Genomic DNA, 114,417 nt, shown 5'->3' with positions numbered 1-114,417 from the left:
GCTGAACTGGATCCGTCGTCTACCTTTTGGCGCGATCATCTATTTGGCCGTCGCTCTCGGCTTGGCATCCTTCGGCCTCTACAACTTCGTAGAGGCGCGCTACCGCATTATTCGCTCCCCTGATGTGGGTGCTATACGATCAAAGCTGCCAGCAGGACTATGAAAAGCATAACTGAGGCGGCTCGACAATCCGGGGCTTCTTTTAAAAAGGGAACATTCGTGAGTGATGCATGTTGGTAAGCATCATATGCGGATGAGGCAGAATGTTCCGAGACGACAGCTCTTTCCCCGGTCCTGGAGCGGGCCTGCCAAAGACATCAAGACCCGGTCGATGCAAGCGAGAAGGTTTGGTTTCTTTGCTCGTCGCCATGTTCGCAACATCACTGCTCGGCTATATTCTCATCGTGGTACTCGCAATCGCGCGTATGTGATTAACCCGGGGTGGCCGCGTGAACGCCTGATCTTGCAAAAATATGCCGCGATAGAAAAAGACGTACCGGCCTGTCGAAAAGCCGCAAGGCCACATCGCTGGCAATGATCACCGTCACCACGACGAGCGGCACCTCAACAATCGGCTCCTTAACGCCTGTGGCGGCTTGCAGAGTGCCGTTGACCCAACAAAAGAGCGGATAGTGCAAGGCGTAGATGGGATAGGATAAATCGCCAAGGTACCTTGCGACCCCTTCCTGCGTTTTATTCAACGTTACATACGCCCCGGCCCACACCAACGCAGGTGCGAGAACGAATTTCCAGAACAGCTTCAATGTAAACGTGGCTTCCACGGGCACGTAGAACACCAGCAGCATGAGTGCGGTCAGGCACCAGAACAGACTTCCGACCAGCCGCGTCCGCCTGCGTGTGATCATCCGGTCGAGATGAAAGATCAGCACCCCAAGCGCGAATGACGAACCAACATGCGCAAACCCGAGCCAAAACGTCTCTGTGGTATCGCCTCCGATACCGAAGACGATCACGCAGATGGCCGATACGACGAAGGTAAGGACTGCGATGGCGATCTGTGGACCGAAGCGGACAGCCCACCACGCGACATTGGCCACGACCTCCAGGAATAGAGAAAATTGTGGGCCGTTGAGCGGAAACAACTGGGGGCCGCCGATGTTGAAAGGGGCATGGAAGTAGGGAATGTTGAGGGCACCGGTGAAGAGGGCGATGGCCACCGTCGAAAGGACAATATCGTTGGTTTGCCAGACGCCCCTTAGCAGAACGTACGAACAGCTTATGATGGTTGCGAGCATGATCAAAGGCATGAGCCTGACCGCACGCATGACGAAGAAGTCCCAGAGGTTCATCTTATGAACCCTCTCGGAATAGGCAACTGCAAGAACAAACCCGCTCAGGGTGAAAAACATGTCGACCGCGAGATTTCCGTTCGCGGCAAGCCCCGGGACATTGAGCCACCGTTCGAGGTGAAAGAGCAGCACTGATATTGCCGCGATACCTCGCACGCCATCGAGTGCTACGTAGTGGGAAGTCGACCTCTGACTACTCGCCATGCGCAAAGCCCCTCCTCTACCGCCATTACTACTGGCCGGATACGTCAGCAACGTTCGTTCCACATCCCAAAGCAAAACGCCAGATCGCGCGCGAGCGAACGCCACCTCAATCTGCCGTCCTGTGCACCTCGATAACAGCCCGACGAGACGAGGCGCATGAATTCGGCAAAAGCCAGGTGGCCGGCCAGCTCGTAGATATTTCCGCGGGCCTCGACCTGCCTTAATGCGGACGCGTAAACCTTCAGCGCAGCCTGCCGCCGGAAGCCGGGAAAGCGAGTTTCTGCAGTAGCGGGCATTCCCTCGACGCAGGCCAACATCCCTCGTGTCGCATCGATGTAACCCTTGTTCTTCAATCGAATATCGCCGTCGACCTGCTTGCGACCGCTCTTGCCAAACAGATTGGAGGAATGCTGCCTGTAATAAACCAGTGGCTCGGCAATCTCCGCTGTTTTTCCAAGAGTCTGTGCGAGAAAGAATCCCCATCGATCATGGGCAATGAGATGGTTTGGCTCGATATAGTCAACAAATCGTCTGCTTGACGGAAGGATATCCAGCACGTCGCGCCGGACGATCATCGAGAAACCCAGAAAGGTGTCCCACACGTCGTAAAAGAGCGGTGGCCTGATGCGGGTTGTCTCTATGCCCTGACTGAAGAGGCCAATCTTCGTCCCAGCATTGTCGATGAGTTCAGCCTGGTGGACAACCTGGGTGACACCATCTTCGAAAAGTCTCTGACACACCTCAAGTTTGTCCCGGCGCCAAATGTCGTCCTGGTCGCAAAAGGCAATCCAGTCACCCGACGCCTTCGATGCTGCACGAAGGAAGTTCTCCCGAAACCCCAGGCCGGGTGTGTTCTTCCAGCGTAGGATGGGAAATGGCGCCGATTTTTCGAATGCTGCAAGCAGTTCGGGTGTCGTATCAGTGGAATCGTCGTCACTTATGATGATTTCGAACGGCCTCACCGTCTGTGCCGTCAGGCTCTCCAGTTGCTGCGAAAGATAGCGTTCCCCGTTGTACGTTGCCAAAACGACGGATATTCTGTGGTTCACAACAGGCTTCCTTTGCACGCACCTGAATTGAATTCCAACCTTTCAGCCTCGTTCGCGCGGGAGATCGGCTGAATGCAATGACTTCTATCCTATGCCACGGCGTTTAGATTTGAGCTGTGCCTTCCTGCATGGGAGATCCCATCGGCACTCCCCCTGCACATCAATCGGCCAAAGTATCGATGTGTCATCGTCAAGTTCCTACGGAGACTGCGTTCTTGAGCCGCGACCTTAATCGCCATAACCGCGACGGATCCAATCGAAACGAGGCGAGCTGCCGTCTTCCGACGTCTGGAAGTACAAACAGGCCGAGTGCGAAAACAAGAGATATGCATGTTCTCAAGATTGAACCATGCTCTCGACGGACGGCCGATACATAGGACGTCAGAAGAGGAAAAGACGGCCTCTTGCCGGAAGCAACGGTGCTGAGGATCATCATCTCCCTGACATAGGCATAGTCTTGGCGGAGGCGTATCTTCCCCTTGAGGCCGCGCTCGTCGATGAGTTGCGATAGATGGCGGAGCCGAGCCAGAAATCGGTCCATATAGCCATTCAGTCGTTCGCTGGTCAGCGTCGAAAAAGATGACAGATTGGCGTTGTGAATTCGGTATTTTCCGAGCGGTAGATCCAGAGATACGACCTTTCCGACGAAAGGCGCCAACAAGTAGGGTACGCCGTCGATCGCTCTTTCGTAGCTCAGATCGCCCAGATTTTCATAGATATCACGGCGATAAATATTCCCGGAGGTTGGCGGAGTATTGTAATAGCCTCGCTGGTTTATCGAATGAATGAGCGGTCCAGATTCCTTGGAATGTGCGAGTTTTGGGAATGGATCTCCAATAACCTTCCCCTCCTTGTCGATTGGGCTTAGCATGAATTGCACCTTCGATACGTCAGGCTGAAGGTAAGGTGCGACCTGCTGGAGGGCTCCGAATTCGAGGAGATCGTCGGCATCGAGAAAATGGACAAAATCGCCGTTGGAAAGGCTAAATCCGGTTAGCGAACTGCGTAGCGCACCACGGTTTTTCTGACGCACGCACGTTACATGGTCGCGGTACTCCTGGATGATGTCCCAGGAGCGGTCGCTCGAGCCGTCATCAACGACAATGATCTCAAGATTTGGATAATCCTGCTGCATTGCACTCTTGATGCATTCCCTTATGTACAATTCATAATTAAAACAAGTAATTATTATGCTGATGAGAGGAATGTTCGGTGGCATCAGATCGCTCCGTATGCAACGCATCTTGTTGCGTCGCAATATACGCTCTCAATTGAAATGTTCCACCGTTAAATTGTACAATTCGATACGCGCAATGCGAGAGCTGAGGATCGGCCGCGGAACATTTTGCTTCTATGCCAGATTGGAATGCTTCACTTTTCCTGCGTCAGCCGTCGATCGCGATGCCAGGGCGCTGACATATACTTGCATCGTTTCTCGTGCGACCCGATCAATGGTGAGGTGGTCAATGCGCAATTGACTGCGAGCTTTCCATTCTTCAATCTTGCCTGGGGTCTCAACGATTTGAATGAGGGCTTCTGCCAGCGCCGACGGATCGTGCGGCGGTACCAGGATCCCTGCATCGCCATGTTCGAGCAATTGAGGTATTCCATCGACCTGCGTTCCGATGACCGCGCAGTGTGCCTCTCGCGCTTCGGACAGGACAAGCGGTGCGGGGTCTGCGTGCGATGGCAAGACGAAGATATCGGCGCCCAGCATGTATGGGTAGGGATCGGTGGTCGGGCCGACAAACGTAATGGCTTTGGCGCATGCAAGCTGCGAGGCCATGTTCTTATAGGCATCGCGATGCGGGCCGTCTCCCACAATGTACAGATGAACGTTTGGATTGGAGCGATGGACAATCTCAAGGGCTTCCATAAGATCTGGCAACCCTTTCCGGGGATGGAGGCCACCAACGAATAGGATACTTGGTGAGACGAGCGGAGCCGGTTCTTCGGAGCGACCGTCGGAGCGGGCGGAGCCGATCGTGCCATTCAGTACGACGCAAAGCCGCGACGACGGAACACCCCGTCTCTGCATTGACGCGCCGACGACGTCGCTGACGGCAATGACCCGCGTTCCAAGACCCATCAAAGTTGCGCTTTTTTCAAATTCGTTGTGAACGGTGGTAATGAGAGGGATACCGCTCATCCTGCAGACCGGAAATGCAAGGACTGCGCTCGTCATCATGTGGGCATGAACGACGTCGGCACGGAAGCTGCGCACATGACTGCGAAGGTGGACAAGTGCCTTGGCGAGGTTTGGAAAACTGCGCTTGTGATCGACAAGAACTGTATGGACGCCTTTACGTTTCAGCAATCCGTCGAAGTCACCTCCCCCGCTCGCAACGCAAACGTCGTGGCCCTGCCCTACCTGTGCGCATGCGAGGTCGACGGCAGCATGGACGTGTCCGTTCAGGCGCTGGGTGTGGTTGAGAACATGCAGGATACGCATAATAAACCTTTCGTCTTCTCACTTGCCCCGCGTGACGAGCGGTGTTCTGTTCCAAGCGTGCAGTTAACCGCTGCCGAGCGCAGCCTCCACTTCGATTGTCGATACCCGCGCCGTCGGTTGATAGTTGAAGGCACCCTGACGACCGATCGATTCGATGCCAAATTGTCGCAGCTTGGCGATTGCCTGCGTTGCATGCTGTGCGGCGCCTTGGCTGTAGATAGGATAGGCGTTTTCGAGGATCTGACTTCCCTCGAGTTTGAGCTCTCCAGTAAACAGAGCGTTGGCACGCGTGTGATTGCGAAAATCGGCCTCGGCCTGGTCAACGGTCAGGACTTGGCTGGCGATTACTTCGACCGCAAAATATTCCCGGTCATTTTGAGACCCGTAGAAATCGGAATAAACTGTGAGCCGCTTCCAGAAACCCTCATGCGAGAAATTGTAAATAATCGACTGTGGAAACCCACGTGTACCGCGAAAGCTGAAGTAGAGGGTTACGAGTGTAATCGTCTTCAAGGCTGAATGTGACGGAAGGTCGCAAAGTTGTTCGGCAGCGGGAATTGGAATCGTTGAAATCACCCGCTTGGTAAATACTGGGCCATCCGCGAGTGACACTTCGAAACCATCATTGAGTTTTGACAATTTCCTGAGCCCAGCGGACAGTCGGAACGACACGCCGGCGACCTTCAGACGTTGAACGGCTACGTCATAAAGGCTTGCGAACCCTTCCCGAGGACGTGCCATTTGACGATTTACCGGTCCCGCCGCTGCTTGCCGCCGGATGAGCGTAAATTTCCTCAGCAAGCCCTTGATTGATGCGTGTTCACTGATCCATCCCATTCTTTTGCGGGCGAGATCGAGATCAATCTTTTCAGGCTCAATCCCGTAGAAGCGCTTCATATAGGTTTCAAGGCCGGACCGCTGAAGCAGATAGGCCCCGATCCAGTAGCGCGCAAAGTCTCGTGCATTGCGCATGTTTCTGCGGAAAAGCCTCGCATAGATCAGAGAAAAGGCGATACGCGACAGCCCTAAAGGTCCAGCAGCGAGAATGTCGTCCCGGACAGAAATAGGATAGACCGTGATCCGACCTTGCGGGTTCAATCGCCCCCAGGTCGGATTGATCGGAACATAACGGGGCAGAAGCTCCGGAAAGTGCCGCAGCAATGGCGAATCGTCCTGAAAGATCAGGCTGCCAACGTCGAACGTGTAGCCTTCCGGCGACGTCCAATCCATATGGTTGCCGCCCACATGGCTGTAATCGTCGACGACAAGGGTGCGCTGACCTTGTTCCGACAAGATGGAAGCAGCAACAAGGCCCGATATGCCGGCGCCCAGCACCACTGCGTCGAAATGCGGGAATTTGGAAAGAGGCACGACCTGCAGGCTTGTGTCATCCATTCTCCACCCCGTCGCCGCATGAGTGCTGCAATGCAACAATTCTTGTTCTTTAGAACACAGTCAACAGAAACAATCAAATACATTAAAACATTTCATAGTGAAACCTGTCTTCTTCAACGACACTTATCATTGCAAGAACTGGCGATTTTTTTTGACTTGATAATAGGCGAACGATGTTATTACATGCTAGCAAGCATCTTCTCGCAGGTGCAGCAATACCACCCGCAACCTCGTCTTTGAGATGTGGGATCTCTTTCATATATCGGCAGGGGTAATCAGTGTTGCGGCGTAACCTCGACGTTCTACAGAGCCCGCTCGATGCTGTCGGGGTGATCTCGACCGACGTGTTCGATACGTTGCTGCTACGCCAGCCCAGATCCCAAAAATCCCGGATGATGGAAGGGGAGCAGCGTTTTGCGCGCCTTCTGCGGGAACAGGGGCTGCGCGGAAATGTCGAGGAGTTGTTGCAGGCCCGCTTGATGGCGGAAAAGCTTGCTTATCGGGCACTCAATGTCGGCGGTGGCGTTGGGGAAGTCAGGCTGACCGATATCGTGGAGCGGCAACTGGCAATGCTTGGTCTGCCAGCAAGGCTCCGCGACAAGCGTATCGATATCGAAATCGCGATTGAAAAGAATTCGCTATATGCCAATGGGCCGCTTGCCATGGCTCTTCGCCAGCATCGGCAGGCTGGCATTCGCATCGTGGCTGTTTCCGATACGGCACTTGGAGCCGACCGGTTGTCGGAGTTGATCAATTATTTTCATGGGCCGGGCCTGGTCGACGCGATCTATTCAAGTGCCGAACTACTCGCAAGCAAACGCTCCGGCTCACTGTTTTCCGCTGTCCTTGCATCGGAAAAGGTTTCGTCGTCGCGCCTGCTTCACATTGGTGACGATGAACTGGCCGACCATACAGTGCCCCACAGAATGGGCATACAGACGGTTCATGTTCCGAAGGGCCGGCTGAGGCGCTTGGCGACAAGGGCCGATGGGGCGCGTTCGGAAGTGATGAGGAGCGTTCAACGCCGGTTGCGACGAAGCGGTCGATCCCGCATTTCCATTCTGGAGGATCAAACGGCCTTTGGCCGGGAAGTTTTTGGCCCAATTGTTGCTCAGTTCTGTTTAAACATCTGGATGTATGCACGACAGGCAGAAGCACAAAGCGGAACACTTGCATTTTGCGCGCGTGGCGGCGTCGGGATACGCCAGGCCTTCGAGCACCTGGTCACGCGCCTTGGCCTGCCGCTTTCACTCCGACGCGACAATATTCTGGTTTCGAGATTGGTCGCGGCACGAATAGCGCTGGAATCTCGCAGTCCAGCGGTCCTGGATGAGCTTGCCAGGGAGTTCGCGGGCAACAGTTTTGCTGAAGTCGCAACCTTTCTGGGGGGCGGGAAATATACGTTTCCTCCTGCCTGGGATGCGCCTTTTTGTTCATCTAGGTTCTTCGATACGCTTGACAGTCCCGCAGGGCACCCGGTTCTCGCTGACGTCATCGAACAGAATTCCTTCTTCAGGCGTCACCTCGACACGATGTCAGATGTGAGGGACAGGGTTATCCTGTGTGATACCGGACTCTACGGTAGTACGCAGAGATTGTTGGCTGCCGGAATGCCGGAAAGACGGTTCGAGACGATCCAGTTTGCCCGCTGCAATTACAAGGGACTAAGCGAAGAACATTTTTCAAAGCTTTCAGGTCTCATCGTTGAGGACAACCTCTACAACCCATTCAAGGTGGAAACGGTCATCCTTCGATACTGGCATATCATCGAGCGATTGTTCGAGCCATCTGTGCCGTCGGTCCGGATGCTCAGCCTTGGAAGTGACGGCATTGTAGAGGGAAACTGCGGGAATATTGCCTACGGCAAAATCGATGCGTCGGCCGGCAATCCCCTTCTTGGAGGCGTCCTGGATTACATCGATGACCTGGACGACGGAGCGCAGGTGATGCGGGACATACCGGCTGCGTGGGTGCGATTGAAACAAGCGATAACCAACCCTTCAGAACTCGATGTTCTCGCACTCGGAGTGGGGCTGCGGTCGGTAGATTTTGGCCGCCCGGATACGATCAACATTCTCAACCGGACCGACAAGGCAAGTATCGCCCAGCAATTGAGATCGGTGAAGTCTCATCTTTGGCGCGAAGCTGCGATTGCGCGAGATTTTCCTCGCCTCAAGTCTGCACTTCTTCCGGTGATCGAGTTGGCTCACATCCTGCGCGGCGTATCGGCGCGCTTCCAGCGATGAGAGGATTGCCTGTGGCGTCGATCGTCTCTGACGAAATAGAACGCACAGCATTGGCGAGCCTTGGTCACCAAGCAATTGCTGTAGTTGCAGCTTCGACAGGTTGGAGTTTCTGATGCTTGCGTTCAAAGCTGTTCAAGGGGCAAGCTGGCTGGTCTTTTCCCGCTTCGTTGGACGCATCATCGACTTCTTCACACTTCTGATTCTCGCGAGAATTCTGTCGCCATCGGATTTCGGTTTGGCGGCGCTCGCGACGTCGCTTGTCATGATCGTGGATACGGTGCTCGAGGTCCCCGTAACTCAAGCGCTCGTCCGGCTGCCGTCAATTGACAAGAGCCATCTCGACACCGGCTTTACGCTTGGGATCATCAGAAGCAGCGTTATTGCCCTGATCATTTTCGCGGCCGCCTATCCATTTGCACTGTTCAATCATGAGACCCAGCTTTTGCCTGTTGTGGCGGTCATGGCGCTTGGACCGGTCGCAAGAGGCTTTGCTAGCCCGGCCATGGTAAAGTTTGCGCGCCAGCTCGGTTTCAGACAGACCTTCATTCTGGAACTGTCCGGTAAACTGACTGCCAGCATCGCGGCAACAGTTGTTGTTCTCTCGGGTGGAGGATACTGGGCGATCGCGGTCAATTCCGTGATAGCCTCTATAGTGTCGTCCATCGCTTCCTATGTCCTTGCCCCCTATCGCCCAGCGCTATCGCTGTCGCGACTGCGTGATTTTGCAAGCTTTATCGGTTGGTTCAGTTCGGCGCAGCTTGTGTCTGCGCTGAACTGGCAATTCGATCGCTTCCTGGTCGGCGGACTTGCAGACCGTGCAACACTCGGTCGCTACGCGGTTGCCAACGATGTCGCGGTCATTCCGACGCAAAGCATCATTGGCCCAGCTCTTCAGCCGGTCATGGCCGCCTTCTCGCAGATCAGCTCGGATCGTAACCGTGTAAAGATCGCGTTTCTGAAGGCGGCACGCTTTGCGATGCTGATCTCGATACCTGCCTGCATCGGGATTTCGCTCACGTCCGATCTCGCGACCGATCTGCTACTTGGGCAGAAGTGGAAGGAAGCTGCGCCACTTCTGAGCATTCTTGCGCTTTCCGTCGCACCAATTCCATATTTCCAGACCCTCTATTCCGTGAGCCTGGCCCTTGATCGCCCCAATATCATTTTTCGCTTGAACACGACCGATCTCCTGTTGCGCCTGGTGCTGCTTTCGCTCGGTTTCTATCTGGGCTCGGTCACGGGCGTCAGTTTTGCCCGTGTCGCGCTTTCTTTCCTGATGTTTGGCTTCTACCTTAACGAGGTCCGCAAGCTGCTTGGCCTCGGCATTGGAGAGCAACTGTACAATCTTTGGAAAGTGGGCTTCGCTGCCGCCGTCATGGCGACAGCGGTCTGGCTGTTGCGAGACGAAGTGGCTGGGCAGCAGTTGAATCACGTTGTCGAGCTGGCTCTCGTCATCGCAACTGGAGCTGCAGCCTATGGTGTCACATTGCTTTTGCTTGGTATGCGTCTGATTGCCGGACGTGGGCGTCTGGAGCTTATCGATCGCGCCTGACGGGACAGATGTTCAAAACAGCGCCCGCAACAACCCGGTCATCGACCGGTCACCGGCATCGAGCCGATAGGACAGCCCACGACGTGCGTTGCGGTTCGGAAGAATGGCCGTGAAAAGAAGAAACGCGACCATCGCGGATCTGGTTTTGAACGAATTGCCGGTCGCCCAAATTTTGCCGATCAGGTGCCACAACAGCGTCACTGGAACGCGGTGACCCTCAGCGATCGCGAGATAGATCGAGCGTTCGAGAAAGTACTGGGTCTCGCCAACTTGAACGAGTTCTTCTGCTCTGCCAATCCGGTCAAGGATGCGTCGCAGATGCCCCATTCTATCGGCAAAGCGGGCGATCTCCCGCCGCAGGATTTGCGCATCAAGCGGACGCCCGAGACCGGAATCGTTTCGGTCGTGAACCCGGTAGCGACCAAGCGGCGTGGACAGACTGACGATGTCCCCGAAGAAGGGCGCGGCAAACAGCAGGATGCCATCAACCGCACGATCATAGGTCGCCTCTTTGAGGATCTCACAGAGATCACGGCGAAAGACATTCCCTGATGTCGGGGGGCTGGCGTAGGTCCCGTTCTTGAGCACGAGCCTCGCGAGTTCCTCGTTATCGCGGAACGAGGCCAGGTTCGGAACAGGATCACCAATTACAAGCCCGTTTCGGTCGGTGCGAACGAGCGGAAATTGAAGCTTTGCAACATTGTCATCCAGCTCTCTCAGGATGGTTTCAAGCGAGCCAGGGGCCAAGGCGTCATCAGCATCGAGGAAGAGCACAAACTGTGCCCTCGTCTTGCTGACCCCGAAGGAGCAGGCGGCGCGCTGACCACAATTGTCGATCTTGTAAGCCCTTACCGGGTGGCGCTGAATGACATCCCACGATCCATCCGTCGAACCGTCGTCGACGACAATCAGTTCGCAATCACAATGCGTCTGATCAAGGACGCTCCTGATCGCCTCATCCACATACTCTGCATAGTTCCAGCACGCGATGATCACGGCGAGACGAAGCTTGGCCGGCCCAGGCGATATGCCGGTTTCTTCGGTCATCGCCGTCCCTTGTTCAGGACGGTCCCGACGACATTGGCGCCGGACCGACGCAGGAGTTGAATTGCCTCGACGACCTCTTCGATCGTTGTCTCTCCACACTTTGCGACGATAATGACAGCATCGGCATAGGCGGCGAGCGCCATCGCATCCATCGAGCCCTGAAGCGGCGGGAGGTCGAGGATGACGTCCCCTTTTTGTCGTGTCGCCTCAAGGATCCGCTGAACCCGTGGATTGCGGAAGTCGGTAAACAGGTTCGCGTTGGTATCGCGCGAGTGGATCGGCAGAACGGCCACACCGTCGACCTGGTGAAACGAAATGTGTTCGAGGGGAAGCCCTGCGAACGCAGCATCCGCAAGGGAAGCGGTCGCGGAGGTATACACCTCTGTCTGGGCCGTTATATTGGTATCGGATGGATTCTGAAACAGCGTTACATAGCGGCCGCTTCTGCTCATCAGCTGTGCGAGACTTGACGAAATCATTGTAACGCCGGCCCCCGGCGCCCAGGAAACGACCGCGATCGCGATACTGTTGTCATTGCGCAGACTGGTACAGGCAATCTCCACCGAAGTCCGCAAGTCATGAATGGCGCTGACGAAGCCCACGTCGCGCGTGCCAACGTTCCAGGGAACCCCGTTGGAATCCGGGGCAACCGGGATGGAGCCAAGACAGGCAAGTCCACTATCGCGGGCAAGATCGCGCGCATCGCGAACACGTCTGTCGAGTGCCATCCGGACAGCGACAAGGCCAAATCCTCCAAGCAGGCCAAGGACGCCGCCGAGCGCAGTGATCAGGGTTTTACGAGGCGCAGATGGCGCCAGAGGCGGAAGCGCGGCGCCGATGACGCGGGCATCGGCGTCAGGTGTGGGGATCGAAGGGAGAGATCCCTCGTGCATCGCGGAACGGGCGGCCTCCATTTGCGCGGAAAGACTATCCAGGCGGCTCTGAAGCGCCTCGGTGCCGGCGCGCGCCATCTGCTCCTTGAACGCGATCGCCTGGAAGATATAACCGGAGACCACCCCGTTTGCGACCCGTGACGGCAGAGCGGGGTCGGAGGACGCATACTCCACTTCGATAACGAATGATTGCCCCACACGACGGGCATTGAGGCGTTTTGCAAAATTCAGGAAGGCTGCTCTTTCGGCCTCGTCTACGAGAGTGGGGTCGCCGCTGACCGCTTCTCGCGCCCCCTTCCCCAGGCCCGTTTGCGATGAGGCGTCGCTTGGACCCAAGATCGTAATTAGGCGTTCGACAAGACCAGGCTGATTTGCCCCGAGTTCCGGGCTGTCTTTCAGACCCAGACTTTCAAACACGGAGGAAAGCAACCGTTCGGAGCGGATCGTCTGCAACTCGCTGTCGGCGCGGTTGAGGTCGAAGCCCTGCTGGATCGATTCCTGTCCGGAAACCGTGGATTGGCGCGGTTCCAGGAGCAGGGTTGCCGTCGAGGTGTATGTTGGCGGGAGCGAGCGCGCGTATATGGCCGCCAAGGCAAGACCCAGGAGGGTGCAGGCGATCAGGCTGACCTTATGGCGGTAGGCGAGTGCGATAACCGACCTGATGAGAACAAGGGGGCCATCAGCCGAGCTGTCAGACTGGGGCTCATCCAGGCGCCACAATCGGGAGCTGGCATCAAGGGGCCTTGGTCTGTTGAACATCATCGTGTCTCCTGCCTCCAACCGGGCTTGGGGGTTATATTTGGCCTTCCGATTTCCGCTGCTCTTTCGGGTTCCAACCGCCCGCGCAGAGCGTCCGCAAGTGCAAGCAGGTTTCCCTTCGCGCGGCCCTTGCGGTCGATGAACGGCTCGGGAAAGAGCGCGCGACCAAAGTTGCTTGCCGTATTGCGGAAGACATGATCAGCGACCTTGATCAGGCTCATCGTCCCCTTCGCTCGCATGTAAAGAGGGTTGATAACCTGCGAGTATCCGAGGCGCTCGCCACTGACCCGCCCGCTCTTGACACCCATATGGACACCATATGCGCCGGACCATTTGATCAGCCGTCCACCGCGTCGCGCAAGCTCGGCTGCAAAATCGCGGTCTTCCAGCCAACCATAAAGGACCAGACGTTCATCAAACCGCACATTTCCGATTGCTGCCACACGGAATGCCATGTTGCAGCCATAGGGGCTATAAGGCTCGGTCCATTCGCCGGTTGGAACGGTTGCAGTTTCAACGAGACGAACAGCGTCGTCGAACGGGATTCCAGGTCCCTTGATGCCGTCGGCGACGACATGACCGGTAAAACTCACGACCTGGCTCTCATCTCGAAAGACACGGGCCGCAGCGGCAAGCCAATCTCGATCTGCAACGAAATCGTCATCGAAGAACGCGACGATTTCCGTGTCTTGATCAAGGTGTGCGAGGGCTGTGTTTCGCTGGGCCGAAAGACCAGGTGGACCTGTTACGATCGTGACATCAGGCAGGAAGGCAAGGCTACCTGCATCTGCCGTATCGACGCATGAAATGATGAGGGAGCTTGGCTGCAGGGTTTGCGTAGCAAGGAGGTGTCTGACTGTTGCGGACACAACGTCGGGCCTGCCGCGGGTTGCAAAAACAGCAGCGATACGCGGTGTCGGGCTCGGCTGCGGCTGATGGGTTGCAAGGCTTGCGGAGGGTTTTTCAAGGAGATCCAGATATCCCTCGGCGCTCCGCTTCCAGGAAAAGCGCCGGACATTGTCCAAGCCACGCCCTTTGAGTTCGTCGCGAAGATCCTTCGACTGCAGAAGCGATCGGACATGCTCAATCCATTGGATTGGATCGAAAGGCGATGCAAGAAGTGCTGCGTCACCGCAGACCTCCGGCATGCTGGCGCAATTTGACGAGATCACCGGGCAGCCCCGGGCCATCGCCTCGACAATCGGCAGACCAAACCCCTCGGTCAAAGACGGGAAGGCAAGGCAAAGCGCGCGATCAAGGAGATAGGCGAGGTCGTCGTCCGATACCCGGCCGCACAGCTGAACGTTATCCCTTCCCTGCAGCGCTTCCTGCGTGAAGATACCATCGCCGCCACCGGCAATGATGATATCGACGCCCATTTGATCGAGGGCTGAGGCAATGTTAATCAGCAGGGAGACATTCTTGTGACGGGCTCTCGATCCAAGCACCAGGACATAAGGCCGGTGGTTGCGCGACGTGAGTAAATCCGGTGCTAAGGTCGCGCGCCCGGGATCCCAACTTAGCGCATGCTCGTGGCCGTTTGGCAGGACAGCTATTGAATTGAGAGAAACAGGCAGATGCCTGGCGATCTGCCTGGCGGCTGCATGGGATACTGTTGCAATCCGCGCAGAACGGCGCGCAAGGATGGGCTGAAGGTTGTGATAGACCGCACGAAATCCCCGACTATAGCTTGCAGGCGCGGCGAAGATATTGGCGTCGTGAATGCAGACGATCTGATCACTCTTGATTGCTGGCGCCGTGTTGCAGAGATTGAGAAGCCGACGGCCTCCAAGCTGAATGGGCAGGTCGACCTGCTCCCATCCATGCCCCATCAGTGCCCCTTTTGCGATGAATCCGAGGTTAGAATACCCTGGGTTTTTGGTCGCCGCCGGCGCCAGGACGATGGATTGACGAGCGCGGTCGAAACCATCCATCGCACTCACAACATTGCGCGCATAGCGTTGTACACCGGTCACGTTGTGGGTGAGGAAGCGGCCATTTACGACGAAGGAGGCGCTCATGTCAGGTTCCTCGCACGCCCAAGGCCGTGAGACGAGGCATCGTATTGATCACATGTACCAAGAATATGTCTTCCCTCCGTAATACATGGATCGAGCGCAGCCCCGTTGAAGCACTGTCACGGAGCAATCACATCGATAGCATCTCCCCTTGTCTGCCGGCCAACCTGACGACGACTGAAAAGGGGAAATGGCGCGGGGTATCAGCCGCGCCGCTGTCGTTCAGTAGCTGCCGCGAGAACGAAGGACTGCCGGTACGGTTTTCAGCAGAATGGCAATGTCGCCGAGGATGCTTTGCTCTCGTACGTAGCGCACGTCGAGCTGCACTCGTTCGCCATAGCTCGTGTCGCTACGACCGCTCACCTGCCACAGTCCGGTCAGTCCAGGGCGGACCTGGATGTAGTCGCTGTAGTGCACGCCGTAAAGTTCGGCCTCGCTTGCCACGATCGGCCGCGGACCGACGAGACTCATCTTCCCCTGGATCACGTTCAGGAGTTGAGGAATTTCATCGATGCTGGTCTTGCGTAGAAGTGCGCCGAATGGCGTTACGCGGGGATCATCCCGGAGCTTGCGGGTGGCGTTCCATTCCGCCCGGTGGTGCGGATTGGCAGCCAGGTGTCGTTTCAGCACCTCGTCGGCGTTAGCCACCATGGTGCGGAATTTCAGGCAGGGAAACATCACGCCATGTTTGCCAATGCGGCGATGCGCGATGAAGATTGGCCTTCCCTGCAGCACGAGAAGTGTACCCATCAAGATTGCGATCATCGGCATAAGGACAATCAGTCCTATTGCCGCAAGGACCGCATCGAGGGCATATTTTGCAATTCCGGCAACGGCTGACGATGTGCCTCGTCTTTTCCTTTCGAAAGGCCGCATTCGCTCGCTTCGAGAGTGCCGCCCCTTGTCGAAGCCGTCGAACTCTCGTCCGAGATCAAATTCCCTCATCCGCGTACTCCCACGTAATAAAAACTGTCCAGGGCACGTGCAGAAATTGCCCAAGCGGGCAAGCACAAGAACGTTAACAAGTATTAAACGATTTGACAATACATTTATTGCGCTGCACTATTCAAGGGTGCAATGCGGAAAATAAGACGTATTTCTTGGAACTTGTTGTCTTATTTCCACAATAGAACTAATCTGGCGTCTCGCAATACACATATCGAAAGCTAGATAGATTCCCTTCCCGTTTTGCGCGCCGTAATACGTGTTACCCATTCGAGTTAGTGGAGCTTTGCGTGCGAGTAGCAATCATACATTACTGGCTGGTAGGCATGCGTGGCGGCGAGAAGGTACTCGAGGCGCTTTGCGACATATTCCCCAATGCGGATATTTATACGCATGTGTTTGATCCGCGGGTGATTTCCGACAAGCTCAAGTCGCATCGCATACAGACGACGTTCATCGGCTCGTTGCCTTATGCGCGGAAGATGTACAAGCGCTATCTACCGCTTATGCCGATGGCGCTCGAACAGATTGACCTTGGTGCCTACGACCTTGTGATTAGCAGCGAGTCGGGGCCAGCCAAAGGTATTATTCCGACCTCGCCGGCGATGCACGTATGCTATTGCCATTCGCCGATGCGCTACATCTGGAACATGTACAACAAGTACTACGAGAGTTCTGGACTGATGACCCGCCTGATGATGCCGCCCATGGCGCATTACTTGCGGACGTGGGACGTTGCGACCGCCAATCGGGTCGATGATTTCGTCGCCAATTCGACGACGGTCGCTCACCGCATCAGGAGCTATTACCGGCGCGAAGCGTCGGTCATTCATCCCCCGGTCGATACCGGTGCATTCCGGCCAGTGCCAGCATCGGAACTGGGCGATTACCACCTCATGGTCGGGGAGCTCGTCAGCTACAAGAGACCTGATCTTGCTGTCGAAGCGTTTAACCGCCTCAAGGCCAAGCTCGTCGTCATCGGCGGCGGAGAGATGCTCGATCATCTCAGGAAGATCGCCGGCCCAACTGTCACGATACTCGGTTCGCAACCCTTCGATGCTCTCAGACACCACTATGCTCGCTGCAAGGCGCTGATATTTCCGGGCGAGGAAGACTTTGGAATCGTACCGGTCGAGGCGATGGCCAGCGGAAGACCCGTCATCGCTTATGGACGAGGTGGAGCCACCGAGACTGTTATTAGCAACAAGACCGGTGTCTTCTTCCAGAACCAGGCTGTCGAGGAACTGATCGATGCCGTCGAGCGGATGGAGAGACTTGACTTCAATCCGGGCGATGCCGTTTCACGCGCTGCTGATTTCCGCCGCGAAGTTTTCATAAACCGATTTCGCACCTTTATCGAACGCGCAACAGGAACCGAGCTTGCCGTTTCGGCCTGAAGGTAACCTGGCACACGGTTGTCATGGAGCAACGCATGTCATTCAACATCGAACACCACGTCCGCGCCATAAGAAGTCTTCTCGGCCGCCGTTCAAAAGCCTGTCTCCTCGCGGCCGTATCCGTCGTGGCTTCTCTGTGCGGCCACATGGCGGCAGCGCAGGACTATCTGCTCGGACCGCAGGACGTGCTCAGGATCCGTGTTTTCGAGTGGCGCCCAAGTACCGGCGCTCCATTCGAATGGGTGCCGTTGACCGGCGAATTCGTTATTTCAGCTGCAGGCAATCTTTCCTTGCCGATCATCGGCACGGTTCCGGCGGCCGGCAAAACGCTCGAACAGGTTTCTGAATCGATCGGTGAGCGCCTGCAAAATCAGGTTGGATTGCAAAAGAGGCCGAACGCCTCGGTCGAAATCGCTTCATATCGGCCGTTCTTCGTCACCGGGCTGGTCGCGACGCCCGGCAAGTACAGCTTCAGCCCCGGTCTCACGGTCGTACAGGCCGTCAGCATGGCCGGCGGGATCGGGCCCGTTGACTCCAACCTAATTACCCTTCAGCGGGACGCGTTGTCGGGTCGCGGCGAAATACGCGCGCTTGAGGCCGAAAGGCTCGAACTGGTGGCGCGCCAGGCGCGCATCGACGCTATCCTCAACAATGATCCCGAGATCAAGTTTCCGGCCGAGTTGACCTCGCGAAAAGCGGAGCCCGGGGTTGCGCGGATGCTGACCGAGGAACAAGCGCTCTTCGAGACCCGCCTGCGCTCCATGGAGACTGAGATCGGCTCCCTCAACCAGGCAAAAGTTCTGGCAGCCAATCAGATTTCCGCACTGAAAGAAAAGGCCGTATCGCTCGCAAAGCAGATCGATATGGCCAACAAGGATCTCGGCTCCGTCAACAAACTCGTTCAGCAGGGATTGACGGTATCGGCGCGCCAGCTCGGCGCCAATCAAAATCTCGCCGACCTCGAAAGCCGCAACCTTGACGTCTCGCTCGCCATTCTGAAGACGCAACAGGACCTTGCCAAGGTCGACCAGGATATTGGTGATGTTCGCAACCGGTATCGCATAAATGCGCTGACTGAAGCCGCTGAGCTTCGTGACCGTTTCGCCTCCAACGCCAAGAAAACCGAGACCGCCAGCGATCTTCTCAGAAATCTGGAAGTGCGCGCTCCTGCCGCCGTAGCGGCACTGGAGGAAGACAAGGATACCTATTCCTTCACGACAAGCATCAACCGCGTTGTCGACGGCAGCAATGAAAGCTTGATCGTCAGCGATAATGACCCTGTTCTGCCAGGTGACGTCATTCGCGTCGAGCGGCGGCAGCGGGGCGCCCAAGCCTCCGTTGCCGACAGCAACTAAAGCTCTCAGCGCAAGGCTTTGCTCGGCGAAAGTGTGAATAGTTCTCGTGTAAGAGAATATTAGCTTGCCTATATTAGCTATTTGCCCGATGATTGTGTACGGTTACGTACGGGCGGTCGGGGTAGCGTTTATGGGTTTGACATTGGCAATTTGTTTCGTTCTAGGCGCAGTTTCTGCGCTTCGTATGCCTATTTTGGTCTTCACCCTGGTCGTTATGGTTGTTATGGCGGCCTATGCGATCTTTAGCGTTGTGGCAGGCATGCCATTCCTCCTGGCACTCGGATTGAGCATGGCGCTCGCATCCGTGCTGGAAGCGGGCTATATTTTCACGCATGGCGTGCTGTATCTCCTCTACGTCCGGCGCGCCAACGAGATCCGCGCGCACCGGAAGATTGAATCGAAGTATACGACGGATTGAACACTATCGCGTTCCGCATCAAAAATCGCCTGCTAAATTAGCGAGTCGGCTAATCTAAAAGGCGTAGCGATATTGTTGCGGTCTTCGGCTTCCTCCCCAAAATTACTATTGCTTTTTACACTGCACCGCACAATTATACTGTGACACGGGCGGCGCTTATTGTGCAACGCGCAAGAGTCCCATTATTCATGCCGCCCACAGCGAACACTTGTGATCAAAGCGGCGCCAAAAAGGACCCACTTATGGAGATGAGTGCCGCCAAGCTCGGACAAAGGCATCCCTTCCCTCGCGGGTCCGCTCTTAAAATTCTTTACATCCAGCCGGGAACCCAATCGTTTGCGGGCATTGAGCGGGTCGTCGACACGATTTGCAGCAATCTGACTGAACGCTACACCGATGACTTCGATATCGACGTTCTCTACACGTCAGAACATCATAATCGGCCCTCCGAGCGCAGCTATCACACGATTGATCGACGACCGCGGGGCAGGCTCCAGCTGATGACAACCTTCAGGGATGTCATCAAGAGCAAGAAGTACGATCTCATCGTTGTTCCCCAGATCGAACCTACTGTGATCGCGATGGCGTCCTGCCTCGGCATAAAGAGAAACTTTGTCGTGCACTTGCATGGCAATCCCAAGCGCGAGCGCAGTCATCTCAAGGCCCGTATCCTGTTTTTCTTGATGAAGACGTTTTTCCTCCGCCGCACCGCTTACGTGTTTGGAACCTCGCCCCGCCAACTTTCATCCTTTCGCGAGATGTTTGGCAGCAAGGTACCGCAGTGCTGGGTACCCAATCCGGTTCGCAAATTTGACAGACCAGAGGCTTTAGGTGGCGAGCCGGGATGCGTGACTTTTGTCAATGTTGGCCGATTTTCTCATCAGAAAGGCCAGGACATCCTGGTTCGCGCATTTGCCGAAGTCTACAAGCAGCGCAAGAACACACGGCTGAAGATCGTTGGGCACGGGGCGGGTGAAGAGGATCTGCGCCGCGACATTGAGCGACTCCAATTGCAAGACGTCGTCTCAATAGAACACCACCCCAATGATCCGTATCCAGCGCTGTCGACAAGCGACATTTATGTGTCGACGTCGCGCTGGGAGGGTTGGTCGCTGGCAATATGCGAAGCGCTGCGTTTCGGTCTCCCGGTCATCGCCACCGATTGCGAGTTCGGCCCAAGCGACATCCTTGTGGACGGCAAGCTCGGCCGCCTGGTTGATCCGGACGGCGGGCCTTCGCTTGTCGCCGCGATGATCGATTACTGCGACGACATCATCTTGGCCAAAGGTGATTCAGACTTCAGGAAATCGTTCATCGACCAATACAGCGAAGAGAAGGTGGTGGAGGTGCATGCCACGGCTCTGCGCGCTGCTGCAGGCTAATCGCGTTGGGCATTTCAGGAGGCCTTGATGACGAGACATGAGATGTCCCGAAGGGGGCTGCTCGCGGCCACTGGCTCGCTTGCCATTGCGGGTGTCACGCAGCGACATGCTTTTGCCGGCACGGATGATCCGACCGACAATCGGCGCCTCGACTTCGAGGACAGTTTTTTGCAACTGGATTGGTCTGTCTGGCACGCCGGGCCAAAGGCCGGCACCTGGGACACCGGTTTCTACGGTCGCTCGGCCTTTTCCAGGCGGGCAGGTGAAGAAGGCTTTATCCCCTACGAGATAGTGGATGATTCCCGTGCAGAAGACGGCAAGGCACTTCAGATATCGGCCAAGTATATCGGTGCTCCGATGTCTGTCCCGGCCTATTATGGAAACACCAACCCGGAATATCAGTGGATTTCGGGAAATATTCAGACTGCCAGGAAAGACGGGATCGTCACCAAGGGGTGGCGGCGGGGTTATTTCGAAGCGCGGATGCTGTTTCCAAGCCATCCTCTGACCTGGCCGGCTTTCTGGCTGATGAATGGTCGCAGTATTCTTGCTCCAAAGACCAGCATCGAGCTCGATGTCGTGGAACATAAAGGATGGGAACCGACATTGTACGGCACCTATCTGCACGAATGGGGCCAGCCCGGGGAGCATCACGAGGGTACGGGCGTGCCGACAATTGTCGACGTTACGCGAGACTACAGACGGTACGGTATTCTCGTCGATGACACCAAGTGTGTGCCTTATTTCGAACGAAAGCCAATCGTCGATACACGCACCGGCAAAACAGCAAATTGGCCGATCCACCGTTCTCCTGACCTCGACGTCGATGGGGATGTTTTCTGGCCGCTGCTCACCCTTGCGCTCAGCGCCGACATTCCCTACCCCCAGGGTCTCGGGCCCGAGCAGCTTCTAACCCATATGCGCGTTGATTATTTTCGCGTCTACGTTTGATGCTTGCGGCTATGCAAGCTCAATTGCGGATGTGAATGGCGTGCCTCGGCCGCACTGTCGAGGACACCACTACCCCGCAGTGGCAACAGTGGGATCTCTTTCAGTCTGGCAAGAGGACGGCTGGCCGTCAGGCCAGCGAGCACAAAGAAGAGCAGACCGAGATCGACGGTCGGCCCAGCCACCAATGATCCGGCAAGCAATCCGAGACAGCCGTTGCAGGCTGCAAGACGAACGTCGGATTCGAAGGTGCGAGCCGACATGCCAGGCCGTAGCGCAGACAGCAGGAACAACAGGAAAAATACCGTGCCGGGGACGCCGACGTTGGAAAGCAGCGCCATCGGGAAGCTAGAGGTGCGCGCGGTGCCCAGACCCACTCCGAGACCCAAGGAGTCTGTAAAGTTCTGCCAGGCGGCAAGATTCCAGGATCCGCGCTCGACCGCCGAGCCGGATGTCGATTTGCTCAAGACCAGCAAATCGACGTAGTCATAGATGGTACGGAAGAGATTGTCCTGGAGCACGATGATCAATGTCAACGCAAGGGCAATCGGCGGGGCGAGCAGAACGACGCCCGTGCTGCGTCGACTCTCGGGCGAGATCCCGCATCGCAAAACCGCGGTCAGATAGAGCAGGAACAGGCATATCGGTGCGGCAATCAGACCGGTCGAGGATGTTGACAATATGATCAGCACGAACGAGCAGAGGGCGAGCAAACCGGTTGTGCCGGGGTAGCGACCACAAATCCACAGCGTGCCGGTAAATCCGAGGGCACCGAGCGTCATCCCGGCGAAGGCCGAGGCTTCCGGCCATGATCCAACGATCCGCTTCATGCCATTGACCGTATCACTGTCATGGAACGTGTACTGGGCATTGCGCATGAACTGAAGAAGCTCTTCCGTGCCGGTTGCGCTGGTAGCCAGATCAAGCAGTGCAAACATCACATTGACCGCGGCCCAGGCGAGAAGCCCGTTGAACGTCGCGCGAAAACCGGTCTTTGTCGAACAGACGGACGCGATGATGACAAAGCACAGAAGATCCGCGGTGAGGTAGATCGTCTGCGTGAGATTGCTGGAGACGGGGCCAAGGGGAACGGTACCGCCCGTCGAGGGATACTCGGATGCTCCCAGCGGAATGATATGGCTCATCCCCGCAAACAATCTGGGAGAGAAATAGGCGGAGATCGCACCGTAGAGCAGAAGTCCGGCCAACCAGAAGGCAGGCTTGCCGAGACGAAAGGCATTGATTGCCATACCCGGCAGGGAAGGAGTTCGAAGCGCAGCAATCAGAACAAACAGCAGGAAGAGATGCGCCGGGGGCACACTGGAACCGCCGAGCGTCAACGCCGCGGCGGATCCAAGGAGCGTCAGGACGATGAAGGTTGTGACTGTCGCCCCATATCCACGCGTCAGGCAATAGAGGCCGAGAGCGACGGTGAATATTCCGATGGGCTCTATCATCCCACACGTCCCTTGAACTCAACCATAGTCGATAACCTCATATTTCCTGGCGCTGAGGAAGGCCCGATCGTTTGCCTGGTATGCGGTGGCATTTCCTTGACGTCTAGACGCCTCTGATAGAGGTATACATTAATAAGCTGGCGCTGCAATGCAGCATATATGTGGGGACAGTGCTTGAAAAGAATATACCGAGAAAGGAATAGACCAAGTCGAAATGTCGCCGCTGATCCCGTCATATTCAGTAGTCCAACATGTCTTTCCTTGCCGGCATCAACTCCAGCTGTCTGCAGCTTATCACATCTGCTTTGTGCATTGCAGTAACACATGTTCGCACTTGCAAAAATTCTCTCCTTATGTGACCCTGCATATGAAGGGGCTACTAATGATGAAGCGTTTTACCCAATTGATGCGTGCCCCGGGCATTTATTTACGCATGCTCTGCGCTGCATGCGTATTTTTTCTCCTGTCCTGGTACCATTACGGGAGTATTGCTCTTGCGCTTTACTATAGCGTACTTTGCATAATCCTGATGCAGGTCGGTTATGTCGGAGGTGTGCTCTTCCTGATCTGGCGCGAGGCGGGTGCTCGCAAGTGGCCGTGACCTAACGGTTGCCGAAGGTTGCATGAAGACGTATTGGTGCCGGCAGCGGCCTTGAAATTGTCAGTTGAGTCCAGCGTCGAATGCGTGAAGGAAGATCGGAATGAAATTCGGAACGAGCGGGCTTCGCGGCCTGTCTGTCGACCTCAAGGGCCGGGCTTCGGCGCTTCATGCTTCTGCCTTCGGTCGATACCTGCTCGACAGCGGAATGGCCGGCTGCGGTGACGTCATTCTGATCGGCCAGGACTTCAGGGACTCCAGCCCCGAGATTGCCGGGAACTGTGCTGAGGCACTTGCCAGCCTTGGCTTTGATGTCCGCGACTGCGGTACGGTGCCAACGCCGGCGCTCGCTCTTTACGGATTGAAGAAAAAGGCGGCCTGCCTGATGGTCACGGGCTCGCACATCCCGGCCGATCGCAATGGCATCAAGTTCTACCGGCCGGACGGTGAGATCGACAAGACGGACGAGGCAGCGATCACGGCTCTTGCGGCAGAATTCGATCGCGCCGGTTTCACCTTTTCCCCCAGAGGTGCGAGGATGAAAGACAGATCCGAGGAATGCCTCTCTGTTTTTCGCCAACGCAATGCCACTGTTCTTCCCGCGGGCGCTCTTGCCGGCCTCAAGGTCGGCGTCTACCAGCATAGCACGGTCGCCCGTGACCTGATGGTGGAACTCCTGGAGCATTTCGGTGCGACGGTCGTACCGTTTGGCCGCTCGGATGAATTCATTCCCGTCGACACGGAAGCGGTTTCTGAAGAGACGATAGCCAAGTTGAAGGAAGCGGCGAGACATCATCGACTTGACGCCATAATTTCTGCGGACGGTGATGGTGATCGCCCATTGGTGGCCGACGAAACCGGCATGCCGTTGCGTGGCGACCTGCTTGGGCTGATCGCCTCGAACTTTCTCTGCGCAGCGACTGTCGTGACACCCGTGACGTCGAATTCCGGCCTGGAGACCGCCGGTGCCTTCAGCGTCATTCGCACGCGCGTCGGTTCTCCATTCGTCATATCAGGGATGCAGGACGCACTTGCGGCCGGCCAGGACCATGTGGCGGGTTTCGAAGCCAATGGCGGCGTACTAACCGCAAGCGAATTTGACGTCAACGGCCACGTGCTGGACGCCCTGCCAACGCGCGATTGTTTCGTGCCGATCCTTTCGACCCTCTTTCTTGCCGCCACGAAGCGCCAACCGCTTTCGCTGATTGCGGCGTCCTTCCACCTTCCTTTTGCCGCAGCCGACCGGCTTGAGAATTTTCCGGTCGACACCAGCGGCCGCTTGATGGCCCATCTTCGCGCCAGCCCCGCCAGTCTTGCGGCCTTTCTGCAGCCGATCGGCGTGCTTGACAGCGTCAGCGATATCGACGGGCTTCGAGCCACGCTGACGGATCGACGTATCATTCATTTCCGCCCCTCCGGCAATGCTCCGGAAATGCGCTGCTACGCGGAGGCGCAAAGCGAAGCAGCCGCTCAGGACTTGCTACATGCAGGCCTGGAACGAATCCTGTGGTGGGCGCAGGCGAATTGATTGGCAAAGCAAAGGTAGTTTTCGAGGACACACCAAATGACACAGAAGATCGTTCCCGTAATCATGGCTGGTGGCAGGGGCACACGTCTGTGGCCGCTATCGCGTGCCGCAGCTCCTAAGCAGTTCATCCAGTTCATCGGCGATAAGACATTGTTCCAGGAGACGCTTCAGCGCGTGTCCGATCCCGCGCTTTACGATGCACCTGTCGTGCTCACGAACGAAGAATTCCGGTTTCTCGTCGCCGAGCAGGCGCGTGAACTGGATATCGACCTCGCCGCCATCCTGCTTGAGCCGGTTGCCCGCAATACGGCTGCAGCTGTGGCTGCAGCCGCGGCCATTGTCGGCAAACGCTTCGATGGAGACACGATCATGCATGTGCTCGGCTCCGACTACGAGATCGTCGCCGACGACACCTATTTCGACTGTGTACGCATCGCTGCCGCCACGGCAGCCCAAGGCAAGCTGGTGACGTTCGGTATCCAGCCGACCGAACCGGCTACAGGTTACGGCTACATCGAGGGTGGGGAGCAGCTTCCTTCGGGTGCTCGGGTGGTGGCACGATTCATCGAAAAGCCACCTCTCAACAAGGCAGAGGATATGGTGGCGACAGGCGGGTTTTATTGGAATTCCGGGATGTTCATGTTCTCGGTCTCATGCCTGCTCGATGAGTTGCGCACCCACGCTCCGGAGACGATCAGGGCCGCTGATGAAGCCGTTGAAAAAGCAAAGACCGATCTCGACTTCATCCGTCTCGACAAGGCAGCGTTCTCCGCTGCCCCGAACATCTCGATCGACTACGCGATCATGGAGAAGACGAGCAACGCCGCCGTCGTCCCCTCGCCGTTCAAGTGGTCCGACCTCGGCAGCTGGGATTCCGTCTGGAAGAGCGGTAGCCGCGATGAATATGGCAATGTGGCAGCCGGCAATACGACGGTCGTCAACACCAAGAACTCGCTCATCATGACACATGGTGTACACCTAGCCGTCCAGGGCATGGACGATATCGCTGTCATCGCCAGCGAGGACGCCGTGTATGTCGGCCGACTGCAGGACAGCCAGGACGTCGGCAACCTCGTGAAGATGCTCGCCTCCGCGCCTAAGACATCGCAGCTGACAGAGACCCATCCCACCTCCTACCGGCCTTGGGGCGGCTATACCTCGGTGCTGAACGGCGACCGCTTCCAGGTGAAACGCATCTTCGTCACGCCGGGCAAGAAACTGTCACTACAGAAGCACCACCACCGCTCCGAGCATTGGATCGTCGTCAAGGGCACGGCCGAGGTGACCATCGGCGAGAACGTGCAGATGCTGAGAGAGAACGAATCCGTCTACATCCCACTCGGCGAAATCCATCGCCTGGCCAACCCGGGCAAGATCATGCTCGAGCTGATCGAAGTCCAGACAGGATCCTATCTCGGCGAAGACGATATCATCCGTATCGTCGACGAGTTCGGCCGGAGCTGATTGACCGCCGATCGATCCTATTCTGCCAGGACAAGCAGAGAGTAGCCTCCGAGGACCCTGACCGTAAGGTCAGGGTTAAGGGGGAACAGAAGTTTTCTGGGCAGGCTCATTAGCCTGCTGCTGAAGGCCTGTTTCGGCAGCTCGATGCGGCTTGCGGTATAGGCATGATCGACAATCCTATATCCGCAATCCGTCAGGCTGGCGAGCGCCGTATCCTTGAAGAAATAGTGGAGATGGCCGACGTTCTTGCGAAGGTTTGTAATTGGCCAGCCTCTGAGGACAGACTGAACCGACAGATCCAGGGGGATGTGGAAGATCTTGTAGCGAGCAAGGCCACGCAGACCCTTGATGAAGGAAAGATAGTCCTCCACGTGCTCGATCACGTCGGCGATGACGAGAACATCGTAGTGTAGGTCCGATTCCTGGAGAATATCTTTCAGATGGAAGGAAACATTGCTCGTCGTTTTCAGGCTGGCCCTTTGAAAGGCGTGGGGGGCGACCTCATAGCCGTCAAATTTTGCCTGGGGGTAGGTTCGGGCCAGGTTGAGCAGGATCTCGCCGGTACCGCAACCAACCTCGCAGAGACTGGAAAAGCTGATCCTGTTCTTGTCGATGATCTTGGAGATTTGTGCAGCTTTCCATGGTGAATCTTCTTCATGCCATGTTGGGTTCAAGTCGGCGTACTGATTTGAAATATAGATCTGCTCCACCGAACGCTCCCGTTTCACAACCTTCCACGGGTGCAGCCACGATTCTTTCGGGCAACACCGAACAAAGGCCCCAATAGCAAGTGCAACAATAGAGCGATTGAGGTTTCTCGAAGAAACGCGCCCTCGTCTCTATTGTGCAGAGCAGCATAACAACCCCGATAGAGACCGTCCAGCAATAAAAAACGAATTAAATGTCACGATCTATTGCAGTCAGATGATTACCGAAATGCTTTTATGTAGGTAACAGGTAGTGACGCACCTTCGGGCGTTCGACGAAAGGAGGCCGCCTCTCTGTTGGGAAGGCTTACCTATGGATGCAGAGGCGCCATCTCATCCGACAAGCGGCTCAAGCCACCGCGAGGCCTCATTAGACTACGACCACCTTCACAAGCTTACGCTTATGATCACCCGGGACAGTGGCGCTTTCCTGCGAATGTTTCAAAACATAGTCATTAACGTTTACGCGAAAAATCGCGAGATTCGGCAGAGAACCACGCGTTCCTCATGAACGTCGAAGGTCGATGGTCACTGTCGCCGGCTTACGATCGTACCTTTTCGTCGGGGCCGGGCGGCGAGCATAGCACGGCGCAGGAGAAGGCAAAGTCCGGGCAGGACCATTTGCTGACGATTTCCCGGGAGCGTCAGTTTCCGATCAAGCTGCAAATGATATCATAGAACAGCTCCGAGCCGCTGTACGCTGCTGGTCGCACTTCGCTGAGAGCGCTCGTTTGTCGAAATCCAGTGCAGTATAACGCGATCGAATTTTGAACGGCAGGGAACCCCCTCCCCTTAGACAGCGAAGGAACAAAGCAGCGTGGTCCATCCCCCTTGCCGAGAGCGGTTGGACGACTATGGCAGCCTGCCCAGGAGGGAATATCTCCCGGTCGCAACGTCGCCGGCCTAGGCAGCCCTGTCCGCGAAACGCAGGAGCATATCCCGAAGCGCAGTGTTCTGTTGGCGCAGATGTACTGTCATCAGCGCTTTGAGCCTCTTGTTTTCATCCTCAAGCGCGACAAGATCGTCGGGCTGAACGGCCGCCGCAACGACTGGCGCCTTGCGGCCACCGGCGTTTGCTGTGCGTGCTGGACGGGAGCGCAATTTGCGCTGCTTTCGCGGCGGTGTCGTGGATGGCACCTCCGGATGCACTGTCACTGCCACTGCTGCATCTGGTTCAAATTGTGTCGCCGCTTCAACCGGCGCATCGGACGGTAGGGGTTGCGTCTTGTGGTCCTGATCCAAGGCGACAGTTTCGACTGGTGTTGGGCTTTCTACTGGTTCATGCTTTTGCTCTGGTCCGGTCTGCAACGCCGGCACTACCGGCTCGAACAGATGCGGAGCATCGGCTTCCGTCTCACGTGCCATGGCCTTGAGATCGGTGTTTCCCCAAATCGATTTCGCCTGATCCTTCGGACGGCGACGCGAAGATTTGAATTCTACAACAAACGTGCGCGACTGTGTTTTCATAATTGTCCACTCTGCAATATGGTCATTCGAATCGCTCAAGCATCGCCCTGAGCTGAGCATTCTGCACACGCAGCCGTTCAGCCAATTCGTTTCTCAAATGCTTGATCTCCCGATCCAGCTCCGTACCGTGGTCGACGACGGTCGGAGCGGGCGGGATGGGCGATTCTGTTTGCCCCTTATCTAATGCGGACGTGGTCTTAGCAACCACCTTTGCGTGGTTTTTCTTTGGCCGCCCTGCTCGCGTCGGTCGCAACGGATGGACGATTTCGCTCTTTGCATCGCTCACCGACACCGGTGTCGGCTTGTCCACAGTGTCGTCATTGCGGCTTTTGGACACCAGTTGATCATTTCCATCGGCCCCATCTGACAGGTGTGATGTCGCGACGCCCAAGTCATCTTTGGCTTCAAACGGGGTGCCGACGTCCATCTCCGGATCAGATAGCGGCTCGTCTCCATCGGCCGTTCCAGATGGCAGTGTGGCTTCGACCTCCCCCGATGACTGAAGTGCCTCGCCTTCCTCCGCCCTTTGTCCGGGACTGTCGTCGAGTGACCTATCTTCGTAATCGGCCGGCCGCTTTCGGGATGTCAATTGTGTCAGATATTTCCAGGGTGATTTCATAATGCTTCAATCTCGGGCCGACCGACGGCGACGTTGCCGCAGTTGCGAGCCGGGCCCGCTGACCGAGTCCGGCAACATGGTTCTAATGAGAATGCGAGGCGCTGTTACGCGTTTCTCACTATGTTTTCGATCAAGCGATCCCGAGCCGCTTGCGAAGATCGGCATTTTCCGCCCGCAGTTTTTCTGCGAGTGTCTTGCGCAGACGCTTGTTCTCTTCCTCGAGCTGAAGAAGATCGGCCACTTCGTCAACTGCCGTAGCGACCACCGTGCCGGTTCTCTTTGCCTGTTTTGCCGCACCGTATTTCCGCGGGCCCCGGACGCCGGTCGGCGCCAGGCCCTTTGCCGGGGCGGCTGCCTCGACGGAAGCTGGCTTTGTTTCGCTGATCAGCTCGCTGCGCTTCTGGCGCGTGCCCTTCGGTGACTTGGCAACAGGAACAGCCGAACCGGCTGCTTCTGTGGTGATCTTCTTGCGCGGGCCGCGCTGTTTTTTCGGAGCCGGCATTTCTGCAGGAGCGGTTGCGTTAACAACCTCGCTCGTCGAACTTCCATTATTGTCGTCAGCCATCAGTTATCTCCCTCTATAGCCACAAGTCTTTTCGACCGAGCGGCACACGGAGTCAACCTCTCGACCATCGCTGGACTGCGGGTTTGATACGCCTAGCGGATGATGGTGCAAAAAAAGCCCATCGCGCCAGATAAAGGTCCCTTGCCAGCTCGGTGAACTACATTGGTTGGCCCCCGTGTGACATGTTGGTTCGGAAATGTTTGTTGGTTTCCGAGCCACGCAACTCAAACTGATCAATCTTGCACTTCACCGACAGTGTCGGCGACATAAGCTCCGCGCGCACCCATAGGCAATGGTCGTCCCGTCGTGGTGTCAATTTCCGTCTGGTGCTCGAGCTCCGCGTTTAATGCCGCGCCGAGAACCAGGATCACGACTGACAACCACATCCACATGAGAAAGCCTATCAAAGCTCCCAATGTGCCATAGGTCGCACTGTAGTTGGCAAAGTGGTTCAGATAGAAGGCAAAGGCAGCGGACATGACAAACCAGCCGATCGCTGTAAAGCCGGCTCCCCATGTCATCCATCTCACGCGGGCTGGCGCGCGGCTTGGACCAAACCTATAGATTGCCGTCGATGCGGCGTTGACAAGAAGCAAGAGTACGGGCCAACGCATCAACAGGACAATCTGTTCCTTAAATGCATCAATCCACATGAAGGATAAAGCAAGCGGTATGATGGCAACCAGAAAAATCATGAGCAGGGCCGCAATGACGGCGCACAAAGTGAAGCAAAGGGCGACGAGATTCAGCCTGACGAACCCGCGCTTTTCGTTCTCTTCGTACGCCACGTTCATGGCGTCAAACACCGCAAGTGTTCCGCTATGGGTGCTCCACAATGCGATGGCCAAGCTCACAAAGAATGCTATGCCCAGCGTGCTTGTTCCGCGCTGTACGATACTCTTGATTTGCTCAGCTATGAGATCAAAAGCTCCAGGCGGAAGTACCCACGAAAGCTCTCTCAGGTGGTCGGATATCGTGATAGGATCGGCAGCGAGCCCGTAAAGTGAGACGACGGCGCCAAGCGCCGGGAAAATGGCGAGCAGCAGATAAAACGACACACCTGCGGCGATGAGGGTGATGCGGTGGCTCGAGATCTTGCCGACAACTCGCCAGAATACGTCACGCAATCCTTTTCTGGGGATGTCTTCGGGAACCTCAGCCTTGCGCCCCCGCACATCGGTCGGTTCGTCATGCGGTGTACTTGGAGGTTCCGGTTCCTTGCGTTCCGCGAAGGCTTTCAACAACACAGCTCCGGCTGCCAACGCAAACAGGCTTGCCGTTATCGAGTTGCCCGATTTGCTGAGGATTGGTTGTCTCATGATGCTTCACTCCGCCGATCCTCCCAATAACGCAGCTGGCGCCGGAAGGATGCATCGGGGATGCAGCGAGCAATGCACGAAGGCAGAGCGATGCAGCCCGGCAGGGCCTCTCTCCTCACGACTCAATCGTCGGGCAACCGCGCGCTCGGGCGCTTATGAGCGATGCATCACCTACGGATTTCGAGTGACACGGGAGCGAACCGTCGGGTGGTTACGCCCAAAGGTTCTCCGGGTTAGCCCTGTTTACTCACATTGAAGGGATTGCAACCGAGCGGGCATGCTTAATTATTTCTGGATTGCCTCAGGAGATCAGCCGGTGTCCATTTTCCAACGCTTGCCCCATAGGATCCGGGCAGAAAATTTGCGTATCGCCATCGAACAAATGCGCTCGGCGCAGAGGTTCCTGCCGGACTTCGAGCACTACGGCGACACGCGGTTTGTCACCGAGGACGGCGACGTCGTCACACACGTCGATGGCGATCACGTTCTGATCCTTCTCAAGACGGATTGAGACAGTAATGGAATATCAACGGGGGCGCCGTCTCTATGCATGACGGCCCGGACTGGGGTCCGGGCCGTCGATTGATTTATCACCAGGTTTGCCTGCCATACCAATCATCGATATCCTGCCGGGCGCGGTCACGTTCCAGCCCGTAGCGCTCCTGGATTTTTCCTTCGAGTTGGTCGCGCTTGCCAGCAATTTGGTCGAGGTCGTCATCCGTGAGCTTTCCCCACTGCTCCTTGACTTTGCCTTTGGCCTGCTTCCAGTTTCCTTCTATGCGGTTCCAATCCATTCTTTTCTCCATCGGGTTGGGACTGCGAGACAAACGACCAAGCAGCCAGACAGTTCCCTCTAAAAGAAGGTCGGGCCGCTGGCGTTTACGGACCGAGTTTACTTTCCTTCCAATCCAGGTATGGCCGCATGAGTTGTCCGGGGTGACGTCGTTCTATCTCGGTTTCGGTCAACGCTATCCTCGCAAGAATTTCGTCGACATCGCCGCGCTTTGGCGCCTCGCTCAGTGCCTCGAGACGCTCCATAGTCTGGTACAGCTCGTCATCAATCATGGCTGCAAGCCTGCTGGCAAAATCGTCAATGGAAGCGGTCAATATGTTGTCGCTGGACATCGGTGACGGATCCGTTCGAATTGAGACTTTGAAAACCTTTCCCGGCGAAGAAGGTTCCGGACGCGCGGGCCAGTTGGCGCTGCCTCGGACAACATTAGAGGCGAGATGCTATCTCGCGCCAGTTGCGGGGTCCGCACACGAGAAGGGAACTGTTCCCCTTTATGGCGGTTAATCGCCAGAGTATTCAACGAGGATATCGCAATGACTCACGCCCGTAGACCGCTACCACCATTTCCCAAGCAACAGCAGAAGCCGCCAGGCAGAACAGCCGACATGCAACCGCGTCCGGATCATGGTGAGCACGACTACAAAGGAACTGGCAGGCTTGAAGGGAAGGTTGCGCTCATCACGGGCGCAGATTCCGGGATCGGGAAAGCTGTGGCAATCGCATTTGCGCGCGAAGGAGCAGACGTGGTGATCTCCTATCTGAGCGAAGATGATGACGCTCGAGACACTGAAAGATGGGTCAGAGAGGCGGGCCGCAAGGCCGTCCTGATGGCAGGCGACATCAAGTCGGAGGCTCATTGCCAGGAGCTTGTCAGCCGTACGGTTGGTGAATTAGGACGGATCGACATACTGGTCAACAACGCGGCTTTCCAGCGGACATACGCCGACATTGCCGATATTAGGGAAGAGGAGTGGGACGAAACGTTCAAGACCAATATCTACGCTCCCTTCTTTTTGTCGAAAGCCGCGATCCCACACATGAGGAAGGGGAGCGCCATCATAAACACGACATCAATTCAATCCAGACAACCCTCTTCCCAGCTTCTCGCCTATGCCTCCACCAAGGGCGCCATTTCGAACTTCACCGCAGCGCTCGCGGAGATGGTCGCCGAGAAAGGCATTCGAGTGAATGCGGTCGCACCGGGCCCCATCTGGACGCCGCTCATTCCTTCGACGATGCCCGTCGAAAAGGCTTCGAAGTTTGGTGAGCAGACGCTTTTAAAGCGCGCCGGCCAGCCAGCTGAATTGGCAGGCGCCTATGTTCTCCTTGCCTCCGATCTTGGTAGCTACATGACAGGCGCTGTTGTTCCGGTGACCGGCGGTGAGATCATGATCTAAGAGATTGCTTGTCACGATTCATCGCAACGTCAGCCATTTCAGCTGGGATTACTCCGCCGCGACGTGAAGCACCACGACGCTGATTCGCATCAGTCGTGACATCCCTGAGCTTTTCGCCGGTGAGGGTTGCGATCCGTTCGTGACCGTAGTCAATGAGGGCCTTCGTCGCCCCAATCCGGTCGTCTGGGGACAGGTCGCTGCCCGTGTACATCTGCCATTGTAACTCGTCGCAAGGTCGTTACCTTGCGTTGCTTCATCGTGCCCTAATAATATACGGTTGATAGAAATTATTAGTAATCTTACTCTCCCACTTGGACAAGGAGGAGGAATTCCGATGGCAGGTGACGACCATTTCGACTTGGAATCCAACATTGCCGACCTGCGCAACGACGGAATTACCGGGCTGAAAGGCGCGTTCAGCCGCGACTGGGCCGACGACATGCGCGAGGACATGATGACGGCTTTCTGGGAGGCAATCCAGAGACCCGGCGGCGCGGTCGGTCGGGGCCCCAGAAGATGGTATGTCGAGATCCATCCCCAGAACTTCCGAGGTTTTGTTGACCTTGTCACGCATCCCTGGCTTGTTGGCATGTGTACCGCTGTGCTCGGTCAAGACTACCAAATCGTAGAGATTGGGCTCGACGTCCCCTTCCAGGGCGCCAAGTATCAACCCTGGCATCGTGATTTTCCGTCGCCAGTTGATACGTATCGCGATCGGAAAATTACTTCACTTGCCTTCAATCTCACCGGTGTCGATGTGACGGAAGACATGGGGCCATTCGAAATAGCTCCCGGTACGCAGTATGATGACGGTAGAAAATGGAAACATGAAATGTTTCCGGACAAATCCGAGTGGGCAAGATTTCAGGAGCGCGCGACCCGCAAGTATCCCAACCGCGGTGACATTTCCTGCAGATCCGCACTAACGGTCCATCGAGGCACGGAGCATGGGTCTCCGATCGCTCGTCCCGTCATGGTACTCGGTGTCGATGCGCCCGGTGCCGGCCACGCGGAACTTCATGACATGATGGTCACGCGCGAGTGGTACGACACACTTCCACCCATCGCCCGAGACCATCTTGTTTGCCGCGTCGTGGATGACTTGCAGCCGATCATTCAAAAGCATGATATCGAAGGCCTGGTCATGGGGGCAGATCCGACCTGAAAAGGACTGGGGCTAGTCGGGCGAAGGTCTTTGTCTTGGTAACCCAGCAGGCTGTTAGATCGACGTCTAAGCTTCAGTTCGCGGTGGATGCGCGGAACTCAACCGACGGGGTCATTCCCACGGTTGCTGATAATGCCGGATCGCCATATGGGACCGAATAGCTTCGCCTAAAATAACTGCTGAGTGTTCGCCAGCCAGAACACGTTCGATCGCTGCCGCCATGACTGCTTTTCCCTGATCACTATTCGGGGACACGTGATATTGGTGGCACCACTTCGACACCACCTTGGTGACAAGCTTCAGTTCATTTGGATTAAGGGCTTGAGCATTCGAGAGGGACATTCGTTACTCCGGTTGAACGTGCCGGCTAAGCGCGGCGGATTGCTTTGCTAGATTTCCCTAGAACCGCTCAGGATACCGAAAGTTTCAAGTTTGCAGCGCGAGCCGCACGTGCGGCGCCGCGCCGGACATTTCTTAAAGGCGTAGATGGGTTTAGCATGCCTCCGGCGGTCTGCGTCGGCTTCTTTCTGATCCTAGCTCCGCAGTACCGGAGGTCAACCAGGAACACCCGTACGATATCGTACATGGGTCGGCGATGATCCCGCCGGACTGTCTCTTAAGACGTTGGCAACTGAAGGGGCTCTGAGATATTCGCGGTGAGGAGGAACGAACAATGACGAGAAAGGAAAAGTTGCCCCGCGTGATTTCGGCTTCGCGCGCTGTTCGGGAGATGGCCGGGCAGCCGATCTGAAGCTCCCGAACATGACTTGTTTACTCATTCACTATGAACCCTGCCAGCGAACACCGTCAGAACGTGATTCTTGGCGGGGCAAAGCTTCGGACTAGTCGTTGCCGCAGAGCGATCCGCGTCGGCAGATAAAACCTGCCTTCCATGGCAAGGGGCGCTCTAGTAGGCCTGGCGTTAAGCATTGTGAGAGATCAATCCTTCCTTAAACCTCTGGACGTAGGCGATCCTCTCAAAAGACAGCTTGCATGGATAGTCGGTGCGGGTCCATTCTGGTGGAGGGTTTTGAATGGGAGGAACCATGGTACGGCGCGCGGAGCGGCTGTTTCTTACACAAATCTCGACTGAGCGAATGCCGGATGCAGGGTTGTTCACCTGGGATCTGAATAGCAACCTTGTCTACGCCGACAGCGCGATGGCCGAGCTTTTCGGTCTCGACCCGGTTGAAACCGAACGTGGACTGCCCGTCCAGACCTATCTTGATCGCGTGCATCCGGACGATGCACCGACATTGGCCAAGCAGATAAACGACGCCATCATTGCGGAACACCCGACGGTGCAAGAATATCGATCACGCAAGGCAGATGGCTCATACATTCATGTTTCGGCATTTGGTCGCTGTTTCAGGGATCGCAATGACAATCCCGTCCACTACGCCGGCATCGTCATGGCGACAGAGAAAGCGCCAGCAGGCAGCACACACTGAGACAAAGCTGCAATGCCCGGCCGAAGCCTCAATTGTTGTCGCTCGGAAGACAAGAACATCTTCTGGCGATGCGCTGTCTCAAGCAACGGGGCGATAGATTCCGGAAGCTGAGCGGTTCCATGGGCCGTGGCGTTTGACCGCTGGAAACGCGGCTTAGGCACACCGCTGCGGGATTATGAGCTGGCGCTCGCGCGGGGTCCAGCGCTTCCAATGCTGATAGCTAGGCTTTATCAAGGGGCGCCGTGGTCGGTAGGTCGTTGTCGCTATTGCACGCTGAGTATGCCACGAGCCTTCCGGCAGCGATTCCGGCTTGCAGCCGTCTCTGACTAAGCCATGGCGGCGCATTATGGGACGCCGCCGTGCCGACGCGGCCACGCCGTTCTAAAGTAGAGGCAGCGCGCCACAAGGATGCCAAAGGCATCAGCTGCACCCCCATGCGCCAAGGAACACGATCAGCATCGACTGCTCACAGGCTTCTTTCAGGCGAACAGGCGACGCCGAGCACTTCAGCGGGGAGCGTGGCTAACAATGCCAATATGTTTCTCCGCGGACGCCATCTCGGCTTTGCAAGGCGAGCCCCGCTTCAGATCTGCCAGGCACTCTTCGGTTCATCTGCAGCCAACGACAGTCGGCATCCACCAGCACAGCTTGCTCTATGGTAGGCAAAGGAACCTAGAGCCCTTATTCTGGTTTGGGGTTTCCAGAGAAAGGAGGTTAGAGATGGAAACAGCCCATTTACCGCTAGTGCTGGGTATAGTCGCTGTCATGAGCTTCATGGGTGCGGGCATTGCCGCCACGTTCGAGCGATCGAGACGACATCGCGCGTCTGATATCGTGACCGTTGGGCTTGATGTACTTTGCTTGCTCACCGCCGGTATCATGATTGTACTTTTGATTGTGCTGCCGTAGCTGAGTGAAACATCGAACCACACCCTTTTTGCAAAGGAAACCAGTGCTCTAAGTCAGCATTTCATGGATTGTCCTGACAATACGTCGCGGGTCGTAGGGCTTGCTCAGAAAACGGCTTTCTGGAGGGATCTCATCTCTGTGGACCGTGCGGTAGCCTGAAACGACGATAATTTTCAGAGGCGGCCACAGATCCCTGACGTAGGTGGCAAGCTTGATGCCATCCATTGCGCCAGGCATGTCAACATCGGTTAGGACAAGTCTGATTTCTTGATGGCGAACGAGGGTATCCATCGCCTTGGCTGCATTATCTGCCTCCCAGACGATGAAGCCCTCGTCCGTTAGGAAATCAACAATGTCAAGCCGTAGGAGGGGCTCGTCCTCAACGACTAGAAGCGAAATAGCTGCGGTCATTCTGGCCTGGTACCTATTCTAGAGCGCGTGAAAAGCATGCGTATTGCTCTCCACGTTGTCGAGAAATCCATCGAGAACGAAGCGAATACCATCTGGCTCGAATAGGGTTTGTCCGGTCCCCTTGAAATAAGAGGCAACGATCCTTTCGGTCAGTCGCGACCCAAACCCGGTTCGCTCGCGAGGTGCCGGTGGTGGTCCATCCTTTTCCTTCCATTCAAACCTGAAACGGCTGCCTTCCAATGCCCATTGCATATGGACAACGCCCTTGTCAGAAGACAGCGCCCCGTATTTGGCTGCGTTTGTTGCGAGCTCATGTATGGCAAGCGAAAGTCCAAGGGCGCGCTGCTCTTCCAGCAAGAGATCCGGTCCCTCTATGGAAAATCTGCCATCACCATCTGCATGACCGTCGAGAGCACGGTCGATAATAGAACGAATGCCCATTCTGGAGGCGCTGCCCTGTAGCAGGAGGTCCTGAGCCCTTGCCATTGCAATGAGGCGACCGCTAATCGTTTCGCTCGCCTCCTGTGTAGACGATGCGGTTCTAAGCGTCTGGGAGACAACAGCCTGCGTTATTGCGATCGTGTTTTTCATGCGGTGCGTAAGTTCGGACTGCAGCTCACGCTGGCGATGCTCGAGCTCGCTCTGGATGCGGATATGCTCCTGCGCCTCCTCCAGCGCCTGCCTCAGCCGCTGACGTAGAAGGACATGCTCCGTCGCCTCAACCACGATATTCATTAGTCCTGCGACGGTTCCGTCGTCATCGAAGACCGGGGAGTATGAAAAGCTCCAGTTGGTTGGCTCTTCATAGCCATTGCGCGTCATAAGCAATGGCAGCTCCTCCCTGCGGACAGAACGTCCGGCGAGTGCTTCTTGGACCAAAGGGCGGACGTCGCCCCAGACATCCGGCCACAATTTCTGCGCAGGCTGGCCGAGCGCGCCGGCGGCTCTCGCTCCGAGCATTGGCACATAAGCGTCATTGTGGAAATTGATCAGGTCGGGTCCCCACCACAAGCAGATCGGCTGCGTCGTATTGAGCACCAACCGCAGGCTGACGACCAAGGAATGCGGCCAAGTGCCCGGAGGGCCCAAATTGGAATGCGACCAATCGAAAATCCGGATGGCATTTGCCATGCGGCTTTTCCCAAGCCTGAGATCGATCTCGGTGGCTGTTCCGGGGGCCTGCGACGTGTCTTGGGTGGCCATGGAAACGTTAACCTTCGAAAAGACAGCTGGTTCCGGCACGACGACAATCCTCAGCAGATCTGCGCTCACGGCACTGCCTGCAGCAGACTGCCGTGGTGCGAGATCGGTCAATCGCCGTTCCGGCGGACTGGGAGAAATCCGCTCACTTTGGAGAAAGCGATGCCGGAACGGCTGACGATAGAAATGCCTGTGCAAAGAAGTGGTTCCCAAGGGCTACGCAAATGCAAGCCAAAGCGGCCCCGAACATGTTCGCTCCGATCTCCCGATCCTGTTTGACAGACCGTCTGGGAGCCATCCTCCGAGCTTCGATCTTGCATGTCGGTCAAAAAAATCAAAGTTGCGTTTGATCAAGCTTGCGTTCTTGCGCTTTGTCGGTTGCCTTGTCTTCTACGCATTCCGCTCGTTCGGAAAGGGTCCGGCTCAATTCGCGTAGTTCCTGCTCGTCGAGTTTCTCGATCCCGACAAATTTATTCTGCGCCTGAGATGTCAGGATCAGTTCGTCAAGCTTGGCTTGCAGGGCTTTACCATCGCGGTTCTGCGAGTTCTGCAGAACAAACACCATGAGGAATGTGATGATCGTGGTACCAGTGTTGATGACAAGCTGCCAATTCTCAGAGAAGCCGAAGAGTGGTCCAGATGCGGCCCACACAACGACCAAGAACACCGCCGCAACGAAAGTGGCCGGCTTGCCGGAAACCTCAGAAATAACAGTGGAGAATTTCGAAAAGATTTTTGACGCTTCGTGTTCGCTCATGGAGGTCTCGCTGTTGCCGGCCCATCACAAACGCGTGATTACAGAAACAGTTCCCCTTGGCATTAGCTCTGTACGCCAGGGGACGGACGGAGTGCAGCCGAAATCTCGTTTCAAGCCTGCTGACTTGTGGTGAGTGCGTTGGAAAATCTTCAGCGGCTCAGCACCCGGTGACCAGGACTGGCCGCCACCGCCCGCCGCGCCATAGACCTGCGCGCTTGCCAAGCTCGCCTGTGGATCAGCCACCTGTAGAGTGCAAGCTTGCTGGACTGGGTCTCGAATGCATCGTAACTCGACACCCCTTGAACTGGGGCCTGGACGGCTCGTTCGATCAGCGACATTCGACCGGTGTGGCAGTCGTTCGACAATCCTGACTGGATTGCTGTCACCTCCATAGCAATCGTTCAAGATCGGCATTGTCTCAGTTGACCCGGGCAGCCGGTTGCTTGAGGACATGATAAAAGAAGCGACGAAGCTGCCTCTTGCCAACGATCTAATTTCGAGGGAACGAGGTCGGCGTCGCAGTCCCAGGATGGCTCCGGGCATCCCAAGGCGGACAGAGCCAGGGTTTCCGCAAAGATTGAACTTCAGATGATTGCCGCATCCAGAGAGCCCGACGTGACGTCGGGCTTTTTGTTCGCGCCCTGCTTGCGTGAAGGCTCTGCTTCGATTATGTTTTCGCCACGTTCGAACCGGAGAAGGAGGCGTGCAATGGCAGACTTTTTGTCCCTTACGCCACCGTTGTCTGAGATCGAAGTGACGTTCCGGCCCAGGTCCGGCTAGCCCGTCACCAATCATTTTCTTTCGCGGTCTGGCGTCTTCACGCAGCGCGGCCATTTCAGTTTTGGATACGGCGCGGCTGCTTTCCCATCATTGGAAGAAGGCGCGGCGCATTGGCCGCGAAATCACCATGAAAAGAATTGCTTTGCTGAGCGCCCAATCACCGCTCTCCACTAAAAGGCACCGATCGAAATTCAAACTGCGCATCGTCGGGTGCGTCGCCGTCCTGATGCGACGGCCGGGCAGAAAGCTGGCAACAGTACCGGATCTTTCTCGCTGGCTCAAACGTGACATCGGCTTCGATCCCTGACCTGTTGGTTGCACATGAAAGTAGAAAGGCCGGGCAAGCGCACCGGCCTTTTCCAATATTTGGCGATCGCGCGACGCGCTGATCGAACAGGCATACCGTATTTCCCTATCCGACCCGTCGCCGGTCGATCCTACCGAAGCGGCTCAACCGGCCAGGCTCAAGGCCTTTTCGAGGTCTTCTGTCCTGTAAGGCTTCAGAAGTAGGGCGGTTCTGGACGCGTCCTCCATTTCGGGAGTGCGATTGGATCCTGTTGCAAAGACAATGCCGAGGCCCGGCCAACGCTTGCGCACCTCCCTGCAAAAGTCGTGTCCTGACATCCCGGGCAGCCCAAGATCGGTTACCAGTATGTCCGGAACGCTTTTTTCGAGCAGCGCCAAAGCCTCTTCGGCCGACCCCGCTTCCAACACCTCGCAGCCAAGTTCCGTGAGCATGTCAGCCGCGGCCATCTGTATGAGCATCTCGTCTTCAACAAGGAGTACACGCCTTGGCCGTTCCTCGGTGCGAGCTTTGGGTTCGAGTTGCGCCGATTCGACGGGGATCTTTCGCTCCAGCGCTGCCCTCGCCTGCTTTTCGTTGTTGAGGACGTGACGGATCTTCCGGGCAAGTGCTTCGCGGGTGTAGGGTTTTGATAAAAGTTGCACGCCGGGATCCAGGCGGCCGCCATGGACAATGGAATTCTCGGTATAGCCTGACGTAAACAGCACTGCGAGATGTGACAACCGCTCCTTCGCCTTGCGTGCCATTTCGCTGCTTTTCAATGGCCCCGGCATGACGACGTCTGTAAACAACATATCGATATGAACGCCACTTTCGATGATGGACAGCGCGGCAGCAGCGTCAGGAGCCTTGAGGACTCGATAGCCGAGATCCTGCAGCATCTCGACAACCGTCATACGCACGCCTTCGTCGTCCTCGGCGACGAGAATGGTTTCAGGGCCGCCTTCAACTGGCAGATCCATATTTCCGACCTCAAGATCCTCCTGCTGCATTGAACGGGGCAGATAGATCTTTACCGTGGTCCCATGACCAGGTTCGCTATAGATCTTGACGTGACCGCCTGTCTGCCTGACGAAACCGTAGACCATGGAGAGCCCGAGGCCTGTTCCTTTTCCTTCCGGCTTCGTCGAGAAAAACGGCTCAAACACCTTCTCGACCAGTTCGGGCGACATTCCGGTGCCCGTATCGGTGACAGACAAGGAAACATATTGCCCGGGCTCTACATCCTGGTGCTGTCTCGCATAAATGTCGTCAATGAAAGTATTCCCCGCCTCAATCGTCAGCTTTCCGAAGCCATCCATGGCGTCACGGGCATTGATAGCAAGATTGAGGACAGCGTTCTCGATCTGCATGGGATCAATGAGCGTATTCCAAAGTCCTCCGGAAATAATCGTCTCGACTTCTATCCCCTCTCCAATCGTTCGACGAAGCATTTCGTCCATCGCACGAATAAGCCGTCCGACGTTGACGACCCGAGGATCGAGGGCCTGCCGGCGTCCGAAGGCCAGAAGCTGCGACGCGAGCTTGGACCCTCGGTCAACCCCGGCCAGTGCGTTCGCAATCTTGGTTTGCGCCTTGTCGTTTCCGGCTGTGTCCTTGGCAAGCAGCTGCAGGTTTCCTCCCACGATCTGGAGAAGGTTGTTGAAGTCGTGTGCAACACCTCCCGTCAGGTTTCCGATCGCTTCCATTTTTTGCGCCTGCTGAAGCGCGAGCTCGGTTTTTCTGAGAGCTGCGGCGGCTTCCCGCTCGTCCGTTACGTCGCGTCCGACGGCATGAATGAAGGTCTCGTCCGGCACCGCGGTCCACGAAATGATACGGTAGCTGCCATCCCGTGCCCGATACCGGTTCTCGAAGGAAAACGTGGTTGCACCTTTGCCCAGCCTTGCGACCTCTTTGAGCGTCCCCGCCCGGTCATCCGGGTGAACCAGATCCACGAAGGGTATGCCTACAAGGTCTTGCTCGTCCCAGGCGAAGATCGTCTTCCAGGCGGGGTTGACCGCCGTTATCCTTGCATCGAAATCAGCGACGAGCATGATATCGGTGGACAGGCGCCACATCCGATCCCTGTCTGCGGTACGCTCAGCGACACGTTGCTCGAGCGTCTCATTGAGTGCCTCCAGCTTTGCGCGTGTCTCACGCTGTTCCTCGATATCCGTATTGGTTCCGATCCAGCGGACGACCCGTCCCTCCTCATCACTTGTTGGGACGGCGCGGACAATGTGCCAGCGATAGTTTCCGTCAGCCCGGCGCAAACGGAATTCGGTTTCGTATGGCTGCCCCGATTTGAGCGAGGCCTGCCAGACACTCAGGACACCAGGAAGATCCTCGGGGTGGACGATCTTCGTCCACTGGTCGTTGTCCAGATCCCCCTGCAAAGTTCCGGCATATTCGTAGACCCGTTCATTGAACCAATCGAGCTGGCCATCGGGTCTTGCCGTCCACACGTGGTTCGGAATGGCTTGGGCAAGCGCCCTGAACCTGGCTTCACTTTCCCTCAGGTCGCGCTGAGCCTTTCGCCGATCTGTAACATCCTGCACGACCCCCACGAAACGGACTGGCACGCCGTCCGCATTTCGTTCAAATTCGCCGCGCCGGGCAATGAACCGCTTCTGTCCGGTGTCTGCGCGACGAATGCGGTACTCGACGTTCAAGGGAGAGTCTCCGACACTGCGTGTCCTCTCATTGGACGCTGTTTCCCGGTCTTCCTCGAGAACAAGCTTTTCAACCTGCTCGATCGAGACATCCTTGTCTTCGGGCAATCCGTAAATCTTGCAGAATTCCGGCGTCGCACTGAGCACATTTGTGATGAGGTCGAGCGAGAAAACGCCGACGCCTCCAGCTTCCTGCGCACGTCTCAATCCCGCTTCCGTATCCTTCAGAGCCTGAGCCGCCAGGTGTTCCTCTGTCCTGTCACGCAAGACTTTGACGAGACCCACAGGCCGGCCTTGCTCGTCGCGAATAACACTGATCTCGCCATTCGCCCAGAAACGTTCGCCGGATTTTCGAACGTGCCATCGATCATGATGGGCGCTACCATCTTTGAGCGCGGCGTCCATGGCCTCACGCGCCTTGCCTGCGTCTCGGTCTTCCGGCGTGAACAACATGTCCCAGTGGACTGCAACAGTCTCCTCTTCCGTCCAACCGAAAATCCGCCTTGCGCCTTCGTTCCAGCGAAGAATCCGACCATTCAAATCCAATGCGAGAATTGCATAATCGATCGCTCCGTCCAGAATCTGGCGAGACTGCCGCTCGCTCGCGCGTAAGGCTTCTTCCGCAGTCACGCGGTCGGTCACGTCGGTACCCTGAGCGAAGATCCCGACGATCGCTCCGTCAGCATCGAGTACAGGCTGGTAGACGAGGTCAACATATTTCCGTTCGACGTTCGATTGAGCGGACGGTTGAAAATCAACGGCCAGAGCCTGCCCCTCATAGGCAACGCCTGTTTGGTAGACCTTGTCGAGGAGCTCGAAATACCCCTGCCCCCTGAGATCAGGGAGCGCATCCCTGGCCGTCTTTCCGACAATGTCGCGGTGCCCAACCAGTTGCTGGTAGGCAGCGTTGGTTAACTCGAACACGTGCTCTGGACCCCGCATCATCGCGATGAAGCCGGGGGCCTGCTCGAACATCCGCCGCAACCGGTCCTGCTCGCCGTGGCGCCACCGCTCGGCCATGACTTTCGCCGTCGTCTCCACAACAATCGCCATGACCCCGCACGGCCTGCCGTCCTCGTCCATGATCGGCGAGTAGTCGAGATTCATGAAGACCTGTTCCGGCCTCCCCTGCCTGTGTAGCGTCAGTTCCTGGTCCTGATAGGCAAGAGTTCCGCCGGCCAGCCCGACATTCATGACATTATCGTTGAAGTCGGCAATCTCGGCCCAGCCCTCACGCACCTTGGAGCCGAGCAACTGGGGATGGCGGCCTCCCGCAAACACGGAATAGGCGTCGTTGTAAATCATGATCCCGTCAGTTCCCCACAGAGTGACAATGGGAACGGGGGATTGAAGAATGGTACTCGTAGTCACCTTGACGGCTTGCGGCCAGCCCGACGGCGGTCCTAGCGACGTCTTTTCCCACTCGAAATTACGGATCAGGTTGGCAAGCTCGCCACCATGAGCAAGAAAATCAAAATCGTCAGCTATCATTGAAACCACAGTCGTTTTTCGCGACTTATGTAGTCGGAACATTCCGTTCGGGAAGTGCCCAGCAAGCCGAAAAATCAGTTTTGTTCGATGTGGTACAGGCCCCGAGCAACCATTACAACCCCGGCAAGGCGCTTGGCCACAAGCAGCACACGCTATGATTGCTGCAATATCGCAGGCAGCCCAAGGAAGGGTGTGCAGGGAACAGCGAGCGGTGCGCTGTCTCGATCGCAGAACCATCTAGTCCAGCTGCTGTAGTCCTTCTCTTACGGCTGAGCACGACTGGCGCTTGTTGCGGCAATCGCAGCCAACGTCTGCGCATCGCGACCATAAATGTCATCGAAGTAGTGAATGACGCCGTCGGCGGTCGGCCATGCCGTGAAATAGGAAACATAGACAGGAATTTCCTCAGGCACCGGCATGTCTTTCTTCTCGCCGCCGGCAATTTCCTGATCAACAAATTCCACGGAGGTCTGCAGGACGGCGGCGGCCATGGCGCGAGGATTTTCCAGTCGAACGCACCCATGACTGAACATGCGATCCTGCGACGCAAACTTTCCTCGTGCCGGCGTGTCATGCATGTAGATGTCATGAGGATTGGGGAAAAGGATCTTGAGTTGGCCAAGAGCATTGTCCGGCCCTGGTGGCTGGACAACCGAGATGTTCTCCAGCGGTTGGGCCCAGTCGACCTTTGCAGAAGACATCTCCTTCCCCTTCACGGCTACCTTATAGCCCTCTCGGTCCAGATAGGACGGGTCGCGCTTCAAGTGCGGCAGCATTTCATTTCGAATGATAGATTGCGGGACACCCCAATCAGGATTGAATTGCACGGTCTTTATCGTGGCATCGAAGAAGTTTGTCTGGTGGTCTTGTTGGCCGATGACCGCTTTCATTGACAGTGCCAATTCGCCTCGGTCGTAATAGTAGGCCATGTAAGCAGGCTGGTTGATGAATACGTACTTTTCGGGAAATTCCTGCGGGAGCCATCGCATTTCCTCCATTGCCACGATGACCTTGTTGACGCTCGCGGATGCATCGCCTTCTCCCGATGTGCGTAGCCAGTGAAGTTCAGCGGCAAGCTGAGCGAATTTTGGGTTGCTCGGCATCAAGCGGTCAAAAATCCCCATCAGGTCGGGCGTCTTGGACAGCTGATAGAGGGTAGCCCTGAGATCGACCTGTTTGCGTTTGAAGTCGTAGTAGTTGGACAATTTGTTCGGATCGATCCGACCGCGAAAATTGTCCTGAAGGAACATCAGAAGCTTCTCTGACAGGGATGCTTCAAACAGGGCTACCGATCTGGCATAGTCTGAGGAATTCCTGGGGGCGCCTTGAAATGACAAGGCAACCTCATAGTCGGCCGGATTTAGTCCCCAATCGCCAGCCTGCTTCAACAGGCTGATTGCCTGAGCGGCTTTTGCGTTCGGACCCCTGCCGTCAACCCAGATCAGTTTCGCTTTTTGGTCGCTGTAATAGGCCTCGACAGCATCGGCTATGTCGCTATTCATATCTTTCGAAAGGCCGCCCATCTCCTGCAGAACCCTCGCTTGATTGTTCCCGACGGCAAACAGCGTCGTGAGTGGGCCGGCGCCGTTACGCGGGGAAATGTGGGCCGGACGGCGCGCTGGGACGGTGTACGGAATGGTCGAAATGACTTCTTTCGACAGGACGGGCTGAGGCTCTGCACGGAGGTCTCCCACAGCGGAAGCAAGAGCCATCGCACTGACAAGGGCAACCCATTTGGTCGTTTTTTTTCGGATCATCTACTTCCTTGAACCTCAAGTGCGACGCAGGCGCCGGAAAGCCGGACTACAACGCCACATTTGGGCAGAAGATAGGCGCGGCGACTTGGCCCCCATCTTGCAGCCCCGACGATCTTCGATCCATTTTACGGACACCGGCATTCCGGTGTTGCTGATAGACAAATGAAGGCGCCATATCTTCGAACTCTCAGCCGCGCTGGGAACTGCATCGGCGATCGTTCAAGAAGCCTCTGCCGGCTTAAAGTCGAACACGTAAAAGCCACGGCTTCCTACCATCATATATTTAGATATCCTCATAAAAAGATGATTGAAATGGTAAGCAGGATCAGAAGAACCCTTACCGTGTAGAAACGCACGCATGCGTTCGAAGGTACAAACAGGTTTGTCATGGAACAGCGGAACAGGAGCGGCGCCAGTGCGAGGAAAGACCGCACGACTGCGAAAACTTCGAATGGCGGCCACCGCGGGCGCATCGCGCAAGGCATCCGGCCCAACTTCTCAATGACGAACTGTGAGCCGATTCGGTTTCGAAAGGCGCGATTGAGCTCGAGTCTTCAACTGGAACTCGTGCAATGGTTCTGAGTTTGCCTCCGGAAACGGAGCCCGAGCCATGACAGACAAGCCAATCCCGATTCTGCCAAGCTTCCACCGAAGTCGTTGAACGAGGATACCCAAGGCGACGAGCTTCCCGACATCAATCGTTATAAGCAGCGCAAGCCGCCCGTCAGGATAAAATGCTCGAAACCGATGATGGCGTAACCGACACGGATCCCGAGACAGTCCGGGCGGAGACCATGGATCCCATTCCGCCGCCCCAATTCTCCAACCCCGAGTAAGTCCTCGTGACCGAACGCAAGAATTACCGCAATACCGATGAACTGACGTCTGAGGACCTTGAGCCGAGAATCGTGACCAGCGCAGTGGAAGCGATCTATGAGAGGAAAAGACACCCGCTGCAGCCGGACCCCATCTTCCCGAGTTGCGATCGAGGCGCTTTCTTCCACTCGCTGACTGAACGGTCGGAACAACGACCAGAGTTTGGGGGTTTCCTGCTCTAGGTGGAGGTCCAAGATGCTGTATTACTTCAACCTTTGCTCCGACGACGGAATTGATCTCGATCAGCAAGGCTTAGACTTACCAACATTGGACGATGCGAGACGGGAAGCAAACCGTGCTGCGAGAGAAATGGTCGCCGAACTTGTTCTCGAGGATCGCAAGATCGACGGCATGCGCTTCGAAATCGCGGACCACGCTGGCAACCGGGTGGAGACAATTTATTTTCGTGACGTGATCCGGTTTGAGTAAGGACGCAAAGCCAGATCGCGCTCAATTCGTTGCCCGATTGATCGAGTTATCCAGGGAACCTTCCGTTCTCCTATTTGTTGTTTTTACCGGGCACACGCAAAGCGAAAATGGACGACAACACAAACATTTCTTACCACCATCAACTCGATTTGACTCCACGCGCTCCCAGCCAGGTCGAGAAGCCTCAGCGTGGTTCGGCCTGACAACGATGCCCGGCGCGTTTACCTCGATCGTGTAAGAGCCTTCGACAACCGCGAGCAGCCGGTCGGGGCATGGAAAACCTTCTTCGGAGAAACGAAGAAGTCGAAGGAACTCGCCAAACGACTGGCCACTCATGCTTAGTGTGAGCAGGCCGGACGAATTTCGTCACTTGGCAAGAACGCGCTACAGCACCGGGTCCTCGCTCCAAAAAGATGCCTCCGGCATGAAAAGGATTCGTGCCATGTGGAACAATCGGCGCAGGTCAAAGTTTAATCGCGCTACCATTAAAGTGAAAGGACCACAGCATGGCAACGACGAAAACCCTTGACGATCTTTTTCTCGATACCCTCAAGGACATCTACTACGCCGAAAAGCAGATCTTGAAAGCCCTGCCTAAGATGGCCCGTGCGGCGCAGTCGGAAGAAGGCAGGGCAGGATTTCTGCAGCATCGCGATGAAACGCAGGGCCAGATTGATCGTCTTGAGCAGGTATTCGAGATTATCGGCAAGCCTGCCCGGGGAAAGACTTGCGAAGCGATCCAGGGTATCATCGCAGAAGGCGAGGAAATCATGGAAGAGTTCAAAGGATCGCCTGCTCTCGACGCCGGTCTCATCTCCTCCGCGCAGGCGGTCGAACATTACGAAATTGCGCGTTACGGCACCCTGATTGCTTGGGCGAGCCAGCTTGGTCTCAAGAACGCCATCCCGCTTCTGCAGACCAGCCTCAAGGAAGAGGAAGCAACCGACCAGAAGCTGACCCAGCTCGCCAAGGCGTCTGCGAACCCCAAGGGCACGAAAGCCGCCTGATCCAAATCGCGATCACTCGGGAAGGTCGTTCAGACGAGCGGCCCTCCTTTGCCTTTCACCAATCGGAGGGAACCATGGCCAAGAAGCCATCGGCATCGCCAACGTCATCCAAGAAAACCACCGTCTCCGACAATGTCACGATTCATGACCAGAAGATCCACCGCGGCGTCGGTGGTGAACTGCATCAATTTTCGGAGGACGGTCATGATATCCTGACTACCGCTCAGGGGTCGCCCGTCGCCGATGACCACAATACGCTGCGCGTCGGGGCTCGCGGACCTGCTGTTCTTGAAGACTTTCATTTTCGCGAGAAAATTTTTCATTTCGATCATGAACGCATTCCGGAGCGCGTTGTGCATGCCCGTGGCTATGGCGCCCATGGCTTTTTCGAAACATACGAGCCTCTCACCGATCTTACCCGCGCCGACATTTTCCAACGCGCCGGCGAGAAGACCCCCGCTTTCGTGCGTTTTTCGACTGTTGCAGGAAACAAGGGCTCGTTTGATCTTGCGCGCGACGTCCGCGGCTTTGCGGTAAAGATGTACACGAAGGAGGGCAATTGGGACCTCGTCGGCAACAACATTCCTGTCTTCTTCATCCAGGATGCGATCAGGTTCCCGGATCTCGTCCACGCTGCCAAACAAGAGCCAGATCGGGCATTTCCGCAGGCACAGACCGCTCACGACAATTTCTGGGACTTCATCAGCCTCACGCCGGAGAGCATGCACATGATCATGTGGATCATGTCGGATCGTGCGATCCCAAGGTCCTTCCGGTTCATGGAAGGGTTCGGCGTTCATACGTTCCGTTTCATCAATGCCAATGATCAATCGACATTCGTCAAGTTCCATTGGAAGCCGAAGCTCGGCCTTCAGTCGGTCGCCTGGAATGAGGCTGTCAAGATAAACGGGGCGGACCCGGACTACCACCGCCGCGATCTCTGGCAATCGATCCAGGCGGGCAGTTTCCCCGAATGGGAACTGTGCGCCCAGCTTTTCGATCAGGATTTCGCGGATAATTTTGATTTCGACATCCTTGATGCGACGAAAATCATTCCTGAGGAGGTTTTACCGGTCAGACCGATTGGTCGACTGGTGCTCGACCGGATGCCCGATAATTTCTTCGCCGAGACCGAACAGGTCGCATTCATGACGCAGAACGTGCCTCCTGGTATTGGCTTCAGCAACGATCCCCTGCTGCAAGGTCGAAATTTTTCCTACCTCGACACGCAACTCAAGCGGCTCGGCGGGCCGAACTTCACGCATTTGCCGATCAATGCCCCGAAGTGCCCCTTCCACACCTTCCAGCAGGATGGCCACATGGCCATGCGTAACCCGGTTGGACGTGTGAATTATCAGCCAAACTCGTTCAATCAGGGTCCGCGAGAATCCCCGCTGCAGGGCTATCGCCATTTTCCAGCCGAAGAACAGGGATCGATGGTCAGGCTTCGGTCAGAGAGTTTTGCGGATCACTATAGCCAGGCGCGCCAGTTTTTCATCAGTCAGACGCCACCTGAGCAGCGACACATTGCCATGGCTCTGACGTTCGAGTTGAGCAAGGTAGAGACACTGGCAATCCGAGAACGGATGGTTTCGCATCTGATGAACATCGACGATACGCTTGCCACAACGGTTGCGGAAAAGCTCGGTTTTCAGTCAATGCCCACACCCGCGGAGGCGGCGGTCCCAACCCGTCAGGATCTCGAGCCGTCGCCAGCGCTGAGCATTGTGGAACGTGGTCCGAAACGCTTCGAAGGCCGCAAGCTTGGTATTCTTGTCACCGACGGTGTAGATGCCAAGCTTCTGAAGGCTCTTAGCAAAGCTGTCACCACGGAGAAAGCAGTCTTTGAAATCATCGCACCAAAAGTGGGAGGCGTGACGGCTTCAGACGGAAGCTGGGTGGAGGCGCACCACATGATCGACGGCGGACCGTCCGTGCTCTTCGATGCCGTGGCACTGCTGACTGCACATCAGGCCATGGACGATCTCGTCAATGAAGCCACTGCCCGAGACTTCGTTGCTGATGCATTTCAGCATTGCAAGTTCATAGGCTACGACCAGTCGGCTCTCCCCTTGCTTGAGAAAGCGGGAATCTCTGGCGCGCTTGACGAAGGCACCATCGCCCTGCCGGGCGACAAGAGCGTGTCGGACTTCGTGCAGGAGATCGGTAAGCTGCGCGTTTGGGCTCGCGAACCCGCTGTGAAGCTCGGCAAGGCGTCTTCGCCGATCGTTTGAGCGGAAGGCGCGGCCTTGCAGCCGCGCCTCCAAAGCCCCTTGTCCCCAGAACAACCAAGCGGCCACACCACTTCTTTGCTCGCTGTTTTTGATTTTTTTTGTGCAACGGAACCGGCTCCCGCCTGCGGCGTTCGCCTTCCCAAAAGAGGCAGCACATGGATCAGGAAGCATACAACTGGATCAGCAGGCGCGCTCACGCCCTGTGGCAAGGCGAAGGATGCCCGCACGGGCGCGACCGCGATCACTGGTCACAAGCCGTGGCGGAATGGGGGACACTCGGCCAAGGCAATTCGGCGCAAACAATTGAGACGACTGTCAAAAAGGTTCTCGTGGTCGATGATGAGCCGCTGATTCGTTTTGCGGCGGTGGACGCCCTCGAGGCAGAGGGCTTCGATGTGCTGGAAGCGGGAAGCGCAGATGAGGCGTTGGTCATTCTTCAAAGCAACGAGATCGACGCAGTCTTTACCGACGTCAACATGCCTGGCTCTACGGACGGCCTTGGCTTGGTGAGCCGAGTGCGGGCACAGTTTCCCCGGACGCGGGTTATCGTAACATCCGGGCACGTCCGACTTGGCGCCTTTGACCTCGCGAGCGGCGTCTCCTTCATTTCGAAACCATATGCGCATGACGCGCTGATCGGGATGCTTCGGGCCCATGTTGATCGACCAGGCAACCGTTGATTCTCGGAGGTTTAAATGAAATGGCAGGGACGTCGTCAGTCTGACAATATCGAGGACCGGCGCGACGAGGGTGAGACTTGTGGCAACGGCCCGGTCGCGCTGGAGGCCTCAGCCTCCAGTCGGCCGTCGCGGTGGCGGGCTCTGCATCGGTACCATCATCTTCCTGGTGGTGGTCTATCTTGTCTTAAAGGCCGTGGGCGTGGATCATGATTATACGCACTGCGGGGACCGTAGCATCAGTTGTCGTCGAGCCTAGGGATCCATCACGAGCATCGGCATACGGAAGGTGAAACGCGTTTCGATTTCGTCGGAGAAAACATCGATCTGCCCTCCATGGGCTTTTGCGATCTGCGACGAAATATAAAGGCCGAGACCAAGCCCATGGGCAGGCGCCATCCCATCGGCGCCGGTGAAGGGCATGAACAGTCTGTCGATCCGATCTTTAGGAATCGGCCGACCTCCATTCGAAACGCAAACTTCAATTGCACCCTCAGCCGTAATTCCGGTGATGACAATCGGTTTGTCGGCGGATCCGTGCGTGACGGCGTTCGAAACCAGGTTCGAAAACATCTGCGCAATCCTAGGGTGGTCCGCAACGACCGGCGACGAAAAATTGAACGACGCTGAGATATGCCTTTCCGGATGCGCCACCTGAAGCTCGCCCACGACATGCTGCAGCGTATCGGTCAGATCACCATGGAAAACTGTCAGGGTTATTCCACCTCCAAGCCGTGCCCTGGCCAGATCCATAAGATTATCGACCAGCCCTGCCATCCTCGATATGCTCGATTTCATGAGCTTCAGGATAGCTGGGGTTCGGTTGGTCCATCCTTCCTGAAGCATGCGGCTTGCGCCTGCGTCGACGGCGGCGAGCGGATTGCGCAGATCGTGTCCAAGTATCGCGATGAACTGCTCGCGAAGCTCGGCAAGCTCCCGCTCACGTTCAAGAGATTCTTGCGCGGCCTGCAACCTTTCGCCGGCGTCGAGATGGTGCGCAATCAGTTCGGCAAAGAGCTTGAATGTTCCAATCACCATTGGGTCGTTGACCTTGGCCGGACTGGAGTCGATTGCGCAAAGCGTACCGAAGAACGTTCCGTTCGCCAATATGATCGGCATCGAGATATAGCTCCGCAGCCCGTAGATCTGCGGCGTATGGTGGTCGCGGTAACGTGGGTCAACCTCGGCGTCATCAAATACGATAGGCTGGCGGTGATCACGGATTTCGTTGCAGAGCGTTGTTTCTACTGGCAGCTCATCGCCTGGCTTGAGGCCGAAACCGACGTGATCCAGAGCCTGACAGGTGATCCATTTCGTCTCGGTAACCCGTGCCACGGCGGCAAACCCCATGCCAGTCATGCGCAGCACGATATCGAGGATAATCGGAACGGCATCGATACTGCCGACGAATTCGATATCCCTTGCGAAATCATCGACGAACTGTTGGCGGCCAGCCAGATCGGTGCCTTTCGCGTTCACCAGTTGATCCGAAAGGGACGCGATAAAGTCGACATTCTCGATAGCTGCCGCGGCGGCTTCTGCGAGTGCTTCGAGCGTCTCGATCTCCCACCGCGAGGGAGTGTATGCCTGCGACCAGTAGGCGCCAATCGCGCCGATAGGATCGCTCGGGCGAACAGGAGCCATTGCGAGTGCCCGGACAAAGGTGCCGGCATAGAGCTCGATTGGAATGCGGTCATCCTGGGCAATATCGGGGACAACAACTGTCTGGCGATTGATCATTGCCCAACCAGAGATACATGCGATCGCGGGGAATTTCTGCCCCTTCCAGAGTGGCTCGATCGCATCCTCCTCCACATAGCGGCAAAGGTCCCCTTCCCGTCGGATGACCGTAATGCCGTCGCAGCCAACCAGAGAGCGCGCCGTTCTGCGAATTGTCTCGATGACCTCTTTCACTGAACGTGCACGCGCGATCGCCGTCGTTGCTCTGGTCAAGCTCCCCAATGGAGTTTGAAAGATCTGGTCGTTAAGGGCCATATTTTCCTCCTCCAAGCCTGATGGATGACGAATCCCAACATTCCTTCTTCTACTGGATCAAAACAAAACGTGTTGATGGCCGCCTGTGGAATCAACATTGGCGTCAGAAGCTGGCGCCAATTTCCGAGTGAAAATAACACGCTTGAGATAAATGCCGCATGAACCAGTTATGTCTTCTAGCGTACCAACTCCTGGCGGAAAAGTTGATTAATGTCATCGAGAAGTGAACCCCTGCCTCGCCGATCAGCTACGGTCCTTGTCGTGGAGGACGAACCGCTCCTGCGCCTTGCGATCGTGGCGATCTCCAGGATGAGGGCTTTACCGTCCTCGAGGCTTCGGGCGCCGCCGCGGCGATAGGCATCATCGAAAATCATCCCGAGATCACGCTGCTGTTTACCGATATCGACATCAACTGACGAGCGTGGCCTGAGGCCGGCATCCCTGGCGCTTCAGTTAAGCACCGGGCCGCGCTCGAGAAGCGTATGGCCACAACGGATGATGCCTGCCTGGACAGGCACGACATCAATCAGTGCGGCGATTGCAAATTCGTGCCGCTGGCCCCCAGCCTGAACAAGGACTTTACCGTTCGACAGAATGACTTCGTTGGCGACAATATTTCTTTCCTGCCCATTGTCTGAGACTGCCACGATGAACATGTTTGTAGTGCCTTTTCCCAATTGTCCGGAAAACCCTGCATAGAATTTCAGCATCAGGTTATCGAAAGGTTAGCAATTTTTTCTTTCGATTGCTTTCTCGTACAAATCACCAAAAAAGATCTACTAAAATGACTCTTATATAAACGCCGGCAGATACTTTATGCCTGCTCATATAGTAGGAATTTAGACGTTGCGTCCTCCCCCACACCCATGCGCCTGGGCTTGTGCGTCATGACCCACGGCAACGAGGGCATTCCGGCACCCCAACTGCGTCAGCTTGGAAAAAATTCGATGTGAGTTTCAGCCGTGCGACCAAAATAGACGACCCTGCGCCCCAGGAAGGATACGAGATAGCCAGCACAACCGGCTGCCTTTGCCTGCTCTGAGAAGGCCTTGTAGCTATAGTCCGGTCCATTGGCCTGCGCCCAACGGACGAGTCGCTCGATCCGGGCCGGGTCAAACCGCGCTGCAACAGGACCCGACGAATCCATGTCAAGGGTCAGGCTGTCCCCGTCCGGCAGATAGAAGGACTGACAGTGGCGCCGGTAATCCACCGCATAGCCTTCGAAGCCGACGTCGATGAGTTTGCCAACGATATCCGGGAAACTGAGGTCGCCGTCATGCGCCGCCTTGAGGCAGGTCCGTGCAACAGAAATCTGTTCCGCATCCATGGCAGCTCTCCTGTTCGTTGATAGATTGGTCTGTCCGGCCCCTACTTCACCGGTACGGTCTTCAGTCCTCGTCTCTGGACGAGTGATTTCAAAATCTCATCAAGCGCGACACGCTCCTGCCCGGTTAACACGTCGAAATACTCTGCGTCGTTTTGATCCGCCAGAGCCGCCAGGCGCGGAACCTTTTCACGTCCCGCCACAGTCAGGACCAAGCTGTGGGCGCGCCGATCCCGATCATTCCCGATGCGGTCGATGAAGGCTTTTGTCGCGAGGCGATCAGCGAGCTTGCTGACCGTGCCTTTGGTCATGTGCATTTTCTCTGCCAGGACTGACGGAGAGATTGGCCCCTCATCATAGAGCGAACGCATGAGTACCCACTCGGCGACCGTTACGTCCTCCACGGCAAGGCGTCGAGCGAACCCGTGTGAAACGGCATTGGATATCATTCTCATCCAATAGCCTGTATGGGAGGTAAGGTCAGATACCATTGAGCGGCAACCAATTCGTTGACTAGGAAACTAGACGAATTCGTTTCGTAGTCAACCAATGTTTTCGCATGATCGATGGGCATTGGAAAAGCAGCGCGTCGTCGACCGCCCACGGCGCCGGGAACGCCATCTGGGTTGGCTCGGGTTCCGAGAGCGTTGCCCCGAGATCCTGGACCCGCCGGGGCACGGGCCTAGTTGAGAAGAGTCTCGGGCTTCGATCTGTTGGAAAACTGGTGCATCAGCATAATACCCTGCTCAAGAAGCAATTCTGCGGCCGCCATCTCTCGGGGTGCGAGATCTCCGGATAAACCGCGAATGGTGTTTGCCAAGCAGGTGGAGTTGGCAACGAAACGTGCATCACCGTTTTCCTCTGCCTCACTTGCCGTCGCCTCGAGCGCGCTGGCGACCGCTTCCAGCAAGCTGGAACGTTCAACCCGCGTCATCTCGTCCAATGTCTTCGAAATGATGTTCACGATGCCTCCTTACGTGCAGCCCGATTGCCGGGTCGCGGCGTTTTTTCCAAGGTGAAGTCAACTGATTACTCCGCAAATAATGGTTGCGGCACGAAGACACAAATCATACCAGTCAAGCGTCGGATGCATGGGTTGAACCGCGACATCCCCTGCAAATGCTACATGTCGCGGCTGGTGCGCGCTTTCAACTCTCCCGATCGATAAATGTACCTGTGGCCTGTCTCGTGATCAGGATGGGAAATCTCGATCTCGATAGCTTCGGCAAGGGAAAGGGCCTGCTTTGCGTTCATGATCCCCAGGGCCAGACGCTCGCCTTTCGAAGTGACCGCAACCTCGACCAAATTTGTCCTCGACGTCATCTTTTACTCCTTGTCGACTCTAATCAACAACGGTCGAGGAGTCGTCCGGTTCCGAGGAGATGGGAACGTATAGGGAACCTAACCGGCTAAGCGGGACCGGTCCTGAATGCCGATGGACGACGTCCATGCGCCCTCCTCGGCCGAAGTCCCTCGCTCGCCCGACGTTACACGGAAATCCGGCCTGATTGACCCGCCGGATGGTCTGGACATCCCAGATAACGCACAGAAGAGAGATCGGGCCCCTCAGCTTCCCGCGTCTTGGTCAAAAACCGTACAAACGATAAGAGATTATTTACAACCCGCCCTATGTTTCTGAATTGGCGAGGATTTCGTGTTCTCCTGCCGGCCTCGCGCCGCCTTGAAAGCTCCTCGTTTCCAGGGAAGTCACGACGCTGACCGCAAACCCCGTTGCGCCGAACGCCTAGCACGTTACAACATTCTTCCCGCCTCCATGTGGTGAGCAAGACAGGATTGATGACGAAGCGCGACAAAGCTGAGACTTCACTGGGAAAGGCATCAGTTGCGATCATCGTTTTGATGTTCTTTGCCCTGCTTGGCGTTTTGTCTGTCTGGCTGGTAACGAGTTATCGAACGACCGTCCATCGCGGCGACGAACGCATCATCGCGGCGTCGAAGATTGTGGCGGCGAATGCCATATGGATGAATTCGCTGGCACGGGAAACGCTGCACCGGATCGATGATAGTCTTGGAGCAAACATTCCAGTGCCGGGCCCCGAGCGAGTCCACGACCTGAACGCGGCTGTCGCGGATCTGCCCTCGCAGGTGACCGCTTATGTGCTTGGACCGGACGGGCGGACACTGTTTTCCAACGACCCCAACCTCCGCAAGGTCGATATCACCGACCGGGACTACTTCGTGCGACTTCGCAACGGGGCGGATGACTACACGTCCGCTTTGATCCAGAGCCGTCTTTCCGGTCGCCAGATCTTCGTTTTCAGCCGCAGACTGGAGCGCAATGGCATGTTTGCCGGCGCGGCCGTCATTGCTTTTGATGCGAGCATCCTGAAGCCGGTGTGGGACGCCGTGGCGCTGGGAAAAAACTCGACAGTGAGCCTGATCCGGCGCGACGGGCAGCTTGTCGCACGCCATCCGGAACCTGACGGGCCGGTCAACATGAAGGACTATGTGCTCTTCACCGACTACATGAAAAAATCGACGACAGGCGTCTACCGCGCGCGCTCCCCGGTGGATGACCAGGACCGGCTGGTCGCCTATCGAATAATCGAACGCACCCCCTTCGTGGCTATTGCGTCCGCAGATATGGCGCTGATCATGCAGCCCTTTTGGAATGACGTGGAGATCGCGATCGCCATGATCATTCTGGCCGTCATCGGCGCGCTTGCTGCAGCTTACTGGATACGCGGCCTCATTCGCGTCGATGCGGTGCACGTATTGGAACTCGCGGACGCAGTGAAGGCGAACGAGATGTTGATGCGAGAAATCCACCACCGCGTCAAAAACAATCTCCAGACTGTTATAGCACTCATTCGCATGCAGGGGTTCGAGCCCGAAGCTGTCAGCAAGGTCAATGAACGGATCTCCGCGATGTCGGCAGTGCATGAGCAAATGTACGGGTTTGACCAATTCGCGGGAGTGGCGGCTCGTGATTTCGTACCGGGATTTGTCGGGAAGCTTGTCAACATGCACGCCCTCAACATTGAAACGACGTTTGATGTTGATGATTTTGTTGTCGCCGCCGACAAGGCTACCCCGCTCGCCCTGCTTCTCAACGAACTCGTTGCCAACAGCATGAAATATGCGTTCAGGGGCCGGCAGGCTGGGCGAATTCACGTGGGGCTGAAGGTTCTCGACAATGAGGTCTGCCAACTGGTCGTCTCCGATAACGGCATCGGTTACGGTGGACAGACGAAAAAACCAGGCATGGGAACGCGGCTGATCGCTGCCTTCGTCAAACAGCTCAAAGGATCGTTTGAATATACCAGATCCAACGGCACCCATTTTGTTGCGAGCCTGCACCTCATCAAGTGACGTCGGCTGTGCAGCACGCGTCTGATCATTGTAGCGCCCTGTCTTCAAGCCAAATCCTTTCGACGGCCATCGCGGGGCCGGCTCATTGATGACGCTATCACGCGCCTGAACAGGACGCGGGACAGATATGCGCGAGAGACTGGCCGATTGGCGGAGCCGCATGAAAGCTGGCGACGATCCCGGGCGATGACAATCAGTCGGTGAGGCCAGCCTTGCGCAAGCCGTCGACAATGCGCTCGAAATCGGCAGGGTTTTTGTAGGGTAGCACTTTTCGCCTGTGCTCCAGGGAATAATCGGGATTGATCCGGAACACTTCCTCCCACTCCCCGCGCGCTTCCGCGAAGCGGCCCAGGTGACCATAGCTCGCCGCCAGCAACACGCGTGAGATGTCGGTGAATGGATTGCGGACAAGCCGTCGCTTCAGGATGGCAACGGCCTCCTCGTACCTGCCCAGCTGGAACATTGCCTGTGCGTGGAAGTGCAGGAAGATGTCCGGATAATATGGATTTAGGGCCATTGCCCGCTCGAAACAAACGAGGGCTTCGTCGGGCCTGCCCGCATAGTGAAGCGCGTTCCCGAGGCTCTCGTGACCCTCGACAAGGTTGGGAGCAAGCGCGATCGCGCATTCAGCCTCCCGGATGGCCACGTCAAGCCGTCGCAGGTACAAATTGACGACGCCCATCGCCCAATGGGCGTACGGATATCGATCGTCGATCGCCACCGCCTGCGTCGCAGATCCGGACGCCTGTTCCAGCGATCTCAACGGCGATTCGCTCCACTGGTTGACGTAGGCGAGCGCGTGCGCGACGGCGAGGAACGCGTGGGCCGGGGCGAATTTTGGGTCCAGATCAATGGCGCGTTGCAACAATTGGCGGCCCTGAATGTTCTGCTCTCTCGTCAGTCGCCACATCTGTTCACGCCCCCGGAGGAAGAAGTCATAAGCCTCCAGATTTTGGGTCTGCTCGGTTGCGAGCCGCTGCTGATTCCCGGCCGTGAGCTTGACTTGCAGAGCACCGACGATCTGCTGGGTGACGTCATCCTGCACCGCGAAGATATCGCTGAGGTCGCGGTCGAAACGCTCAGCCCAATGGTGGCCGCCAGTGATCGCATTGATGAGCTGCGCGGTGATCCTCACCGTATTGCCTGATTTGCGCACGCTCCCTTCCAGCACGTAGCGCACATTGAGGCTGTGGCCCACCTCCTGCACGTTCACGTTCCGGCCCTTGAACGTAAACGACGAGTTGCGAGCGATGACGAACAACTGCGACAGCTTCGACAAAGCGGTGATGATATCTTCGGAGATGCCGTCGGCGAAGTACTCCTGCTCGGCATCGCCGCTCATGTTGACGAAGGGCAGGACGGCAATCGAGAGCTCGGGTGGCAATGGGGCCGGCGCACGAGCAACAGCGCCGGCGGTCACTGCTGGCTTTGCCTCCGCGGCCGCGCCGATCTGGAGCGAATAGATCCGGATTGGCTCGGCTATGTTCTTTAGATGCGTGTTGCCGAGATCGCTGACGGAGAGATCGAGCCTCGCCCTGACCTGGCGATAGGCGTCTTCGGACAGGCAAACGGCTCCGGGGGCAGCGATACCCTCCAGACGCGAGGCAATGTTGACGCCGTCGCCCATCAGGTCACCATCGCTTTCCTCCACTACATCTCCCAGATGGATGCCAATCCGGAACTCGATGCGCCGATCCTGCTGAACGCCGGCATTGCGCTCGACCATGCCGTTCTGCACCTCGATGGCGCAGCGCACGGCATCGACAACGCTGCGGAATTCAACCAGCGCTCCGTCTCCGGTGCGCTTGATGACACGGCCGTGGTGCACGGCGATGGTTGGATCGATGAGGTCGCTGCGCAGTGCCCGCAACCTTGCAAGGGTGCGATCTTCGTCCTCGCTGGCGAGCCGGCTGTATCCGACTACGTCCGCGGCCAGAATTGCGGCGAGCTTGCGGTTCTCACTCATGAGCCGTCCCTCATTTCCACGATAGCAGGAAGACAGAGTTAGGGGAACTTCTGCACGGAGCGATCTCGGCTGAGATGAAATTCTCCGGTGGATGCAACCTGCAGCGTGTTCGCCGCGATGTTTTCTTTCGGGCAACGGCAAAGATTCCCCGCAGAAGGCGCGAAGTTCTCTGCCCCACCTGACGCTTGTGACCGGCGAGGAATTTTCACGACCAAGCATTGGCCCTTAGCGCCAACAAATCGATACCTTGTCTGCCTGGTGACGCCGAGCTCGGCGCAAAGGTCGGCGGCCTTCGCCTTAGGCCCAGGGCAGCCCGGACGAGGCGCAGTTTTTCGCCGGCGTCATAAAAAGCGCCCGCCGTTCGACCGCGGGCGGTGCGGCATGAATCCAACCATCAAGCTCTACAATGCGGTCTCGGGCCGATAAGGACTCTTTCATAGAGATCAGCGCCGCGGCCGCAAGCGACGCGGTTCATGTCCTCGACGCACTGATGGAATGCTGGTCTCGCCGTTACCGGGCCCCATGTCGATGCCCACGGTGTCAGCGATCCGGTCTTCGCATGCTGCCATGCACTCGGTCTCACCTGCAGGCCCGCCGACTCAGGCCTGTTTCCTTCCCAATTGAGTGATCAGTCTGCGAAGCAACCCCCCAGGCAAGCCCCGACATGATTTCGCTTACGCCTCATGTGCCGGGGCGACAGTCCAATACCGTTTCGGCTGAGGCGTGCTTCTATCCTTGCGGGCCACGGCCGTTCCTCCAGGCCCTCGTCGGTGGACTGAGCGACGCCGGCATCGATCGAAAGCATATCCTGTTCGGACCCACGGATGAACAGATTTCGGCGTGAATTTCAAAAGGATGGAAGTTGCTCGAGTGCCCGGAGTGCCTTGTTTCCCTGGCGTGCAGGATGCCCCCATTCTTTCCGAGGCCACCCGGCTTTCGTTCGGTCTTTGACCGATATACCGCTGCCGATCTTGTTCGCAGAAAGGCGGATCTCAGGGTCTTGCTCGCATCCTGATTACCCATCTCAGACAAACGCTCGGGACCGGCTCCTGAGGGCGACGAACGGGGTTAAAGTGATCCATAGCTTTCCCTGTCTCGTAGAATGCGGTTTGCGGGAGAAAAGGCGTGGAATCTCCAAAACATCAGAGTGTACGTGAGTTTCACGACCTTTCGCTGGAACAGCGGAAGGTCGTGGTAGCCGAAGCCCGTGATCGCATGCGGGAGCTGTCACGCAACATGCGGAGCATTGGCAGAAACGATATCGTTGAACTTCTCGACAAGATTTGTGAGGGCCTTCACGTCGCGAGTTTTCTGTCCGATCCCGATGGTGCTGGATTGTTGCAACGTGCACTGACTATGATGGACGCGGTCGAAACCGAGATCGCCGCTGTGGCGGCCGCGGCAGGCAAGTGCACAACGAGGCATTGAAGTGAACAACCTGCTCAGCGAAGGGTGCTCTTACGTTTTTTTTAAGCCTTGCTAAGGACGCAGCGTGCTGCCTGTCAGATCCTGAGCGGCCCCGCTTCGAGATTAACCGTCTGCTGTAAAACGCATACCATGCGGCCCTCCTTGTCGCTCACCTGCAGGTCCAATTCAGCGGTAGCGGGCACATCGACGGCAATTTGCACCACTGCCATCGCCCCACCTTTGATCTGATTGGTTTGACGGGTCTGAGACGTACCGGAGGACGAGTGTTTGGACACCGCAATTTCGTATGACCCGTCAAAATCGGCATTCGCCTCCAGAAATGGAACGATCAGGCCGGAAGAGATACGAACACCGCACTCAGCGATTCGGGGATCGGATATCTTTCCGTTCACAATCTGATCGGTTGTCTCCTCAGCCGAGACCAGGGAGGAGGACCAAAGGGATGCCATGGTACAAAGGCAGATAAGTTTTAGACGTTCACGCATTGGTCTGCCTCCGGTTGAGCCATTCTTTTCATGCACGTGAAAAAGCGAGGTTGAAATGAGACTGGCATTGTCGACGCGACAGGCCTTTCCATATGATGGCTCTTAGAATGGCGCCCCCGTTACGGGATTTACCACAGGACGCTCACTTTGGTCCTTGGCGCCCGAAGGCTGAACCGTTGTCGGCGCAAGGGATTCCCTGTCCGCGGGCTCTGGCTTTTCAGGGACCGGTTTGACACCCTTTGGTCGACGTTGTTCGGCTGTAGCGTTCGTGTCGTTCGTCTTCATGAACTTACTCCAATGAAATATGTCATTGAAGAACGGATGACGTAAGGCTCTGTTCCCCGCGGTGTGACCGCAGCCCTGCGAAGACATTGAGGCCAAAAAACAATTTGAACATACCACCGGAGCGGTGTCGGAAGGCCCGCAGCCCGCATCGTTCTGCTATGCCAGAAAGCAAAAGAGCGGCATGAAGGAGGTGTTGCCACCAAGCGGATTACACGAGGACTGCGATCTCCCCTGCAGCTCTTCCGTAAGGCCGCCGATCTCGCCCAGCTTCGCTTCCAACTCCCCTGCACCTTCGACCATACGCAGCCCTCCCGAGGCACCATCAGGAGATAGAATCAGCGTTCATCGGAATCTTGTGGCAATTGTTCCATAATGCCACAAAAAAGCCTGCCGCGGGAGGAGGTGCGGCAGGCTCTTCTGAAAGAGTAGAACAGCAACTGGGAGGAGGATTGTTGCTGTCCAATGCAAAGAGCCATGGGAGGAGGGTTGGCCCTTCACGTAACGCAGCGCTACGGGAGGAGGTGTAGTGCGTCGTTGAAATTGTCATACCAACCCGATCGCACAAATAGTACGCAAATCTTCGCAACGGAGACATGCGCTCAGCGCATATCCGAAAATACACACCAGAAAACAATGAAACGCCCGCGACTTGAGCGCGGGCCTTTTGAAGTTCACTCATGACCTCGGAGTTTGGCTGCCCAGCGAGTCTCTCGCGATATTCGCGATCTCGGAGCCTGCAATACCGAAATCGTCGAGTTCGCGCTTACTCATACGACCAAGCTTGGAAACCGCCGACGGTACTTGCGCCAATGCGACAAGCACCCGCCTTTTTGAGCGCGAGCTTGCGATCTCAGCCATGATTCGATTGCATAGCTTTCCGTCGAACAAGAAAAGGCTCGTCACGCGAAACGGGAGACGAGCCTTTGTCATTTCCGTGTTGCCTGTCACGATAACCTGTCCGTGACAATGACGACGATAGCGAAGACAGGTTAAGCAATCCCTAATATGTCAGGCCGAGTATCGCGCTCCATTTCGGCAGGTTGCCGGCAACATCAGGCGGGCCGGCCGCAAAGCCGCAAAGGTCAGGCGGCCCTGGCCGTCAGCTTGTCTTCCCGACCAAACATCCTCTCGAGGTGCAGGAAACAGATCATTCCGTCCGGCCGTCCAACGACACTGTCGGAAAAGCGTGTGCGAATGTCGTCGGCGACATCAGGGCGGCATTGGCGTTTCTCGTCAAGGACGCAGGAGCCTTGGGAGGCGGGCTTCAATGCAACGCCACAGAATGCGATTGCGACCGGAGCGGCGGACTTCCTTGCCCCATCCCCCTGCCCGGTACAGCGTCTGGTCGAGGTGGCGCACAGCAAAGAAGTGGTCCGCTCGCTCGAAATGATGGGCCGCAAATGATCTTCGCCGCATCGTTGCATTGCTGCGTGCCCGCACAGGGCCATGATTTTTTTGCCTACGAACGCGCTATGGTCATGCACCGGGTGGCTCGCCGCATGCAGGCCTGCCGCACAGATACGCTTGCTGACTATACCGATTAATCTGCTGACCACCCCCGAGGAGGGCACGTTGGACCGATTGAGCGCTAGCGTACAGTTCTTCCGAAAGGCAGATGATCTGTTGATTCGCGAATCACAGCATGAAACAAAATGGAGCTCTGCTTGTCGCAAGGTTCGGAGCACCATTCATGTCGATTCCTGGCTTCTTGTATGGGACGTTTGACGGAAATGATCTTGCAATCATGCAAGGTGTATTCGACTGCATCAGTGCCGAGAGCTGGTTTACATCGCAGCAGGATCAGCGCGAGGAATTTGCCCGATTTGTCATCGTTATGTATGGACGGGGCCTTATCATTCCTGATCGGCTCGAGAGCCTTTGCCGTGTGGTCGCGAGAAAACAATTTAGCCGCGAGGAGCGCTTTTGTGAGTTGTCGGGAAAACGGATCTTGCTTGTCGAGGATGAATTTCTCGTCGCACTGGACGCAGAAGAACGGCTAAGGGAATTGGGCGTGACCGTTGTGGGGCCGGTCAGCACCGTGAGCGACGCGCTCAGAATTGTCGACACCGATGATGAACCGCTGGATGGGGCGCTTCTTGATATCGTACTCAACGGGCAGACCGTCTACCCAGTCGCCGCCTTCCTGGCAACGAAGCAGATCCCGTTTGCATTTGTCACAGGATATGAGGGGCGGCAGGTTCCGGCCTTCTATCGGTCGGTTCCCACCTTCCTCAAGCCGGCCGACTGGGGCTTGATGGCCTCAGCAGTCTCGAGGGCTTGAACCGCGGAATTTGGCCGCCTATGCCAAAATGATCAGATCGACATTCATCGAATAGGGTGACATGACGCCAGCCGGCAGGAGGTCACCGGATGCGGCAAGGAACGATGAAACGTCGCTGGGTACGCGAGGTCTCTCTCCAGATGGCCAGATCCAGGAGCACGTGCCGGCATCGACGATGGCCCCCGCGGACCGGAAGCGGCATTGACGACGACCGGTCGCACCGCTCAGAAAGATCCACGGCCGCTGCAGCGGTGACTGTTCGATTGCGAGCGCAAAGCTCAGCGCATGATGTTCGTTGCTGTGCCCTTTTCCCGTCCGGCCGACGATGATTGCAACAGGCCCTTCCAGGTGAGCAGCATTTCTTGCGCGTGCGACCAACTCTGTTGCAGAGGCCGATGTCGCTGGCGCCAGGGATGCGTAGGGCGCCAATACGGTCTGGCAATACCTGAATGCGGCACGGCTGACCGCACCAAGACAGGCAAGCTGGGCGGTCCGCGGATGAAGGTGAACCGGGCCCGTTACGGCCGACGATAGCGCATTTACACCAGCCGCAAACAGTTGCTTCGCGATCAAGCGCATTTCGATGATCGTCTGCGCCGAACTCTGGGGGGATGTCATACCTGTTCCTCTCGCAGAGTGGCGTCCTGTTTCATGGATCCGGACTACTGGACAAGGATGGCGCGAAAGTCGTTGACATTGGTGCCGGTCGGTCCTGGTAGGAAAAGATCCCCGAGTGCGTGGAAGGCAGACCAGCTGTCATTGTTGGCGAGGAGCTGGGCTGGATCCCTTTGTTTTTCGAGGAGTCGCCTCACCGTTGTACCGTCGGCAAAAGCTCCCGCATTGTCTTCGGAACCGTCGATACCATCGGTATCGGCGGCAAGTGCCGAGATGGTTTCCAGACCATCTATGCGACGAGCCAGGGACAGCAGAAACTCGCTGTTGCGCCCACCTTTTCCGTTACCTCTGATCGACACGGTGGTCTCGCCACCGGAAAGAATGACGATCGGCTTTCGAAACGGGCGGTTCCGGCGCGCGACTTCGGCGGCAATCGCTGCATGCACCGCGCCAACGACCGAAGCTTCCCCTTCAATCGCGTCAGAGAGGATGACAGCCTCGACCCCAGATCTGCGCGCTGCCTCAGCGGCGGCTTCGAGCGAGGTGGCAGCGGATGCAACGAGCCTTGTATCATTCCGGGCATAGCGGGGATCGTTGGGCAGCGGCGCATCGTCCTTGCCGTTGCGGATATGGCGGAGAACGGCCTCAGGCAAATCGAGGCGATATTGATCGATGAGACTGAGTGCGTCGAGGCGGGATGTTGTGTCAGCGATGGTCGGTCCAGACGCGACAAGAGCGAGGTTGTCGCCTGGAATATCGGACACAACCAATGAAACAACACGTGCCGGATAGGCAAGTGCAGCAAGGCGGCCCCCCTTGATGCGTGAGATCTGCTTGCGGATGGCATTCATGGCGCCGATCGGGGCACCTGAGGCAAGCAATGCCTTGTTGACCGCCACTTCGTCGGAAAGCGTCAGATCCCCGCCAGGTGCTGGAAGAAGAGAAGAACCGCCACCGCAAATCAGCGCGACGACCAGGTCGTCCTCCGTCAGCCCACGGACAGTCGACATCAGTCGGGCCGAGGCGGCAAGCCCGCCCTCATCCGGTACCGGATGAGCCGCTTCGAGGACCTCGATGCGATCACATGGAACGGCAAAGCCGTAACGCGTGACCACGACACCAGAAAGCGGCCCGTCCCAAAGCTTCTCGAAGGCGCGCGCCATCTGCGCGGCTCCTTTGCCGGCTCCGATCACCACGGTCCGCCCTTTCGGCGTTTCCGGCAGGCAGCGTTCGAGCATCCGGTCCGGATCGGCGGCGGCGACCGCGGCATCGAACAGTCCCTCCAGAAAGGCGCGGGGGTCGGCAATGGCCGGCATCGGGATTCTCCACTGGTCAGAACGGCCGGGAACCTCGTTCCCCGGCTAGGTCACGGTCACGCGACAGCGTGGTTCGCCATGCGCTCGAGCGCCCTGACGAGCCCGGAATGATCGAGCCCGCTGTCACCATTTGCGACGCACTGGTTGAAGAGTTCCTGTGTCGCGGCGGTATTCGGAAGCGAGATGCCGAGTGCCTTGGCGCCTTGCAGCGCAAGATTGAGGTCCTTCTGATGGAGCGAGATGCGAAAGCCCGGGTCGAAGGTTCGCTTGATCATCCTCTCTCCATGCACTTCAAGGATGCGCGACGACGCAAAGCCTCCCATGAGGGCTGACCGGACACGTCCAGGGTCCGCTCCCGCCTTCGACGCAAAGACGAGCGCTTCAGAAACGGCCTCGATCGTCAATGCGACGATGATCTGATTGGCGACCTTTGTGACCTGGCCATCGCCGCAATCGCCGACAAGGGTGATGTTCTTTCCCATCAGCTCAAATAACGGTAGCGCCCGCTCGAAGCTTGCCTCCGAACCACCCGCCATGATGGAGAGCGTGGCGTTTTTCGCGCCGACCTCGCCACCGGAGACGGGGGCGTCGATGTATTCGGCACCTGTCTTGCGTATCTTCGTCGCGAAGTCTTTCGTTTCGATCGGCGAGATCGAACTCATGTCGATGACAAGCTTGCCGGCCGCCAGACCGAAGGCAACGCCGTTTTCTCCGAAGAGCACATCCTTGACCTCGGGCGTATCAGGCAGCATCAGGATGATCGTGTCGACGGCTTCAGCAAGCGCCCGCGGTGTTTCGACGAACTGCAGGCCGTTATCGACGAGTTCCTGTCGCGGCGGGATGGAAAACCTTGAGGTGACGATCGTGTGCCCCGCGTCCTGCAGGTGACGTGCCATGGGGGTGCCCATGATGCCCAGGCCAATAAATCCGATTGTTGCCATTTTCTAGCTCCTGATCTTAAGAATGCTTGCGCTTTCGGTCGCTTTGCTTGCAGTGGCGAGCCATGCCAGGCCTGCCTCGGTGGTTGTGCGCGGTTTGTATTCGCAGCCGATCCAGCCGTCGTAGCCGAGGCTGTCCAGCGCATCGAAGAGGAAGGGGTAGGCGATCTCGCCCGTGCCCGGTTCATTACGGCCTGGATTATCGGCCAGCTGGACGTGGGCTATCCGTCCCTGGTGTTTCCTGAAGGTGGCGATCAGTTCACCCTGCGTGCGTTGCTGGTGATAGAGGTCGTATTGAATGAAGAGATTTTCACTGTCGACTTCAGCGATGATCGATGCCGCCTGATCGGGCGTATTGAGGTAGAAGCCCGGAATATCGAAGCGATTGATCGGTTCAATCAGAAGCCGGATTCCGTTTTTGTCCAATTCGCGGGCAGCGAAGTTAAGGTTTTTGACAAAGGTCGCCCGAAGCACGTCGTCAGGTACGCCAGCTGGAATGATGCCAGACAGGCAGTTCACCTGCCCGCATCCGAGCGCAGTCGCATAGTCGATCGCAGAGGCGACGCCGCGACGAAACTCGTCCATGCGATCAGGCAGGATCGCAATGCCGCGCTCCCCAGCCGCCCAGTTGCCAGCTGGCAGGTTGTGCAGCACCTGGGTCAAGCCATGACGGGTAAGAGCACTGCGAAGCGTCTCCTTGTCGAAGTCATAAGGAAAGAGAAACTCGACGCCCTCAAATCCTGCTTTGGCGGCATGCGAAAAGCGTTCGAGGAACGGCACCTCGTTGAAGAGCATGGTTAGATTGGCCGCAAATCTCGGCATGGGTCGTCTCTCTGTTGGAGGCAATTTGATGCTGCGGTCTCACTGCCTCTGGTTTTGGTTGATCGCCTGTTTCAATCCAGGAGGGCAAGCGTGGCAGTCGGCGCATCCTCGCCCCGCTCGGCGAGTTCCTCGAATTCGACGACCGCATTGATGTCGGTGCCCATTGCGATGTTGGTCACGCGCTCGAGGATGAACTCGATGACAACAGGGACCCGATGCTCCTTCATCAGTGCCTTTGCCGCGGTGAACGCTTCCTGGAACTCGTTCGGACTGCGAACACGGATCGCCTTGCAGCCCAAACCTTCGGCGACCGCTACGTGGTCGACGCCGTAGCCTGGTTCGGCATCGTCTAAAGCGTTGATGTTTTCGAAGGCAAGGCTCACCTCAAAATCCATGTTGAACCCCCGCTGGGCCTGGCGGATCAGGCCGAGATAGGAGTTGTTCACGACCACGTGCAGGTAGGGCAGCTTATGTTGCGCTCCGACCGCAAGCTCTTCGATGAGGAACTGGAAATCGTAGTCGCCGGAAAGTGCGACGATGGGTCGATCGGGATCGGCAGCCCGGACGCCGAGCGCTGCCGGCAACGTCCAGCCAAGCGGACCTGCCTGGCCGCAATTGATCCAGTTGCGCGGCTTGTAGACATGCAGGAACTGAGCGCCGGCGATCTGGCTCAGACCGATGGTCGAGACATAGCAGGTGTCGCGATCGAACGCCTTGTTCATTTCCTCGTAAACGCGTTGCGGCTTCAGTGGCGTCTGATCGAAATGGGTCTTTCGCAGCATCGTGCGCTTGCGTTCCCGGCATTCTTCTGCCCAGGAAGACCAGTCACGCAACTTGCCGGCAACCTTCCACTCCGTCGCCACATCGAGGAGGAGCTTCAGAGCGGCGCCCGCATCGGACACGATGCCGAAGTCCGGAGCAAAGACGCGGCCGATCTGCGTGGGCTCGATATCGACATGGACGAACGTCCGCCCTTCGGTATAGGTCGCAACGTTGCCGGTATGCCGGTTTGCCCAGCGGTTGCCAATGCCGAAGACAAAATCGGAAGCAACAAGCGTGGCGTTGCCGTAGCGATGCGACGTCTGCAGGCCGCACATGCCGGCCATCAGGGGATGATCATCCGGTATCGTACCCCAGCCCATCAACGTCGGGATGACAGGAACACCGATTATCTCGGCGAACTCGACAAGGAGATCCGAGGCGTCGGCGTTGATGATGCCGCCGCCGGCGACAATCAAGGGTCGCTCGGATGCATTCAACATCGCAAGGGCTTTTTCGGCCTGGGCACGCGTCGCAGTTGGCTTGTAGGGCTCGAGCGATGCGTAGGTTTCGATATCGAACTCGATTTCGGCGAGCTGGACATCGACTGGCAGGTCGATGAGAACCGGACCCGGGCGTCCGGACCGCATGACGTGGAACGCCTTCTGGAAGACGAAGGGGACAAGCGCCGGCTCCATGACTGTCACCGCCCACTTGGTGACGGGCGCCGCGATCTTTGCGATATCGACCGCCTGAAAATCCTCCTTGTCGAGCCGGGCGCGGGGCGCCTGGCCGGTTATGCAGAGAATTGGAATTGAATCCGCCGATGCCGAGTAGAGACCGGTAATCATGTCGGTCCCGGCCGGTCCTGATGTCCCGACGCAAACGCCGATGTTGCCAGCGCGGGCACGGGTGTAGCCCTCTGCCATATGGCTTGCGGCCTCGACATGGCGAGCCAGGATATGGCGGATCGAGCCGCGGGCCTTCAGGGCGGAGTAGAAGGGGTTGATTGCCGCGCCCGGAACACCGAAGGCACAGTCGATGCCCTCCTTCTCCAGAACCAGAACCGCTGCATCGACAGCTCGCATTTTCGCCATGGGAAATCCTCCATTTCTTGACTGCAAGCGTAGCCGATCGGCCTGAGGAAGCAACCCAGAAATGGAAATCATTCCCACTATGCGGAAATAAACATATTCAATAAAACCGAAACAATCGGCTCGCGGCTTGCTTGTTTGGACCAACAGGAATCTTTTGCTTCAGATGCAGGCCGCTGCGCCACACAGGGATGGCGTCGCATGACCTCGCCCGAAGCGCTTTTGCGAAGGTGACGCCCCCGCGTTATGGTCGTTCCACTACCTCCACCGCTGTATTAGTGCTATCTGTATTAGCGGCCATAATGACCGTTTGTGGAGGCAATCATGACACCTTGGGAGATCGATGCCCTCGAGATCGCGAATTGCAATTGCAGCTTCGGATGCCCCTGTCAGTTCAACTCGTTGCCGACGAACGGCAATTGCGAGGCAGCAGTAGGATTTGTCATAAGATCCGGCTTTCACGGCGATGTCCGCCTTGATGGTGTGAAGATGGCGATGACCGCCAAATGGCCGGGTCCGATCCATCTCGGCAACGGAACGATACAGCTCGTGGTGGATTCGAACGCGACCCCGGCGCAACGCGATGCGGTCGCGACGATTGTCTCGGGCGGCGATACCGAAGACATGGCGACCATGTTCTGGGTGTTCAGCAAGATGTCCCCAACCAAACTCGACGTGTTGTCCAAGCCGATCGATCTTGAGGTGGATGTCGACAAGCGCACGGGTCACGTCCGTGTGCCCGATTTCTTCGAGATGGAGGTTCAGCCGATCCGCAATCCAGTGACAGGGGCCGAGCATCGCGCGCGGATCAATCTTCCGCACGGATTCGAATATCGGGTCGCCGAAATCGCTAGCGGCACGACTCGCACCTCCGGTGCGATTTCACTCGAGAACAACAAGGACACGCATGTTCATATCTGCCGGGTATACATGAACGGCAAGGGTGTCATCGAACACGCCGCCTGAGAGCCGCCATGCAACGATCGACCGTCGAACGCTTCCTCGCCCGCGACCGGATGATCGTGATCGCGGCGCTTGCCCTTTCCGTGTTCATATCTGCCTGGTTCATCCTCCAGGGCGCGGGAACGGGCATGTCCCCGACAGACATGTCGGCCGAAACCGGCCCAGCGGGAGCGCTTCTTGCGGGCATTCCGGATATGATTGGCGCTCATATGTGGTCGCTTCGATACGCGGTAACCGTCTTCATCATGTGGTGGCTTATGATGGTCGCCATGATGGTGCCAAGCGCCGCGCCAACCGTACTTCTCTACGGAGCGCTGCAACGGGAACGAGGTGCGGGGCCACCCCTGGAATTCCTGGCTGGATACCTCGCGATCTGGGCCTTGTTCAGCTTTGCGGCGGCGATAATCCAGGCAATCCTGGGCGCGGGAGGCATGATTTCCATGATGTACATGAGCCTGGCAACGGCCTTCATGGGAGCGGTGGTGCTTATTGGCGCGGGGCTGTTCCAACTCTCACCTTTGAAATCAGTCTGTCTTGACCACTGCCGGAGTCCGGTCGCTTCTCTGACCAAGCATCGGCGGACCGGGAGAGCGGCCGCATTCCGCATGGGTCTTCTCCACGGCAGATATTGTCTAGGGTGTTGCTGGGCACTGATGGCGCTTCTGTTCGTCGGCGGCATCATGAACATCTGGTGGATTGCAGCCATCACCGCCTACATCGCCGTCGAGAAACTCGCTCCGGGTGGAAAGTGGGTCTCACGGATCATGGGCGGAGCGCTCATCGTCTGCGGACTTGTACTTCTTTTGAAAACGGCCGAGGCCGTTTGAAACCAGCACTCGAATGCATTCCTGACGGCAGTTCGAACTGCCTGACGCTTAAACGGTTCGAATGACGTTGACTGCGGATGACACCGATCTACACCACGTGGTCGAGGGCGAGATCGAATTACCCTAGTCCGACGACCCGACCGTGTCTCGTTGATCGAGAACGACCTTGGGGGTGAAGGATGGTTAGGTCACCCGCTTACTTCTCCTTCGCAGGTGTCACGCTGCCCATAGAATTACCAGGACCCTCATGCCAAAGAAGCAGAGCGCTCATCCCAGACCCATTCAAGACCCTACGACAGGACAGTCGCGAGCAAGGAGTGCGTGAGTCCGAAGCAATAACATGCGCCAGTCAGGATCATCAGGAAGCAGACGACGTTTGCTCCGATCCTCATCATCGCTAGGTCCTATCATTGTCTGGCCACTGGCGATTTTCATCGTGCCGGGCAGAGGTCTCGTTGGCTTCTACTTACCTGGGACGGTAGGTGCGCCCGGCAGGCCGTGCGCGAAATTAACGGTCGCTGCGCTCTTCTTTCTCGGCCACCAGGAGCGCCAGCTCCGCAGCCAGTTGTCCAAGGCTGAAAGGCTTCAGGAAGCATCGAACGCTGCTGAAACGGTCCGGAATGTCGTTTGGATTTCCACCTGAAGTAAACACGAACGGTACCCGCGCTTGATCCAGCTTGTCTGCGACCTCGTAAACCAGCTCGCAGCTGCCGAGACGGATATCCAGGACGGCAAGATCGACGGTCGTAGCCTCTAGGTTTCGCAGGCTGGTTTCCAGATCAGGGTATGGCCCGACAACCTCGCTGCCATGCTCTTCGAGCGTCAGGGCTACGTCGCTTGCCTGCAAGTAATCGTCCTCAACCACGAGCACACGCTTGGAGAATAAGTCCGCAAACTGCATCTGAATTCTCCCAGTGTTTATGTGTTGTTCAAAAAACCGGCGGTGCTGCAGGAGGCTTAGACCTCGCCCTTCCGATGCCACCGAGACCCACTATCGTCGTGCTGAGATCAATACGCAATCGGCTTTTCCTCCGCTCAAAGGAGTTCCGCTCGATGGAGTGAGAACAGGCATAGGCGCGATGTCATCTGGACGCATTGATACAGAAACGAAAGATTTCAGCCTGGTGCACGAGGATGCGTCGTGCGGAGGGATCGAAACCGTCGCCCCACGATGGTGGATCAGTGTGGTTGCGCACAGGTTAGAGCCTCGCCCAGCCATTTTGCCGCATGCTCAGCGGCAAACGTTCTTCTCGTCCTTAATGGCAAAAGGACGTTGTATCGATCCGCCGTCGGTAGTTCATCTGCCTCAAGCGCGACCAGCGTGCCATCGTCGAGGAAGGTTTGGATCAGGAGGCTCCACCCGAGTGCTACGCCCTGCCCGGCGCGGGCAGCCGCGATCGACTCGGTGTAGTGATTGAAGCGTAGCGTTGGCTTTACCCGCAAATTCCGGCCCGTTTCGTCCGACCATTGCGACCAGGAAAGCCATGACCGGTCCTGGGCATCGGTTTCGATAAATTCGTCGGCATCAGAAAGTCCGGGCGCGGCACGGCGCGCGAGGTAGTCCGGGGAGCACACCGGGATAATGACATCAGCCTGCGAGGCGACAACCTTTGCATCAGTGAACGGCGGTATTCCATAACGAATGGCAATGTCGATGCCGCCGGCATCAAGGTCGATCCTGGCGTCCTGGGAGACGACCCTGATTTGAACGCCAGGGTTCTGTCGTCGGAGGTCTGCCAATCGGGGGAGTAGCCAGAAGGAGGAGAACGCAACCGTCGCGCCAATCGATACGACGTCCTGCTGCGACGACCTGACCACATCGACCGTGTCGGCGATGTTGGAAAGACTTTGTGCAAGTGTTGCTCCCAAGATCAGGCACGCAGGGGTCGGCTCGATCGCGCGGTGCTTGCGGACGAACATCGGAACCCCGAGTTCCTGCTCCAGCGCCGCGATCTGTCGGCTGACCGCGGCTTGAGTAACGCCCAGTTCTGCGGCCGCCGCGGTGAAGCTCCGATACCGAAGGACGGCTTCGAGCATCATCAGGCCCGTCAGCGACGGTATGCGTCTGCGAAAACTCATGATCGTCCCTACGCATTACACAAAGTTATGCATGCGTGAGAATTAATGCCGTTGAGGGCCATGCGATGCAAGAGCAAACTGCCACGCATCGAACCATAAGAGGTCATCATGCTAAACAGGCTCCCATCCGACATCTCTGCACTTCTCGAAGCACGTGCCGATGGATATTCGCTGCCGGCCGGCCTCTACACGCGAGAGGACGTCTTCGAGGCTGATATCGACGTCTTCTTCCACAAACACTGGATCTGCGTCGGTCTTGACTGCGACGTCCCCGAGCCGGGCGATGCGACGGTTGTCGACATCGGCAAGACAAGCCTCATCCTGCTGCGCGACGACGACGGCGAACTGCGCGTGCTTCACAATGTCTGCCGTCATCGCGGCTCGCGCCTGCTCGGCGCCGGAAAGACAATCGTTTCGAAGCTCGTCTGTCCCTACCACACCTGGACCTATGAACTGACGGGCGAACTGAGCTATGCCCCGCACATGGGCAAGGAGCTGGACAAGCGGTGCCACAGCCTGAAGTCGGTTAACTTCAAGTCGATCGGTGGCTTGATCTATGTATGTTTGTCCGACAATCCGCCGGAGGACATCGCAGGTCTGGAAAAGGCGATGATCGAGCGCCTTGCACCTTATGACATTCGAAATGCCAAGGTCGCGCATCAGACCGACATTGTCGAAGATGGCAACTGGAAGCTCACGTTGGAAAACAATCGCGAGTGCTACCACTGTTCGGCCAATCATCCTGAACTGTGCGTATCCTTCGTCGATCTCGACTTCGGCTTCGACCCCGAGACGCTGAGCCCCGAGGACCGCGAGCAGGCCGAGGGACACTTCCGGCTGTACGAGGAGCGGACGAAAGCTTGGGAGGCCGACGGCTTCCCGTCGGCTGCAGTCGAACAGCTGGTCGATTGCGCCACCAACTTCCGCACCCAGCGGCTCATCATCGCAGGTGCGGGCGAATCCCAGACCCACGATGCGACCGCAGCGTCTTCCAAGCTGCTCGGTCAGATGACACGCAAGGATCTCGGCGACACGCATCTGTGGGGTCACAACAGCTGGAACCATTTCATGGGCGACCACGCGGTCGTCGCGATCGTTATCCCGCTCTCCGCCGGGCAAACGCTCGTCAGAACCAAATGGCTCGTGCACAAGGACGCTGTCGAAGGCAAGGACTACGACCTCGACAAACTGACCGATGTCTGGATCGCAACCACTGACCAGGACGCGGATCTAGTCGCCCGCTCACATGCAGGCGCCCTCGACCCGGCTTACCAGCCTGGGCCCTATTCCAAGTTCTCCGAAACCAACCTCGACAAGTTCGCCACCTGGTACATTGATAGGATGCGCGCTCATGGGTATTGAGTTCCAAAAGATGATCCCCGCCGAAACCGTCGTTTGGGACCCTGAGACCGACGAGACGCTTGTCTGTCTCGATGTCCATCAGGAGACGCACGACGTGAAGAGCTTCACCTTCGCGTCTCCGGAGGGCAAGCGTTTCAACTTCGACGCCGGGCAGTACTTTCTGTTCGACTTCCCGATCGGCCCGGACGGGGAGTCGCGCTGTTACAGCATCTCGTCATCGCCTCATCGCGAAAATGCGTTCACCGTGACGGTCAAACGAGTGCTGGGCGGCAAGGTCTCGAACTGGCTGCACGACAACCTGGTCCCCGGCACGACGGTCAAGGGACAGGGGCCGCTCGGTCATTTCATCCGTCCGAAGGGGCAGAAGACGAAGCTTTTGCTGCTCTCCGGCGGCTCGGGCATCACCCCGGTCATGTCGATCACGCGTGATCTGGCAGACCGCTACGAACCCTTGGACATCGTTTTCCTTCATGCAGCTCGCACCCCTGCAGATCTCATCTTCCGCAATGACCTGTCTGGGCTTGCTACGCGGATGAAAGGACTGCGCCTGCAGTTGCTGCCGGAAACGGTTGCTGGTGAACTCAGCTGGCCCGGATTGACCGGACGGATCTCTCCGGAGTTCATGAAGTTGGCAGTTCCAGATATCGCCGAGCGCGTGGTCATGTGCTGCGGGCCTGCACCCTTCATGGCGGCTGCCCGTTCGATCACAGCCGCCCTGGGTGTCCCCTCATCGAACTATATCGAAGAGAGCTTCGACGCAGCTGTCATCGACGAGCCGGGCCTCAACGTCGAGGTGCAGCCTGCCGGAAAGATCTATCAGGTCGAGTTCTCTAAGCAGAAGAAAACCTTGGCAGTCTGTCCAGATCAGACAGTGCTTGCTGCTGCGAAAAAGGGCAGCATCAGGCTTCCGTCCTCCTGTGCGAACGGCGTCTGCGGCACCTGCAAGTCGAAGCTGGTCTCCGGTTCGGTCGAGATGAACCATAATGGCGGCATCAGGCAGCGCGAGATCGACGCGGGGATGTTTCTGCCGTGCTGTTCAAAGCCACTGAGCGATCTTGTGATCGAACGGTGATAGAGGCTTGATCCGAGGGCATACAGATGCTGCGTAGCGAGGAGAAGTCGTCGCAATCATCAGCCGCGCCCGTCTTCAAAGACGATCGCAAGCTGACCTATCTCAACCCAGAGGGAGCGGACCGTCCGCTGATCAGTCCGATCCCTCCATCGACCCTCGACAGCGCCAGGCGGTATCGTCTCGGGCGCCTGCGAGCGAAGATGGAGGAATCGGATTGTGCAGCCCTTCTGCTCTACGATCCCGTCAACATTCGATATGCGTTCGATTGTTCGAACATGAGCATCTGGACCATGCATAACCCTTCTCGATATGCGCTCATCCTCGCGAACGGACCGGCGATCATGTTCGAATTCGAAGGATCGGAGCACGTCAATGGTGGGCTGCCTGGCATCGACGAGGTCCGGACGTCAAAGTCCTTCCTCTTCTTCACTTCGGGCAATCTTGTCGAAGCCCGGATGAAGGCGTGGGCGGAGGAGATTGCCGACACCGTTCGCTCTCACTGCAGCAACGGCCGGATCGGTGTGGATCGGCTCGAACCGGCGCCTGCCCACGAGCTTCAGAGCCATGGCTTTACCTTGCTGGACGGTCAGGAGCTTGCGGAACGCGCACGTTCGATCAAGAGTGCGGAAGAAATTGAGCTCATGCGGTGGACGATCCGGGTCTGCGAGGCCGGCATGGCACGAATGTACGAGGTTTCCGAACCGGGGCGCACGGAGCGTGAGATCTGGGCCGAACTTCACTTCGAGAATGCGCGCAGCGGCGGAGAATGGCTCGAGACAAAGCTCCTGACAGCGGGACCCCGCACGAACCCATGGTACCAGGAATGCTCCGATTACATCATAAAACGCGGTGACATGATCTCCTTCGACACGGACATGATCGGTCCGTACGGCTATTGCGCCGATCTTTCCCGCTCATGGACCTGTGGGCACGTTGCGATGAATACAAAGCAGAAGGAACTCTATTCGGCAGCGAGGGACCAGATCGACCACAACCTGTCGATCATCCGAGCCGGCATGTCCTTCGGCGAATTCAACGACAAGAGCTGGCGCATTCCAGAGACGTACATTCCCTATCGCTACACTTTGGCGGCGCACGGAACCGGCATGGCCGACGAGTGGCCCGGAATCCTTCTCCATCCCGACTACGATGACGCATTCAGCGGCTTGATCGAAGAAGGAATGGTCCTCAATATCGAGAGCCTCATTGCCGAGGACGGTTCCGAGAGCATCAAACTCGAGACGCAGGCGCTTGTCACACGCCATGGCGCGGAACGTCTGGATAGCTTTCCGTGGGAGGATCTCTGACGTCGCGACGGCAGGGCGTGCGGTCATATCTCGACGACTGTCGGAAACGGACTTAGTCCATCATTCCGGTAGGTAGCATGCCTCCAGGGTGTAGGAATTAGCGCATGACGATCGAAGAGTTGTTAGACCTTCAGGAGGCAGGCTCAAGAGCCCGGATACTCTGTCTTAAGGCACATGAAAATCCATACCTTCAGCAGGAGCGCTTGCCGAACGGGACGATAACTCTCCTGGAGATTGGACGGCGCGTCACGATGCCTGGAAATTCGGTTGGGAGGCCGAAGACGCCAGTCGCGAGGGCAAACTCTCGAAATACGTTCGCGAACTCATTCAATCGTCGGTCAAACCGCTTGGCGCGCGAACCTCACCGTCGAATACGTCCTGACAAATAACAGTTGCGTGATGCTCGTCCGTTGCCGGCACAGTTTTGGCGCTTGAAAAACGACCACCCGTTACGGCGAATAGCGGCAAGAGCAACGCAGGTTTAGGCTCTCCTGTAACTATCAGGGAAAACGCGACCGGAGCGTTACCCCCGCGCTTTGCACAGAGCAGATTTGACGACATGCGTCGCTAAGGGCTGCCCCGGTCGGCGGCGGGCCAATCGTTTGATGGTTCATCGATGACGTCAGATGCTAAAACATCGTCGGCAGGATCCGGATCTTGTTCGAGCTCGTCCCGAAGCCGTCCTACTTCCTTCATGATCTCCTGAAAAACATCCTGTTGCTTCACGCCCAGTGCGACGTACTGATCGACAAGATCTGCGATCTGCGTCGCAAGGTCGGCGCGCCATGTGGAGGGGGCGGTTTCAATATGATCGACCATCGCACCTATCCTGAAGTGCAAGACCAGGTCAGTGTACCGTGTTGGACGATGGCGCATTGATCCTGGTTGCCCATTTGCCGACGTACTTGCCGATCAGGAGCGTCGCAATGTCTTCACTGTCGAAGCCCTGTTCAAGAAGCCCTATCGCGGCCTTGCAGAGTGTTTCGGACGACGCCTCATCCGGCTGAATTTCGTAGAATGAATACCACTGTTTCACCGCTTTCGAGATCAAAGCTGACTGTCCATCACGTCTGGTCATGTGCGATCCATCCTTTTGGTGATCGTCAAGAATCTAGCGCTGCCTTTAGAGTTGTCCACGCGCTTCGTGTTTAGTCTTCTCAAGGAATAGATGAAGAATGGGCGTCTTCACCGACCTGGAAATAGTCCTTGTTTCAAGCTGGTGGTTCACCTGAAGTGAGGGGTGATCAATTCGCCAGCGTTAAACGACCGTCCTGCTCAATAAGCGTCGAATCGGGATAGCATCGCTTTTAGTTGCTCGTTCTGGATACGAAGCTTTTGAGCCAGCTGCTTTCTCAGTTCGTTTATCTCATCTTCCAAGCGTATTGGTTCGACGATGGAATCCATCTTCGGCAATACCTTGGCTGCTCCGCGCGTATTGCGCCGTCTCACCTTTATGGGAGGCTTCGCACCTGCTGTCTGATGCGCTGGCGCCTGTACGTCCGTTCGCTCGATTTGTGTTGTTTGGCCCGTGCCGTCCGGCTTGTTGCCCACATCAGTCTTCAACAACTCGGCGGGCTCGGACGGCTTTTCATCTCCATTGACATTGGCAATGAGAGAAATGTCGGGAGCATGCGTTTCAAGCGCGTCAAGGGCTGCGGTCGAAGCCGCCAGCTCCGCGCGCAAGCTCAACCTGTCCTTCGTCACCAACCTGATCGTTGTCGCCAGCACCGGCTCGATATCGTCCGTCGAGGCAAGCCCGGAAATCGGCCTCAACTCAGGTAATGACGTCAGTCGTGCAAGGCCATCGACTGAGCCGATTGAAGGCGCGACGGACGGCCCCTCCTCGGCGGGATGTATAATGGAATGTGGCGATGCCTGAGTTGCCGGAAGCGGACCGGCAGCCTCTCCCGCATTGGACCCTGGCAAAGCCTGGATTTCACGCTCGGCCTCATCAGACAGTTCCGGCTTGCCCCGGGATACGATCCCGGTGATCAGTTTCCACGGTGATCTCATCGATCCGCCTCCCGACTCGGTGCCCCACAAGTATGATACCGGGCGGGAGACCGGGCTTGCAATGCCAGCCCGGTCATCAGTCTGATCGCTGTGGAGAAGTTAGTATTCTATCACAGCTAAGACGTTCAAATCACGCAGCGCCGAGCCTCTTGCGCAGGTCTGCATTCTCCGCACGAAGTTTCTCGGCCAGCGCCTTGCGGAGCTTCTGATTTTCCTCTTCAAGCTTCAGCAGATCTGCAAAGTCGTCCGACGCAGGCGCAACTGCCTGAGCCTTGCGGGGCCCACGCTTTGCGGGTAGCTTCTTTTCAGCCGTTTTGACCGAAGCAGCTTTCTTCGCTGCCACAGGCACTACCGGAGCAACGGCCTCCGCCTTTTCCACGCTCTTTCGGCGACCCCGCGGCTTCTTCGCCGGTTCACTCACCGAAGTGGAGACGGCCGCTTCAGCGACCGTTTTCGGCTTGCGCGGCGCGCGAGTCTTCTTTTCTTTTGGTGCATTTGCAGGTGCAGTAGCGCTGTTGGCAGTGGCATTCATTTCGTCAGCCATGTGAAACTCCTTGATAAGCGAAAAGTCTTTTGACTGTGCAGTCGTGGTAAAGATACGCACAGTATTCTTTACAACTTGTTGACTATGGATTCTGCGCCTTGACGGCCCGTGCGAGACAAGCCTGGTCGACCTCCACTTACCAGCTGTGAAGCAACAGCTACGACAACCGCCCTGACCGGATTACAATCGCGTATTTTCTAGGATCGCCGTTGCGAAGCTGAACAAGTGGTTGGCATCTCGCTCAGCGACCCTTTTGATTTTCTATAAGGTGTTTCAGTTTTTTTATGGAAGCCAACGGTTCCTTCTTACCCTACCGTTCAGTTTGTCCCTCGGGAGACGGGACATTTGCAGAGGTACGGAGGAGACGACCTTGGCAGCAATCATCGAGGAAAACGTAAGAAAGCCCAACCCGGAAGACGAACGGCTCAGCATCTGGGCAAATATAGCATTTGGCCTGCAACACGTCCTGACAATGTATGGCGGCATTGTCGCGGTGCCGCTGATCCTTGGTCAGGCGGCAGGATTGACGTCTGGCGACATCGGTCTGCTTGTCACGGCATCGCTTTTCGCCGGGGGATTAGCAACCATCCTGCAAACAATCGGGCTTCCCTTCTTCGGCAGCCGCCTGCCGCTCGTCCAGGGCGTCTCGTTCTCGGGTGTGGCGACGATGATTGCCATCTCGGGCAATGGCGGCATTCCCTCCATCCTGGGTGCAGTCGTTGCGGCTTCGCTGATTGGCCTCCTGATTACGCCCGTCTTTTCGCGCATCACTCGCTTCTTTCCGCCGCTGGTGACGGGGATCGTCATCACGACCATTGGCCTGACGCTCCTGCCCGTGGCGGCGATGTGGGCGATGGGAGGCAATCGGAAAGCGCCCGACTTCGGCAGTACGGCGAATATAAAGCTCGCAGCTGTGACACTGGTCATCGTGCTGGTCCTGAGCAAACTCGGAAGTGCATCGATATCACGGCTATCGATCCTGCTTGCCATTCTTATCGGCACGGGCATCGCCTACGCGGTGGGCATGACGGACTTCTCGCACGTGGGTGACGGCCCATTCTTCGGCCTGCCCCAGATCTTCCACTTCGGCTACCCGACCTTCGAACTCGCCGCCATCATCTCGATGTTCATCGTGATCATGGTGACACTCGTCGAAACGTCGGCGGACATTCTCGCTGTCGGCGAGATCGTTGGAACGAAGGTGGATTCCCGAAGGTTGGGCGACGGGCTCAGGGCCGATATGCTTTCGAGTATCCTTGCACCGATCTTCGGCTCGTTCACGCAGAGCGCCTTTGCCCAGAATGTCGGCCTGGTCGCCGTCACCGGCGTCAAGAGCCGGTACGTCGTTGCCACCGGTGGGATCTTTCTCGTTGCACTGGGCCTGCTCCCGGTCGTGGGACGCGTCGTTGCCTCAGTGCCGAGCTCGGTTCTTGGCGGTGCCGGCGTGGTATTGTTCGGAACGGTCGCAGCGAGCGGTATCCGCACCCTTTCCAAGGTCAATTACGAAAACAACATGAACCTCGTCATCGTTGCGACGTCGATCGGGTTCGGCATGATCCCAATCGCAGCGCCCGGCTTCTACGAGCATTTCCCGGCCTGGTTCGCCACGATCTTCCATTCCGGGATCAGTTCTGCGGCGTTAATGGCGATCGCGCTCAACCTTCTGTTCAACCACCTGACGTTCGGGAATTCCGATCAGCAGTCGGTCTTCGTCGCCGCGACGGAACGCACAATCCGTTACCAGGACATCGCCCGTCTGCACGATGGCGACTATTTCCTCGACGGAAAACTCTACGACGCCAAAGGAAATGAGGTGCCGCTGGTCGTTGCGGAACCACATCACCGGAGCGGAAGGACAGACGGAAAAGCTATCGCCACACACGCTGTCTGACAGGAGACAACATGACACAGCCAATAGACCAATATGAACTTCTCTGCGCTCTTCTCAGCACCATGGAGAACGGCATCATTCCGTCGACGGAAGCGGGTGTTTCCGCCGGCAACAAGATTTTCGGCGCCGCGCTGATGAGGAAATCCGACCTTTCGACAATCCTTGTCGAGACGAACAACGAGACAGAGAACCCGCTTTGGCACGGTGAAGTCCACACGCTGAAGCGCTTCTACGAGATCACAGGCACAGATCGTCCCGATACGCGCGATCTGATCTTCCTGTCGACACACGAGCCGTGCTCGATGTGCCTCTCGGCAATCACCTGGGCAGGCTTCGACAATTTTTATTACTTCTTCAGTCACGAGGACTCGCGCGACGCGTTTTCGATCCCGCACGACCTGAAGATCCTGAAGGAGGTCTTTACCCTGGATCCTGGAGGCTACAACAGGACAAATGCGTTCTGGAAAGGCGTTTCGATCCATGGCGAGATTGAGAACCTTCCCGAGCCGCGGCGCTCGGAGCTGGCGGACCGTGCCGAGGCCATCCGGCAAAAGTACGACGAGCTGTCCGCAATTTACCAGGCAAGCAAGGGTGACAATGCAATCCCGCTAAACTGAGAGGCTCTGCCTGGCGCATTGTCTCGATGGTAGAGATCTCAAACAGTCAGATGGCGACGCGCTTCCGGTGTGTCGAGTGTTTCGGCAACTCCCTCATGAACGATCTCGCCGCGATCCATGATGTAGACATAGTCGGCAAGCTCGCGGCAGAAATCGAGATATTGTTCGACGAGCAGGATCGCCATACCGGTCGAGTCGCGCAGGTAGCGGATCGCCCGGCCGATATCCTTGATGATGGAGGGCTGGATGCCCTCCGTCGGCTCGTCGAGCACCAGGATCTTCGGCCGCGTCACCATCGCCCGGCCAATCGCCAGTTGCTGTTGCTGCCCGCCTGACAAATCGCCGCCGCGCCGTCCGAGCATCGACTGCAGCACCGGAAACAGGCTGAAGATATCATCGGGAATGGAGCGATCCCGGCGTCCGAGCGGGGCAAAGCCAGTCTCGAGGTTCTCCCTGACGGTCAGCAATGGAAATATCTCCCGACCCTGAGGCACGTAGCCGATTCCCTGCTTGGCGCGGGCAAAGGGCGGCATTCCGTTGAGCTTCACATCGTTGAAGCTGACACTGCCAGCCGACAAGGGATGCTGGCCGGTAACGGCGCGAAGAAGTGAACTCTTCCCCACGCCGTTACGCCCCAGCACGCAAGTGATCTTGCCCAACTCGGCCTTGATGGAGATGCCGCGCAGCGCCTGTGCCGCGCCATAGTGAAGGTTTGCATTCTCGACTGTCAGCATCTCAGCGCCCCAGATAATTTTCGATGACCTTCGGATCGGCGCTTACGAAATCGATCGATCCCTCTGCCAGCACCGACCCTTCGGCAAGGCAGGTCACCTTGACGCCGAGGTCGCGGATGAACCCCATGTCATGCTCGACGACGACCACCGACCGCGTCCTGGCTATTTCCTTGAGCAGGATCGCGGTTTCCGCTGTCTCGGCATCGGTCATGCCGGCAACCGGCTCGTCGACCAGAAGCAGCTTCGGCTCCTGCGCCAGGAGCATGCCGATCTCCAGCCATTGCTTCTGGCCATGCGAGAGGTTGGCTGCGAGTTCGTCACGCCGATGGGTCAGCCGAACCGTTTCAAGGATCTCCTCGATACGTGCCTTGTCCTCGCTTGAGAGCCGGTAGAACAGTGTGGCAAAGACACTACGCTTGCGGTTCAGCGCCAGTTCCAGGTTGTCCCAGACCGTATGGCTTTCGAAGACCGTCGGCTTCTGGAACTTGCGGCCGATGCCAAGCTGGGCGATGTCGGCCTCGTCCCGCTTCGTCAGATCGACGTCGCCGTTGAAGAAAACCTCGCCTTCGTCAGGTCGGGTCTTGCCGGTTATGATGTCCATCATCGTCGTTTTGCCGGCGCCGTTCGGACCGATGATGGCGCGCAGTTCGCCGGGCTCGATGACGATCGACAGCGAATTGAGCGCCTTGAAACCGTCGAAGGAAACCGAGACATTGTTGAGATAGAGAACGCTGCTTGGTTTGACGTCAGGGATCATGATTGCTCACTCCGCCGGCTGGACTTTTGCATCGACGCGCTCGCCCTGAAGGACAGGCGGTGCGGCCTCCGTCATCGGCTTGCGGCGCGGGAGATACTGGGCGATCGTGCCGACGATGCCCTTGGGCAGGAACAGCGTGACGAGCACGAAGAGCCCGCCAAGCGCGAACAGCCAGAACTCGGGAAACAGACCAGTAAAGATCGTTTTGCCGCCATTGACCAGGATGGCGCCGATGATCGGGCCGATCAGCGTCGAGCGTCCGCCGACAGCCGTCCAGATGACGACTTCGATGGAATTGGCAGGGGCAAACTCACCGGGGTTGATGATACCGACCTGCGGCACGTAGAGCGCGCCGGCAACGCCCGCCATCATCGCGGAAACGACGAAGGTGAAGAGCTTGAAGTGTTCCACACGGTAGCCGAGGAAGCGCGTGCGGCCCTCCGCATCGCGCACGCCGACCAGCACTTTTCCGAATTTCGAGCGCACGATGGCCGAGGCAATCATCAGGGAGAGCGCAAGGAAGATCGCTGTGGCGGCGAAGAGGGCGGCGCGCGTTCCGTCCGCCTGGACGCTGAAACCGATGATTTCCTTGAAGTCGGTCATGCCGTTATTGCCGCCGAAACCCATGTCGTTGCGGAAGAAGGCAAGCAGCAGCGCGTAGGTCATCGCCTGCGTGATGATCGACAGATAGACACCGTTGACCCTGCTGCGGAAGGCGAACCAGCCAAAGACGAAGGCAAGCAGCCCCGGCACCAGGAGAACCATAAGCGCGGCGAACCAGAACTTGTCGAACCCATACCAGAACCAGGGCAGTTCCTTCCAGTTCAGGAACACCATGAAGTCAGGGAGGATAGGGTCGCCATAGACGCCGCGCGGACCGATCTGGCGCATGAGATACATGCCCATCGCATAGCCGCCGAGCGCAAAGAAAGCCCCGTGGCCAAGCGACAGGATGCCGCAAAAGCCCCAAACGAGATCGAGCGCCAGTGCCAGCAGCGCATAGGTCAGATACTTGCCGAACAGCGCCATGATGTAGGTCGGAATGTGCAGCGGATTGGCAGGGCCGGTCATCAGGTTGAGCACGGGGACCAGCACGGCCAGTCCAAGCAGAATGACGATGGCAGCGATGATCTTGCGGTCGAGAGACCGGAGCAGGAAGGCCGTAATCATGCTTCCACCGCCCTTCCTTTAAGTGCGAAGAGCCCGCGAGGACGCTTCTGGATGAAAAGAATGATGAGGACGAGCACCAGGATCTTGCCGAGCACGGCACCCGCGAAAGGCTCGAGGAATTTGTTGAGGACGCCGAGTGACAGGGCGCCAACCAGCGTGCCCCAGAGGTTGCCGACGCCACCAAAGACCACGACCATGAAGCTGTCGATGATGTAGCTCTGGCCAAGGTTCGGCGAGACGTTGTCGATCTGCGAGAGGGCAACACCTGCGATACCCGCAATTCCGGAGCCGAGCGCAAACGTGAACGCATCAACCCAGCCGGTACGGATGCCCATCGATGACGCCATGCGGCGGTTCTGCGTGACCGCACGCATCTGCAGGCCGAAGGCCGAGCGCTTCAGGAGAAAGAGCAGTGCAAAGAACACGGTGATCGAAAAGACGATGATCCAGAGGCGATTCCAGGTGATCGAGAGACCGCCAAGCTCAAATGCACCCGACATCCAGCTCGGATTGCGCACCTCGCGGTTTGTTGGCCCGAAGGCCGTGCGAACTGCCTGCTGCAGGATCAGCGACACGCCCCAGGTTGCAAGCAGCGTCTCAAGCGGACGACCATAGAGGTAGCGAATGACGACGCGCTCGATCACGAGGCCGACAAGCCCGGTAAACAGGAAGGCTGCCGGCACGGAGAAGGCGAGCGAGTAGTTTGCGAGCTCCGGAAACGCGGAGCTGATGTACTCCTGCACGACATAGGTCGTATAGGCCCCGATCATTACCATTTCCCCATGCGCCATGTTGATGACGCCCATGACGCCGAAGGTAATGGCAAGGCCGATCGCTGCCAGCAGCAGCACCGATCCGAGCGATAAGCCGTACCAGACATTCTGCCCGACATCCCAAAACGCCAGGCTGCGGTTGATGGCGTTGATATGTGCCTCGATTTCACCCTTCAGCTCCTCGGGGGCTGTCGCCATTGCAGAATTGAGGATGGTCAGGGCCTCACGCCCTCCGCGCGCCGTAACCGTGTCGATCGCCGCCTTTTTCTCTTCGGCGCTGACGTCGCTCTTCAGCACCATGACGGCCCGTGCGGCCTCCATGGCATTTTTGACCTCGGCGTCCTTCTCTTCGGCGAGTGCTGCGGTCAAGAGATCGAGGTTTGCCGGATCGGCGTCCTTGAGCAGGCCTTGGGCTGCCGCAAGCCGTGCGCCTCGATCGGGGCTCAGCAGCGTCAGCTGGCTCGTGACGGTGGCGATCACCGTGCGTAGCGAATTGTTGATCTTGACCTTTGACATGTAGTCTGGATCGACGTCGGAAACGACCTGGCCGGAAATCGGGTCTGCATAAGTCGGCTCGTCCTCGGAGCCACCTTGCACCAGCACAGGACCGCCGGTCTCGGAATTCACGTAGAGCTTTCCGCCGCTCAAAAGCTCGAGGATTTCGCCGACACGCGGGTCCTTGGAGGCAACCAGTGCCTTGATCGCGGCTTCGCGCTCGGGGAAATCACCGGCGCCCAAGGCATCGATCAGGGGATGGATATCGTCCTGCGCTTTCACAGCCGCAAGGGCCGGCAAGGCCAGGCACAGCGTAAGAAGCAGGATTTTGATGGCGCGATACATCGGCTTTCTTGCCTCGGTCATCATTGGCCTTCCGGCGCAATCGGGAACATCGTCCTTCTGTCGGCGCAATCCGACGGATCGATTGCCGCTCGTCTCGAAGGCTGCATGTCTGGGGATGAACCTTCCGCCCGGACAGGAGCCGCCGGGCGGAAGTCTTCAGGCGTCAGAGTGACGGGGTGGAACGCACTCAGGAGCCCTTGCCGCCGCACTTGCCCGAGGCAACGTTGAAGTTGCCGCAGTTCATGGGCTTGCGCCAATCGGAGATCAGGTCCTTGGAGTCGGGCAGGTAGTCGGACCATTCGTCGCCAACGACCGCCGGGGTCTGCTGAACGATTTCGAACTGGCCGTTCGCCTGGATTTCACCGATCAGAACCGGCTTAGTGATGTGGTGGTTCGGCATGACGGTCGCATAGCCGCCCGACAGGTTCGGAACTGTCGTGCCAATGATCGTGTCGAGAACCTTGTCCGTGTCAGTCGTGCCGGCAGCCTGAACAGCCTTGACCCAGGCGTTGAAGCCGATATAGGCGGCTTCCATCGGGTCGTTCGTCACGCGCTTGTCGTTCTTGGTGAACTCGTGCCACTGCTTGATGAACTTCTTGTTCACAGGGCTTTCCACCGACTCGAAGTAGTTCCAGGCCGCGAGATGGCCAACGAGCGGCTTGGTGTCGAGACCGGCAAGCTCTTCTTCGCCGACCGAGAAGGCAACGACCGGAATATCTGTCGCCTTGATGCCCTGGTTGCCGAGCTCCTTGTAGAACGGAACGTTCGCGTCACCGTTGATGGTCGAGACCACGGCGGTCTTCTTGCCAGCCGAGCCGAACTCCTTGATCTTCTTCACTTCCGTCTGCCAGTCCGAGAAGCCGAACGGCGTGTAGTTGATGATGATGTCCTCCTTTGGAATGCCCTTGGATTCGAGATAGGCTTCCAGGATCTTGTTCGTCGTGCGCGGATAGACGTAGTCGGTGCCTTCGAGCACGAAACGCTTAACGCCTTCCTTTTCCATCAGATAGTCGACCGCCGGGATTGCCTGCTGGTTCGGCGCTGCACCCGTGTAGAAGATGTTGCGCGAGGACTCCTCGCCTTCGTACTGGACCGGGTAGAAGAGGATCGAGTTGAGCTCTTCGAAGACAGGCAGAACCGACTTGCGCGACGACGAGGTCCAGCAGCCGAATACGGCCGCGACCTTGTCCTTCTCGATCAGCTCGCGCGCCTTTTCGGCAAACAGCGGCCAATCGGACGCCGGATCGACGACGACGGCTTCGAGCTTCTTGCCGAGAAGGCCACCCTTCTTGTTCTGCTCGTCGATGAGCATCAGCATGGCGTCTTTCAGTGTCGTTTCGGAGATCGCCATCGTGCCGGAGAGCGAGTGCAGGACGCCGACCTTGATGGTGTCGTCGGCGGCAACGGCTCCGTGGAAAGCGGCGGTGGCCGACATGACGGCGCCGAGTGCGGCGCCCGTGATATAGGACTTGAGATTCATCTGGTTGATCCCCTCTTCTTGTTCGACAACAGGCCGAAAGCGGCAGTTAACTGTTGCTTAGCGGACTATCCGGTGCTGCGGTGCGAAAGCGTATACGCAATATGACGTAGGAGACGGGGCGAAATGTGCAGTTTTGTGCTGCGCCGCACCTTAAGCCTCGTGTCATTCCGTGTTACGAACGCATGACAAGGGGAACAAAGGGGCTGGCACCAAGGCATGGCAGCGCGGCAACGCATCATTCCGGTCAGGCGCGAATACAATCGCTGGGTGGCAAACCAGACGCTGGAAGACTATGCGCTGCGCTTTACGGCAAAGAGCGCCCGGCAATTCTCGTCGCAACGCATCTCGCAAACGGCGATCGGCGCCATTTCATTTCTCGCGCTCGAAGCGATCGGCGGCGCGATCACTCTCTCTTATGGCACGACCAACGCCTTCTTCGCCATTGTCGTCGCCAGCCTTGCCATGCTTCTGATTGGCCTGCCAATCAGTCGCTATGCGATCCGGCACGGCGTCGACATCGATCTTCTGACGCGCGGTGCGAGCTTCGGCTACATCGGCTCGACGGTCACGTCGCTGATCTATGCCAGTTTCACCTTCATGCTGTTTGCGATCGAAGCCTCAATCATGTCCGGCGCGCTGGAGCTGACGCTCGGCATCCCGCTATGGATCGGGTACATCATCAGCGCCGTCATGGTCATTCCGCTGGTTACCCACGGCGTCCGGCTGATCAGCCGGTTTCAGTTGCTGACGCAGCCTTTCTGGATCGTCCTCAACGTCCTGCCCTTCCTCTTCATCGCCGCGATGGATTTTGAGAAATTCGACCTCTGGCGGGCCTTTGCCGGAATCCGCCATGCGTCCGGACCGCCGGGCACGATGGCACCTTTCGATCTCGTGGAGTTCGGCGCCGCCTCTGCCGTCATCCTGGCGCTGATGTCGCAGATCGGCGAACAGGCCGACTTCCTGCGCTTCTTGCCGCCGGAAAAGCAGCGGAACTGGCGACACCGCCTTGCCGTGTTTCTGGCGGGCCCCGGCTGGGTCATCATCGGGGCGCCCAAGCTGCTGGCCGGCTCCTTTCTCGTCGTCCTTACCTTCGCGTCCGGCGTGCCGGTCGATCGTGCCGCCGATCCGGCCCAGATGTATCTGACGGCCTTCGGCTACATGATCCCGTGGCACAACGCTGCGCTTCTGCTGATGGCTGCCTTCGTGGTCGTCTCGCAGTTGAAGATCAACGTGATGAACGCCTATGCTGGCTCACTTGCCTGGTCGAACTTCTTCTCCCGCCTCACCCACAGCCATCCCGGCCGCGTCATCTGGCTCGTCTTCAATGTGGCAATCGCGCTTCTGCTGATGGAGCTCGGCATCTACAAGCTGCTTGAGGAAACGCTCGGCATCTTCTCGATCATCGCCATGGCCTGGCTGTGCACGATCTCGGCCGATCTCTTCATCAACAAGCCGCTTGGCCTCGCCCCTCCGGGCATCGAATTCAAGCGCGCCCATCTCTACGACATCAATCCGGTTGGCCTGGGCGCCATGACGCTGTCGGCAGGCATAGCACTTGTCGCCCATTTCGGCGTCTTCGGCCCCGTCGCTGCCTCGCTTGCACCCTACATCACGCTGCTGGTTGCACTGATTGCCTCGCCGGTGATCGCGTGGGCCACGAAGGGCAAGTTCTACCTCGCTCGCAAGCCGCGTCACAGCTGGAAGAACCTCACCAACATCACCTGCTCTGTGTGCGAGCACCCCTTCGAACCGGAGGACATGGCCTGGTGCCCGGCCTATGCGGCACCGATCTGCTCGCTCTGCTGTTCACTCGACAGCCGCTGCCATGACATGTGCAAGCCGAAGGGCCGTTTCAACGCCCAGGTCGGCACGGTCGCGAAGGCGGTTTTGCCTGGAACGGTCGTCGAGAAGCTGACCACTCGCCTCGGCCGCTACGGGATAGCCGTGGTGCTGGCCCTGACGGCCGTCGGCGCAATCCTTGCGATGATTGCCCATCAGGTCTCTGCAGCCTCACCGGAAACCGCCGAGGTGGTCAACCGAACCATCCTGATTGTCTTCTTCGTCTTCGCCGTCATCGCCGGCGTCGTCTGCTGGTTTTATGTGCTGGCGCATGACAGCCGTGTCGTTGCCGAAGAGGAATCCTCGCGCCAGAATACCCTGCTGCTGAAGGAAATCGCCGCCCACAAGAAGACCGACGCCGCGCTCCAGACCGCCAAGGAGACCGCGGAAGCCGCCAACCGGGCGAAGAGCCGTTACGTCGTCGGTCTCAGCCACGAATTGCGCACGCCGCTGAATGCCGTGCTTGGCTACGCGCAGATCCTCGAGCGCGACGACACCATTCCCGCGCCACGACAGTCGTCGATCAAGGTGATCCGCCGCAGCGCCGAGCATTTGTCCGGCCTGATCGACGGTCTCCTTGATATTTCCAAGATCGAAGCCGGACGGCTGCAGGTCTATTCCAACGAGATCAATATTCACGATTTCCTGGACCAGATTGTCGACATGTTCCGTCCGCAGGCCGAGGTGAAGGGGCTGACCTTCCATCACGACCGCTCCCCCGTCCTGCCACACTTCGTTCGCACTGATGAAAAACGCCTGCGCCAGATCCTCGTGAACCTGCTCTCCAACGCGATCAAGTTCACTGACGAAGGCAGTGTCAGATTCGATGTCGGCTACCGCAGCCAGGTTGCAACCTTCACCGTTACCGATACCGGTCGTGGCATTGCCGAGAAGGATTTGGGCCGTATCTACGAGCCGTTCCAGCGTGGCGAGGCCGATAGCATCAGGCCGATGCCGGGCCTCGGTCTCGGGCTGACGATCACACAACTCTTGACCAACACGCTCGGCGGCGAGATTTCGGTGATGAGCGAGAAGGATCACGGAACGGTCTTCCGCGTTCGCCTCATGCTTTCCGCCGTGCTTCGCGAAATGACGGTGCCGCCACAGGAAAAGAAGATCGTAAGCTACGACGGTCCCCGGCGCACGATCGTGGTCGTGGATGACAACGAGGACCATCGCGAGATGATGCGCGAGGTGCTTGTCCCACTGGATTTCGTCGTGCTGACCGCGGCAAGCGGGGCCGACTGCCTGACGTTGATCGAGGGCATTCAGCCCGATCTGTTCCTCGTCGATATCTCGATGCCGGGCATGAATGGATGGCAGCTCGTTTCGCGGTTGCGAGCGAACGGCCAGATCGCGCCAATCGTGATGCTGTCGGCCAACATCGGCGACGCGGCCGCTCACCGCGACAGCGACGACAGCCACAGCGATGCCATCGGCAAACCGGTGGACATCAAGCAACTGCGTGACAAGCTTGCGGTGCATCTGGGCCTGAAATGGATTTATGCGGAGTCGGCTTCTCCCTCGGCACCTGCCGGGCGCGACCGACCGTTGATCAGTCCGGGTCTTGCCCACGTCCAGGAATTGTTGCGGCTCGCCGAAATCGGCTACATCAGAGGAATCGAGGCAAAGCTCGCCGACCTTGCCAAGGTGGAGGCAAATCAGCCATTTACGGAGGAACTCCGTTCCTTTGCGGCATCATTCGATTTGAATGGCCTCATGAATTTCCTGCACCGGTTTGACGAGAAGGTAGATACCCTTGGCTGAGCTCCCGCGCGATATTGTTCTCTTGGTGGATGACTCGCCTGATGCCCTGGGATTTTTGGCCGACGCTCTGGAGCAATCCGGTTTTTCCGTTCTGATCGCGACATCGGGCTCGGCTGCGCTGAGCATCGTGGAACGCATTACGCCGGACCTCATTCTGCTCGATGCAGTCATGCCATCCATGGACGGCTTCGAGACCTGCAAAAAACTCAAATCCAATCCGGCGATCAGCCAGATACCGGTGATCTTCATGACTGGTCTGACGGAAACCGAACATGTGGTTCGTGCCTTGGAATCCGGCGGCGTCGACTACCTGACCAAGCCGATCAATATCGACGAACTGCGTGCGCGGATCGGCGTGCACCTGCGCAATGCCCGTTCGACGCAAAGCGCACGTGTCGCGCTGGACGCCGCCGGCCGGCATTTGCTTGCGGTCAAGGGCAACGGCGACATTCACTGGTCGACACCACAGGCAACACGTCTCGTCAACGCGGCGATGGATCGAGACGATGCCATGGACACGGTTGTCGGCAAGATTGCCGATTGGATGAAGACACGCCCAGCTTCCGGCCGCGACGGTGCGTTTTCCCTTTCGCATGCGGGCAAGGACGTGCTTCAGCTTGCCTTCCTGGGCGCGATCGGAGCGGATGAATATCTGTTTCGGCTCACCGCAAACAATGCACGCGCCGATGACGAGGTGCTGCGCCGGCATTTCTCGCTAACGCAGAGAGAATCCGAAGTGTTACTTTGGATTGCAAAGGGCAAGGCCAACCGCGATATCGGCGAGATCCTGGGCCTCTCGGCACGCACCGTCAACAAGCATCTCGAGCAGATCTATGTGAAGCTAGGCGTCGAAAACCGTGCCTCGGCAGCCGTCAAGGCAGCCCACGTCCTGCACGAGACATGACGGATCAGAGGCAGGGAGCCGGTGGACTGAACCATGCTCAGGGACAGACCCCGTGCCCGTTCAGGGGGCGGCACCGATACCAGCTTCCTGGCCATGAGATTGGTGATGCGAGCCATCGGCGCCAGGCGCAATAGGACTTAAGTCGTGCGGGAGGTTGTCGCAGGAACTCTCGGTTTCCTCGGCAGTTATTGCACGGTGGAGAACCCGCTCCAGTGTCGACAGAGGAGACGCTCTTGCGAAACGGCCTGGCTTTATCCCTGCTCGTCGGTTTCCCGGTTTGCGCCCTCGCGCAGTCGCCGGATCTGGAGGCTACCTGTCAGTCGGTCGCCAGGGGTTTCTTCATGACGGACAAACGTCCGGTCGGGACAATTCGGTCCTTTCCGGAACTGAAGCCACCCGGAGTGAGGATGACCTGTTTCGCGCGGGAAGGCGTGGCTGTGCCCGACATGACCGATACCTTGTGCGAATTCGGCAAGACTAATAAGCCGCACCATCTTGTCGGGTTTTGTGTGTCAAGCACATGCTATTCTCCGAACGAGGCCGATGGTGATCGAAATGGCCATTTTGACGAGGCCCGAATTCTTCTCGACCTGTCGGAAAAACAATAACGGTGCCCGTGGAGGGATACGATCATGGCTGCCCACCAGCGCGAATGGATCAATGAACACGACGATCAGCCTGCCTCGGATCTCCTGCGTGCAGTCAAGATCGCCTTCAAGGCCCATATGGGACAGACCGACAAGACCGGCGAGCCGTATTTCCTGCATTGCAAGCGGGTGGCTGACGCGGTGAGCGGTGGTGAGCGTGTCGTCGCCTACCTGCATGACGTCGTCGAAAAGGGACCCGAGTGGACGCTGGATCGTTTGCGGGACGAGGATTTCACGCCTGCGGTCATCGAGGCCGTCGACGCACTGACCAGACGATCCGAGGAAAGCGATGAAGAGTTCGTCACGCGTGCCCTGGCAAATGAGTTGGCCCGGCCCGTCAAGATCGCCGATCTGAAGGACAATCTCGCCCAAGCCAAGGAGAGCGGGATGGACCCCTCCAAGTATCAGGAAGGCCTCAGACTGGCCGCGCAGATCTGCTGCGAGCCAACCAGACCCGCCAAGGATCCCCCTTAACGCCGTTCTCGATGTAAACCGAAGCCCACCGGTCTGGCGAGCGCTACGAACCGACGAAGCGCGGTTCAATTTTGTACGCGATGGGAGCTTAGGAAGGCTTTTCAAGAGGCGGTCTATCTCAAGACCTGGAAGAACATCGGGAAAGCGCCTCAAAGGCCGTATTCTGGCGATATGATGCGACGCGTTGCTCCCGAACTCCACCGTCGAGCAGCTCTTGCTGCCGAGCGGGAAGAGTCATGCCCAAGGGGCCGAGGAGATCCTGCAAGAAGCCGGCCGCGCATGATACCCCTTAAAAGCTTGCCTCGTCGCACGCCGCGGCCTTCGGCAGCGCTCCGGCGTCGGCAATTGGCTGTAAGCCCCATTCTCCTTCCTGCAACCTTGAATTCCCGCCGTGATCAGCAAAAGAACCTGTTCCCTGGTCGGGGAAGACCGAGATGTTCACGCAGCGTCGACCCCTGATAGTCATGGCGGAATAGGCCCCGGCGTTGCAGTTCGGGAACAAGCTGTTGCGTCACGTCATCGAGGCCTTGCGGGAGAAACGGAAAGACGACCGTGAACCCGTCTGCGGCCTGTTGTGTAAGCCAGGCCTCCATCTCATCTGCAATTGTTTGCGGCGTCCCCACGAAAGCAAGCCCGGCATAGCCGCCGTAACGCTGGGCAAGCTGGCGAACCGTCAATTTCTCTTCCTCCGCCAGACGAATTGCCTGCGCGCGTCCGGTCTTGCTGGCATTGGTCTCCGGTATCGTCGGCAGGGGCCGGTCTGGATCGAAGCCCGAGGCATCGTGTCCAAGTGCGATGGACAGTGAAGCGATGGCACTGTCGTAGTGGACGAGGCTGTCGAGCATGTCGCGCTTGGCCCTCGCCTCCTCGACCGTGTCACCGATCACGATAAATGCCGCGGGCAAGATCTTCAGGTGCTCAGGGTTGCGACCGAACGCCGGCATTCGTCCTTTGATGTCGGCATAGAGCAACCTGGCAGCAGCAAGGTCACGAGGGGAACAAAAGACGAGCTCAGCAGTCTCGGCGGCGAGCTGGCGACCAGGTTCCGATTGGCCAGCTTGGACGATGACCGGCCAGCCCTGGACGGGTCGGGCAATATTGAGCGGGCCACGCACATTCAGCTCGGCTCCCTTGTGATCGAGCACATGCATTTTCCCCACGTCGAAGAAGATGCCGCTCTCCTGGTCGCGTATGAAGGCATCATCGGCAAAGCTGTCCCACAGACCTGTTACGACGTCGTAGAATTCACGCGCCCGTGCATAGCGTTCGCCATGCTCGACATGCTCGTCCAGACCAAAATTTCGTGCCGCGTCGGGGTTGGAGGTGGTCACGATGTTCCACGCGGCGCGCCCGTTGCTGATGTGATCAAGCGAGGCGAAACGCCTCGCCACATGATAGGGCTCATCGAAGGTGGTCGACGCGGTGGCCGCGAGGCCGATCTTTTCGGTGACCGAGGCAAGAGCCGAAAGCAGCGTAAACGGCTCGAACGATGTGACGGTGTGACTGCGCACAAGCGCATCCACAGGCATATTCAAGAGAGCCAGATGGTCGGCCATGAAAAAGGCGTCGAACTTTGCGGCTTCAAGTTTCTGGATGAACGACTTGATGTGGGCGAAATTGAAATTCGCGTCCGGATAGGATCCGGGATAGCGCCACGCGCCGGTGTGCAGGCTGACCGGGCGCATGAAAGCTGTAAGATGGAGAGATTTTGCCATGACGCGAAGCCCCTGATATCGATCGGTGTAGAGGTAACCCATTCATCTCTACCAGGCTAAGGCACATCATTGCGCCAATGACAGCGTGCGTGAAAAATCTGTTTGGAACGGACGCTGCAGGTTCACCATCTCCCGATTTCCACTCCATTTTTCGGCCAGGTCGCCTCCCCTCGCCTCGAGGGCAACGACCTGGCCATCCTCACTTCGACAACAAACTGCCGGCAGCAGTCACGACGTAGGCGATCGCGAAAAGTAATGCGGCATGGATCAGTCTTTGCGGCGACACAAGCGCAGTCGCATTGTGTGGTCTGCTTCGCCGTTGTATTCTCGAAGAACTCAGTGCATAGCCGGAGCCAAAGTCTGGTCACGTGTTTCAGCCATGAATATGTCGCTGCTGATCATGGAACTCATTGTCGCCCTCGGTATGATCGCCTTCACGGTCGCGTTGCTGATTGCGATGCTGCTGTTGCTGCCCTTGCGTCTGACCTGGCTGGAACGAAAGATCGCCGGTCACAGGCAGCAACGAGTGGGGCCCATGCGCGTGGGCTGGCATGGGCTGCTACAACCGATGGCGGACGGCATCAAACTCCTGACGAAATAGGACATCCGGTGGAAGCCGACCGATTCTTCTTCAAAATAGCCCCCATCCTCGCGCTTGCTCCTCCCTTAGCCGCGGACCCTTTAGAGAGAGCGCCGACGACCATTACCGCCTTCATCTCTGTCGGTCCGAAGGCCGCGGGCTTCGCAGTGATCCCGCGCGTCTTCCTCAACCCCTGGTCGCAGCCTCGAGCTATTGCCGTAGGGATCGCATATTCTCTTGGGGCTGTGCGCAAAACGATGCAGCAATGCCGCCACATCGCCGCCAGCCACCGAGTGCTTCGACATCCCGCCGTTTCCCGGCGACAACGATGTGATCAACCACGTTGAGCGAGAGAGTTCCAATAATACGAATATTGCGGCAAGATCAGTGCGGATAGCGGTCGGCGTATGCGGCTGGGAAGTGACAGCTTCCACAACGTCGTCTCCTATGAGCTGAGAGCGTTATCGCAGCCTCACTTTGCCAGAGCGACGACCGCTATTCACTCCCCATGGGATCTTAGCTTAGCTTAGCTCCTTGGGAAACAATGAGGGGGTCGAAAATACCGATCCTTTCGCAGTCATCGCGCACTGTCATGCTTGGCCACCTTTTTGGCCTGCTTCTATGGCCATATTCGATACCGTTATTTCTCCATAATAACGGCAGTTGGGGGGAAATTGGCGGGGTGTTGGAACCCCGGTTTTGGCCGCTTTCGTCGCCGGAGTGAAAACTCGAGATTCGCACGGCCTTTGCTTCCTATCTATATTACAAAACAGCCAACGGACAGCTTCTCCAGCAATCGCCGAAAACTGGACTTGGGCCGCTCCTCGCCTATGTGCAGTGCGGGATCTAACAAATGGGAGTTGCCAAGTGAGCCGTATCCTCATCACCGGATCGACCGATGGCCTGGGATTGGCAGCAGCACGACAACTCATCACAAATGGGCACGAAGTGGTGCTTCATGCCCGTTCTTCAGAGCGGGCGAAGGCAATCGGCCAACTCGCCGCGAAGTCTCTTGGTGTCGTAGTGGGCGACCTTTCAAACGGCGCCGAAACAAGATCAATGGCCGATCAACTCAACACAATTGGCCGAATGGACGCTGTCATTCACAATGCTGGAATTTACTCCGAGCCTGCGCGCGGTGACACTCCCGAAGGGCATCCCAAAGTCCTGGCTGTGAACACGCTTGCGCCCTACATTTTGACGGCGCTGATCGAGCGGCCGAAACGGCTCGTCTACCTCAGCAGCGGGATGCATCAGAGCGGCGGAAGAGAAATCGAGGATATCGACTGGAGACGCCGACCCTGGAACACCGGTCGCGCGTATTCAGAAAGCAAGCTCCATGTTGCAGCGCTTGCTGCCGCTGTCGCACGTTACTGGCCCGAAGTGTTGAGCAACGCCGTCGATCCCGGGTGGGTCCCGACAAAAATGGGGGGTGCCGGCGCTCCCGACAATCTGAGGGAGGGCTATCAGACACAAGTGTGGCTGGCGACAAGCGACGATGAGATAGCCAGGAGCAGCGGAGGCTATTGGTACCATCGCGAACGGCGGAAGCCCGCAGACGAAGTCACGGATCCAGATTATCAGGACGAGTTGATCAGGAAGCTTGAGACTCTGACCGACGTCAAGCTGTTCTAAATGGCCGGAGAGCCGACGCGACGTTGGCTGACGAGACAAAGAAGATAAAAGCAGGGGCCTTCGTCCGCGACCGCCCTTCCGCCTTCGAAGGGAATGGACGAACTCACCCGAGCATAACTCTCGTCGGAACACATGTTCGCCATTTGAGTTACCTCAGCATGGAGGATTGACTCATGAGGAATGCGAGAGAGCATTCGGCCAGCGACGGGACCATCAGCGCGCATCGTCCTGGTTGTCGTATTTCGGCCGTCCGGATATTGATGTGGAAGCGCATGGTAATGGCGAATGTTCGCAACGGCTCTTCTACGTCCGAAGTACTCCGTCCACCTATCAGACGAACTCCATTGGCCGAGATGTAAATCTGGCGGCGCGTCGATCGAAACCAATTCATGGGCGGAAAATTCCTGCTCGGGCGCCCCATTCAGTGCTTAAGGATCTGGCTCAGGAATAGCTTTAACCGCTCATGCCGCGGATTTGTGAAGAAGTCGTCCGGATTTCCCTCTTCGACGATCTGGCCAGAATTCATGAAGATAACCCGGTCAGCGACAGCACGGGCAAATCCCATCTCATGAGTGACGCAGACCATGGTCATGCCGTCCCTGGCGAGACTGGTCATGGTATCCAGCACCTCCGACACCATCTCCGGATCAAGCGCCGAGGTCGGCTCGTCGAACAGCATGACGGCCGGCTGCATGCAAAGTGAACGGGCGATCGCCACTCGCTGCTGCTGACCGCCAGACAGCTGGATCGGGAACTTGTTTGCCTGCTCGGGAATACGGACCCGTTCCAGAAACTCGATCGCCGTCTTGCGTGCCTTTGCCTCGGATTCGCCCTTGAGCCACATTGGCCCGACCATGCAGTTCATGAGCACAGTCATATGCGGGAATAGATTGAAGTGCTGGAACACCATGCCGACATTTTTGCGCACATCTCCAACATTGCGCATCCTGTCGTGCAGTGTGATGCCATTGACGGTAATTTCGCCCTGTTGATGCGCTTCGAGGCGGTTGAAGCAACGGATCAAGGTCGATTTTCCCGATCCCGACGGACCGCAGACAACGATGCGTTCGCCCTTGCTGACCGTCAGATTGATATCCGTCAGCACCTGGAAACTGCCGTACCATTTTGACACGTTCCTTGCTTCAATGATGTTGTCGCCATTCATCGGATTTTGCTCCTGGCATAGTGGCGCTCGATGCGGGATTGGATGAGCTCCAGGCAGATCGACATGATCCAGTAAAGCATGGCGGCGGAGATCAGCATCTCCATGTGCTGGAAGGTCTTCTGGCCGAGCGTGCGGGCAAGGAACATCAGCTCCCAGACGCCGATGACCGAGACGAGCGAACTGTCCTTCAGCATCGAGATGAACTGGTTGCCCGTCGGCGGGATGATGACCGGAAGAGCCTGCGGCAGGATAATCTTGCGCATCGTGATGCCGAAACCGAAGCCGATCGAGCGTGACGCTTCCCATTGACCGCGATCAATGCTCTGGATCCCGGAGCGGAAAATCTCGGTCATGTAGGCGCCGTAGCAGAGCGATAGCGCGAGAATGCCGGCCGGAACCGCATCGATTACGAAGCCGAGCTGCGGCAGGCCGAGATAGATCAGATAGACCTGCATCAGAAGCGGCAGACCGCGAAAGAAGGAGGTGTAAAAGCTCGCGATTGCATAGGCAAAACCGTTGGTGGAAAGCTTGGCGACGGCGCCCAGTATCGCAATGGCCGAAGCAATGACGATCGATACAGCCGAGACATAGACCGTTGTCACCAACCCCTGTGTAATCAGGAACGGCAGCTTCTCCTCAATGAAGGGCAGGCTGAGATGAAAGGTTTCGAAGAAGGCCAAGAACAACAACAGCAGCTCGAACCAGACGATGGCGATCTGCACCCTGAGAGGTGCAAAGCCGATCAGCACCACGTTCAATGCAAACATCACCGCGACGACGAAGGCAATCGCAAACCGGCCATAGAGACCACTTGTCACCGGATCACCGATGACGGGTCGCATCAATTCCCCCATCGTCGTGCCGCTGAGGTTGAACATCAGGAAGACCGCAAGCACCAACGCAAACAAGGTCGCAACGAACCATGGTTTGTGGACGAATATCTCGGACTCAACTGTATCGGGATAAAGCATTTCCTGTCCCTTCGGCGGAAAAAGACGGCCCGGCTTCCCGGACCGTCGGATGCACCAGTTATTTTATTACCGTGTAGTCGACGCCGTACCACTTGACCGACAGCTTGCTGAGCGTGCCGTCGGATTGCATCCCTTTGACGGCCTCGGCGATCTTGTCGTTGAAATCCTTGTCGCCGTGCTCGATCGCGACGGCGAGCGGCTCGTAAAATACGGGATCACCGATCCGCTTGATCGGATAGCCGGCCTTCTGTGCATCGAGGATGCTTGGCAACGAAGAGACGACGGCATCGAGACGGGTCCCGTCACCAAGACGCAGGTCGTCAAAAGCAGTTGTCGAGTTGGCATAGGACTTCACGTCCTTCGGCTTGAACTCGTACTTGAAGGGCGGCGCGCCGGCGGCATCGAGCGTTAGCTCGCCCTTGGCATAGGCTTCGAAGGTCGAGGTGGCAGTGGTACCGACAACCTTGCCATCGAGATCCGAAACCTTGGCCGCCTTGCTCTCGTTGTGCACGGCAACGGCAGCCGGGGTGTAATAGTAGACGGCCGGGAAATCGAAGATCTCGGCACGCTTCTTGGTTGGCGTCATCGAACCGACATGCATGTCCCAGCGGCCCGCCCAGTTGCCTGCCGTGATGATGTCCCAGCCCGGAGTGACGAATTCGACCTTCACGCCGAGGCGCCTGCCAATGTCCTTGGCAACATCGATGTCAAAGCCATCGAGTTCGTTCTTCTCGTTCATGAAGGATTGCGGTGCCCAGTTGGCGTCGGTCGCAACCTTCAGATCCTTGGCTGCCATGACGCGGTCGAGCACGGCACCGGCATTGGCCTGCATGGCACAAAAGGCAAGCGTAAGCGATGCTGCGGCTGCGGTAATCTTCGTCAGTCTGTTCATGCGATGGTTCCCTTTGTTGTCATTCTTCGTTCCCGGCGCAGGGGTCCAGTACCCTGAGCCGATCTTGGGGCGGAGAGACCGTTGCGTCTTTCCGCAATGTGAAGCAGAGGCAAGCCGTCTCACCTCGGATCGATGAACGTCAGAGTTCTCCTTTTTGCCGCATCTCGTCGCGGGCCGAACCGGCCACCCGGAACGCCTCGACCCCGGCTGGAATGCCGCAGTAAATGGCAATCTGAATAAGCGCCGCGCGAAGCTCGTCGTCGCTCAACCCGTTGCGGATCGCACCACGGAAATGGATGCCGAATTCATGCATGCGATTAAGTGCCGCCAGCATGCCGAGATTGAGAAGGCTGCGCTGCTTTAGGTCGAGCCCGTCATCCGTCCAGGCCTTTCCCCAGCAATATTCGTTAAGAACGTCCTGAAGTGAGGCAGAGAAGCCGTCGGCGCTTTCAATTGCTCGATCGACATACTCGTCGCCGAGAACCTTTCGGCGGATCGCTTCACCGCTCTTTCGCAACGTTTCATCCATGGGCCGGATCCTTGCGGTTGAAGAAGCCACGCATCAGGTTCGCCACCATTTCCGGTGCTTCGATCAGAATGGAGTGGCGCAGGCCAGGCAGGATCGCGAGCGCCGAGCCCGGAATGCGCTCGTGCATGTAGCGCGCCATGCGCGGATTGGACCCGGCATCGTCCTCGCCGGTTGCAATCAGCGTCGGGCAGCGAATCTGATCGAGGAAGCCGCCGAAGTCGGTTTCTGCAAGCACCCGATAGGCCGCGGCGTAGCATTCCGGATCGTTTTCGCAGTCACGCAGCTGCAACCGTTCAATCACCTTCGGGTTCATCGCCTGGAAATCCTCCGTCAGCCAGCGCGACAGCGACGCGTTGTGATGGTCGGCAGGCGTTCCGGCCCGCAAGGCTGCCAGCCGCTCAAGCACCCGCGTGCGTTCGTCAGGCGTGCGTCCGGCAATGGTCGACAGCAGGACCAGCTTGCGAAGCCGGCCGAGATTCGTCAGGGCAAGACGCTGGGCTATCAGGCCGCCGAGCGAAAATCCGGCAAGATTGAATGTCCCGAAGCCTGCCCTGTCGGCGAGCGCCAGTGCCTCGTTGACGAAATCATCGATCTCGTAGCGACCTTTGACCCTGCTGGACTGGCCATGGCCGCGCAGGTCAAAGGTCAGTATGGTGAACTGGTCCTTCAAACGTTCGACGACGCCGGACCAGGCCTCAAGGTAGGACCCGACGCCATGGATCAAGACCAGCGGCTCGCCGCGCCCCTCGATCCGGTAGTTGAGCGTCACATCTCCAACGGTATGGCGCAAAGCCTCTGTCATGTCAGCCTGCCGCCGTCTTGCGTTGCATGTCCTTCTCTCGCGCGGCGAAGAAGGGCATGATCTCCTTGATGAACAGCTCAAGCGTGCGCTTCTGCAATTCAAACGGAAGGTTGAAGGTCAGTCCGAGGCAGTATTGATCGACGCCTGCGGCTTCAAAGACGAGCAGCTTTTCGATGGCCTCTTCCGGCGTGCCGAACATCAGGTTTTTTCGTATATTGTCCGGGTTGTAGTTGTCCTTGCCTCTGACCGCTTCGTAGGGCACCGCTTCTGGAAAGCCATTGTGGACCCTGCCGATATTCTGCATCAGGTTCTCGAAGGCGCGGCCATAGTCCATGCTGTGCTTTACCGCAGTTTCCCACCCGTCGGGATTGTCGTAGACGCAGGTGCGGCGCTGCATCATGAAGCGCGGACGCGGCACCTCCGGGTGATCGGCGACGGCCTTGTGGAACTTGTCGGACAGGACCTGGATTTCGGCGGCAGGTGATGAAAGCGGCGTCGACAGGATGCTCGCGCCGTTGGCGATCGCCCAGTCAAAGGTTCCCGGATCGCGCGCTGCAACCCAGATCGGCGGATGCGGCTGCTGCAGCGGCTTCGGGACCGAAGTGGCGGTCGGGAATTTCCAGTAGTGCCCGTCATGGGCATAGTCGCCGGCCCAAAGCTTTTTAACCGCGGGTACGATCTCCTTCATGTAGGCGACGCCTTCCTGCTGCGGCATGCCGCCTGCCATCCGGTCGAATTCGTACTGGTATGAACCGCGGGCAATACCGAATTCCAGCCGGCCGTTGGTCAGGTGGTCGCAAAGCGCTGATTCACCGGCGAGACGGATCGGGCTCCAGTACGGGGCAACGAGGGTCGAGGTACCGAGGCGGATTTTTTCCGTATGCTGTGCAAGCCAGACGAGGGTCTGGAACGGATTGGGAGAGATCGTACATTCGATCGTATGGTGCTCGGCCGTCCACAGCGCCTCGAACCCGCCCTCGTCTGCCATCCGCGCCAGGTGCAGGAGGTTGTTCCTGGTCGTCGACATCGCCACGCCAGGCGAGAAGCGTTCCATGGTCAGCGATACTGCGAATTTCATTTGCTAGCCTCCCCTTGGGGTTCAGTTTTCTGGTGACCGGTCACTTCAGGCGGATGACGAAGGGATCCTGCATGGCGCCCGAGTAGTCGATGATGACGTTCTTCAGGCGCGAGAACTCGTGCATGACCTCAAAGCCGCCACGCCGCCCATAACCGCTTTCCTTGAAGCCGCCATTGGCGGACATGAAGGAAGCCGAACGGTAGGTATTCACCCAGACCGTTCCCGCCTCGATCTGGTTGGCAAAGCGCAGTGCCCTGTCGATATCCTTGGTCCAGATGCCGGACGCGAGGCCGTAGGTGCTGTCATTGGCAAGGGCAATCATCTCCGCCTCGTCGCAAAACGGCATGACGCCGACCACTGGCCCGAAGATCTCGTCGCGCATGAAGCCCATGTCGTTTTGAGCCTCGACCATCACGGTCGGCTCGAAATACCAGCCCCCTCGTGCAAGCCCTTCCCTTTCCAGGCGCCGGCCACCGGCAGCGATCCGGGCGCCATCCCTGAGGCCTGATGCCACGTAGCCTTCGACTTTCTTGAGTTGGTCGGCGAGCGCCAGGGGACCGATATCGGTATCGTCGATCGTCGGCAGACCCACCTGAATTCGCTGGGTGCGCTCTACAAGCGCATCGATGAACCTGTCGTAGATGCTGGCTTCGACGAAGCAGCGCGAACCGGCGACACAGGTCTGGCCCGCGGCGGCAAAGACACCGGAAACGACGCCGTTCACCGCATGCTCGATCTCGACGTCGCCGAAGACGACATGTGGTGACTTGCCGCCGAGCTCCATCGAGCATGGAACGAGGTTTTGCGCTGCGTTACCCGCTATGCGACGACCAGTGGCAGTGCTTCCGGTAAAGACATATTTCGAGACCCCGGGATGACGGGTCAGCGCCTCACCCGCACTCTTGCCGGTGCCGGTCACGACGTTGACGACCCCTGCCGGGAAGCCAGCCTCGTGGATCAGTTCGGCAAGCGCCAGCGTCGAAGCACTTGCATGCTCTGATGGCTTGATGACGATGGTGTTGCCGATGGCAAGGCACGGCGCAAGCGTGCCGGTCAAAAGCATCAGCGGCGAATTCCACGGTGTGATCATGCCAACGACGCCGAGGGGTTCGCGCAGATTGAGATTCAAGGTGTCGAGGCGGTTGATCGGGATGGTGTCGCCCTGCAGCTTGTCGGCCATGCCGGCGAAATAGTGATAGCTATCGGGCATCGAACGCATCTGCGCCCGGCTTTCCTTCAGGAGCTTGCCGTTGTCGCGCGTTTCGATCTCGGCAAGGATGTCGGCATTCGCCCCCACAAGCTCGGCGAGACGGCGGACCAGAGCGCCACGATCAGTCTGCGTCATGCGCCGCCATGAAGGATTGCAAAACGCGGCCCTGGCAGCGGCGACAGCTGCCCCCACATCGTCGGCTTCGGCATCGGCAAATTCGTACCAGGGCTGACCCGTCGTCGGATCATAGCTTGCGATGTAAGTGCCGTTCTTCGGGGCGACGAATTCGCCGTTGATGAACAGGCGCTGGCGCGAACCTTGGATGGAGGCGACTGTTGTCTTCATGTCATTGTCCTTGGTCTTGGGAGGCGTGGATCCAGGAACGGGCTTCGCCGTCGATCATCGCAATGCGGCCGCCATCGTCGGAATCCATGTAGATGCCGAAGCGTCCGGCCTGCCGTTCGCGCACAAAGCGCCGCAGCATCGAACGCAGTTCATGGGTGGCGATCGCCTCGTAAGGCAGATCGTCGATCGCAAAGAAGCGGAGGTCGGCGGACAGGTTGCTGCCAGCCCCCTCGCCTGCCAGTCGGGCGCGGTAGACGAGATAGCCGGGATCGCTGTCGGCAACGTCGAAGACGGAATAGAGGAATGTCTCTTCCGGCACGAGGCGAAGAGCCTCACCACCTTCGACCACCAATTGGCTATCGGCCTTGCGCCGGCGGGCGGACGGCAGCACCCAGCCGCCCTTTCCATTGGAGCGTAGCAACAGACTATCGCCCGCTTCGATCAGATAGCCGATGATCATTCCATGCGAGGCAAGCCAGCCGGCAGGCAGCGGATCCTTGACGCTCGCATAACGACCCCGGCAGAAGCCGAGCGGCGCTGTCGGGCTCGTACCGAACGCACGAACCTCCCCGATCAGAACCGCATGGTCTCCAGCATCGACCGTGTTGTAGGTAGTGCAATCGAACCAGGTTAGACTGTCGGTCAGAACGGGTGCGCCGGTATGGATATGATCGTGAGTGACCGACTGGAATTTGTCCGGCGACTTCGATGCAAAGGTACCGGATACATCGACCTGGCCCTCATGCAGGATATTGACTGCGAAGCAGCCAGCATTGGTGAAAGCCTGGTAGCTGGAGGCGGATTTGGCGACGCAGACCAGAAGCAGGGGCGGGTCAAGCGAGACCGAGGTGAAGGAATTGGCGGTCATGCCACGTGGCGTGCCGTCTTCGTCGCGGGTGGTGATCACGGTCACGCCCGTCACGAAGGTTCCGAAAGCCCGTCGCAACGCGATCGGGTCAATCGGCGCATCCGCCCTTGCCGTTGTCTCCGCCATTCCGTTGCGCCTCCTCCGTTGGTTTCAGGAGAAGCTACCGTTGCCGTCGTCGACGTTCTTCCGTCGCTTCGCTGGAACAGAGGAAAAGCCTCTCCTGCGAACCGCAGGAAGTGAGTGGACGGCGCAAAGCGACAGCGTGCAACAGCTGTGTCGTGTTTGCGCAAAGTGCAGGGGGTCTATTTTTCGGTGGCCACGCGGTTGTCGATAACGCCGTAGAGCCGGATCGCCAGCTCGATGGCGAAGCGCTTTTCAGGTGTCTCGACATCGACCCCAAAGAGATCCTGGATGCGCGACAGCCGGTAGCGGAGGGTCGTCACATGCAGGCCCATCGTATCGGCACAGGCCTGGCTGCGACACCCCTCCTGCAGATAGGTGGAGAGGGTTTGGAGATAGGGGGTTCCGTTCTCGCGATCATGCTCGGCAATCTGGCCGACGCTATCATGAACAAAGCTGCGCACATCGCCTGCTTCCGACGCGGCGACCAGCATCGGCAGTGGCCCGAAGTCCTGCGCCGAAACCGCACCGGTCAGACCAAAGGACCGACCAATGCGGATCATCCGGCTGCAGCGTTCCCAGGCGGGGGGATAATCGGATAGCGCGGCACAGCGGTTCCCCGCCACGACGACCGGCGCTTCGTCGAAATAGCGGGCGAGTTCTTCGGCGATGCGACGCGTGAGTTTTGTGGTCCGCTCCTGCCTTTTGCCTGCATCATAGGGCACGAGGCAGACGACGCCGCCATCGATGGCGATCAGGTTTGCCTGCACCGATGCCTGCTGCATGATGCGCGCCAGCGTATGCTCGACGTCGATGGACGCACCGCCGAAGGTTTTCGTTTTTTCCGGAAAATCGACAACGATCATCTGCTGGGGTGTCGCGAAATTAAGCCCCAGCCGCTGGGTGCGTTGGGCGACATCACCGGCATTGCGCCATCGTGCCTCGACAATTTCGAAGAACAGCTCCGTCTGGGTGCGGGTCTCGAAGCGGAAACGGATGAAGCTGCGCATCATCTGGACGCTCAGAGCAAACTTGGCGCTGTCGAGCATCAAATGGTCGAGATCGCTGAACTCACGCAGGGTTGGGAAGATGATCAGCGCCCCGACGAGCTGGTTGTCGACCATCAGCGCCTCGATGCGGGCGGAGATCTTGAAGCGCTGGTTACCGTCATCGAGAAAGATGCTCGCCGCATCCGATGTGCCCTGCCCGATCGCCTCCCGCGCCGCCTTCATCAGCGGGCGCGCGAAAACAGTAGACGCTGCCTCCTGCCATGCCGCCTCATCATAAAGCGCGTTTGGCGGGCGTCCGGCGATGACCTGGTTGGCCGTGAAATCGACGACGATCGTCGGGTTCGAAAGCATCATGCCCACCATCGCCGAAAGCGGTGCGACCGACCCGTCGCTCAACACATGCTCAAGGAGTGATGTATGCGCCTGCAGCGCGCGCTCCAGTCGCTGCGCGGAGCGCTTTTCGGCTTCGAGACGATGCTCGCGGTCGACGGCAATGGCACCCATGTGAATGATGGCGCTTAGGAAGGCAAGGTCATCCTCGCAAACCTCGGTGATCTGGCGGGATATGACACTGAGCACCATCGGACGGCCCTCGGCGTCCTTGCAGTTCATCGGCAGGACGACCACCGTCCGGTAGTCACGCTCGAAGGCCTCCTTGCGATAGCCTGGAAACTCGACGGATTCGCGGGCATCGCGAATATAGACCGGCTCGTTGCGCTGTAGGGCGATCAAGGACGGACTTGTCGCCAGCTCCCATTTGTCCGGAAGGTGCCGCTCGATCAGCGTCGGGTCATAGCGCACGATGACATGCGCATAACCGTGGGCAGCGTCGATGCCCATGATGGAACCGAGCGCCCAATTGGCATGGCGACAGGCTGACGCGATGAGTTGCTGCAGCACGGTCTGAAGATCGCCGCCGCTGTTGATTTGGCTGGCGACGTCGCGGAGCGACAATATCCGGGATTTCTGTTCCAACTCAGCTCGTCTCTCCAGATTGACCATTCATTGCGAATGCGGGAGCGACAAGTCTACTCGGTTTCAATGAAACCTGCAGCGAATCTTTCCGCCAAATTGAGGAAGACCCCGCTGGTGGCCGCGCTAATGTTGGGCGCAATCTTAACAATTCGAATTGGCGCATCTATGACGATCGGCATCCGGAAGATCTCAACGTTCCTGGAAGAAACGCTGGTGGAGGGCGGCAGGGCCGCACCACGCCCCGCCAATGTTGTCGTGGTGGCGGCGGTGATCAGGAACCCATGGGCTGGCCGCGGCTTTGTCGAGGATCTGAGGCCGGAAATCATCCGCATTGCCGGCGAGCTCAGCCACGAGATGACGGATCGGCTGTTACGACAGATGCGACCTGAGGCGATCGAGGCCTGCGGCAAGGCCGCAGCAGTTGGCATTCATGGGGAGATCGAACATGCCTCGGCAATGATCCACACGCTCCGTTTTGGAAATCCATTCCGTGAAGCGATCGGTGGTACCAACTATCTCGAGTTTACCAACACCCGCAATGCCCCGGGAGCTCTGCTGAGCTTGCCGATGATGCACAAGAGCGAGAACGGCAAGCGCTCCCATTTTCTGACCGCCAACTTCCAGATTGCCGATGCGCCGGGACCGGACGAGATCATCGTCGCGATCGGTGCGTCCGACAGCGGACGAGCCCACGCGCGCATTGCCGATCGTTTCCAGGATATCGCCGAAATGGAAGCAGAGAAGGGCGCTTCGCTCCAGAACGCCCGATGAGCTCGGCGATGAAGCTTGATGCGATCGACCTGCGCATACTCGACGCAATCCAGCGCGACGGTCGCATCACGAAACTGGCTCTCGCCGAAAAGGCGGGGCTTTCTGCCACCCCCTGCTGGATGCGCCTACGAAAGCTGGAGAGGGCTGGCATAATCATCGGCTATCATGCACAGCTGTCGCTGCGCCGGGTTGCGCCCGTTAGCAACGTCATGGTCCAGTTGACGCTTTCAAACCATCGGCAAGCCGATTTCGATCGGTTCGAACGAGCAATCCGCGAGATCCCGGAAATTGTCAGTTGCTGGTCGGTCGGCGGCGGTATCGATTATATCCTGAAGATCGTCGCGGCAAATATCGATGCCTATCAGCGACTGATCGATGAGCTTCTCGACCGGGAACTTGGCATATCCCGCTACTTCACCTACATCGTCACCAGGACCGTCAAGGAAGGTCCTATTGTTCCGGTATCGCTGCTGCTGGCCGACGACACTTGTACGGCCGCGGCTTTGTGATAGCTAGCACCTAAAAACCCGCCAGCATTCCCACCACTGCTGCAACCAACCTCGGCGCGTCGCGTTCTTCACGTGCAAATCCGAGATGCGACAATGAAAACCATTCTGCCTGTTGCGGCCGTAACCATGGCTTTGTCTGCTGGCGCCACTCTCGCCCAACGCAAAGAGGTGCGCCGTCGGCGCCCAGCAGACGCGCAAATTGAAACGGGAAACTGGCCGATGGCTATCGAGCACTCGTCCGTCGACGAGGAGGAGTCGCCACTCCAAACCGTCCGTATCATCGGCCAGACCGCCAGCTCCGCCGCCCGAGGCAGCGTTGGTGCACAAGCTGCCGAGATTCTTGAACGCGTTGATGCTCTCCTCTCAGCGGAAGGCACAGACAAGTCAGATCTGATCCAGGCCATATTCGGCGCCGCGATCTCCGGTCATTTGCCGAAATGAACACCGTTTGGGAACGTTGGGTGCCTCCAGGCATAACCCCTCGCCGAACAACGTTCGAAGCTCACAAATATGCCCCCCATGCGATCTTCGGATCGACATCATCGCCTGGCGGAGGAGCCAGGAACCTACTTAGTCATAAAGCCGTTGAGGATGGCCATTGAACAGACAGCGCCGCCTCTCCTGAACTCGCTAAACGTGGTGCGGTTCTGCAATGCTTGGCGTTGCCTCCATTACGAGATTGCGGACGCCACGGATTCAGCCAACTGGCTCTGTGTAAAGGGTTTCGCCAGTCTGGGCAGATCACGGGACACGCCGCCTGGGATTTCCGCATATCCGCTGGCAAGAACGACGGGCAGGCCGGGTAGCCGTTTGCCTATTTCCGCGGCAAGCTCGCCACCAGTCATTCGGGGCATGGCATGGTCGGTTACGACCAGATCTGGCAGCGGCCCTTGTTCCAGGAGCCGAAGCGCCTCCTCGCCAGAATACGCCTGCAATGTCTTATGACCGAGATCCTCCAGCATCAGGACGGTATTCATCAGGACAAGCGCATCGTCATCGACGACAAGCACGGTGAGTTCCCGCAGTAAAGGCACGGTGGAAGTATCAGGGTGCACGTCCGGCTCGATCGCCTCCCCTTCCTCTGCCAGAGGCACCCATAGTTCGGCGGTGGTTCCTCCTCCAGGGGACGACTTCAGAGCGAGCGCACCTCCGCCCTGAGCCATCAGTCCTTGGACCATCGACAGACCCAGTCCGGTGCCTTTGCCTATTCCCTTGGTGGTGAAAAAGGGCGCCGTCGCCTTCTCCAAGGTCTCAGCATCCATCCCCTCGCCGTCATCCGTCACGCTCAGGCATACGAATTCTCCTTGAATACCTTTCCCCTCAGCTTTGCGAACCGACTGCTTTCTGGCCGAGAGCATGATGACGCCACCACGAGGCATGGCGTCGCGCGCGTTTACCACCAGGTTCAGGAGTGCGGTCTCCAATTGGTTGCCGTCGGCTTGAACTCTCGGCAGAACAAGCGGAAAGCTCGTGACGATTTCGATAGAGGGGCCAATCGACCTCTGAAGCAGGCCGGCCATTCCCTTCACGAGGTCGGACACGTCCACAGGCTCGAGCTTGAGTTCTTGCTTGCGGGAGAAGGCAAGCAACCGCTGTGTCAGGGCGGCACCGCGCTTCGCCCCTTGGAGGGCGTTCTCGATCAGATCGGCATTGTCCTGACCCGCAAGAGCCCGTTTCTTCGCGATCTCGAGGCTGCCCAGTATGGCCATCAGCAAATTGTTGAAATCATGCGCGACACCGCCAGTGAGCTGGCCTACGGCTTCCATCTTCTGAGCCTGAAAGAGTTCGAGCTGTGCTCGTTCGAGAGCTTCCTGCGACTGCCGCTTCTCGGTGATGTCGCGTGTGATCTTGGCAAAACCGATAAGCGTGCGATCTTCGGCAAGGATTGCATCGATGATTACATTCGCCCAGAAGCGCGTCCCGTCTTTTCTGACCCGCCAGCCTTCCCTTTCGAACCGGCCCTCGCATGCGGCGATTTCTAGCGCCCTTCTTGGCAGGTCATCGGCCTTGTCCTCGTCGGTGTAGAACTGCGAGAAATGCCTTCCGATGATCTCCTCTGGCTCGTACCCCTTGATGCGGCGAGCCCCTGCATTCCAGCTCGATACGTGACCATTCGGATCGAGCATATAGATCGCGTAGTCGGTCACGCCTTCGACCAGAAGACGAAACTGCTCCTCGCTCCGGTTCAAATCTTCGGTCTGCCTACGCTTTAAAGGGTCAATGGCCATGCGGAATTCCAATTGCGTGTTTTTCGGGTAACTAGACCTCTGTCGTTCATTCGCAAGTCCAGCAGGCCCGACGCAAGCTCAATGGCTCGTTTACCCCAGCCGATCGAAGGTATCGGCAAAAGAATCAATGGCCTGCCTAGGTGCTTGACCGAGCCTTCGAGGCGCGCGCCAGTCGACCCTAGTGCATCCCGTTTCCGCTGCAAACCTTCCCCCGACTTCGCAGTAAGCTCGATTACGTTGGCGGCAGGTAACGCCCGGTGACCTCTCCCTGTCCGCGAAACGATACGCGTCCGCGTTTGTTCCACCACGTTATCGGCTCCACCAGATGATCACGACCAGCACTTTGGTCTTGACCGTGCTTGGGCCAAACGCTGTGCAGCGGACCAGCGGCGTTGCCCGACGTCCCGCCCGCACGATTCAACGCGTTCGTCAGGATGAGGCTGCAGGCGCGTTCGACGAAGGGCAGATTTTGATATGAACAAGCGGCACCCGTGTGTCGCGACTATCATATTGGGATCATGGCAACCGCCGTTGCTCGTCATGCGATGTTAGGTGTCGGCGACCGTGTGTTGTCTCCGCAGCTCACCGAGAGCGACCGGTCGTGGGGAGATTATCTCGTATCGCATTCACAAACGACTTCGGGGACACTGTCAGTGTGGGGACCAGCCTTCGGCTGGTGAACGATGGCAGACTTCTGCTCGAGATAGAGGAGGTTGAGGAGGTCCACCAGGTCGTCAGCTTCTTCCCAATCGAGCGAATTGATCCGCACGTCGCCGACGACCGCGACCAAGCCCGTCGTCCTGTCAACGATCGCCCAGCGATTTGTCCCATCCCGACTGGCTTGAATTTCGAATCGTGTGAGCATGGGCGCCTGTTTAACGAAAGCTCTGGCCGTTGGGAATTGTTCGCTATCGAGCTGAACGCGATGAGACAGCCAGTCTCATAAGGCCTTTCGGCTTCTTCGACAACCTTCAAACTGCCACTGCAGTGTTTAAGTGCACCGTCTGTTACCCTCAGATCTGCAGCAATCCCCGAGATCGTCGCCCAACTGTCCGGGAAACCCGAAGCGAAACGGCCACGCGGCGACGCGGACTTCCCACAAGGACAATAGATCCGCCAAAGGAGCACCGATTCCAACCACGCCGTCCGTTCCGTTTGCAGCCGGAGGATCGGCATAGACATAGCTGATCTGGTTGCTGCGCGTGCCTTTGACAAAAGTATTCGGCGAAAGGCGTTTCATCGTCGCCAAACGCTTGAGCGTGTTGGCGCGCTGAGCCACAAAGCACGCGGCGGCCAGGTTACTTCCGTTGGTTGCGACCGAGCCCTGGGCTGTCGTACAGCCACAAAAGGGCGATCGCCAGTAATGTTGCAAGCACCGCAACCGGAGCTGCGCGTCCAGCACGACCCACAATTAGATCGATGTTCATGTCAGTGCCTGAGATAGATCCATTGGCACTCGCCATTCGACATGTGTGCTATCTGAAAAATCACGATTGCAGTGCCTTGTTGATCGCGGCGATGAGAGCGGCTCCTGCAAACGGTTTTTGCAAATATGCAATGCACCGCGTCCGCTCGGCGGCCTTCTTCAGGAGCTCGTCCTCGAGGGCAGTGATAAATATGACGGGCAGCGTTGAACCAGCCATGTTCAACTTCGACTGCAATTCGAGACCGGTGATCCCCTCCAGATCGATATCCAACACGAGACAATCAATCGCAGCCTCCGAATCTCTGTTGAGAAAGGCCTCAGCCGATGCGTACTCGACGGCCGAAAACCCGTAAGCATTTACAAGCCGTGCGACGCTTCGGCGAAGACTCCCGTCATCATCGACGACAGCCACTGTACGGCTCTTCTTTCCCACCTCAGGCCCTCCACGTGAAAGTGCGCGAGATCCGATGGGTCACTGTAGGCGTGTTGGCGGTTGGGGGATATTGCCCTAAGGGGAAAACCCATCGATCATGGCTCTGAACCTCCCGCAGGACGGTCGACGAAACCCGCATTTGCCGCAATCAACACTACGTCGGCCAGCGAGCGTGCTCCGAGCTTCTCCATCACCTGGTGGCGGTGAACCTTGACGGTTCGCTCAGATATGCCAAGCGCGAAGGCTATCTGCTTGTTAAGCTGCCCACGCACGATCATCTCGAAAACGCTGGTTTCCCGCAGGCTCAAGCTCTTCACCCGCATTTGCTGCGCCTTGATATGCTCGCGCTGCGCCCGCCGCTTTTCAGATCGATTGAGCGCACGCTCGATCGTCTCAATCAGGACCGCTGCAGAACCTGGTTTCTCCAGAAAATCCTCGGCACCTGCCTTCATCGCCTCAACGCTTGCCTTGATATCTCCTTCTCCGGTGAGAAAGACGATCGGAAGCAGCGGCGCCCTGTCCCGCAATTGCTGTTGAATTTCCAAACCGGACAGCCCAGGCATTTGCAGGTCAAGCAGAACACAGCCGGTCGCGCCGTCTTCCACGCAAGCCAGGAACTCGTCTCCGGACCCGTACCCCCTGACTGTGCGCCCATAAGCCGAAAGCAGCCTCTCGGTCGCAATACGGTAGGATTGGTCATCATCGACAATATGGACGATCGGTTTCATTCCGGTTCCTCCTGCCGCTTGACCAAAGGCAGGTCTATACGAAAAATCGCGCCACCCTCAGGCAGGTTGTAGGCTGATATCGCGCCACCATAGGTCTCAACAATGGCCCGCGCTATGGAAAGGCCAAGGCCTGTCCCTGCCTGCTTGGTTGTATAGAAAGGCTCAAATATACTGGGCAGACAGTCTTCTGGTATTCCTGTGCCGGTATCGGCGACACACAGGGCCGCCCTGTCATTTGATACGCCCGTTATGAAGGTCAAGGTCTTTCGCACCCGTGCAACCTCCGACATGGCGTCCATTGCGTTGGCCGCAAGATTGAGGACGACCTGCTGCACGTGGACCT

The 114,417-nt window shown here is 57.6% G+C and carries 106 protein-coding genes and 4 pseudogenes (2 of these 110 running past the window's edge); 45 read left to right on the top strand and 65 right to left on the bottom strand.

Translation table 11 applies throughout. From position 1 onward, the window contains the following. Positions 1-163: the final stretch of a DUF1206 domain-containing protein gene (locus FHX16_RS20435; RefSeq protein WP_259130052.1), read on the top strand. The gene continues 644 nt to the left of window position 1, outside the view; 163 of the gene's 807 nt are visible here — the last part of the coding sequence; its start codon lies beyond the left edge, outside the window; it ends in the stop codon at positions 161-163. 268 nt (positions 164-431) lie between these two features. Here the strand turns inward: FHX16_RS20435 and FHX16_RS20430 are convergent, their stop codons facing one another. The 5 genes from FHX16_RS20430 to FHX16_RS20410 all read right to left on the bottom strand — a co-directional run bounded on the left by FHX16_RS20430 (position 432) and on the right by FHX16_RS20410 (position 6,410). Then, positions 432-1,514 (bottom strand): acyltransferase, encoded by a 1,083-nt coding sequence (locus FHX16_RS20430; protein WP_259130097.1) that lies wholly within the window; start codon positions 1,512-1,514, stop codon positions 432-434. Positions 1,515-1,558: 44 nt separating this feature from the next. Further along, positions 1,559-2,563 carry a glycosyltransferase gene (locus FHX16_RS20425; RefSeq protein WP_259130051.1) on the bottom strand — a complete coding sequence of 335 codons (1,005 nt, stop codon included), beginning with the start codon at positions 2,561-2,563 and terminating at the stop codon, positions 1,559-1,561. A gap of 190 nt (positions 2,564-2,753) precedes the next feature. Beyond that, positions 2,754-3,782: a glycosyltransferase gene (locus tag FHX16_RS20420; RefSeq protein ID WP_259130049.1), complete on the bottom strand. Its 1,029-nt coding sequence runs from the start codon at positions 3,780-3,782 to the stop codon at positions 2,754-2,756. Between the two features lie 132 nt (positions 3,783-3,914). After that, entirely contained in the window at positions 3,915-5,015 is a 1,101-nt protein-coding gene (locus FHX16_RS20415) for a glycosyltransferase family 4 protein (protein WP_183864300.1), read from the bottom strand. 63 nt (positions 5,016-5,078) lie between these two features. After that, the gene (locus FHX16_RS20410) at positions 5,079-6,410 is read right to left on the bottom strand and encodes an FAD-dependent oxidoreductase (RefSeq protein ID WP_259130047.1); all 1,332 of its coding nucleotides are present in this window, start codon (positions 6,408-6,410) and stop codon (positions 5,079-5,081) included. Positions 6,411-6,688: 278 nt separating this feature from the next. Here FHX16_RS20410 and FHX16_RS20405 point away from each other — a divergent pair, with 278 nt between their 5' ends. Both FHX16_RS20405 and FHX16_RS20400 read left to right on the top strand, forming a co-directional pair. Continuing rightward, positions 6,689-8,656, top strand: a complete 1,968-nt coding sequence (locus tag FHX16_RS20405) for a hydrolase (RefSeq protein ID WP_259130046.1) — start codon at positions 6,689-6,691, stop codon at positions 8,654-8,656. 112 nt (positions 8,657-8,768) lie between these two features. Further along, positions 8,769-10,208, top strand: a complete 1,440-nt coding sequence (locus tag FHX16_RS20400; protein WP_259130043.1) for a lipopolysaccharide biosynthesis protein — start codon at positions 8,769-8,771, stop codon at positions 10,206-10,208. Positions 10,209-10,220: 12 nt separating this feature from the next. Here FHX16_RS20400 and FHX16_RS20395 read toward each other — a convergent pair whose 3' ends face one another. From FHX16_RS20395 to FHX16_RS20380, 4 genes are all read right to left on the bottom strand, one after another. After that, positions 10,221-11,255, bottom strand: coding sequence for a glycosyltransferase family 2 protein (locus tag FHX16_RS20395; RefSeq protein WP_259130040.1), 1,035 nt, complete (start codon positions 11,253-11,255; stop codon positions 10,221-10,223). Further along, the gene (locus FHX16_RS20390; RefSeq protein ID WP_259130096.1) at positions 11,252-12,907 is read right to left on the bottom strand and encodes a Wzz/FepE/Etk N-terminal domain-containing protein; all 1,656 of its coding nucleotides are present in this window, start codon (positions 12,905-12,907) and stop codon (positions 11,252-11,254) included. Before FHX16_RS20390 ends, FHX16_RS20395 begins: the two co-directional genes overlap by 4 nt. Beyond that, complete coding sequence (locus FHX16_RS20385) at positions 12,907-14,928, bottom strand: glycosyltransferase (RefSeq protein ID WP_259130037.1); 2,022 nt, start codon at positions 14,926-14,928, stop codon at positions 12,907-12,909. The genes FHX16_RS20390 and FHX16_RS20385 overlap by 1 nt, the downstream gene beginning before the upstream one ends. A 219-nt stretch (positions 14,929-15,147) precedes the next feature. Then, positions 15,148-15,870 (bottom strand): sugar transferase, encoded by a 723-nt coding sequence (locus FHX16_RS20380; RefSeq protein ID WP_259130034.1) that lies wholly within the window; start codon positions 15,868-15,870, stop codon positions 15,148-15,150. Between the two features lie 326 nt (positions 15,871-16,196). On the opposite strand from FHX16_RS20380, the gene FHX16_RS20375 reads away from it, so the two are divergent. The 5 genes from FHX16_RS20375 to FHX16_RS20355 all read left to right on the top strand — a co-directional run bounded on the left by FHX16_RS20375 (position 16,197) and on the right by FHX16_RS20355 (position 21,373). After that, on the top strand, positions 16,197-17,267 hold the full coding sequence (locus FHX16_RS20375) for a glycosyltransferase (protein ID WP_183756755.1): 1,071 nt from the start codon (positions 16,197-16,199) through the stop codon (positions 17,265-17,267). A gap of 35 nt (positions 17,268-17,302) precedes the next feature. Beyond that, entirely contained in the window at positions 17,303-18,622 is a 1,320-nt protein-coding gene (locus tag FHX16_RS20370; protein ID WP_183756714.1) for a polysaccharide biosynthesis/export family protein, read from the top strand. 184 nt (positions 18,623-18,806) lie between these two features. Continuing rightward, positions 18,807-19,040, top strand: coding sequence for a hypothetical protein (locus FHX16_RS20365; protein WP_246712731.1), 234 nt, complete (start codon positions 18,807-18,809; stop codon positions 19,038-19,040). Between the two features lie 242 nt (positions 19,041-19,282). Next, on the top strand, positions 19,283-20,422 hold the full coding sequence (locus FHX16_RS20360) for a glycosyltransferase (protein ID WP_259130030.1): 1,140 nt from the start codon (positions 19,283-19,285) through the stop codon (positions 20,420-20,422). A gap of 27 nt (positions 20,423-20,449) precedes the next feature. Next, positions 20,450-21,373, top strand: a complete 924-nt coding sequence (locus FHX16_RS20355) for a family 16 glycosylhydrolase (RefSeq protein WP_259130028.1) — start codon at positions 20,450-20,452, stop codon at positions 21,371-21,373. Here the strand turns inward: FHX16_RS20355 and FHX16_RS20350 are convergent. Next, positions 21,364-22,827, bottom strand: coding sequence for a hypothetical protein (locus FHX16_RS20350; RefSeq protein WP_259130024.1), 1,464 nt, complete (start codon positions 22,825-22,827; stop codon positions 21,364-21,366). The two genes, FHX16_RS20355 and FHX16_RS20350, sit on opposite strands and share 10 nt — an antisense overlap. A gap of 382 nt (positions 22,828-23,209) precedes the next feature. Between FHX16_RS20350 and FHX16_RS20345 the strand changes: the two genes are divergently transcribed. From FHX16_RS20345 to FHX16_RS20335, 3 genes are all read left to right on the top strand, one after another. Next, positions 23,210-23,428, top strand: coding sequence for a hypothetical protein (locus FHX16_RS20345; protein WP_259130023.1), 219 nt, complete (start codon positions 23,210-23,212; stop codon positions 23,426-23,428). A gap of 100 nt (positions 23,429-23,528) precedes the next feature. After that, entirely contained in the window at positions 23,529-24,953 is a 1,425-nt protein-coding gene (locus tag FHX16_RS20340) for a phosphomannomutase (protein WP_259130019.1), read from the top strand. A 36-nt stretch (positions 24,954-24,989) separates the two neighbouring features. Next, positions 24,990-26,417 carry a mannose-1-phosphate guanylyltransferase/mannose-6-phosphate isomerase gene (locus FHX16_RS20335; RefSeq protein ID WP_259130017.1) on the top strand — a complete coding sequence of 476 codons (1,428 nt, stop codon included), beginning with the start codon at positions 24,990-24,992 and terminating at the stop codon, positions 26,415-26,417. Positions 26,418-26,434: 17 nt separating this feature from the next. On the opposite strand, the gene FHX16_RS20330 is transcribed toward FHX16_RS20335, so the two are convergent. The 5 genes from FHX16_RS20330 to FHX16_RS20310 form a co-directional block, all read right to left on the bottom strand. Beyond that, entirely contained in the window at positions 26,435-27,127 is a 693-nt protein-coding gene (locus FHX16_RS20330) for a bifunctional 2-polyprenyl-6-hydroxyphenol methylase/3-demethylubiquinol 3-O-methyltransferase UbiG (RefSeq protein ID WP_259130014.1), read from the bottom strand. Between the two features lie 900 nt (positions 27,128-28,027). Next, the gene (locus FHX16_RS20325) at positions 28,028-28,630 is read right to left on the bottom strand and encodes a hypothetical protein (protein WP_259130013.1); all 603 of its coding nucleotides are present in this window, start codon (positions 28,628-28,630) and stop codon (positions 28,028-28,030) included. Beyond that, a complete protein-coding gene (locus FHX16_RS20320; RefSeq protein ID WP_259130011.1) occupies positions 28,614-29,210 on the bottom strand; it encodes a hypothetical protein in 597 nt (198 codons plus the stop codon). Before FHX16_RS20320 ends, FHX16_RS20325 begins: the two co-directional genes overlap by 17 nt. Positions 29,211-29,340: 130 nt before the next feature. Next, positions 29,341-29,775, bottom strand: coding sequence for a SyrB-like regulator (locus FHX16_RS20315; RefSeq protein ID WP_259130009.1), 435 nt, complete (start codon positions 29,773-29,775; stop codon positions 29,341-29,343). Between the two features lie 233 nt (positions 29,776-30,008). Continuing rightward, positions 30,009-31,094, bottom strand: a complete 1,086-nt coding sequence (locus tag FHX16_RS20310; protein ID WP_259130008.1) for a YihY/virulence factor BrkB family protein — start codon at positions 31,092-31,094, stop codon at positions 30,009-30,011. 316 nt (positions 31,095-31,410) lie between these two features. Here FHX16_RS20310 and FHX16_RS20305 point away from each other — a divergent pair, with 316 nt between their 5' ends. After that, positions 31,411-31,605 carry a hypothetical protein gene (locus FHX16_RS20305; protein ID WP_259130006.1) on the top strand — a complete coding sequence of 65 codons (195 nt, stop codon included), beginning with the start codon at positions 31,411-31,413 and terminating at the stop codon, positions 31,603-31,605. Positions 31,606-31,684: 79 nt separating this feature from the next. On the opposite strand, the gene FHX16_RS20300 is transcribed toward FHX16_RS20305, so the two are convergent. Both FHX16_RS20300 and FHX16_RS20295 read right to left on the bottom strand, forming a co-directional pair. Beyond that, positions 31,685-31,888, bottom strand: coding sequence for a CsbD family protein (locus tag FHX16_RS20300; RefSeq protein WP_183756703.1), 204 nt, complete (start codon positions 31,886-31,888; stop codon positions 31,685-31,687). An 85-nt stretch (positions 31,889-31,973) separates the two neighbouring features. After that, on the bottom strand, positions 31,974-32,219 hold the full coding sequence (locus tag FHX16_RS20295) for a hypothetical protein (RefSeq protein WP_183864285.1): 246 nt from the start codon (positions 32,217-32,219) through the stop codon (positions 31,974-31,976). Positions 32,220-32,420: 201 nt separating this feature from the next. Here FHX16_RS20295 and FHX16_RS20290 point away from each other — a divergent pair, with 201 nt between their 5' ends. Both FHX16_RS20290 and FHX16_RS20285 read left to right on the top strand, forming a co-directional pair. Beyond that, positions 32,421-33,284, top strand: coding sequence for an SDR family oxidoreductase (locus tag FHX16_RS20290; protein ID WP_259130004.1), 864 nt, complete (start codon positions 32,421-32,423; stop codon positions 33,282-33,284). A 334-nt stretch (positions 33,285-33,618) separates the two neighbouring features. Further along, complete coding sequence (locus tag FHX16_RS20285) at positions 33,619-34,449, top strand: phytanoyl-CoA dioxygenase family protein (RefSeq protein WP_259130003.1); 831 nt, start codon at positions 33,619-33,621, stop codon at positions 34,447-34,449. Positions 34,450-34,560: 111 nt separating this feature from the next. On the opposite strand, the gene FHX16_RS20280 is transcribed toward FHX16_RS20285, so the two are convergent. After that, positions 34,561-34,791: a hypothetical protein gene (locus FHX16_RS20280; protein WP_259130000.1), complete on the bottom strand. Its 231-nt coding sequence runs from the start codon at positions 34,789-34,791 to the stop codon at positions 34,561-34,563. Positions 34,792-35,495: 704 nt separating this feature from the next. Between FHX16_RS20280 and FHX16_RS20275 the strand changes: the two genes are divergently transcribed. Both FHX16_RS20275 and FHX16_RS20270 read left to right on the top strand, forming a co-directional pair. Then, entirely contained in the window at positions 35,496-35,900 is a 405-nt protein-coding gene (locus tag FHX16_RS20275; RefSeq protein WP_259129998.1) for a PAS domain-containing protein, read from the top strand. Between the two features lie 720 nt (positions 35,901-36,620). Continuing rightward, the gene (locus FHX16_RS20270) at positions 36,621-36,809 is read left to right on the top strand and encodes a hypothetical protein (protein WP_259129995.1); all 189 of its coding nucleotides are present in this window, start codon (positions 36,621-36,623) and stop codon (positions 36,807-36,809) included. Positions 36,810-36,857: 48 nt separating this feature from the next. On the opposite strand, the gene FHX16_RS20265 is transcribed toward FHX16_RS20270, so the two are convergent. From FHX16_RS20265 to FHX16_RS20255, 3 genes are all read right to left on the bottom strand, one after another. Then, entirely contained in the window at positions 36,858-37,220 is a 363-nt protein-coding gene (locus FHX16_RS20265; RefSeq protein ID WP_259129993.1) for a response regulator, read from the bottom strand. 18 nt (positions 37,221-37,238) lie between these two features. Further along, entirely contained in the window at positions 37,239-38,534 is a 1,296-nt protein-coding gene (locus FHX16_RS20260; protein ID WP_259129990.1) for a sensor histidine kinase, read from the bottom strand. Positions 38,535-38,754: 220 nt separating this feature from the next. Next, positions 38,755-39,177: a low affinity iron permease family protein gene (locus tag FHX16_RS20255; RefSeq protein WP_259129988.1), complete on the bottom strand. Its 423-nt coding sequence runs from the start codon at positions 39,175-39,177 to the stop codon at positions 38,755-38,757. Positions 39,178-40,018: 841 nt separating this feature from the next. Here FHX16_RS20255 and FHX16_RS20250 point away from each other — a divergent pair. Next, the gene (locus tag FHX16_RS20250) at positions 40,019-40,264 is read left to right on the top strand and encodes a hypothetical protein (RefSeq protein ID WP_183756683.1); all 246 of its coding nucleotides are present in this window, start codon (positions 40,019-40,021) and stop codon (positions 40,262-40,264) included. Positions 40,265-40,407: 143 nt separating this feature from the next. On the opposite strand, the gene FHX16_RS20245 is transcribed toward FHX16_RS20250, so the two are convergent. Both FHX16_RS20245 and FHX16_RS20240 read right to left on the bottom strand, forming a co-directional pair. After that, a complete protein-coding gene (locus FHX16_RS20245; RefSeq protein ID WP_259129983.1) occupies positions 40,408-44,403 on the bottom strand; it encodes a PAS domain S-box protein in 3,996 nt (1,331 codons plus the stop codon). Between the two features lie 263 nt (positions 44,404-44,666). Next, entirely contained in the window at positions 44,667-46,160 is a 1,494-nt protein-coding gene (locus FHX16_RS20240) for a murein L,D-transpeptidase (RefSeq protein WP_259129981.1), read from the bottom strand. Positions 46,161-47,231: 1,071 nt separating this feature from the next. On the opposite strand from FHX16_RS20240, the gene FHX16_RS20235 reads away from it, so the two are divergent. The 5 genes from FHX16_RS20235 (at position 47,232) to FHX16_RS20215 (ending at position 51,386) form a co-directional block, all read left to right on the top strand. Next, positions 47,232-47,465 carry a DUF6894 family protein gene (locus FHX16_RS20235; RefSeq protein WP_183756679.1) on the top strand — a complete coding sequence of 78 codons (234 nt, stop codon included), beginning with the start codon at positions 47,232-47,234 and terminating at the stop codon, positions 47,463-47,465. A 189-nt stretch (positions 47,466-47,654) separates the two neighbouring features. Beyond that, positions 47,655-47,807: a hypothetical protein gene (locus tag FHX16_RS20230; protein WP_259129976.1), complete on the top strand. Its 153-nt coding sequence runs from the start codon at positions 47,655-47,657 to the stop codon at positions 47,805-47,807. 164 nt (positions 47,808-47,971) lie between these two features. Next, positions 47,972-48,472: a ferritin-like domain-containing protein gene (locus tag FHX16_RS20225; RefSeq protein ID WP_183756678.1), complete on the top strand. Its 501-nt coding sequence runs from the start codon at positions 47,972-47,974 to the stop codon at positions 48,470-48,472. A gap of 74 nt (positions 48,473-48,546) precedes the next feature. Continuing rightward, positions 48,547-50,706 carry a catalase C gene (catE, locus tag FHX16_RS20220; protein WP_259129972.1) on the top strand — a complete coding sequence of 720 codons (2,160 nt, stop codon included), beginning with the start codon at positions 48,547-48,549 and terminating at the stop codon, positions 50,704-50,706. A gap of 155 nt (positions 50,707-50,861) precedes the next feature. Next, positions 50,862-51,386: a DUF2934 domain-containing protein gene (locus tag FHX16_RS20215; RefSeq protein WP_183756676.1), complete on the top strand. Its 525-nt coding sequence runs from the start codon at positions 50,862-50,864 to the stop codon at positions 51,384-51,386. A gap of 252 nt (positions 51,387-51,638) precedes the next feature. Here FHX16_RS20215 and FHX16_RS20205 read toward each other — a convergent pair whose 3' ends face one another. The 6 genes from FHX16_RS20205 to FHX16_RS20180 all read right to left on the bottom strand — a co-directional run bounded on the left by FHX16_RS20205 (position 51,639) and on the right by FHX16_RS20180 (position 56,025). Beyond that, positions 51,639-53,378, bottom strand: coding sequence for a GAF domain-containing protein (locus tag FHX16_RS20205; protein ID WP_259129969.1), 1,740 nt, complete (start codon positions 53,376-53,378; stop codon positions 51,639-51,641). Positions 53,379-53,827: 449 nt separating this feature from the next. Continuing rightward, a complete protein-coding gene (locus FHX16_RS20200; RefSeq protein ID WP_183756674.1) occupies positions 53,828-54,088 on the bottom strand; it encodes a hypothetical protein in 261 nt (86 codons plus the stop codon). Between the two features lie 218 nt (positions 54,089-54,306). Next, a complete protein-coding gene (locus FHX16_RS20195; protein WP_183864262.1) occupies positions 54,307-54,705 on the bottom strand; it encodes a DUF1398 domain-containing protein in 399 nt (132 codons plus the stop codon). Between the two features lie 41 nt (positions 54,706-54,746). Then, entirely contained in the window at positions 54,747-55,157 is a 411-nt protein-coding gene (locus FHX16_RS20190) for a MarR family winged helix-turn-helix transcriptional regulator (protein WP_246712727.1), read from the bottom strand. 227 nt (positions 55,158-55,384) lie between these two features. Then, complete coding sequence (locus tag FHX16_RS20185) at positions 55,385-55,666, bottom strand: hypothetical protein (RefSeq protein WP_183756672.1); 282 nt, start codon at positions 55,664-55,666, stop codon at positions 55,385-55,387. 158 nt (positions 55,667-55,824) lie between these two features. Next, positions 55,825-56,025, bottom strand: a complete 201-nt coding sequence (locus tag FHX16_RS20180; RefSeq protein ID WP_259129966.1) for a hypothetical protein — start codon at positions 56,023-56,025, stop codon at positions 55,825-55,827. 474 nt (positions 56,026-56,499) lie between these two features. Between FHX16_RS20180 and FHX16_RS20175 the strand changes: the two genes are divergently transcribed. Further along, entirely contained in the window at positions 56,500-58,035 is a 1,536-nt protein-coding gene (locus tag FHX16_RS20175) for a sensor histidine kinase (RefSeq protein WP_259129964.1), read from the top strand. Between the two features lie 193 nt (positions 58,036-58,228). Here FHX16_RS20175 and FHX16_RS20170 read toward each other — a convergent pair whose 3' ends face one another. After that, positions 58,229-60,001: an adenylate/guanylate cyclase domain-containing protein gene (locus FHX16_RS20170; RefSeq protein WP_259129963.1), complete on the bottom strand. Its 1,773-nt coding sequence runs from the start codon at positions 59,999-60,001 to the stop codon at positions 58,229-58,231. 1,125 nt (positions 60,002-61,126) lie between these two features. On the opposite strand from FHX16_RS20170, the gene FHX16_RS20160 reads away from it, so the two are divergent. After that, a complete protein-coding gene (locus FHX16_RS20160) occupies positions 61,127-61,429 on the top strand; it encodes a hypothetical protein (protein WP_259129961.1) in 303 nt (100 codons plus the stop codon). A 74-nt stretch (positions 61,430-61,503) separates the two neighbouring features. Here FHX16_RS20160 and csgH read toward each other — a convergent pair whose 3' ends face one another. The 3 genes from csgH to FHX16_RS20145 form a co-directional block, all read right to left on the bottom strand. Next, positions 61,504-61,914 (bottom strand): curli-like amyloid fiber formation chaperone CsgH, encoded by a 411-nt coding sequence (csgH, locus tag FHX16_RS20155; protein ID WP_183864258.1) that lies wholly within the window; start codon positions 61,912-61,914, stop codon positions 61,504-61,506. 102 nt (positions 61,915-62,016) lie between these two features. Beyond that, complete coding sequence (locus FHX16_RS20150; RefSeq protein ID WP_259129959.1) at positions 62,017-62,199, bottom strand: hypothetical protein; 183 nt, start codon at positions 62,197-62,199, stop codon at positions 62,017-62,019. A gap of 156 nt (positions 62,200-62,355) precedes the next feature. Then, positions 62,356-62,499: a hypothetical protein gene (locus tag FHX16_RS20145; protein WP_259129957.1), complete on the bottom strand. Its 144-nt coding sequence runs from the start codon at positions 62,497-62,499 to the stop codon at positions 62,356-62,358. A 1,100-nt stretch (positions 62,500-63,599) separates the two neighbouring features. On the opposite strand from FHX16_RS20145, the gene FHX16_RS31605 reads away from it, so the two are divergent. Both FHX16_RS31605 and FHX16_RS20140 read left to right on the top strand, forming a co-directional pair. Beyond that, entirely contained in the window at positions 63,600-63,743 is a 144-nt protein-coding gene (locus FHX16_RS31605; protein ID WP_348649630.1) for a hypothetical protein, read from the top strand. A gap of 146 nt (positions 63,744-63,889) precedes the next feature. Continuing rightward, positions 63,890-64,480 carry a hypothetical protein gene (locus tag FHX16_RS20140; RefSeq protein ID WP_259129956.1) on the top strand — a complete coding sequence of 197 codons (591 nt, stop codon included), beginning with the start codon at positions 63,890-63,892 and terminating at the stop codon, positions 64,478-64,480. A gap of 18 nt (positions 64,481-64,498) precedes the next feature. Here FHX16_RS20140 and FHX16_RS20135 read toward each other — a convergent pair whose 3' ends face one another. The 5 genes from FHX16_RS20135 to gcl all read right to left on the bottom strand — a co-directional run bounded on the left by FHX16_RS20135 (position 64,499) and on the right by gcl (position 70,027). Beyond that, a complete protein-coding gene (locus tag FHX16_RS20135; protein WP_183756666.1) occupies positions 64,499-65,098 on the bottom strand; it encodes a hypothetical protein in 600 nt (199 codons plus the stop codon). A 44-nt stretch (positions 65,099-65,142) separates the two neighbouring features. Continuing rightward, positions 65,143-66,411: a glycerate kinase gene (locus FHX16_RS20130; protein ID WP_259129954.1), complete on the bottom strand. Its 1,269-nt coding sequence runs from the start codon at positions 66,409-66,411 to the stop codon at positions 65,143-65,145. Between the two features lie 56 nt (positions 66,412-66,467). Beyond that, entirely contained in the window at positions 66,468-67,352 is an 885-nt protein-coding gene (locus tag FHX16_RS20125) for a 2-hydroxy-3-oxopropionate reductase (protein ID WP_259129953.1), read from the bottom strand. A gap of 3 nt (positions 67,353-67,355) precedes the next feature. Continuing rightward, positions 67,356-68,171, bottom strand: a complete 816-nt coding sequence (gene hyi / locus FHX16_RS20120; RefSeq protein WP_259129952.1) for a hydroxypyruvate isomerase — start codon at positions 68,169-68,171, stop codon at positions 67,356-67,358. Between the two features lie 71 nt (positions 68,172-68,242). Further along, positions 68,243-70,027, bottom strand: coding sequence for a glyoxylate carboligase (gcl, locus tag FHX16_RS20115; protein ID WP_183756662.1), 1,785 nt, complete (start codon positions 70,025-70,027; stop codon positions 68,243-68,245). Between the two features lie 321 nt (positions 70,028-70,348). On the opposite strand from gcl, the gene FHX16_RS20110 reads away from it, so the two are divergent. The 3 genes and pseudogenes from FHX16_RS20110 to FHX16_RS31600 form a co-directional block, all read left to right on the top strand. Next, entirely contained in the window at positions 70,349-70,990 is a 642-nt protein-coding gene (locus FHX16_RS20110; protein WP_259129951.1) for a DUF1326 domain-containing protein, read from the top strand. Positions 70,991-70,998: 8 nt separating this feature from the next. Then, a complete protein-coding gene (locus FHX16_RS20105) occupies positions 70,999-71,814 on the top strand; it encodes a DUF2182 domain-containing protein (protein WP_259129949.1) in 816 nt (271 codons plus the stop codon). A gap of 58 nt (positions 71,815-71,872) precedes the next feature. Continuing rightward, positions 71,873-71,941: pseudogene (locus FHX16_RS31600) on the top strand (DUF6494 family protein); the annotation flags it as partial. 381 nt (positions 71,942-72,322) lie between these two features. Here the strand turns inward: FHX16_RS31600 and FHX16_RS20100 are convergent. Together FHX16_RS20100 and FHX16_RS20095 are read right to left on the bottom strand one after the other, a co-directional pair. Further along, complete coding sequence (locus FHX16_RS20100; RefSeq protein ID WP_183864255.1) at positions 72,323-72,715, bottom strand: response regulator; 393 nt, start codon at positions 72,713-72,715, stop codon at positions 72,323-72,325. 278 nt (positions 72,716-72,993) lie between these two features. Beyond that, complete coding sequence (locus tag FHX16_RS20095; RefSeq protein WP_183864254.1) at positions 72,994-73,893, bottom strand: LysR substrate-binding domain-containing protein; 900 nt, start codon at positions 73,891-73,893, stop codon at positions 72,994-72,996. A gap of 108 nt (positions 73,894-74,001) precedes the next feature. Between FHX16_RS20095 and FHX16_RS20090 the strand changes: the two genes are divergently transcribed. The 4 genes and pseudogenes from FHX16_RS20090 to FHX16_RS20075 all read left to right on the top strand — a co-directional run bounded on the left by FHX16_RS20090 (position 74,002) and on the right by FHX16_RS20075 (position 78,016). Beyond that, entirely contained in the window at positions 74,002-75,255 is a 1,254-nt protein-coding gene (locus FHX16_RS20090) for an SRPBCC family protein (RefSeq protein ID WP_183756656.1), read from the top strand. Continuing rightward, on the top strand, positions 75,245-76,327 hold the full coding sequence (locus FHX16_RS20085) for an FAD-binding oxidoreductase (protein ID WP_183756655.1): 1,083 nt from the start codon (positions 75,245-75,247) through the stop codon (positions 76,325-76,327). The genes FHX16_RS20090 and FHX16_RS20085 overlap by 11 nt, the downstream gene beginning before the upstream one ends. A gap of 26 nt (positions 76,328-76,353) precedes the next feature. Continuing rightward, positions 76,354-77,634 carry a Xaa-Pro peptidase family protein gene (locus FHX16_RS20080; protein ID WP_183864252.1) on the top strand — a complete coding sequence of 427 codons (1,281 nt, stop codon included), beginning with the start codon at positions 76,354-76,356 and terminating at the stop codon, positions 77,632-77,634. A gap of 104 nt (positions 77,635-77,738) precedes the next feature. Next, positions 77,739-78,016: pseudogene (locus tag FHX16_RS20075) on the top strand (CrpP-related protein). Between the two features lie 185 nt (positions 78,017-78,201). Here the strand turns inward: FHX16_RS20075 and FHX16_RS20070 are convergent. From FHX16_RS20070 to FHX16_RS20055, 4 genes are all read right to left on the bottom strand, one after another. Next, a complete protein-coding gene (locus FHX16_RS20070) occupies positions 78,202-78,453 on the bottom strand; it encodes a hypothetical protein (protein ID WP_183756653.1) in 252 nt (83 codons plus the stop codon). A 28-nt stretch (positions 78,454-78,481) separates the two neighbouring features. Next, a complete protein-coding gene (locus FHX16_RS20065; RefSeq protein WP_183756652.1) occupies positions 78,482-78,712 on the bottom strand; it encodes a hypothetical protein in 231 nt (76 codons plus the stop codon). Between the two features lie 197 nt (positions 78,713-78,909). Further along, positions 78,910-79,317 carry a hypothetical protein gene (locus FHX16_RS20060; RefSeq protein ID WP_246719970.1) on the bottom strand — a complete coding sequence of 136 codons (408 nt, stop codon included), beginning with the start codon at positions 79,315-79,317 and terminating at the stop codon, positions 78,910-78,912. Positions 79,318-79,777: 460 nt separating this feature from the next. Beyond that, positions 79,778-80,191: a hypothetical protein gene (locus FHX16_RS20055; RefSeq protein WP_183756650.1), complete on the bottom strand. Its 414-nt coding sequence runs from the start codon at positions 80,189-80,191 to the stop codon at positions 79,778-79,780. 370 nt (positions 80,192-80,561) lie between these two features. Between FHX16_RS20055 and FHX16_RS20050 the strand changes: the two genes are divergently transcribed. Further along, positions 80,562-82,082: a nucleobase:cation symporter-2 family protein gene (locus tag FHX16_RS20050; protein WP_259129942.1), complete on the top strand. Its 1,521-nt coding sequence runs from the start codon at positions 80,562-80,564 to the stop codon at positions 82,080-82,082. A gap of 11 nt (positions 82,083-82,093) precedes the next feature. Continuing rightward, positions 82,094-82,699, top strand: coding sequence for a deaminase (locus FHX16_RS20045; protein ID WP_259129940.1), 606 nt, complete (start codon positions 82,094-82,096; stop codon positions 82,697-82,699). Positions 82,700-82,737: 38 nt separating this feature from the next. On the opposite strand, the gene urtE is transcribed toward FHX16_RS20045, so the two are convergent. The 5 genes from urtE to urtA all read right to left on the bottom strand — a co-directional run bounded on the left by urtE (position 82,738) and on the right by urtA (position 88,453). Beyond that, positions 82,738-83,433: an urea ABC transporter ATP-binding subunit UrtE gene (gene urtE, locus FHX16_RS20040; RefSeq protein WP_183864248.1), complete on the bottom strand. Its 696-nt coding sequence runs from the start codon at positions 83,431-83,433 to the stop codon at positions 82,738-82,740. Position 83,434: 1 nt separating this feature from the next. Then, positions 83,435-84,190, bottom strand: a complete 756-nt coding sequence (gene urtD, locus FHX16_RS20035; RefSeq protein WP_183864247.1) for an urea ABC transporter ATP-binding protein UrtD — start codon at positions 84,188-84,190, stop codon at positions 83,435-83,437. Between the two features lie 6 nt (positions 84,191-84,196). Beyond that, entirely contained in the window at positions 84,197-85,360 is a 1,164-nt protein-coding gene (gene urtC / locus FHX16_RS20030) for an urea ABC transporter permease subunit UrtC (RefSeq protein ID WP_259129938.1), read from the bottom strand. Further along, on the bottom strand, positions 85,357-86,973 hold the full coding sequence (gene urtB / locus FHX16_RS20025) for an urea ABC transporter permease subunit UrtB (RefSeq protein ID WP_183864316.1): 1,617 nt from the start codon (positions 86,971-86,973) through the stop codon (positions 85,357-85,359). Before urtB ends, urtC begins: the two co-directional genes overlap by 4 nt. Before the next feature lie 187 nt (positions 86,974-87,160). Further along, positions 87,161-88,453 (bottom strand): urea ABC transporter substrate-binding protein, encoded by a 1,293-nt coding sequence (urtA, locus tag FHX16_RS20020; protein WP_183756645.1) that lies wholly within the window; start codon positions 88,451-88,453, stop codon positions 87,161-87,163. Positions 88,454-88,669: 216 nt separating this feature from the next. Between urtA and FHX16_RS20015 the strand changes: the two genes are divergently transcribed. From FHX16_RS20015 to FHX16_RS31595, 5 genes are all read left to right on the top strand, one after another. Then, complete coding sequence (locus FHX16_RS20015; protein WP_183756644.1) at positions 88,670-92,059, top strand: ATP-binding protein; 3,390 nt, start codon at positions 88,670-88,672, stop codon at positions 92,057-92,059. Then, on the top strand, positions 92,052-92,963 hold the full coding sequence (locus tag FHX16_RS20010) for a response regulator transcription factor (RefSeq protein WP_259129936.1): 912 nt from the start codon (positions 92,052-92,054) through the stop codon (positions 92,961-92,963). The genes FHX16_RS20015 and FHX16_RS20010 overlap by 8 nt, the downstream gene beginning before the upstream one ends. 233 nt (positions 92,964-93,196) lie before the next feature. Further along, a complete protein-coding gene (locus FHX16_RS20005) occupies positions 93,197-93,571 on the top strand; it encodes a hypothetical protein (RefSeq protein ID WP_259129933.1) in 375 nt (124 codons plus the stop codon). Positions 93,572-93,595: 24 nt separating this feature from the next. Beyond that, positions 93,596-94,084, top strand: a complete 489-nt coding sequence (locus FHX16_RS20000) for an HD domain-containing protein (protein WP_259129931.1) — start codon at positions 93,596-93,598, stop codon at positions 94,082-94,084. 33 nt (positions 94,085-94,117) lie between these two features. Beyond that, a complete protein-coding gene (locus FHX16_RS31595) occupies positions 94,118-94,543 on the top strand; it encodes a toxin-antitoxin system HicB family antitoxin (RefSeq protein ID WP_405049304.1) in 426 nt (141 codons plus the stop codon). Here the strand turns inward: FHX16_RS31595 and FHX16_RS19995 are convergent. Further along, complete coding sequence (locus FHX16_RS19995; protein ID WP_259129928.1) at positions 94,480-95,799, bottom strand: LLM class flavin-dependent oxidoreductase; 1,320 nt, start codon at positions 95,797-95,799, stop codon at positions 94,480-94,482. The genes FHX16_RS31595 and FHX16_RS19995 overlap by 64 nt on opposite strands. A 400-nt stretch (positions 95,800-96,199) precedes the next feature. Between FHX16_RS19995 and FHX16_RS19990 the strand changes: the two are divergent. After that, a pseudogene (locus FHX16_RS19990) lies at positions 96,200-96,465 on the top strand (NADH-quinone oxidoreductase subunit H); the annotation flags it as partial. A gap of 165 nt (positions 96,466-96,630) precedes the next feature. Here the strand turns inward: FHX16_RS19990 and FHX16_RS19985 are convergent. After that, a pseudogene (locus tag FHX16_RS19985) lies at positions 96,631-96,813 on the bottom strand (IS110 family transposase); the annotation flags it as partial. A 433-nt stretch (positions 96,814-97,246) separates the two neighbouring features. On the opposite strand from FHX16_RS19985, the gene FHX16_RS19980 reads away from it, so the two are divergent. Then, positions 97,247-98,014 carry an SDR family NAD(P)-dependent oxidoreductase gene (locus FHX16_RS19980; protein ID WP_259129926.1) on the top strand — a complete coding sequence of 256 codons (768 nt, stop codon included), beginning with the start codon at positions 97,247-97,249 and terminating at the stop codon, positions 98,012-98,014. Positions 98,015-98,435: 421 nt separating this feature from the next. Here FHX16_RS19980 and FHX16_RS19975 read toward each other — a convergent pair whose 3' ends face one another. The 9 genes from FHX16_RS19975 to FHX16_RS19935 form a co-directional block, all read right to left on the bottom strand. After that, the gene (locus tag FHX16_RS19975) at positions 98,436-99,179 is read right to left on the bottom strand and encodes an amino acid ABC transporter ATP-binding protein (RefSeq protein ID WP_310503140.1); all 744 of its coding nucleotides are present in this window, start codon (positions 99,177-99,179) and stop codon (positions 98,436-98,438) included. Next, positions 99,176-100,150, bottom strand: coding sequence for an amino acid ABC transporter permease (locus FHX16_RS19970; RefSeq protein WP_259129922.1), 975 nt, complete (start codon positions 100,148-100,150; stop codon positions 99,176-99,178). Before FHX16_RS19970 ends, FHX16_RS19975 begins: the two co-directional genes overlap by 4 nt. A 58-nt stretch (positions 100,151-100,208) precedes the next feature. After that, positions 100,209-101,042, bottom strand: coding sequence for a transporter substrate-binding domain-containing protein (locus tag FHX16_RS19965; protein ID WP_259129921.1), 834 nt, complete (start codon positions 101,040-101,042; stop codon positions 100,209-100,211). Positions 101,043-101,181: 139 nt separating this feature from the next. Further along, on the bottom strand, positions 101,182-101,571 hold the full coding sequence (locus tag FHX16_RS19960) for a carboxymuconolactone decarboxylase family protein (RefSeq protein WP_259129919.1): 390 nt from the start codon (positions 101,569-101,571) through the stop codon (positions 101,182-101,184). Then, positions 101,564-102,373 carry an alpha/beta fold hydrolase gene (locus FHX16_RS19955; protein WP_259129917.1) on the bottom strand — a complete coding sequence of 270 codons (810 nt, stop codon included), beginning with the start codon at positions 102,371-102,373 and terminating at the stop codon, positions 101,564-101,566. The genes FHX16_RS19960 and FHX16_RS19955 overlap by 8 nt, the downstream gene beginning before the upstream one ends. A gap of 1 nt (position 102,374) precedes the next feature. Next, positions 102,375-103,451, bottom strand: coding sequence for an LLM class flavin-dependent oxidoreductase (locus FHX16_RS19950; protein ID WP_259129915.1), 1,077 nt, complete (start codon positions 103,449-103,451; stop codon positions 102,375-102,377). A 40-nt stretch (positions 103,452-103,491) separates the two neighbouring features. Beyond that, a complete protein-coding gene (locus FHX16_RS19945) occupies positions 103,492-105,006 on the bottom strand; it encodes an aldehyde dehydrogenase (protein WP_259129913.1) in 1,515 nt (504 codons plus the stop codon). Between the two features lies 1 nt (position 105,007). Then, entirely contained in the window at positions 105,008-106,000 is a 993-nt protein-coding gene (locus FHX16_RS19940; RefSeq protein WP_183756632.1) for a flavin reductase, read from the bottom strand. A gap of 176 nt (positions 106,001-106,176) precedes the next feature. Then, positions 106,177-107,979: a helix-turn-helix domain-containing protein gene (locus tag FHX16_RS19935; protein WP_259129911.1), complete on the bottom strand. Its 1,803-nt coding sequence runs from the start codon at positions 107,977-107,979 to the stop codon at positions 106,177-106,179. A gap of 165 nt (positions 107,980-108,144) precedes the next feature. Between FHX16_RS19935 and FHX16_RS19930 the strand changes: the two genes are divergently transcribed. The 3 genes from FHX16_RS19930 (at position 108,145) to FHX16_RS19920 (ending at position 109,700) form a co-directional block, all read left to right on the top strand. Beyond that, the gene (locus FHX16_RS19930) at positions 108,145-108,750 is read left to right on the top strand and encodes an amino acid synthesis family protein (protein WP_259129909.1); all 606 of its coding nucleotides are present in this window, start codon (positions 108,145-108,147) and stop codon (positions 108,748-108,750) included. 8 nt (positions 108,751-108,758) lie between these two features. Next, complete coding sequence (locus FHX16_RS19925) at positions 108,759-109,259, top strand: Lrp/AsnC family transcriptional regulator (protein WP_259129907.1); 501 nt, start codon at positions 108,759-108,761, stop codon at positions 109,257-109,259. Between the two features lie 93 nt (positions 109,260-109,352). Beyond that, entirely contained in the window at positions 109,353-109,700 is a 348-nt protein-coding gene (locus FHX16_RS19920) for a hypothetical protein (protein ID WP_259129906.1), read from the top strand. A gap of 230 nt (positions 109,701-109,930) precedes the next feature. Here FHX16_RS19920 and FHX16_RS19915 read toward each other — a convergent pair whose 3' ends face one another. The 5 genes from FHX16_RS19915 to FHX16_RS19895 all read right to left on the bottom strand — a co-directional run. Beyond that, a complete protein-coding gene (locus FHX16_RS19915) occupies positions 109,931-111,487 on the bottom strand; it encodes a PAS domain S-box protein (protein WP_259129904.1) in 1,557 nt (518 codons plus the stop codon). A gap of 610 nt (positions 111,488-112,097) precedes the next feature. Further along, positions 112,098-112,352, bottom strand: a complete 255-nt coding sequence (locus tag FHX16_RS19910; RefSeq protein ID WP_259129903.1) for a hypothetical protein — start codon at positions 112,350-112,352, stop codon at positions 112,098-112,100. A 622-nt stretch (positions 112,353-112,974) separates the two neighbouring features. Next, entirely contained in the window at positions 112,975-113,346 is a 372-nt protein-coding gene (locus FHX16_RS19905; protein WP_259129901.1) for a response regulator transcription factor, read from the bottom strand. A gap of 95 nt (positions 113,347-113,441) precedes the next feature. Continuing rightward, positions 113,442-114,074: a response regulator transcription factor gene (locus FHX16_RS19900; RefSeq protein WP_259129898.1), complete on the bottom strand. Its 633-nt coding sequence runs from the start codon at positions 114,072-114,074 to the stop codon at positions 113,442-113,444. Continuing rightward, on the bottom strand, positions 114,071-114,417 hold the end of the coding sequence (locus FHX16_RS19895; RefSeq protein WP_405049302.1) for an ATP-binding protein. It continues 1,546 nt past the right edge of the window; the window shows 347 of its 1,893 coding nt (coding positions 1,547-1,893); the start codon falls outside the window, past its right edge — the gene reads right to left on this strand; the stop codon is at positions 114,071-114,073. Before FHX16_RS19895 ends, FHX16_RS19900 begins: the two co-directional genes overlap by 4 nt.

Origin of the sequence: Rhizobium sp. BK661 (assembly GCF_024808825.1) — a bacterium.
Classification (GTDB): domain Bacteria; phylum Pseudomonadota; class Alphaproteobacteria; order Rhizobiales; family Rhizobiaceae; genus Rhizobium.
The sequence above is the reverse complement of the archived record's forward strand: the minus strand, read 5'-3'. Positions and strand labels throughout refer to the sequence as shown.

What these genes read in the sequence shown, in the direction of transcription:
- FHX16_RS20430 (WP_259130097.1), bottom strand. Translation starts at nt 1,514, where the DNA reads ATGGCGAGTAGTCAGAGGTCGACTTCCCACTACGTAGCACTCGATGGC.
- FHX16_RS20420 (WP_259130049.1), bottom strand. Translation starts at nt 3,782, where the DNA reads ATGCCACCGAACATTCCTCTCATCAGCATAATAATTACTTGTTTTAAT.
- FHX16_RS20415 (WP_183864300.1), bottom strand. Translation starts at nt 5,015, where the DNA reads ATGCGTATCCTGCATGTTCTCAACCACACCCAGCGCCTGAACGGACAC.
- FHX16_RS20410 (WP_259130047.1), bottom strand. Translation starts at nt 6,410, where the DNA reads ATGGATGACACAAGCCTGCAGGTCGTGCCTCTTTCCAAATTCCCGCAT.
- FHX16_RS20400 (WP_259130043.1), top strand. Translation starts at nt 8,769, where the DNA reads ATGCTTGCGTTCAAAGCTGTTCAAGGGGCAAGCTGGCTGGTCTTTTCC.
- FHX16_RS20395 (WP_259130040.1), bottom strand. Translation starts at nt 11,255, where the DNA reads ATGACCGAAGAAACCGGCATATCGCCTGGGCCGGCCAAGCTTCGTCTC.
- FHX16_RS20390 (WP_259130096.1), bottom strand. Translation starts at nt 12,907, where the DNA reads ATGTTCAACAGACCAAGGCCCCTTGATGCCAGCTCCCGATTGTGGCGC.
- FHX16_RS20385 (WP_259130037.1), bottom strand. Translation starts at nt 14,928, where the DNA reads ATGAGCGCCTCCTTCGTCGTAAATGGCCGCTTCCTCACCCACAACGTG.
- FHX16_RS20380 (WP_259130034.1), bottom strand. Translation starts at nt 15,870, where the DNA reads ATGAGGGAATTTGATCTCGGACGAGAGTTCGACGGCTTCGACAAGGGG.
- FHX16_RS20375 (WP_183756755.1), top strand. Translation starts at nt 16,197, where the DNA reads ATGCGTGGCGGCGAGAAGGTACTCGAGGCGCTTTGCGACATATTCCCC.
- FHX16_RS20370 (WP_183756714.1), top strand. Translation starts at nt 17,303, where the DNA reads ATGTCATTCAACATCGAACACCACGTCCGCGCCATAAGAAGTCTTCTC.
- FHX16_RS20365 (WP_246712731.1), top strand. Translation starts at nt 18,807, where the DNA reads ATGCCTATTTTGGTCTTCACCCTGGTCGTTATGGTTGTTATGGCGGCC.
- FHX16_RS20360 (WP_259130030.1), top strand. Translation starts at nt 19,283, where the DNA reads ATGGAGATGAGTGCCGCCAAGCTCGGACAAAGGCATCCCTTCCCTCGC.
- FHX16_RS20355 (WP_259130028.1), top strand. Translation starts at nt 20,450, where the DNA reads ATGACGAGACATGAGATGTCCCGAAGGGGGCTGCTCGCGGCCACTGGC.
- FHX16_RS20350 (WP_259130024.1), bottom strand. Translation starts at nt 22,827, where the DNA reads ATGATAGAGCCCATCGGAATATTCACCGTCGCTCTCGGCCTCTATTGC.
- FHX16_RS20345 (WP_259130023.1), top strand. Translation starts at nt 23,210, where the DNA reads ATGATGAAGCGTTTTACCCAATTGATGCGTGCCCCGGGCATTTATTTA.
- FHX16_RS20340 (WP_259130019.1), top strand. Translation starts at nt 23,529, where the DNA reads ATGAAATTCGGAACGAGCGGGCTTCGCGGCCTGTCTGTCGACCTCAAG.
- FHX16_RS20335 (WP_259130017.1), top strand. Translation starts at nt 24,990, where the DNA reads ATGACACAGAAGATCGTTCCCGTAATCATGGCTGGTGGCAGGGGCACA.
- FHX16_RS20320 (WP_259130011.1), bottom strand. Translation starts at nt 29,210, where the DNA reads ATGAAATCACCCTGGAAATATCTGACACAATTGACATCCCGAAAGCGG.
- FHX16_RS20315 (WP_259130009.1), bottom strand. Translation starts at nt 29,775, where the DNA reads ATGGCTGACGACAATAATGGAAGTTCGACGAGCGAGGTTGTTAACGCA.
- FHX16_RS20310 (WP_259130008.1), bottom strand. Translation starts at nt 31,094, where the DNA reads ATGAGACAACCAATCCTCAGCAAATCGGGCAACTCGATAACGGCAAGC.
- FHX16_RS20300 (WP_183756703.1), bottom strand. Translation starts at nt 31,888, where the DNA reads ATGGATTGGAACCGCATAGAAGGAAACTGGAAGCAGGCCAAAGGCAAA.
- FHX16_RS20295 (WP_183864285.1), bottom strand. Translation starts at nt 32,219, where the DNA reads ATGTCCAGCGACAACATATTGACCGCTTCCATTGACGATTTTGCCAGC.
- FHX16_RS20290 (WP_259130004.1), top strand. Translation starts at nt 32,421, where the DNA reads ATGACTCACGCCCGTAGACCGCTACCACCATTTCCCAAGCAACAGCAG.
- FHX16_RS20285 (WP_259130003.1), top strand. Translation starts at nt 33,619, where the DNA reads ATGGCAGGTGACGACCATTTCGACTTGGAATCCAACATTGCCGACCTG.
- FHX16_RS20280 (WP_259130000.1), bottom strand. Translation starts at nt 34,791, where the DNA reads ATGTCCCTCTCGAATGCTCAAGCCCTTAATCCAAATGAACTGAAGCTT.
- FHX16_RS20275 (WP_259129998.1), top strand. Translation starts at nt 35,496, where the DNA reads ATGGTACGGCGCGCGGAGCGGCTGTTTCTTACACAAATCTCGACTGAG.
- FHX16_RS20270 (WP_259129995.1), top strand. Translation starts at nt 36,621, where the DNA reads ATGGAAACAGCCCATTTACCGCTAGTGCTGGGTATAGTCGCTGTCATG.
- FHX16_RS20265 (WP_259129993.1), bottom strand. Translation starts at nt 37,220, where the DNA reads ATGACCGCAGCTATTTCGCTTCTAGTCGTTGAGGACGAGCCCCTCCTA.
- FHX16_RS20255 (WP_259129988.1), bottom strand. Translation starts at nt 39,177, where the DNA reads ATGAGCGAACACGAAGCGTCAAAAATCTTTTCGAAATTCTCCACTGTT.
- FHX16_RS20245 (WP_259129983.1), bottom strand. Translation starts at nt 44,403, where the DNA reads ATGATAGCTGACGATTTTGATTTTCTTGCTCATGGTGGCGAGCTTGCC.
- FHX16_RS20240 (WP_259129981.1), bottom strand. Translation starts at nt 46,160, where the DNA reads ATGATCCGAAAAAAAACGACCAAATGGGTTGCCCTTGTCAGTGCGATG.
- FHX16_RS20235 (WP_183756679.1), top strand. Translation starts at nt 47,232, where the DNA reads ATGCTGTATTACTTCAACCTTTGCTCCGACGACGGAATTGATCTCGAT.
- FHX16_RS20225 (WP_183756678.1), top strand. Translation starts at nt 47,972, where the DNA reads ATGGCAACGACGAAAACCCTTGACGATCTTTTTCTCGATACCCTCAAG.
- catE (WP_259129972.1), top strand. Translation starts at nt 48,547, where the DNA reads ATGGCCAAGAAGCCATCGGCATCGCCAACGTCATCCAAGAAAACCACC.
- FHX16_RS20215 (WP_183756676.1), top strand. Translation starts at nt 50,862, where the DNA reads ATGGATCAGGAAGCATACAACTGGATCAGCAGGCGCGCTCACGCCCTG.
- FHX16_RS20205 (WP_259129969.1), bottom strand. Translation starts at nt 53,378, where the DNA reads ATGGCCCTTAACGACCAGATCTTTCAAACTCCATTGGGGAGCTTGACC.
- FHX16_RS20200 (WP_183756674.1), bottom strand. Translation starts at nt 54,088, where the DNA reads ATGCTGAAATTCTATGCAGGGTTTTCCGGACAATTGGGAAAAGGCACT.
- FHX16_RS20195 (WP_183864262.1), bottom strand. Translation starts at nt 54,705, where the DNA reads ATGGATGCGGAACAGATTTCTGTTGCACGGACCTGCCTCAAGGCGGCG.
- FHX16_RS20190 (WP_246712727.1), bottom strand. Translation starts at nt 55,157, where the DNA reads ATGAGAATGATATCCAATGCCGTTTCACACGGGTTCGCTCGACGCCTT.
- FHX16_RS20180 (WP_259129966.1), bottom strand. Translation starts at nt 56,025, where the DNA reads ATGACGTCGAGGACAAATTTGGTCGAGGTTGCGGTCACTTCGAAAGGC.
- FHX16_RS20175 (WP_259129964.1), top strand. Translation starts at nt 56,500, where the DNA reads ATGACGAAGCGCGACAAAGCTGAGACTTCACTGGGAAAGGCATCAGTT.
- FHX16_RS20170 (WP_259129963.1), bottom strand. Translation starts at nt 60,001, where the DNA reads ATGAGTGAGAACCGCAAGCTCGCCGCAATTCTGGCCGCGGACGTAGTC.
- csgH (WP_183864258.1), bottom strand. Translation starts at nt 61,914, where the DNA reads ATGCGTGAACGTCTAAAACTTATCTGCCTTTGTACCATGGCATCCCTT.
- FHX16_RS20150 (WP_259129959.1), bottom strand. Translation starts at nt 62,199, where the DNA reads ATGAAGACGAACGACACGAACGCTACAGCCGAACAACGTCGACCAAAG.
- FHX16_RS20145 (WP_259129957.1), bottom strand. Translation starts at nt 62,499, where the DNA reads ATGGTCGAAGGTGCAGGGGAGTTGGAAGCGAAGCTGGGCGAGATCGGC.
- FHX16_RS31605 (WP_348649630.1), top strand. Translation starts at nt 63,600, where the DNA reads ATGATCTTCGCCGCATCGTTGCATTGCTGCGTGCCCGCACAGGGCCAT.
- FHX16_RS20140 (WP_259129956.1), top strand. Translation starts at nt 63,890, where the DNA reads ATGTCGATTCCTGGCTTCTTGTATGGGACGTTTGACGGAAATGATCTT.
- FHX16_RS20135 (WP_183756666.1), bottom strand. Translation starts at nt 65,098, where the DNA reads ATGACATCCCCCCAGAGTTCGGCGCAGACGATCATCGAAATGCGCTTG.
- FHX16_RS20130 (WP_259129954.1), bottom strand. Translation starts at nt 66,411, where the DNA reads ATGCCGGCCATTGCCGACCCCCGCGCCTTTCTGGAGGGACTGTTCGAT.
- FHX16_RS20125 (WP_259129953.1), bottom strand. Translation starts at nt 67,352, where the DNA reads ATGGCAACAATCGGATTTATTGGCCTGGGCATCATGGGCACCCCCATG.
- hyi (WP_259129952.1), bottom strand. Translation starts at nt 68,171, where the DNA reads ATGCCGAGATTTGCGGCCAATCTAACCATGCTCTTCAACGAGGTGCCG.
- gcl (WP_183756662.1), bottom strand. Translation starts at nt 70,027, where the DNA reads ATGGCGAAAATGCGAGCTGTCGATGCAGCGGTTCTGGTTCTGGAGAAG.
- FHX16_RS20110 (WP_259129951.1), top strand. Translation starts at nt 70,349, where the DNA reads ATGACACCTTGGGAGATCGATGCCCTCGAGATCGCGAATTGCAATTGC.
- FHX16_RS20105 (WP_259129949.1), top strand. Translation starts at nt 70,999, where the DNA reads ATGCAACGATCGACCGTCGAACGCTTCCTCGCCCGCGACCGGATGATC.
- FHX16_RS20100 (WP_183864255.1), bottom strand. Translation starts at nt 72,715, where the DNA reads ATGCAGTTTGCGGACTTATTCTCCAAGCGTGTGCTCGTGGTTGAGGAC.
- FHX16_RS20095 (WP_183864254.1), bottom strand. Translation starts at nt 73,893, where the DNA reads ATGAGTTTTCGCAGACGCATACCGTCGCTGACGGGCCTGATGATGCTC.
- FHX16_RS20090 (WP_183756656.1), top strand. Translation starts at nt 74,002, where the DNA reads ATGCTAAACAGGCTCCCATCCGACATCTCTGCACTTCTCGAAGCACGT.
- FHX16_RS20085 (WP_183756655.1), top strand. Translation starts at nt 75,245, where the DNA reads ATGGGTATTGAGTTCCAAAAGATGATCCCCGCCGAAACCGTCGTTTGG.
- FHX16_RS20080 (WP_183864252.1), top strand. Translation starts at nt 76,354, where the DNA reads ATGCTGCGTAGCGAGGAGAAGTCGTCGCAATCATCAGCCGCGCCCGTC.
- FHX16_RS20070 (WP_183756653.1), bottom strand. Translation starts at nt 78,453, where the DNA reads ATGGTCGATCATATTGAAACCGCCCCCTCCACATGGCGCGCCGACCTT.
- FHX16_RS20065 (WP_183756652.1), bottom strand. Translation starts at nt 78,712, where the DNA reads ATGACCAGACGTGATGGACAGTCAGCTTTGATCTCGAAAGCGGTGAAA.
- FHX16_RS20055 (WP_183756650.1), bottom strand. Translation starts at nt 80,191, where the DNA reads ATGGCTGACGAAATGAATGCCACTGCCAACAGCGCTACTGCACCTGCA.
- FHX16_RS20045 (WP_259129940.1), top strand. Translation starts at nt 82,094, where the DNA reads ATGACACAGCCAATAGACCAATATGAACTTCTCTGCGCTCTTCTCAGC.
- urtE (WP_183864248.1), bottom strand. Translation starts at nt 83,433, where the DNA reads ATGCTGACAGTCGAGAATGCAAACCTTCACTATGGCGCGGCACAGGCG.
- urtD (WP_183864247.1), bottom strand. Translation starts at nt 84,190, where the DNA reads ATGATCCCTGACGTCAAACCAAGCAGCGTTCTCTATCTCAACAATGTC.
- urtC (WP_259129938.1), bottom strand. Translation starts at nt 85,360, where the DNA reads ATGATTACGGCCTTCCTGCTCCGGTCTCTCGACCGCAAGATCATCGCT.
- urtB (WP_183864316.1), bottom strand. Translation starts at nt 86,973, where the DNA reads ATGTATCGCGCCATCAAAATCCTGCTTCTTACGCTGTGCCTGGCCTTG.
- urtA (WP_183756645.1), bottom strand. Translation starts at nt 88,453, where the DNA reads ATGAATCTCAAGTCCTATATCACGGGCGCCGCACTCGGCGCCGTCATG.
- FHX16_RS20015 (WP_183756644.1), top strand. Translation starts at nt 88,670, where the DNA reads ATGGCAGCGCGGCAACGCATCATTCCGGTCAGGCGCGAATACAATCGC.
- FHX16_RS20000 (WP_259129931.1), top strand. Translation starts at nt 93,596, where the DNA reads ATGGCTGCCCACCAGCGCGAATGGATCAATGAACACGACGATCAGCCT.
- FHX16_RS19995 (WP_259129928.1), bottom strand. Translation starts at nt 95,799, where the DNA reads ATGGCAAAATCTCTCCATCTTACAGCTTTCATGCGCCCGGTCAGCCTG.
- FHX16_RS19975 (WP_310503140.1), bottom strand. Translation starts at nt 99,179, where the DNA reads ATGAATGGCGACAACATCATTGAAGCAAGGAACGTGTCAAAATGGTAC.
- FHX16_RS19970 (WP_259129922.1), bottom strand. Translation starts at nt 100,150, where the DNA reads ATGCTTTATCCCGATACAGTTGAGTCCGAGATATTCGTCCACAAACCA.
- FHX16_RS19965 (WP_259129921.1), bottom strand. Translation starts at nt 101,042, where the DNA reads ATGAACAGACTGACGAAGATTACCGCAGCCGCAGCATCGCTTACGCTT.
- FHX16_RS19960 (WP_259129919.1), bottom strand. Translation starts at nt 101,571, where the DNA reads ATGGATGAAACGTTGCGAAAGAGCGGTGAAGCGATCCGCCGAAAGGTT.
- FHX16_RS19955 (WP_259129917.1), bottom strand. Translation starts at nt 102,373, where the DNA reads ATGACAGAGGCTTTGCGCCATACCGTTGGAGATGTGACGCTCAACTAC.
- FHX16_RS19950 (WP_259129915.1), bottom strand. Translation starts at nt 103,451, where the DNA reads ATGAAATTCGCAGTATCGCTGACCATGGAACGCTTCTCGCCTGGCGTG.
- FHX16_RS19945 (WP_259129913.1), bottom strand. Translation starts at nt 105,006, where the DNA reads ATGAAGACAACAGTCGCCTCCATCCAAGGTTCGCGCCAGCGCCTGTTC.
- FHX16_RS19940 (WP_183756632.1), bottom strand. Translation starts at nt 106,000, where the DNA reads ATGGCGGAGACAACGGCAAGGGCGGATGCGCCGATTGACCCGATCGCG.
- FHX16_RS19930 (WP_259129909.1), top strand. Translation starts at nt 108,145, where the DNA reads ATGACGATCGGCATCCGGAAGATCTCAACGTTCCTGGAAGAAACGCTG.
- FHX16_RS19925 (WP_259129907.1), top strand. Translation starts at nt 108,759, where the DNA reads ATGAAGCTTGATGCGATCGACCTGCGCATACTCGACGCAATCCAGCGC.
- FHX16_RS19920 (WP_259129906.1), top strand. Translation starts at nt 109,353, where the DNA reads ATGAAAACCATTCTGCCTGTTGCGGCCGTAACCATGGCTTTGTCTGCT.
- FHX16_RS19915 (WP_259129904.1), bottom strand. Translation starts at nt 111,487, where the DNA reads ATGGCCATTGACCCTTTAAAGCGTAGGCAGACCGAAGATTTGAACCGG.
- FHX16_RS19910 (WP_259129903.1), bottom strand. Translation starts at nt 112,352, where the DNA reads ATGCTCACACGATTCGAAATTCAAGCCAGTCGGGATGGGACAAATCGC.
- FHX16_RS19900 (WP_259129898.1), bottom strand. Translation starts at nt 114,074, where the DNA reads ATGAAACCGATCGTCCATATTGTCGATGATGACCAATCCTACCGTATT.